Source organism: Dehalobacter sp. DCA (assembly GCF_000305775.1).
In the GTDB taxonomy this organism is placed as follows: domain Bacteria; phylum Bacillota; class Desulfitobacteriia; order Desulfitobacteriales; family Syntrophobotulaceae; genus Dehalobacter; species Dehalobacter alkaniphilus.
The window spans coordinates 286,880-402,222 of record NC_018866.1 but is presented as its reverse complement, the minus strand read 5'-3'; the positions used below and the strand labels follow the sequence as shown (position 1 = coordinate 402,222).

Annotated in this window: 109 protein-coding genes, 3 rRNA genes and 1 riboswitch (2 of these 113 running past the window's edge); of the genes, 27 read left to right on the top strand and 85 right to left on the bottom strand. The window is 44.5% G+C overall.

Annotated elements, in window-relative coordinates; all coding sequences use genetic code 11:
• Positions 1-384: the 3' portion of a replication-associated recombination protein A gene (locus tag DHBDCA_RS01955; protein ID WP_015042465.1), read on the top strand. The gene continues 927 nt to the left of window position 1, outside the view; the window shows 384 of its 1,311 coding nt (coding positions 928-1,311); its start codon lies beyond the left edge, outside the window; its stop codon occupies positions 382-384.
• A gap of 134 nt (positions 385-518) precedes the next feature.
• Here the strand turns inward: DHBDCA_RS01955 and DHBDCA_RS01950 are convergent, their stop codons facing one another.
• The 5 genes from DHBDCA_RS01950 to DHBDCA_RS01930 form a co-directional block, all read right to left on the bottom strand.
• Positions 519-1,526: a GGDEF domain-containing protein gene (locus tag DHBDCA_RS01950; RefSeq protein WP_242824944.1), complete on the bottom strand. Its 1,008-nt coding sequence runs from the start codon at positions 1,524-1,526 to the stop codon at positions 519-521.
• Between the two features lie 233 nt (positions 1,527-1,759).
• Positions 1,760-2,365, bottom strand: coding sequence for an FMN-dependent NADH-azoreductase (locus DHBDCA_RS01945; protein WP_015042463.1), 606 nt, complete (start codon positions 2,363-2,365; stop codon positions 1,760-1,762).
• Positions 2,366-2,453: 88 nt separating this feature from the next.
• The gene (locus tag DHBDCA_RS01940) at positions 2,454-3,110 is read right to left on the bottom strand and encodes a DUF2103 domain-containing protein (RefSeq protein WP_015042462.1); all 657 of its coding nucleotides are present in this window, start codon (positions 3,108-3,110) and stop codon (positions 2,454-2,456) included.
• Between the two features lie 46 nt (positions 3,111-3,156).
• On the bottom strand, positions 3,157-3,642 hold the full coding sequence (locus tag DHBDCA_RS01935) for a metallophosphoesterase family protein (RefSeq protein ID WP_015042461.1): 486 nt from the start codon (positions 3,640-3,642) through the stop codon (positions 3,157-3,159).
• Positions 3,643-3,842: 200 nt separating this feature from the next.
• Positions 3,843-4,199 carry a hypothetical protein gene (locus tag DHBDCA_RS01930; RefSeq protein WP_015042459.1) on the bottom strand — a complete coding sequence of 119 codons (357 nt, stop codon included), beginning with the start codon at positions 4,197-4,199 and terminating at the stop codon, positions 3,843-3,845.
• 145 nt (positions 4,200-4,344) lie between these two features.
• Between DHBDCA_RS01930 and DHBDCA_RS01925 the strand changes: the two genes are divergently transcribed.
• Positions 4,345-4,788: a DMT family transporter gene (locus DHBDCA_RS01925; RefSeq protein WP_015042458.1), complete on the top strand. Its 444-nt coding sequence runs from the start codon at positions 4,345-4,347 to the stop codon at positions 4,786-4,788.
• 3 nt (positions 4,789-4,791) lie between these two features.
• Here the strand turns inward: DHBDCA_RS01925 and DHBDCA_RS01920 are convergent, their stop codons facing one another.
• Positions 4,792-5,304: a hypothetical protein gene (locus DHBDCA_RS01920; protein ID WP_015042457.1), complete on the bottom strand. Its 513-nt coding sequence runs from the start codon at positions 5,302-5,304 to the stop codon at positions 4,792-4,794.
• 98 nt (positions 5,305-5,402) lie between these two features.
• Between DHBDCA_RS01920 and uvrC the strand changes: the two genes are divergently transcribed.
• The 3 genes from uvrC (at position 5,403) to DHBDCA_RS01905 (ending at position 8,664) form a co-directional block, all read left to right on the top strand.
• Positions 5,403-7,160 carry an excinuclease ABC subunit UvrC gene (gene uvrC / locus DHBDCA_RS01915; protein ID WP_015042456.1) on the top strand — a complete coding sequence of 586 codons (1,758 nt, stop codon included), beginning with the start codon at positions 5,403-5,405 and terminating at the stop codon, positions 7,158-7,160.
• A 177-nt stretch (positions 7,161-7,337) separates the two neighbouring features.
• Positions 7,338-8,231: a M23 family metallopeptidase gene (locus DHBDCA_RS01910; RefSeq protein WP_015042455.1), complete on the top strand. Its 894-nt coding sequence runs from the start codon at positions 7,338-7,340 to the stop codon at positions 8,229-8,231.
• Between the two features lie 16 nt (positions 8,232-8,247).
• Positions 8,248-8,664, top strand: a complete 417-nt coding sequence (locus DHBDCA_RS01905; protein WP_015042454.1) for a bactofilin family protein — start codon at positions 8,248-8,250, stop codon at positions 8,662-8,664.
• A gap of 1,004 nt (positions 8,665-9,668) precedes the next feature.
• On the opposite strand, the gene DHBDCA_RS01900 is transcribed toward DHBDCA_RS01905, so the two are convergent.
• The 8 genes from DHBDCA_RS01900 to thrC form a co-directional block, all read right to left on the bottom strand.
• On the bottom strand, positions 9,669-10,295 hold the full coding sequence (locus DHBDCA_RS01900) for a GNAT family N-acetyltransferase (RefSeq protein WP_015042452.1): 627 nt from the start codon (positions 10,293-10,295) through the stop codon (positions 9,669-9,671).
• Entirely contained in the window at positions 10,288-11,541 is a 1,254-nt protein-coding gene (locus DHBDCA_RS01895; RefSeq protein ID WP_015042451.1) for an adenosylhomocysteinase, read from the bottom strand. The genes DHBDCA_RS01900 and DHBDCA_RS01895 overlap by 8 nt, the downstream gene beginning before the upstream one ends.
• A 111-nt stretch (positions 11,542-11,652) precedes the next feature.
• Positions 11,653-12,504, bottom strand: coding sequence for an Mrp/NBP35 family ATP-binding protein (locus tag DHBDCA_RS01890; RefSeq protein WP_015042450.1), 852 nt, complete (start codon positions 12,502-12,504; stop codon positions 11,653-11,655).
• 14 nt (positions 12,505-12,518) lie between these two features.
• The gene (gene pepF / locus DHBDCA_RS01885; protein ID WP_015042449.1) at positions 12,519-14,318 is read right to left on the bottom strand and encodes an oligoendopeptidase F; all 1,800 of its coding nucleotides are present in this window, start codon (positions 14,316-14,318) and stop codon (positions 12,519-12,521) included.
• 237 nt (positions 14,319-14,555) lie between these two features.
• Positions 14,556-15,044 carry a CYTH domain-containing protein gene (locus DHBDCA_RS01880; RefSeq protein ID WP_242824943.1) on the bottom strand — a complete coding sequence of 163 codons (489 nt, stop codon included), beginning with the start codon at positions 15,042-15,044 and terminating at the stop codon, positions 14,556-14,558.
• A gap of 181 nt (positions 15,045-15,225) precedes the next feature.
• Entirely contained in the window at positions 15,226-15,705 is a 480-nt protein-coding gene (locus tag DHBDCA_RS01875; protein ID WP_015042447.1) for a hypothetical protein, read from the bottom strand.
• 276 nt (positions 15,706-15,981) lie between these two features.
• On the bottom strand, positions 15,982-17,913 hold the full coding sequence (gene acs / locus DHBDCA_RS01870; protein WP_015042446.1) for an acetate--CoA ligase: 1,932 nt from the start codon (positions 17,911-17,913) through the stop codon (positions 15,982-15,984).
• Between the two features lie 542 nt (positions 17,914-18,455).
• On the bottom strand, positions 18,456-19,937 hold the full coding sequence (gene thrC / locus DHBDCA_RS01865; RefSeq protein ID WP_015042443.1) for a threonine synthase: 1,482 nt from the start codon (positions 19,935-19,937) through the stop codon (positions 18,456-18,458).
• A gap of 267 nt (positions 19,938-20,204) precedes the next feature.
• On the opposite strand from thrC, the gene DHBDCA_RS01860 reads away from it, so the two are divergent.
• A complete protein-coding gene (locus tag DHBDCA_RS01860) occupies positions 20,205-21,584 on the top strand; it encodes a uridine kinase family protein (RefSeq protein WP_193352133.1) in 1,380 nt (459 codons plus the stop codon).
• A 28-nt stretch (positions 21,585-21,612) separates the two neighbouring features.
• A complete protein-coding gene (gene nth / locus DHBDCA_RS01855) occupies positions 21,613-22,266 on the top strand; it encodes an endonuclease III (RefSeq protein WP_015042441.1) in 654 nt (217 codons plus the stop codon).
• Between the two features lie 38 nt (positions 22,267-22,304).
• Here the strand turns inward: nth and DHBDCA_RS01850 are convergent, their stop codons facing one another.
• The 3 genes from DHBDCA_RS01850 to DHBDCA_RS01840 form a co-directional block, all read right to left on the bottom strand.
• Positions 22,305-22,682 carry a hypothetical protein gene (locus DHBDCA_RS01850; protein ID WP_015045110.1) on the bottom strand — a complete coding sequence of 126 codons (378 nt, stop codon included), beginning with the start codon at positions 22,680-22,682 and terminating at the stop codon, positions 22,305-22,307.
• A gap of 12 nt (positions 22,683-22,694) precedes the next feature.
• The gene (locus tag DHBDCA_RS01845; RefSeq protein WP_015042439.1) at positions 22,695-23,534 is read right to left on the bottom strand and encodes a PRC-barrel domain-containing protein; all 840 of its coding nucleotides are present in this window, start codon (positions 23,532-23,534) and stop codon (positions 22,695-22,697) included.
• 116 nt (positions 23,535-23,650) lie between these two features.
• Complete coding sequence (locus DHBDCA_RS01840; protein WP_015042438.1) at positions 23,651-25,069, bottom strand: hypothetical protein; 1,419 nt, start codon at positions 25,067-25,069, stop codon at positions 23,651-23,653.
• Between the two features lie 75 nt (positions 25,070-25,144).
• On the opposite strand from DHBDCA_RS01840, the gene DHBDCA_RS01835 reads away from it, so the two are divergent.
• Positions 25,145-26,533, top strand: a complete 1,389-nt coding sequence (locus tag DHBDCA_RS01835) for an NAD(P)/FAD-dependent oxidoreductase (RefSeq protein ID WP_015042437.1) — start codon at positions 25,145-25,147, stop codon at positions 26,531-26,533.
• A 95-nt stretch (positions 26,534-26,628) separates the two neighbouring features.
• Here DHBDCA_RS01835 and DHBDCA_RS01830 read toward each other — a convergent pair whose 3' ends face one another.
• From DHBDCA_RS01830 to DHBDCA_RS01785, 11 genes are all read right to left on the bottom strand, one after another.
• Positions 26,629-27,303, bottom strand: a complete 675-nt coding sequence (locus DHBDCA_RS01830; RefSeq protein WP_256364959.1) for an HAD family hydrolase — start codon at positions 27,301-27,303, stop codon at positions 26,629-26,631.
• A 153-nt stretch (positions 27,304-27,456) separates the two neighbouring features.
• Complete coding sequence (locus tag DHBDCA_RS01825; RefSeq protein ID WP_015042435.1) at positions 27,457-28,461, bottom strand: acyltransferase family protein; 1,005 nt, start codon at positions 28,459-28,461, stop codon at positions 27,457-27,459.
• 281 nt (positions 28,462-28,742) lie between these two features.
• Positions 28,743-29,225 carry a pilus assembly protein TadG-related protein gene (locus DHBDCA_RS01820; RefSeq protein ID WP_015042434.1) on the bottom strand — a complete coding sequence of 161 codons (483 nt, stop codon included), beginning with the start codon at positions 29,223-29,225 and terminating at the stop codon, positions 28,743-28,745.
• A gap of 41 nt (positions 29,226-29,266) precedes the next feature.
• Entirely contained in the window at positions 29,267-29,809 is a 543-nt protein-coding gene (locus DHBDCA_RS01815; RefSeq protein WP_015042433.1) for a TadE/TadG family type IV pilus assembly protein, read from the bottom strand.
• A 4-nt stretch (positions 29,810-29,813) separates the two neighbouring features.
• Positions 29,814-30,314 carry a TadE/TadG family type IV pilus assembly protein gene (locus DHBDCA_RS01810; RefSeq protein ID WP_015042432.1) on the bottom strand — a complete coding sequence of 167 codons (501 nt, stop codon included), beginning with the start codon at positions 30,312-30,314 and terminating at the stop codon, positions 29,814-29,816.
• Positions 30,315-30,708: 394 nt separating this feature from the next.
• The gene (locus tag DHBDCA_RS01805) at positions 30,709-31,335 is read right to left on the bottom strand and encodes a YigZ family protein (protein ID WP_015042431.1); all 627 of its coding nucleotides are present in this window, start codon (positions 31,333-31,335) and stop codon (positions 30,709-30,711) included.
• 219 nt (positions 31,336-31,554) lie between these two features.
• Complete coding sequence (locus DHBDCA_RS15355) at positions 31,555-31,698, bottom strand: hypothetical protein (RefSeq protein ID WP_015042430.1); 144 nt, start codon at positions 31,696-31,698, stop codon at positions 31,555-31,557.
• A 17-nt stretch (positions 31,699-31,715) separates the two neighbouring features.
• The gene (locus tag DHBDCA_RS01800) at positions 31,716-32,885 is read right to left on the bottom strand and encodes a uroporphyrinogen decarboxylase family protein (protein WP_015045109.1); all 1,170 of its coding nucleotides are present in this window, start codon (positions 32,883-32,885) and stop codon (positions 31,716-31,718) included.
• A gap of 3 nt (positions 32,886-32,888) precedes the next feature.
• On the bottom strand, positions 32,889-33,527 hold the full coding sequence (locus DHBDCA_RS01795) for a cobalamin B12-binding domain-containing protein (protein ID WP_034378538.1): 639 nt from the start codon (positions 33,525-33,527) through the stop codon (positions 32,889-32,891).
• Between the two features lie 367 nt (positions 33,528-33,894).
• A complete protein-coding gene (locus DHBDCA_RS01790) occupies positions 33,895-34,317 on the bottom strand; it encodes a CBS domain-containing protein (protein ID WP_015042427.1) in 423 nt (140 codons plus the stop codon).
• Between the two features lie 245 nt (positions 34,318-34,562).
• Positions 34,563-35,282, bottom strand: a complete 720-nt coding sequence (locus DHBDCA_RS01785; protein ID WP_015042426.1) for a demethylmenaquinone methyltransferase — start codon at positions 35,280-35,282, stop codon at positions 34,563-34,565.
• A 186-nt stretch (positions 35,283-35,468) separates the two neighbouring features.
• A riboswitch (TPP riboswitch) is annotated at positions 35,469-35,575 on the top strand.
• A 115-nt stretch (positions 35,576-35,690) separates the two neighbouring features.
• Between DHBDCA_RS01785 and DHBDCA_RS01780 the strand changes: the two genes are divergently transcribed.
• The 6 genes from DHBDCA_RS01780 (at position 35,691) to DHBDCA_RS01755 (ending at position 41,500) form a co-directional block, all read left to right on the top strand.
• Positions 35,691-35,978 carry a thiamine-binding protein gene (locus DHBDCA_RS01780; RefSeq protein ID WP_015042425.1) on the top strand — a complete coding sequence of 96 codons (288 nt, stop codon included), beginning with the start codon at positions 35,691-35,693 and terminating at the stop codon, positions 35,976-35,978.
• A 16-nt stretch (positions 35,979-35,994) separates the two neighbouring features.
• Positions 35,995-36,792 carry an ABC transporter permease gene (locus tag DHBDCA_RS01775; RefSeq protein ID WP_015042424.1) on the top strand — a complete coding sequence of 266 codons (798 nt, stop codon included), beginning with the start codon at positions 35,995-35,997 and terminating at the stop codon, positions 36,790-36,792.
• Between the two features lie 85 nt (positions 36,793-36,877).
• Positions 36,878-37,891, top strand: coding sequence for an ABC transporter substrate-binding protein (locus DHBDCA_RS01770; protein ID WP_015042423.1), 1,014 nt, complete (start codon positions 36,878-36,880; stop codon positions 37,889-37,891).
• Between the two features lie 15 nt (positions 37,892-37,906).
• On the top strand, positions 37,907-38,656 hold the full coding sequence (locus DHBDCA_RS01765) for an ABC transporter ATP-binding protein (protein WP_015042422.1): 750 nt from the start codon (positions 37,907-37,909) through the stop codon (positions 38,654-38,656).
• A 128-nt stretch (positions 38,657-38,784) separates the two neighbouring features.
• Positions 38,785-39,072, top strand: coding sequence for a late competence development ComFB family protein (locus DHBDCA_RS01760; RefSeq protein WP_015042421.1), 288 nt, complete (start codon positions 38,785-38,787; stop codon positions 39,070-39,072).
• 172 nt (positions 39,073-39,244) lie between these two features.
• Entirely contained in the window at positions 39,245-41,500 is a 2,256-nt protein-coding gene (locus DHBDCA_RS01755; RefSeq protein ID WP_015042420.1) for a DEAD/DEAH box helicase, read from the top strand.
• A gap of 519 nt (positions 41,501-42,019) precedes the next feature.
• Here the strand turns inward: DHBDCA_RS01755 and DHBDCA_RS15865 are convergent.
• Together DHBDCA_RS15865 and DHBDCA_RS15860 are read right to left on the bottom strand one after the other, a co-directional pair.
• Positions 42,020-42,628: a UbiD family decarboxylase domain-containing protein gene (locus tag DHBDCA_RS15865; RefSeq protein ID WP_015045108.1), complete on the bottom strand. Its 609-nt coding sequence runs from the start codon at positions 42,626-42,628 to the stop codon at positions 42,020-42,022.
• Positions 42,629-42,635: 7 nt separating this feature from the next.
• A complete protein-coding gene (locus DHBDCA_RS15860) occupies positions 42,636-43,361 on the bottom strand; it encodes a UbiD family decarboxylase (protein WP_015042416.1) in 726 nt (241 codons plus the stop codon).
• A gap of 102 nt (positions 43,362-43,463) precedes the next feature.
• Between DHBDCA_RS15860 and DHBDCA_RS01735 the strand changes: the two genes are divergently transcribed.
• On the top strand, positions 43,464-43,679 hold the full coding sequence (locus tag DHBDCA_RS01735; protein WP_015042415.1) for a hypothetical protein: 216 nt from the start codon (positions 43,464-43,466) through the stop codon (positions 43,677-43,679).
• Between the two features lie 62 nt (positions 43,680-43,741).
• Here DHBDCA_RS01735 and DHBDCA_RS01730 read toward each other — a convergent pair whose 3' ends face one another.
• The 18 genes from DHBDCA_RS01730 to phoU all read right to left on the bottom strand — a co-directional run bounded on the left by DHBDCA_RS01730 (position 43,742) and on the right by phoU (position 63,158).
• On the bottom strand, positions 43,742-44,746 hold the full coding sequence (locus DHBDCA_RS01730; RefSeq protein ID WP_034378544.1) for an SPL family radical SAM protein: 1,005 nt from the start codon (positions 44,744-44,746) through the stop codon (positions 43,742-43,744).
• A 243-nt stretch (positions 44,747-44,989) separates the two neighbouring features.
• Positions 44,990-46,900, bottom strand: coding sequence for an APC family permease (locus DHBDCA_RS01725; protein ID WP_015042413.1), 1,911 nt, complete (start codon positions 46,898-46,900; stop codon positions 44,990-44,992).
• A 33-nt stretch (positions 46,901-46,933) separates the two neighbouring features.
• Complete coding sequence (locus DHBDCA_RS01720; protein WP_015042412.1) at positions 46,934-47,617, bottom strand: response regulator; 684 nt, start codon at positions 47,615-47,617, stop codon at positions 46,934-46,936.
• Between the two features lies 1 nt (position 47,618).
• Positions 47,619-49,166 carry a DUF4118 domain-containing protein gene (locus DHBDCA_RS01715; RefSeq protein ID WP_015042411.1) on the bottom strand — a complete coding sequence of 516 codons (1,548 nt, stop codon included), beginning with the start codon at positions 49,164-49,166 and terminating at the stop codon, positions 47,619-47,621.
• An 808-nt stretch (positions 49,167-49,974) separates the two neighbouring features.
• A complete protein-coding gene (locus DHBDCA_RS01710; protein ID WP_015042409.1) occupies positions 49,975-52,011 on the bottom strand; it encodes an HD domain-containing phosphohydrolase in 2,037 nt (678 codons plus the stop codon).
• A gap of 226 nt (positions 52,012-52,237) precedes the next feature.
• Positions 52,238-52,513 carry a hypothetical protein gene (locus DHBDCA_RS15660; RefSeq protein ID WP_015042408.1) on the bottom strand — a complete coding sequence of 92 codons (276 nt, stop codon included), beginning with the start codon at positions 52,511-52,513 and terminating at the stop codon, positions 52,238-52,240.
• A gap of 37 nt (positions 52,514-52,550) precedes the next feature.
• On the bottom strand, positions 52,551-53,636 hold the full coding sequence (ltrA, locus tag DHBDCA_RS01700) for a group II intron reverse transcriptase/maturase (RefSeq protein ID WP_015042407.1): 1,086 nt from the start codon (positions 53,634-53,636) through the stop codon (positions 52,551-52,553).
• A 184-nt stretch (positions 53,637-53,820) separates the two neighbouring features.
• Positions 53,821-53,976: a hypothetical protein gene (locus tag DHBDCA_RS15350; protein WP_021315529.1), complete on the bottom strand. Its 156-nt coding sequence runs from the start codon at positions 53,974-53,976 to the stop codon at positions 53,821-53,823.
• 188 nt (positions 53,977-54,164) lie between these two features.
• A complete protein-coding gene (locus tag DHBDCA_RS01695; protein WP_015042406.1) occupies positions 54,165-55,421 on the bottom strand; it encodes an NAD(P)-dependent malic enzyme in 1,257 nt (418 codons plus the stop codon).
• Between the two features lie 350 nt (positions 55,422-55,771).
• Entirely contained in the window at positions 55,772-56,653 is an 882-nt protein-coding gene (locus DHBDCA_RS01690; protein WP_034378485.1) for an HpcH/HpaI aldolase/citrate lyase family protein, read from the bottom strand.
• Positions 56,654-56,750: 97 nt separating this feature from the next.
• Positions 56,751-57,647 (bottom strand): succinate--CoA ligase subunit alpha, encoded by an 897-nt coding sequence (locus DHBDCA_RS01685; protein ID WP_015042404.1) that lies wholly within the window; start codon positions 57,645-57,647, stop codon positions 56,751-56,753.
• 104 nt (positions 57,648-57,751) lie between these two features.
• Positions 57,752-58,042: a hypothetical protein gene (locus DHBDCA_RS01680; RefSeq protein WP_015042403.1), complete on the bottom strand. Its 291-nt coding sequence runs from the start codon at positions 58,040-58,042 to the stop codon at positions 57,752-57,754.
• Between the two features lie 9 nt (positions 58,043-58,051).
• Positions 58,052-59,326, bottom strand: coding sequence for an ATP-grasp domain-containing protein (locus tag DHBDCA_RS01675; protein WP_015042402.1), 1,275 nt, complete (start codon positions 59,324-59,326; stop codon positions 58,052-58,054).
• 239 nt (positions 59,327-59,565) lie between these two features.
• A complete protein-coding gene (gene rnhA, locus DHBDCA_RS01670; protein ID WP_015042401.1) occupies positions 59,566-60,012 on the bottom strand; it encodes a ribonuclease HI in 447 nt (148 codons plus the stop codon).
• An 8-nt stretch (positions 60,013-60,020) separates the two neighbouring features.
• Entirely contained in the window at positions 60,021-60,479 is a 459-nt protein-coding gene (locus DHBDCA_RS01665) for an N-acetyltransferase (RefSeq protein ID WP_015042400.1), read from the bottom strand.
• Between the two features lie 46 nt (positions 60,480-60,525).
• Positions 60,526-61,065 carry an RNA 2',3'-cyclic phosphodiesterase gene (thpR, locus tag DHBDCA_RS01660; protein WP_015042399.1) on the bottom strand — a complete coding sequence of 180 codons (540 nt, stop codon included), beginning with the start codon at positions 61,063-61,065 and terminating at the stop codon, positions 60,526-60,528.
• 48 nt (positions 61,066-61,113) lie between these two features.
• Entirely contained in the window at positions 61,114-62,337 is a 1,224-nt protein-coding gene (locus DHBDCA_RS01655) for a hypothetical protein (RefSeq protein ID WP_015042398.1), read from the bottom strand.
• Positions 62,338-62,504: 167 nt separating this feature from the next.
• Positions 62,505-63,158 carry a phosphate signaling complex protein PhoU gene (gene phoU / locus DHBDCA_RS01650; protein ID WP_015042397.1) on the bottom strand — a complete coding sequence of 218 codons (654 nt, stop codon included), beginning with the start codon at positions 63,156-63,158 and terminating at the stop codon, positions 62,505-62,507.
• 223 nt (positions 63,159-63,381) lie between these two features.
• Here phoU and DHBDCA_RS01645 point away from each other — a divergent pair, with 223 nt between their 5' ends.
• Positions 63,382-63,897: an HDOD domain-containing protein gene (locus DHBDCA_RS01645; RefSeq protein WP_242824942.1), complete on the top strand. Its 516-nt coding sequence runs from the start codon at positions 63,382-63,384 to the stop codon at positions 63,895-63,897.
• Positions 63,898-64,077: 180 nt separating this feature from the next.
• On the opposite strand, the gene DHBDCA_RS01640 is transcribed toward DHBDCA_RS01645, so the two are convergent.
• The 17 genes from DHBDCA_RS01640 to DHBDCA_RS01560 all read right to left on the bottom strand — a co-directional run bounded on the left by DHBDCA_RS01640 (position 64,078) and on the right by DHBDCA_RS01560 (position 83,327).
• Positions 64,078-64,332, bottom strand: a complete 255-nt coding sequence (locus DHBDCA_RS01640) for a hypothetical protein (RefSeq protein ID WP_015042395.1) — start codon at positions 64,330-64,332, stop codon at positions 64,078-64,080.
• A 63-nt stretch (positions 64,333-64,395) separates the two neighbouring features.
• Positions 64,396-65,565, bottom strand: coding sequence for an aminotransferase class I/II-fold pyridoxal phosphate-dependent enzyme (locus DHBDCA_RS01635; protein WP_015042394.1), 1,170 nt, complete (start codon positions 65,563-65,565; stop codon positions 64,396-64,398).
• Positions 65,562-66,404, bottom strand: a complete 843-nt coding sequence (locus DHBDCA_RS01630) for a PHP domain-containing protein (protein WP_015042393.1) — start codon at positions 66,402-66,404, stop codon at positions 65,562-65,564. The genes DHBDCA_RS01635 and DHBDCA_RS01630 overlap by 4 nt, the downstream gene beginning before the upstream one ends.
• Positions 66,405-66,427: 23 nt before the next feature.
• Positions 66,428-67,381 carry a dipeptidase gene (locus DHBDCA_RS01625; RefSeq protein WP_015045106.1) on the bottom strand — a complete coding sequence of 318 codons (954 nt, stop codon included), beginning with the start codon at positions 67,379-67,381 and terminating at the stop codon, positions 66,428-66,430.
• Positions 67,382-67,571: 190 nt separating this feature from the next.
• Positions 67,572-67,832 (bottom strand): stage V sporulation protein S, encoded by a 261-nt coding sequence (locus DHBDCA_RS01620; RefSeq protein ID WP_015042391.1) that lies wholly within the window; start codon positions 67,830-67,832, stop codon positions 67,572-67,574.
• 153 nt (positions 67,833-67,985) lie between these two features.
• Positions 67,986-68,756 (bottom strand): TIGR00282 family metallophosphoesterase, encoded by a 771-nt coding sequence (locus tag DHBDCA_RS01615; RefSeq protein ID WP_015042390.1) that lies wholly within the window; start codon positions 68,754-68,756, stop codon positions 67,986-67,988.
• 33 nt (positions 68,757-68,789) lie between these two features.
• A complete protein-coding gene (locus DHBDCA_RS01610) occupies positions 68,790-69,302 on the bottom strand; it encodes a hypothetical protein (protein ID WP_015042389.1) in 513 nt (170 codons plus the stop codon).
• A gap of 290 nt (positions 69,303-69,592) precedes the next feature.
• Positions 69,593-71,161, bottom strand: coding sequence for a ribonuclease Y (gene rny / locus DHBDCA_RS01605; RefSeq protein WP_193352143.1), 1,569 nt, complete (start codon positions 71,159-71,161; stop codon positions 69,593-69,595).
• A 249-nt stretch (positions 71,162-71,410) separates the two neighbouring features.
• Positions 71,411-71,941, bottom strand: coding sequence for a regulatory protein RecX (locus DHBDCA_RS01600; RefSeq protein ID WP_015042387.1), 531 nt, complete (start codon positions 71,939-71,941; stop codon positions 71,411-71,413).
• The gene (gene recA, locus DHBDCA_RS01595) at positions 71,931-72,971 is read right to left on the bottom strand and encodes a recombinase RecA (protein WP_015042386.1); all 1,041 of its coding nucleotides are present in this window, start codon (positions 72,969-72,971) and stop codon (positions 71,931-71,933) included. The genes DHBDCA_RS01600 and recA overlap by 11 nt, the downstream gene beginning before the upstream one ends.
• A 133-nt stretch (positions 72,972-73,104) precedes the next feature.
• Positions 73,105-74,349, bottom strand: coding sequence for a competence/damage-inducible protein A (locus DHBDCA_RS01590; RefSeq protein WP_015042385.1), 1,245 nt, complete (start codon positions 74,347-74,349; stop codon positions 73,105-73,107).
• 194 nt (positions 74,350-74,543) lie between these two features.
• Positions 74,544-75,107: a CDP-diacylglycerol--glycerol-3-phosphate 3-phosphatidyltransferase gene (pgsA, locus tag DHBDCA_RS01585; protein WP_015042384.1), complete on the bottom strand. Its 564-nt coding sequence runs from the start codon at positions 75,105-75,107 to the stop codon at positions 74,544-74,546.
• On the bottom strand, positions 75,104-76,429 hold the full coding sequence (gene rimO / locus DHBDCA_RS01580) for a 30S ribosomal protein S12 methylthiotransferase RimO (RefSeq protein WP_015042383.1): 1,326 nt from the start codon (positions 76,427-76,429) through the stop codon (positions 75,104-75,106). Before rimO ends, pgsA begins: the two co-directional genes overlap by 4 nt.
• A gap of 60 nt (positions 76,430-76,489) precedes the next feature.
• A complete protein-coding gene (locus DHBDCA_RS01575; protein ID WP_015042382.1) occupies positions 76,490-78,661 on the bottom strand; it encodes a YgiQ family radical SAM protein in 2,172 nt (723 codons plus the stop codon).
• Between the two features lie 209 nt (positions 78,662-78,870).
• Positions 78,871-79,671, bottom strand: a complete 801-nt coding sequence (locus DHBDCA_RS01570) for a helix-turn-helix domain-containing protein (protein ID WP_015042381.1) — start codon at positions 79,669-79,671, stop codon at positions 78,871-78,873.
• A gap of 53 nt (positions 79,672-79,724) precedes the next feature.
• Positions 79,725-80,759 (bottom strand): tRNA 2-selenouridine(34) synthase MnmH, encoded by a 1,035-nt coding sequence (gene mnmH / locus DHBDCA_RS01565; protein WP_015042380.1) that lies wholly within the window; start codon positions 80,757-80,759, stop codon positions 79,725-79,727.
• 87 nt (positions 80,760-80,846) lie between these two features.
• Positions 80,847-83,327 carry a DNA translocase FtsK gene (locus DHBDCA_RS01560; protein WP_015042379.1) on the bottom strand — a complete coding sequence of 827 codons (2,481 nt, stop codon included), beginning with the start codon at positions 83,325-83,327 and terminating at the stop codon, positions 80,847-80,849.
• Between the two features lie 347 nt (positions 83,328-83,674).
• Between DHBDCA_RS01560 and DHBDCA_RS01555 the strand changes: the two genes are divergently transcribed.
• The 10 genes from DHBDCA_RS01555 to DHBDCA_RS01510 all read left to right on the top strand — a co-directional run bounded on the left by DHBDCA_RS01555 (position 83,675) and on the right by DHBDCA_RS01510 (position 92,164).
• The gene (locus DHBDCA_RS01555) at positions 83,675-83,860 is read left to right on the top strand and encodes a Flp family type IVb pilin (protein ID WP_343205467.1); all 186 of its coding nucleotides are present in this window, start codon (positions 83,675-83,677) and stop codon (positions 83,858-83,860) included.
• Between the two features lie 189 nt (positions 83,861-84,049).
• A complete protein-coding gene (locus tag DHBDCA_RS01550; protein WP_015042377.1) occupies positions 84,050-84,445 on the top strand; it encodes a TadE/TadG family type IV pilus assembly protein in 396 nt (131 codons plus the stop codon).
• Between the two features lie 13 nt (positions 84,446-84,458).
• On the top strand, positions 84,459-85,403 hold the full coding sequence (locus DHBDCA_RS01545) for a pilus assembly protein TadG-related protein (RefSeq protein ID WP_015042376.1): 945 nt from the start codon (positions 84,459-84,461) through the stop codon (positions 85,401-85,403).
• Positions 85,404-85,413: 10 nt separating this feature from the next.
• Positions 85,414-86,160, top strand: coding sequence for a Flp pilus assembly protein CpaB (gene cpaB, locus DHBDCA_RS01540; protein WP_015042375.1), 747 nt, complete (start codon positions 85,414-85,416; stop codon positions 86,158-86,160).
• A gap of 16 nt (positions 86,161-86,176) precedes the next feature.
• Complete coding sequence (locus DHBDCA_RS01535) at positions 86,177-87,397, top strand: response regulator (protein WP_015042374.1); 1,221 nt, start codon at positions 86,177-86,179, stop codon at positions 87,395-87,397.
• A gap of 4 nt (positions 87,398-87,401) precedes the next feature.
• Positions 87,402-88,772: a CpaF family protein gene (locus DHBDCA_RS01530; protein ID WP_015042373.1), complete on the top strand. Its 1,371-nt coding sequence runs from the start codon at positions 87,402-87,404 to the stop codon at positions 88,770-88,772.
• Positions 88,773-88,803: 31 nt separating this feature from the next.
• A complete protein-coding gene (locus DHBDCA_RS01525) occupies positions 88,804-89,751 on the top strand; it encodes a type II secretion system F family protein (protein WP_015042372.1) in 948 nt (315 codons plus the stop codon).
• Between the two features lie 11 nt (positions 89,752-89,762).
• A complete protein-coding gene (locus tag DHBDCA_RS01520; protein WP_015042371.1) occupies positions 89,763-90,704 on the top strand; it encodes a type II secretion system F family protein in 942 nt (313 codons plus the stop codon).
• Between the two features lie 76 nt (positions 90,705-90,780).
• Positions 90,781-91,131, top strand: coding sequence for a DUF192 domain-containing protein (locus tag DHBDCA_RS01515; protein WP_015042370.1), 351 nt, complete (start codon positions 90,781-90,783; stop codon positions 91,129-91,131).
• Between the two features lie 271 nt (positions 91,132-91,402).
• Positions 91,403-92,164, top strand: coding sequence for a hypothetical protein (locus tag DHBDCA_RS01510; protein ID WP_015042369.1), 762 nt, complete (start codon positions 91,403-91,405; stop codon positions 92,162-92,164).
• Between the two features lie 118 nt (positions 92,165-92,282).
• Here the strand turns inward: DHBDCA_RS01510 and DHBDCA_RS01505 are convergent, their stop codons facing one another.
• The 6 genes from DHBDCA_RS01505 to greA all read right to left on the bottom strand — a co-directional run bounded on the left by DHBDCA_RS01505 (position 92,283) and on the right by greA (position 101,950).
• Positions 92,283-93,572, bottom strand: a complete 1,290-nt coding sequence (locus tag DHBDCA_RS01505) for a methyl-accepting chemotaxis protein (RefSeq protein ID WP_015042368.1) — start codon at positions 93,570-93,572, stop codon at positions 92,283-92,285.
• A gap of 330 nt (positions 93,573-93,902) precedes the next feature.
• Positions 93,903-94,007, bottom strand: a 5S ribosomal RNA gene (gene rrf, locus DHBDCA_RS01500).
• Positions 94,008-94,163: 156 nt separating this feature from the next.
• Positions 94,164-97,230 (bottom strand): 23S ribosomal RNA (locus tag DHBDCA_RS01495).
• Positions 97,231-97,753: 523 nt separating this feature from the next.
• Positions 97,754-99,414 (bottom strand): 16S ribosomal RNA (locus DHBDCA_RS01490).
• The 16S, 23S and 5S rRNA genes sit together here, the layout of an rRNA operon.
• Before the next feature lie 276 nt (positions 99,415-99,690).
• Positions 99,691-101,160 carry a lysine--tRNA ligase gene (lysS, locus tag DHBDCA_RS01485; protein ID WP_015042367.1) on the bottom strand — a complete coding sequence of 490 codons (1,470 nt, stop codon included), beginning with the start codon at positions 101,158-101,160 and terminating at the stop codon, positions 99,691-99,693.
• A 319-nt stretch (positions 101,161-101,479) separates the two neighbouring features.
• A complete protein-coding gene (gene greA / locus DHBDCA_RS01480) occupies positions 101,480-101,950 on the bottom strand; it encodes a transcription elongation factor GreA (RefSeq protein ID WP_015042366.1) in 471 nt (156 codons plus the stop codon).
• 253 nt (positions 101,951-102,203) lie between these two features.
• On the opposite strand from greA, the gene DHBDCA_RS01475 reads away from it, so the two are divergent.
• On the top strand, positions 102,204-103,580 hold the full coding sequence (locus DHBDCA_RS01475; protein WP_242824890.1) for an ISNCY family transposase: 1,377 nt from the start codon (positions 102,204-102,206) through the stop codon (positions 103,578-103,580).
• Between the two features lie 32 nt (positions 103,581-103,612).
• Here the strand turns inward: DHBDCA_RS01475 and dusB are convergent, their stop codons facing one another.
• The 14 genes from dusB to ndk all read right to left on the bottom strand — a co-directional run.
• A complete protein-coding gene (gene dusB, locus DHBDCA_RS01470; RefSeq protein ID WP_015042365.1) occupies positions 103,613-104,590 on the bottom strand; it encodes a tRNA dihydrouridine synthase DusB in 978 nt (325 codons plus the stop codon).
• A gap of 20 nt (positions 104,591-104,610) precedes the next feature.
• A complete protein-coding gene (locus tag DHBDCA_RS01465) occupies positions 104,611-105,378 on the bottom strand; it encodes a type III pantothenate kinase (protein WP_015042364.1) in 768 nt (255 codons plus the stop codon).
• Positions 105,379-105,415: 37 nt separating this feature from the next.
• Positions 105,416-106,294, bottom strand: coding sequence for a carboxylating nicotinate-nucleotide diphosphorylase (gene nadC / locus DHBDCA_RS01460; RefSeq protein ID WP_015042363.1), 879 nt, complete (start codon positions 106,292-106,294; stop codon positions 105,416-105,418).
• Positions 106,272-107,885, bottom strand: coding sequence for an L-aspartate oxidase (gene nadB, locus DHBDCA_RS01455; RefSeq protein ID WP_015042362.1), 1,614 nt, complete (start codon positions 107,883-107,885; stop codon positions 106,272-106,274). Before nadB ends, nadC begins: the two co-directional genes overlap by 23 nt.
• 32 nt (positions 107,886-107,917) lie before the next feature.
• Positions 107,918-108,838 carry a quinolinate synthase NadA gene (nadA, locus tag DHBDCA_RS01450; protein ID WP_015042361.1) on the bottom strand — a complete coding sequence of 307 codons (921 nt, stop codon included), beginning with the start codon at positions 108,836-108,838 and terminating at the stop codon, positions 107,918-107,920.
• A gap of 62 nt (positions 108,839-108,900) precedes the next feature.
• Complete coding sequence (panD, locus tag DHBDCA_RS01445) at positions 108,901-109,284, bottom strand: aspartate 1-decarboxylase (RefSeq protein WP_015042360.1); 384 nt, start codon at positions 109,282-109,284, stop codon at positions 108,901-108,903.
• A gap of 7 nt (positions 109,285-109,291) precedes the next feature.
• Positions 109,292-110,155: a pantoate--beta-alanine ligase gene (panC, locus tag DHBDCA_RS01440; RefSeq protein WP_015042359.1), complete on the bottom strand. Its 864-nt coding sequence runs from the start codon at positions 110,153-110,155 to the stop codon at positions 109,292-109,294.
• Positions 110,152-111,057 carry a Rossmann-like and DUF2520 domain-containing protein gene (locus DHBDCA_RS01435; protein WP_015042358.1) on the bottom strand — a complete coding sequence of 302 codons (906 nt, stop codon included), beginning with the start codon at positions 111,055-111,057 and terminating at the stop codon, positions 110,152-110,154. Before DHBDCA_RS01435 ends, panC begins: the two co-directional genes overlap by 4 nt.
• Before the next feature lie 282 nt (positions 111,058-111,339).
• Complete coding sequence (folK, locus tag DHBDCA_RS01430) at positions 111,340-111,813, bottom strand: 2-amino-4-hydroxy-6-hydroxymethyldihydropteridine diphosphokinase (protein WP_015042357.1); 474 nt, start codon at positions 111,811-111,813, stop codon at positions 111,340-111,342.
• Complete coding sequence (gene folB / locus DHBDCA_RS01425) at positions 111,782-112,177, bottom strand: dihydroneopterin aldolase (RefSeq protein ID WP_015042356.1); 396 nt, start codon at positions 112,175-112,177, stop codon at positions 111,782-111,784. The genes folK and folB overlap by 32 nt, the downstream gene beginning before the upstream one ends.
• The gene (folP, locus tag DHBDCA_RS01420; RefSeq protein WP_015042355.1) at positions 112,164-113,387 is read right to left on the bottom strand and encodes a dihydropteroate synthase; all 1,224 of its coding nucleotides are present in this window, start codon (positions 113,385-113,387) and stop codon (positions 112,164-112,166) included. Before folP ends, folB begins: the two co-directional genes overlap by 14 nt.
• 62 nt (positions 113,388-113,449) lie before the next feature.
• A complete protein-coding gene (locus tag DHBDCA_RS01415; RefSeq protein ID WP_015042354.1) occupies positions 113,450-114,154 on the bottom strand; it encodes a DUF881 domain-containing protein in 705 nt (234 codons plus the stop codon).
• Positions 114,155-114,156: 2 nt separating this feature from the next.
• Positions 114,157-114,870 (bottom strand): DUF881 domain-containing protein, encoded by a 714-nt coding sequence (locus DHBDCA_RS01410; protein ID WP_015042353.1) that lies wholly within the window; start codon positions 114,868-114,870, stop codon positions 114,157-114,159.
• Positions 114,871-114,979: 109 nt separating this feature from the next.
• Positions 114,980-115,343, bottom strand: the 3' portion of a protein-coding gene (ndk, locus tag DHBDCA_RS01405) for a nucleoside-diphosphate kinase (protein ID WP_015042352.1). 86 nt of this gene lie beyond the right edge of the window; only the last 364 of its 450 coding nucleotides appear in the window; the start codon falls outside the window, past its right edge; the stop codon is at positions 114,980-114,982.

Sequence of the window (115,343 nt, the reverse complement as noted above, 5' to 3'; positions counted from 1 at the left end):
GTCATGCTCCAGGCCCATGCCGCAGCCAATGCCTTAGAGTGGGTTGGCCTGCCTGAAGCCAGAATACCGATGGCACAAGCTGTCCTGGCTATTGCGACTGCTCCGAAGAGCAATTCTGTTGTTGCGGCGATCAATCAGGCTCAGGAATACGTCAAAGCGAACAAAGCCGGCCAAGTGCCGCTGCATCTGAAAGATGCCTCTTATCCCGGCGCCAAGAAGTTTGGCCACGGTTTAGACTATCTTTACCCGCATGCTTATCCGGGCAACTGGGTCGAACAGGACTACCTGCCCGAAGAAGCCAAGGGAGCAAAATTCTTTGATCCGACCGGCCGCGGGGTAGACAAGAACAGAGGAAAACCGTCAATAGACTTACCTAATCAGTGAGAAAAATAATTTTTCTTTACAATGTCAATGACAAATAGTTGGCAATAATTAAAAATCCGAGGCAAAAAAAAAGCACACCTCGCTGTTTTTTAGCACAAGTGTACATCGATAATCTCTAAGAAAAGAAAATCAGGCTAACTGTTCTTCTTTTCTCTTTTCTTTTCATACATGACCTCATCCGCTTTTGCCAGTACATCATTCGGGGTCTGGCATCCCAGCAACGGGGCAATCCCGAAACTAAGGTCGACCATCGGTTCAATATTTTTCACATAGTCTTTAAATTCTGTTTTGACTTGTTCCAAAACCGTCTCCACGTGTCCACTTTCACCAAAATAAACAACAATAAACTCATCACCGCCCCAACGGCTGATCATATTTTTCCCATTATCAAAATGCCGCCTTAAAATAGCCCCCAAATGTTTCAGTCCATCGTCTCCGGCTAGATGTCCTTCTTTATCATTAATCATCTTAAAATTATCCACATCAAGCATGATCAAATGACCGTTGTGATTTCCGGATTCAAACTGTTTCTGCAGGATATCATTAAAATTTCTTCGGTTCAACAGCCCTGTCAGCTCATCAAAATGAGCGAGTTGCATGAGCCTTCGATTCGTCTGGTAGTAAGCGTCAGCAAAATAGCGTACAACTAAGAAACTCAAAAACAGGACAATTGGAACCTGAATCAGCTGGTCCACGAAAAGACTGCCGGGATCCAGTACGGGTATTCTTTCAGGGAAATAATGGGCGTAAGTGTGGACACCGATAAAAGCTAGAATAATCGCAGCGATAATTGTATTGCGGTACCAGCCGTCCAGAATGTAACTGGCGACAATCAAGAGAAAAAATACATACGCAATCGTAAAGCTGTTACTTCCTCCGGCATCGATAAAACCAAAAGGCAGAACAATCCCTGTCAGAACCAAAAAAAACAAAAATTTGCTGCGGTCGGAAAAACCTCTATGTCTTTCATACAATACACTGCATACTGCTAAAACGAGTAAAAAAATCCATTTAATATTGAGGCTTAATGGGTAGCCTACTGCAAGATTTCCAATAATAGAAAACGCTGATAGCAGTATCATGGCCTTTAACAGGACTAGATAAAACCCCTGCTTAAGATTCGTTTCCTTCACTAACCCCATCTCTATTCTTTTTTAAATTAATACCAGTCATATTGAAAATCATAACATGATATTTTTTGGATAACAATCATAATTTTGGATAACAATCATAATTTTGGAAGTATTTTTAAAAATGATTCATATGGATGTATATTTTTACCTGTAATCTTTAAGCGGAGCATCAAGACAGAATAATACCCCGGAAGAGCCGGGTCATTCGTATATTTATTTTTTAATTAATACCAGTATCTAGCTTAAAATGTTCTGGCTTTTTCTTCGGCTTCCTGCATTTTCTCGGAGAGTTCTCCCTGCGCATCAAATCCGATAACATCAAGTTGTTCCGCAGCGATTGTTGTAAAGTCGGTGATGCCCAGAAAACCGAAAATTGTTCTTAAATACCTGTCACCCATTTCATAAGCACCGCCTGCTCCTTCCGAATAAGCGCCGCCCCGGGTTACGATATGAACAGCTTTTTTCCCCTGGCATAAGCCCACGGGGCCTTGTTCGGTGTAATGAAAGGTAATCCCGGTGACTGTAATATAATCCAGATAACATTTGAGAATGGATGGAAAACTAAGATTCCACATTGGAGCAGCGATAATGATTTTATCACTGGCCTGGAACTCATAAGCATACTTTAAAACGGGATGATTGACGGAATCCGCGTTCTTTGGACCAAAAACAGATTGTAGATCCTCAGCAGACAGCGGCTTGACACCTTCCTGGTAGAGATCGTGGGTAATGATCTCATCACCAGGATTGTTTTGCCTGTAGGCGGTGATAAAACTCCCTGAAAGGCGAAACGTCCTCGACTGCTCGTCCGGCTTGGGATTTGCTTTAATATACAGTACTTTAGCCATAATTTTTATCCTCCATAATCATTGACAATCTTCAAATAGTTTTAGTCATTTTTGATAAAGCTATGACTGCCATTTCAAACCAAAACAATCATCTTCGCTTTGGCTGCTTTTGCCGAATTTTTCTCTTTCCCTGGAGCTTTTCCTGCAGTTTCTCCAACGCCTGGCGTATCTCCGGCTGCAAAGCGTCTTCCAATTTAGGATCTTCCAGATCTCCCATGCTGGCAAGGCTTTCCACATAGGAATCCCGAAGACCCCGATTGATTTTCACGAGCTGATAATCTTCTTTAATCCCGGCAAGCAGAGCGTCCCTGCTGCTGAGAAAGGTTTCTGAAGTTTCCCGGACTGATCCATTTGCCGACTTTGTCCGGACCGGAGCTTTTTGTTTGGCAGCCCGAGTTTCCATTTCCTGGTGATCTTTCTGTGGGAGGGAATCCCGGGTCTCTTCGAGAGCAGCCTGAAAATAATTGATTTCTTCCATGAGCTTTGCCGCCCATTCCTTGACTACTTCAGGGCTCCGGGTAACGATAAAGGCCTCCTGAACAGATCCACCATTTTTCAGTAGGATCTTACATCCGGTCGGTGTCTCGTATTGATAGGTCGCACCGCGTTCCCTGGTATTGGTTACATCAATCACCCCGGGAATAATGTCTGTGATTTCGCGGCGCTTACTCAAATCCTCCAGCCAGTCCAGGCCGCCGGTAATGATGCTGTGTTCCCTTTTAATTTTATTGCGGCGAAATTTCATATGATAACCTCAAACTGCGCGATGGACAAAATAATAAAAAAACAAATTAAAAAAACAGATGCTGGATATCAAAATTTCCTTTTTCACTTAAGTTTAATAAGCCCATTGAAAACTGTGGCTGTCCTCTTCTTTCTGTTGGAGATCCAGGATTGAACAGTAATACCCCTTCATAGACATTTTTATAAGGTATATGGCTGTGTCCAAAGATAATCATATCTACATCTTCTCCCGAAAAGAAATTGTAAGCCCTTTCCGGGGTATTCTTTCCGGATCCAAGATAACCATGCGTAACACCAATCCTTAGAGAACCTAGTTTGGCTATGATTTTCTCCGGCAGCTCTTCCATTAACCAGTCACAGTTTCCTCTGACTGCAATGACCGGTGCAATCAAATCCAGTTCCTCAATCAGACTCTTCGTCACAACATCTCCTGCATGAATAATTGTATCAACCTCACTTAAAACATTCCAGACAAATGATGGGAGTTTCCGTCCATAGCGAATATGTGTATCAGAAAGAATGGCAATTTTCATTTCTTTCCTCCCGTTCTGTCAGACTGCTTTGGATACATGTTCCGCATTTAATACTTTTCGGATTATTTGGTTAATTTCGTATTTATATAATAGTAATGAATAATTGCTGATTTGCCAATAGCTGTCTACATAATTTAATAGACAATATGTAAAAATAAACAGAGACATTCATCTCTGTTCTTTTGATTGTTATAGAACGGTTATAGATACTGGCATTGACATTTTAAGGTTTTGCGAATTTCGTTGGCAACCCTCCAGGTTTCCTGCAGATGAGGAGTAAGTAGCTCTATCTTGCCGCTGAATCGGTCTACAAGCAGATCGGGGCTCGGATCACCGTCAAGGTCTTTATTGGAATGGCGGATATCTATCGCGATTTTATTGTCGTCAAACACAGGCGGAACAAAATAATTGAGTACTTCTTCTGTCGCATCTATCAGATCAGCCACTTGATCATCCGAATAACCTTCCCGTAAAAGAATCTCTTTAACCTGAGGCAAAGAATGATCTAAAGTAAGCAACATCTGCGCCCTTCTGACCATTTCAGGATCTATATTCATTCTGCCACCTCTTTTCATTAGCTGCTTATCAACATTTTTCCCTGTAAGACGGAACAAATACTACTATATTTTTTACTGACTTGGTGTTCTTGCCCAACATCAAATCTTATTTTAATATATGTGCCAATTTAGGGGAGGTTAGAGTATGTTAAATTTTTTTTCGCTGCCTGCTGTTCTGGCAGCAATCTCCGGAGCTGCAATGGCCGTGCAGGGAACGCTGAATTCACAGCTGACGCAAAAAACTTCTTTGCTTTCTTCGACGCTGATCGTACACATCATTGGCAGTATAATTGCCCTTCTGGCCGTATTGGCTTGGAAAGTACCTATGTTTGGGCATAAATGGCTGCAAATCCCTTGGTATCTCTATTTGGGAGGAGTGTTAAGTGTCGGAATCGTTGCCTTAGTCTCCATAACGATATCCAAAATCGGTGTATGCAATGCCACGACGGCCATTATCCTTGGACAAGTCGGCCTTGCGGTCATTATTGATCACTTTGGGCTTTTCGGGGTCCAAAGAATAAGTTGGAATCCGTGGCAGTTGCTGGGTCTTGCACTTTTTGTCGGTGGGGCAAAGCTGCTGTTTAAATAAATACTAGATTGTTCCGGAACGGTTATTGATCATATTTAAATTCAAGAGGATATTATAAACTTCTTCCGTGACCAGGTATTTGTGAATATTGCCATTAGCGGAAAGCAGTAATATTTTTGTTGCTTCCCCTTTCCGATCTCCATCGATAAGCCTTATAATATACGCATAGCTCTCTGACGACAAAGAAAGTTGCTGAAACTCGTTGTCGCCGACAAACAACGCCCAGTATCCGTCTGAGATTTCACTGTCCCCAGTATAGATGGAATTATAGACACTCGTTGTATCCGTCCCATCCCCTGTTGTGGTATCCTTAACCTCACTTGAGGTTGGCAGCGTAATTTCGCCTATTTCTTCAGTATTTGCAGTTGCGGAGGTTAGCTGATCGTAAACATTATGAAAAAAATCCGGGAATAGCAAATATCCGACAATGCCGACGATGAATATCCATAATGCAAGCACTTTAATATCGCCCCAGATATCATTTTGAGGAGGACGTCCCCAGGCGTTGCTGCGCATAATACCACCCCAAGAAAATATACGTCCATTTATTGGAGAATATGACGTTGCATCTTTTAAATATTCCCCCTACAATTTAACTGAGGTGAAAAATTTTGATGGATTTGCTGCAAAAGAAACTGAAATTGCTGCCGGATAATCCTGGCGTTTATTTGATGAAAAATGCTGCCGGTAAGATTATTTACGTTGGCAAAGCCAAGGTGCTGAAAAACCGGGTAAGGTCTTATTTTACAGGGTCCCATGATCAGAAGACCCAAAAACTTGTCAGTGAAATTACCGACTTTGAATATATCCTGACATCTTCTGAGGTTGAGGCTCTCCTGCTCGAATGCAACCTCATCAAAAAACACGACCCGTACTATAACATTATGTTGAAGGATGATAAATCTTATCCGTATATATTAATTACATCCGAAAAACACCCCCGGATTATTGTCACCCGTAAAGTTTCTAAAAAAGCCGGCAAATATTTTGGTCCCTATCCCAATGCAACAGCGGCCAGGGAAACTGCCCGCCTGCTGAACCGGCTGCTTCCTTTACGCAAATGCAGTCAGATCCCTACCAAATCCTGTCTTTATTATCATATTGGACAATGTCTCGGTCCGTGTATCCATCCTATTGAGCCTGAACAATATCAGGAGGTCCTCGATAAAGCCACCATGTTCCTCCGCGGCAATCAAAAAAGCATCATCAACTGGCTGGAAGGAAAAATGACCAAAGCCGCCGAAGCGCTGCAGTTTGAGGCAGCCAGAGAATACCGGGATCTGATTCAAGACCTGAAAACCATCAGTGAAAAACAAAATATTACGCTAAGTGATTTGCGAAACCGCGATATCGTGGCCTACGCGTTTAATGAAGAGCTAATGAATATTCAGGTCTTCTGTTTTCGTCAGGGTAAACTGGTTACCCGGGACAGTTTCTTCTTTGCCTACTATGATGAACCGGAAGAATCATTTCTTTCGTTTCTGGTTCAGTACTATACGGACGAGATGGTCATTCCGGATGAGATTTGTATTCCTGAAATCCAATCGACCGCAGTCATGGACATCCTTCCTCTGACCATACCCAAAAAAGGTAAAACCAAACAACTTCTGGCAATGGCCGCCTCTAATGCTGAGACTGTTCTGAAAGAAAAGATGGACCTGGAAAAAGACAAAAATGAAGAGATTCAGAAAACAATGGCAGGATTATGTGAACTTCTCGGAATCGCTCAGGCCGATACGATCGAAGCCTTCGATATTTCAGGACTGTTCGGCAGCAATATTGTCGGGGGTATGGTTCAGTTTAAAGCCGGAAAACCCTTTCGGGCAAACTACCGCAAATTTAATATTGCTCCGCTCGCGAACAACAATGATGATACTGCCTACCTCAAGCATATTATCGGGCGCCGTTATTCCCGTCTGCAGAGAGAAGAATCCGCAATGCCGGATTTGATTCTGGTTGATGGCGGAAAAGGACAAGTCAAAGCCGCACTTGATGCTCTGAAGGAGCTCCGCTTGACCATTCCTGTTGCCGGTATGGTTAAAAACGACCGGCACGAAACGCGCAGTCTGATCAATCAAACAGGCCGTGAGCTTTCTATTGACACCAGAGTCGAGGTGTTTTATCTGATCCAGCGAATCCAGGACGAAGTGCACCGTTTTGCGATCACTTTCCACAGGCAGCAGCGAATTAAAAACATGACCGCATCGGAGCTGGATGGTATCCCCGGAATCGGGCCAAAACGAAAAAGAATGCTCCTCAGAACTTTTGATTCTTTGGATGAGATCAAAAATGCTGCACCTGAAGAATTTATTAAGTCCGGTTTGTCGGCAGTGGCCGCCCAAGAAGTCTATAACCACTTTCACCACACGTAAAAACAGGTATGATATTATTTTTTATCTTGTAAAAATTTCTTTGATGTTTGTTTGATTTTTCTTCCTGCCTTGACAAGACAGGCAAACACGTATATCCTAGAAAATGGATTAATGACTCACAAAAACGCGAAAATATAATATATTTTCGTTTTTTGTGTCTTATTCAGGAGTGATATTTTGAAGCACAAATACTCAATTATTATTATCCACCCTGACCACGGCAAAGCACCCCGGCAGATTCAGTTTTCAGTCAAAGCGAAAAAAATGATTGTTACCAGCTCAGCTGCACTGGGTATCTTTTTTACGGGACTTTTTGCTTATGACATTTACCAGGCTCATTACATCAATGTTTATCAGCAAAAAATTGCCTATGTTGATAAGCTTGAAGATCAGTTGCAGGCCAAGGATCTGGAAATCGCGAGATTAAATGAAAAGACATCCGAAATCAATCAGAACTTGTTAACCATCTCCTCACTGGAATCTAAAATTGCTGGCATTCTTAAAATCCAGCAGAAAAGTACGACGGAAGTCAGCCGCGGCAGTTACTCCGTACAGTCATATTCCGAGCCGGAAAGCCTTGATCAGGCTTCAAATCTGCTCAATTCTCATGTGGAAACCCTGCAGGAGTATTATGATGCTTCCGTAGAATACAAAGACAAGCTGAACCGGACACCGAATATTCTTCCGGTCAATGGCCCAATCTCCTCACCTTTTGGCTATCGCCGCAATCCTTTTGGCGGCTGGAGCAGTGAATTTCATTCCGGTATTGATATTGCCTGCGATTATGGCACACCTGTCCAGGCGGTTGCTGCCGGGACTGTCACTTATGCAGGCTATGACGGTTATTGGGGACGAAGGGTGCAGATTGACCACGGCTATGGCGTTGTAACGTTTTATGCCCATAATTCCAAACTGACAGTCAAAGTCGGAGACACGGTTCAGAAAGGCGAGATTGTCGCGTACAGCGGAAATTCCGGCCGGAGCACCGGCAGCCACCTTCACTACCAGGCCTATGTTGACGGCGAACTCGTTGATCCGACAGTCTTTACTACCTATACCGAAGCGCAATAAAAAGGAGCGGCTAAGAATGTTTAGTAAAAAAGAAAACGACACAAAACCGGTTATCCGAAATATCAGCACGAACACAAATATTACATACATTGCCGAAGACTGTGAACTCAAGGGGTCTTTGGTATCGAGCGGCAATATTCGGATAGACGGCAAGCTCGAAGGCACTGTTGAAGTCGGGGGCGACTTAATCATCGGTCAGTCTGCCTCAGTAAAAGCCAATATCTCTGCTGCTACAGCAACCATTACGGGTGTTGTCTGCGGGAACATTAAGGTCGGAGACCTGTTGGAATTAAGCCCTACCTCCCGCCTCTACGGGGACATCACCGCCAGACAGCTTAAAATCGACCAGGGCGCCATCTTTGTCGGCACAAGTTCCATCGTCTCTGACAGTACAGATCATCCCGATGACTCTTCCCCTGAAGAAAAGCCCTAAAAAAGGCGGACCTGGGGTTTTGCAGGAATGCTGTAACAGCAGCCCGACAAAACCCCTTTTTTATTATTTTAACGCCCTAAGAGAGACCCTCCTAATGTACACAAAATAATACATCTCTCTTTGAGATGTATATTTTTTTACGAACCACTTATTGGCTGTAAGTCCCTTGGATTGTAGGATATCGAGAAGTAAATGTTGCGGCTTAGGTCAAGTAGGTTTTCCCACCAGGATCCCTTTGGTTTCCTGCAAGGGCGGTTTCCCCTTCCTCCTGGTCTGAAATGTTGCCATTTCTCAGAACTTGATCGCCACTTAGTCCGCACTTCAATCCTTCTCGATAAAACGCTCTAGAAGTTTTCCTTAACACTCCCGGTCACCCTAGCCTCTTTTGCAGAAAAGAATTTCCGGCAGGTATAACGGATGTTTGCCAACACCAGTTAACCAATCATCGCCTTTCCAACTTTTCCACCTCAAGGCAGGCTACACTGCACTAAGTTCCTTCCTAATGCAGGTTCATCCCCAAGCCGTAGCTATGTTTCAAACCACGTACCTGGGCCTCCACGGATAAAGGGTAGCGCCCACATGCCATTGCGGATCCCCCTCTGTCCTTAACTCCCAGCAGCAGCCCACGACTGGGCGTCCCAAGCCACCACCAGGAACTTCATCGGTATGCCCTTAGCGGATTCTTAGGCCCGCCCTCGAATGACCGTTTCATGCACTAGAATAACGCTCCATGATCCAAAGGAACCTTACACATCTGAAACTAAGATATAATTAGTTTTCACTAGTTCATTTTTATTAGCTTCCACATCATTTTATACATATAGCTTCCATATCATTTTATACATAATCCGTATTTTTTGCAAAAGCCAGATGTACTATAAAGCGAATTCATACCGCAGATAACTGAACGTTCGTTGATTAAAGAATCGTCTATTTCCGTCAGTTGATTATTTTCGGCTAAATTCGGCCAAAACAGTCGATATTGACGACCAAGAACCACACCATTATTTGCCGTTTAAAAATAAAAGTCGATCAAAATTGTATATCATTTTTTTTGTTATATTTTTCCCATAGCGAACCATCAGCATATTGGCTGGATGAGATGTGATTTCCTCATCGTCCGTATCTTTAATAAGCAGATCCGTGTACGTCATCAGATGGCGCATCATTTCCCTGTATTCCCAAATCGGCAGGTTTGTTCCATCCAAATCCCAGTGCCAGTAATATTCTGTTGCAATCACAATATAGTCTTCCATTTTTTCGTCACCGAAAGCAGCTTCCAGCATCCTGCGGGCTACCCCATAATTGCGGTAGCGCGGAGACACTTCAATCGCTCCGAGCTCCAGAACTTTGTCTTGTCCGGATGACCACCGTTCAAATTCATCCGGCGGATGAAACGTAATATAGCCGACCAGCTCCCCATTGATTTGGGCTGAGACGACTTTTCCCTGTGGAAGACAGCTGATCTCAACAATGGCTTTTTTTTGTTTGGCAGCCGGACGGAAAGCTTTTAATTGCTGGTCAATTTCAAGCTTTTCCAAGATATCCGGAGATGTCACCCCGGATATCAGCAGTTCCCCTTTCGAAGTCTGGATAGTACAGGTAATGTTGATCCATTCCTCTTTATTCATTTACCCACCCTGCTAGGTATTCCGCCTGATCCGATGTCAGGCTGTCAATTTGCAGTCCAAGTGAATGAAGCTTCATCAGCGCAACCTTATTGTCCAGTTGTTCCGGAACATTAAAAACTTTGTTCTCAAGCCCCTGGTTTTTTACCAGATATTCGAGGGCCAAAGCCTGCAACGCAAAAGACGTATCCATTACTTCCACCGGGTGGCCGTCTCCTGCAGCTAAATTCACCAGTCTGCCTTCAGCAAGCAAGAAGATTTTTCTCCCGTCTTCAAGGGTAAATTCTTCAGTGTTGGGGCGGACCTTTCTTTTGGAAACAGCCAGAAGACTCAGGTCCTGCTTAGAGATTTCCACATCAAAATGACCGGCGTTCGCCAGGATTGCACCATTCTTCATCCGTGCAAAATGATCTTTTGTAATGACATTTTTATTGCCAGTCACGGTAATAAAGTAATCTGCCATAGAAGCGGCTTCCTTCATCGGCATGACCTCGTATCCGTCCATCCAGGCCTCATTGGCTTTAACCGGGTCAACTTCACAGATAATGATTTTCGCCCCAAGCCCTCTGGCTCTTAATGCCACACCTTTGCCGCACCATCCATAACCAACGATACAAACCGTTTTTCCTGCAACGACCAGATTGGTTGTCCGCAGAATCGCATCCCAGACGGATTGACCCGTTCCATATCGGTTGTCAAATAAATACTTGCTTCTGGCATCATTGACGGCCATCATCGGAAATTCAAGCTTTCCTTCCCTGGACATGGCTTTTAATCTGAGAATACCTGTTGTGGTCTCCTCCGCTCCACCTCTAACCTGGCCAATCAATTCCCGCCGGCAGGTATGAATTGTTGAAACGAGATCCCCACCGTCATCAATGATATAATCAGGCCCAAAATCGAGGGCCTTGTTGATATGCACTTTATACTCCTCATCTGTCGCACCGTGCCAGGCATGAGCCCTGATGCCGTTTTCGACCAGAGCCGCTACCACATCATCCTGCGTAGAAAGCGGATTGCTGGCGACCACAGCAACTTCCCCGCCTCCCGCCTGAATTGTCAAGGCCAGGTATGCGGTTTTTGCTTCCAAATGAAGGCAGATGACAATTTTTTTCCCTGCAAACGGGCGCTCTTGAATATATTGATCCCGAAGTGAATTCAACACCGGCATGTACTGTTTTACCCAGTCTATTTTTCGTTGTCCGTCAGCAGCCAGCCTAATATCTCGAATGGTAGAAACTTCGTTCATCTTAGCACCTCCTCCGCTTTATTATACACGTATTTGTTCTAAAAGTCAGACTGCTTCAGAAGAAAATCAGGCTCCTTTTCAGGACCTGATTGTACAGTCTTGCTTGCGTACTTATGCTGTTTCTTTCGGACTTTTTTCCTTGCTGCAGGCAGCAACTTTTTGAGCAATTACATCAAACAGCGCCGACTGATATTCTTCAACTTGCCCTTCATCGGAAAGCGCTGTCAGTCTTGGATCAATCGGCAATTGGCCGAGATAAGGAATTTCATTCGCCGCAGCTTCCTTCTCTCCAGCCGGTTTGCCGAATATCTCAATGCGCTTGTTGCAGTCCGGGCATTCAATATAAGCCATATTTTCAACAAGTCCATAAAAAGTAGCTTTATACATGGTGGCCATTTTTATGGCTTTACGGACAACCATGTTAGCGAGCTGCTGAGGACTTGTGACAATAACCAAACCATCCACCGGAATAGACTGCAATACGGAGATCGGCACATCACCGGTTCCCGGAGGCAAGTCAATCAGCAGGTAATCAAGTTCTCCCCAGATCACATCCGTCCAGAACTGTTTCACCAGTTGGGAAATGACCGGACCTCTCCAAATCACAGGATCATCCTCATTTTCGAGCATAAGATTCAGAGAAACAATCTTGATGCCACTCATGGATTCGACCGGCATAATCCCCTTTTCAGCGGCACTTGCTTTGTCTTTGAGACCAAAAATCTTCGGAATGCTGGGTCCTGTGATATCCGCATCGAGAATGCCGACTTTATAGCCCTGACGCATCAGGCTTACAGCAAGCATGCTCGTTACAGAGGATTTCCCGACTCCACCCTTGCCGCTCATGACTGCGACAACATTTTTAATATTGCTTAATTTTTGAGCTTCAGTAAGTTCCGGAACTGAGGAACAGCTGCCGGAGCAGGTTGAAGCTGTTGAACAACTGCTGCATGGACTACTCACTTTTTTTACCTCCATTATTCGCCGACAAGTTTCTCCAGCTGGTCGAGCAGCTCCACGAAAACATCCAGCGCCTGCTTGACCGGTTCAGGTTTTTCCATATCGACTCCGGCTTGGCGCAGAAGTTCGATCGGATAATCTGAGCCTCCGCTGGACAAAAACGCCAGATACCGCTGTACAGCAGGTTCCCCTTCCTGCACGATTTGCTGTGCGAGAGCCGTCGCTGCTGAAAATCCTGTCGCATACTTATAAACATAGAAAGCATTATAAAAATGCGGAATCCGTGTCCATTCCATATTGATCTGTTCATCCAAGACAATGTCGGACCCAAAATATTTCAGGTTCAGGTCCCGGTAAATTTTGGACAGGTGGTCTGCCGTGAGGGATTCATTCCGTTCGGCTGCAGCATGGATTTCCTTTTCAAACTCTGCAAACATGGTCTGCCTGAACACGGTCCCCCTAAATTGCTCCAGATAATGATTAATCAGATAGGCCTTCATTTTACTGTCATTCGAGGCATTGATCATATGACGCATAACCAGGGATTCGTTCAGTGTGGAAGCAACCTCGGCCACAAATATTTTATATCCTGCATAAATATGAGTCTGGTTTTTATTCGATAAATACGTGTGCAGGGAATGCCCCATTTCATGGGCCAGGGTAAACAGGGAATCCAGCGTGTTCTGATGGTTCAGCAAAACATAAGGATGGGAGCTGTACGTGCCCCAGGAGTAGCCTCCGCTTGTTTTGCCGATGTTTTCATAGATATCAATCCAGCCGGAACGGAATCCTTCGTCCAGAATCTCCAGATACTCTTCTCCCAAAGGTTTAAGCCCTTCGCGTACAATGGACTTCGCTTCCTCAAACGGAATATGCGCATCCATTTCAGGGACGAAAGGAACATAAATATCATACATATGCAGCTCTGCAACGCCGAGGACTTTTTTGCGCAGCTGAATATACCGTTGAAACTGCGGCAAATAATCATGAACTGTCTGTATCAGCGCGTCATAAACGGGAAGTGGCACTTTGTCGTCGTCAAGAGCGCTTTGAATCGCAGAATCATAGTGTCTGACCCTTGAATAAAAAACATCGGCCTTGACACTCGCTCCGAGCATCGCCGCCCAGGAGTTTATTTGTTTGCCGTAAGCCGCATAAAGCGTTGTAAATGCATCCTGTCTGACTCTACGGTCTTTGCTTTCCATATACCGGATAAAATTTCCCTTGGTCAGTTCAATTTCCCGGCCTTCTTCATCCTTGATCGGGCCGATTTTCAGATCCGCATCGTTGGCCATGCTGAAAATCGTGCTTGGTGCTGAAGCCAGTTCGCCGGTTTCAGCCAGGATTTTTTCCTCAGCCAGGCTTAAGACATGCTGTTTTTGTCTCAGGATATTTTCCAGGTAATGATGATAAACCTGCAATCTCTCATCCTGACGGATCTCACTAAAGCGTTCATCCGGAATAGCCAGGATTTCCGGAACAATAAATGACAAGGCGCTTCCGGCCTGTACTGAAAGCATTGTCGCCCGGTCTGTCATCCCCTGGTAACGGGAAATCCGGTTATCTTCATCCCTTCTCATCCGGGCGTACGTAAACAGGTCTTCCAGGTTCAGGCTGAAACGGTCCGCCCATTCCATACATTCAACAAAAATGTCCGCACCGCCGGCAAGCTGTCCCTGATATTTTGCGGAAAGCCCAATCATCTTTTCTGTTTCGCTAAACATTTTCTCCCAGTCCTGATCACTGGCAAAAATATCTTCGAGTCTCCATTTATATTCCTGTGAGATTTCTTCCCTTGAACGTAAGGTTTCTGACAAACTGATCCCTCCATAAAATTGATCTTCCAAATATTATACACAGTAAAAGAAAAAATTACTAATTTGTTGAAGCAAATTATAACGAAATTGTTTGTGCCCATCAAAAGGTATTGGATAAAGGTATTGGATAAAATATATCGTTAATGCAAAACCTGAATGATATCGTAAAACGTTTTATCATCTAAGCCGAATAAGAAAAATACCAGTCTGTCTAAAACAAAACAGGCTGGTATCTTATTATTCGGCTAAATCTGCCCATGTTGTATAAGGCTTCCTGCCAAGATTAAGATTTGTGTAGCGCTTCTCACCGGTTATTTCACGGTCACCGGCAACCCATTCCGGAAATTCCAGCGGATAATCTTCCTGCGGAATTTCTGCATCCACCGTAATCAAGCCGGTATTTTCCTCTTCATAAACATCAATCTCCCAGATTATTCCCTGACCGCTCTTCACTGTATATCTCGTCTTAATGATTGGCGGGCTTATTGCCAGGGACATAAGCTTCCGAACCTCTTCCTCCGTTACTTCCTTGGCCGGAGTCTCCAACTCAAACCGCCTGTTTTTCGTATAATAATCCTTGATTGTCAACATCATTTGATTCCCTTTGATTCTGAACCTGACCGATGGTTTTTCCGAAAGATAACCTTGAATCATCCGTTCCCCTTCCTTCAATTCCGGCAGAAGATGCTGATGAACAAGATACTTGCGTTCGATCTCCAATCCCACTATCTCCCAACTCCCATACAAGTACCATGTTAACCCCTAAAATTATAATATAAGATTTAGGGCTGACATGGTACTACTGTGATTCATCTCATTAACTTCATTATACTTTAAATTTCCCATGGTTTATATACGTCTATTTATTTGATATATATTTTTAATATCCATAAGGTTCAATTTAGAATTAAGTAACTTTTACTTTAGCACTTCGTTTCTTGTCCCGATCAACAAGTTTTAAATAGCCCCAAGTAGCCAATGGAAACCAGATGCAAAAAAGAGCGATGGGATAGATCAGCAGTTCGCCCGGTCTTAAAATGCCCAGTTTACTGATTACTTGAGAAAACATCACACTATAAAATATCCCGGATAAAACATAAATATAGCGGTAAATATTTTTCTCAGGCAAAAAGTAGAAGTATAAAACATAATATATTGCCCAGGAAATCGGAGCAAAAAAATGCAAGGCCATTACCCCAAACTCCTGGTAGTCAATATACCCGAACTTCCCGGTCAAATAACCGATGCTCGCTGCAATAACATCAAATATAGCTCCAAATATGATTGCGTAGATCGATAATCTCCGAATTTCTGCTCTCGGAACAACCGCAAACATAATTAATGCAAAAATAAATGTATAGACCATCGGAATGAATTTTACAGCCATTAAACGTGCTCCTTTACTAAGAGAATACTGATATTAATCATTCCTGCTTTTCGGAATTATTATGCAAATGACAGTCCTAAAATAATGTTGTATATCAGGAAACAGAGATCTATGACATGACAAGCAGCAGTCCAATTAAGAAAGCAATTGATGTTCATAAGGCATACAAAGCAAAGAGCACCTCCTGACTGTTTATGACAGCAGCGGGTGCTCCTTGCTTATTTTAGCCGGAACATTTGTACCTGCTCGTAATGCTTAATCTTAATACCTGCTCTCTTACTGCTTCCCAATCTGCTGCAGCGCTTCAACTGCTGAGGCATCGGCAAGGGTCGTTGTATCACCGATTGCCCGCCCTTCAGCGATGTCCCTCAAAATTCTGCGGATAATTTTTCCACTGCGGGTTTTTGGCAATTCTTCCGTAAGATGAATTTCATCAGGTCTGGCTATTGCCCCGATTTTGGCCGCAACATGATTCTTAAGTTCGTTCACCAGGTCTTCCCTAGCTGCAACCCCTTCACGGAGAGTGACGAAAGCTGCGATTGCCTGCCCTTTAACTTCATGGCTTTTACCGATGCAGGCAGCCTCTGCCACAGCCGGATGCTCAACAAGGGCGCTTTCAACTTCTGCCGTACCGATTCGATGCCCAGAAACATTGATGACATCATCGACTCTGCCGATAATCCAGAAATAACCGTCTTCATCGACTTTGGCCCCGTCCCCGGCAAAGTATCTGTCTGGCCATGTACCCCAGTAGGTATCCTTATAGCGCTTGTCATCACCATAAACCGTTCTGAGCATTGCCGGCCAGGGTTCCGTGATCGCAACGAATCCAACCTCTCCGTTTTGAACCGGCTGTCCGGATCTGTTCAATATTTCGACTTTGACACCCGGGAAAGGCACAGAACAGGAGCCAGGCTTCATGTCGGTTACTCCTGGCAGAGCTGAAATCATAATCATTCCTGTTTCAGTCTGCCACCAAGTATCGACGATCGGGCATCTTTCTCCGCCGATATGCTTGTGATACCATAACCAGGCTTCAGGATTGATCGGTTCTCCAACCGTCCCGAGGAGCCTTAGGCTAGTCAAGTTTCTTTTCTGGGGATAGCTTTCTCCCCATTTCATAAAGGTCCTGATTGCCGTAGGCGCGGTATACAGAATGGTTACCCCGTACTTTTCAATCAGTTCCCAGTATCTGTCCTTCGCAGGGTAGTCAGGCGTTCCTTCAAAGAGGAATATCGTCGCACCGTTGGCCAGCGGTCCATATACCAGATAGCTGTGGCCTGTGATCCAGCCGATATCCGCCGTACACCAGTAAATATCGTTTTCCTTCAGATCAAAAACATACTGATGGGTCGTCGAAACCCCTGTCAGATAACCTCCGGTCGTATGCACAACGCCTTTAGGCTTTCCGGTGGTGCCGCTCGTATATAGGATGAACAAAATATCTTCCGCATCCATTTCTTCAGCCGGACAATCGGCTGCAGCATCCTTCATCAGCTCATGATACCAGACATCTCTTTCTCCTTGTACGGCATTATCTAGGCCTACCCGTCTGACCACGATGACTTTATCGATTTCCGCGACACCTTTCAGAGCCTCATCGACATTTTCTTTGAGCGGAAGAACCTTTCCGCGGCGATAGCCGGCATCAGCCGTAATCACAATCTTCGATTTAGCATCATTGATTCTGTCCCGAATGGCCTCAGCGCTGAATCCGCCGAAGACCACACTGTGCGGCGCTCCGATTCTGGAGCAGGCCATCATGGCAACGACTGCTTCCGTAATCATCGGCAAATAGATAGTGACAACATCCCCCTTTTTCACACCGAGAGAGCGAAGTACCCCCGCAAATTTGCTGACTTCATGATGCAGCTCCCTATAGGTGAGCATTTGGGTATCACCATTTTCGCCTTCAAAAACAATGGCATTTTTATCCGCCCGGGGCCCGGCTAAATGCCGATCCAAACAATTGTAAGACGCATTGAGTTTACCGCCGTTAAACCATTTGGCAAATGGCGGATTCCACTCCAGAACAGTATCCCATTTTTTGAACCAACTAAGCGTTGAAGCCCTCTCTTCCCAAAAAGCCAGTCTGTCTTCTGCCTTTTGATAAATGCCCGGGTCGGAAATGAGGGCATCTTTCCTGAATTCCGCTGAACTCTGAAAGACGTGTTTATTTTCTGAACTTTGGGTAATCTCTTTGGACATCTCGTTTTTCCTCCTTACCGACCCAACGATAATTTTTTATTTTTTTCATCATATCATAACCGGCTGCCCGAATCGTCTGCTTTGGAGCCAATTGCCCGTATTTAAGGGTTAAACGCAAAATACCGGCCTTCGCCGGTATCCCCAGATTTCTTTGTTATCTTGATGTGTCTTTAAATATCTTGCTTCTCATCTGATCATTCATTCCTCATTCATTCCTGCTTATAGATTAATAAGTGAAACAGGCAGCGTACGTTCCACTGCCTGTTTCAGCCACCTCGTCCACCTTTTCTCCCAGGAAGGTTCCCCATCCTTCCAATTAATTATTTTACTTGATGATATTTTTAAATGCAAGTGCAACTCCAAATATGTCCAACATAGGTGCTAGTACCATGTAACACCTAAATCTTATCTATCCTGACGGCATATTTCTTGTAATCCTGCGTTGTCGTCAATCACCATACGCTCGGTATGCCTCAATCCTCCGCCTTGTCTTACAAGAAATCTGCACGCCATTATATGATAATTTTAGGTGTTACAAGGTACTAGTCCTTGAGAAATTTCCTTTCCAGATAAGCGGTAATTTCCTCCGGCTGGCACCGGTATACCTCCTGGGCAGACTTCTCTCTTAAACCCTGTAGCCCGGAAGGGATATCCCAGCCCGTCAAAGCGCTGAGCCTGGTCAACGCTTCCCAGGGGTCACATTCTCTGTACCTGTCACCGGCAATTGCTGTCAGCACGCTTTGAGCAAACTTGAAAGGACTCGCCGTTGAAGTCAGGACAGTAAAGGTTTTGTCCCCGCTGTTTTCTCGATAATCGTTGTAAACCTTCATCGCGACAGCCGTATGCGGGTCCAGCAGATAGTTGTCTTCTTCATACACTTTTTTGATGGTTTCGAAAACACCCTCTTCATCCGTCCAGCCAGCGATCATATTCTCCCTACAGGCAGTCAAAGTATCCGGATCCGCACTGAACTTCCCTTCGCTGGAGAGACGTTTGAACCAGCTACTGATCTTGCCGGCATCTCTTCCGGATACTTCAAACAAAAAGCGCTCAAAATTGCTGGAAATAAGGATGTCCATTGAAGGTGACGAAGTCAGATAAAACGGACGATTGCTTTCATAAGTTCCGGCAGTGAAGAAGTCCGTAAGCACATTGTTTTTATTCGATGCACAAATCAGCCTGCCCAGTGGCAGTCCCATTCTCTTAGCATAATAAGCTGCCAGAATATTGCCAAAATTACCCGTGGGAACCACGATGTTGATTTTCTCTTCCGCAGCAGTTTTTCCGAGTCTTACTGCCTCGAGATAGGCCCAGAAATAATAAACAATCTGCGGCAGCAGTCTTCCCCAGTTGATGGAATTCGCTGAGGAGAAAACCATATGGCTGGCATTCAGTTTTTGGCGCAGTTCTTCAGATGAAAAAATCTTTTTAACTGCAGTCTGGCACTCGTCAAAATTTCCGTTGATCGCCACAACGAAAGTATTTCCTCCACCTGTTGTAACCATCTGGCGTTCCTGCACAGCGCTAACGCCGCCGTCGGGATAAAAAACCACAATCCGAGTACCCGGAACATCCTTAAATCCGTCCAAGGCGGCCTTGCCGGTATCTCCAGAAGTCGCCGTAAGAATCAGAACTTCCACATCAAGTCCAAGTTCTTTAATACTTGCAGTAAGCAGATAAGGCAACACCTGCAGGGCCATATCTTTAAAAGCAGCGGTCGGGCCGTGCCAGAGTTCCAGCATCCCGCAGCCGTCGACTTCAACAAGCGGTGCGGGGTTTGACGTATCAAAACGTCCGTCTCCGTATACTTTAACTGCCTCTTCCAGCGTTCCTGCCGGTAGATCTCCGCAATACAGCTTCATAATTTGCAGCGCAAGCTCGGCGTAACTGCAGTTGGCATATTGTTTCCAATCCACGCAGGGGATCTCCTGAGGAACAAATAGTCCTCCCTGAGGTACCATTCCTAGAGCAATCGCCTGGGCAGAGGTCTGAGCATCAATGTTGCCGCGGGTACTAAGATACATTTTTTCTCCTCCAATAATCACTGTGCAATATTTCAATCATCAATAATTGATATTTTACTTGATTTTATATGAAAAGACACGTAAAAACAATATAACTATAATAGAATCCTGCTTAACTATCAAGGATTATCCTGTATTATTTTGAACACAAGACAAGGTATTTTACGCCTGAGCAAGAATATATTGGATAAGCGACTGATGCACTGGATAAAATGACTCATGTGGCTTGACATTCCTCAAATCAACCAGAAAGCAAGGCGAAATACGATGAAAGATAATTTCACCCGCAAATACAGACAGACTTTGCTGCTTGGCTTAATCAAGGTGATCCAGGAACTTTTCCCCGAAGAAATACTGAAGATTCCATATTCCATTCTTGACGGCGTTTATTGTGAATTTTCCGGCTCCCTGGTCTCTCCCAGAGAAGTCAGATTGATTGAAACAACACTAAAGAACTGGGCTACTCATAAAAATTTCATTAAATTTTTAGGGAAAGATGAGAGTTTTCATATCTATAAATTGGATGAAACCATTATTAAATCAATTTATGCCGCCTTCGAGGATACTTCTGCTATCAAGGATTTCCGGCTTATTCCTTTTCAGCCGGGATTTATCCTGGATTTTTCCGATGAATCCGGTTATTTGGCAGACTTTGTTCTTCCCAAAAAACTTTCAGCAACCTATACGGAAACGCAACGCTGGCTTGAAATCCTGGATCTGGCTGAGGTCAAGGACGTGAATTCCTATATCAGAAACGGCCGCTCCATCGATCTCATTAACATTGCTGAAGCTCTCCAGGAGAAAAAGATTGCGGACATTGCGGATATCATAACCAATGAAAATAAAAATGTCAGAATCGTGCTGATTTCAGGACCATCCTCGTCAGGGAAGACGACCTTTACCCATCGTCTCTCGACTCAGCTGATCGTCAACGGCCTAAAACCGATTTCCTTATCTCTGGACAACTATTACCTGAATCGGGAAAACATTCCGCGTGATGCTTCCGGACAGCTGGATTTTGATACCCTATATTCCCTGGACCTTGCGCTGCTCAATGAACATCTGGATAAGCTGATTATGGGAGAAACGGTCCAGACGCCGGTATTTAACTTTTTCACCGGAAAGAGAAATCCGGACGGAAATGATATCCGTCTCGACTCGGACAATATCCTGCTGGTCGAAGGCCTTCATGCCCTGAACCCAGGTTTGCTCACCATTAACAGGAATTCGTTCTTTAAAATCTATATCAGTGCGCTTTTCCTGCTGAATATCGACCGTCACAACCGCGTCCCGACAACTGAGGCGAGACTGATCAGACGAATTGTACGCGACGATAAATTCAGGGGCTTTGGTCCGGAGCGGACTCTGAATCAGTGGCCAAGTGTCAGACGCGGGGAAAATACCAGCGTTTTTCGCTACCAGGAAGAAGCTGATATCATGTTTAATTCCAGCCTGCTCTTTGAAATGAACGCTCTACGTTCCTTTGCCGAACCCCTTCTTAAGAAAATTCAGGAAACAAATAGGTTTTACGATACTTCCGTTCGTTTGCTGAATCTTCTGTCGTTTTTTGAACCCATGGACACATCCAACATCCCCTTAAATTCAATCCTCCGGGAATTTATCGGTGGCAGTATCTATTGTGAATAGTCATAACAAATCATTCAAGGAGAAAATGATGGAACCCAACAGACTTATGATGCGTGATTGTAAAATAAACCGCATTCTTCATATTTTAGAACAAACCTATCCTGAAGCACACTGTGAGCTAAATTTCCGCAACCCCTTTGAACTCCTTGTCGCCACGATTCTCAGCGCCCAGACCACAGACCAAAAGGTCAACAAAGTAACAGCCGTACTTTTCGAACGCTGCCCCACTCCCAAAAAGATGTTGGAGATCACTCCCCGCGAGTTTGAAGAAATCATTCACCCGATCGGACTCTTCCGCACCAAAGCCAAAAATATTCTGCAGACCTGCGAGCTGCTCATTGAAGAACATCACGGAGATGTCCCCTCGAATCTGGATGACCTCGTAAAAATGCCGGGCGTTGGCCGTAAAACAGCCGGAGTAGTCTTAGCAAACGCCTATGGCATTCCCGCTTTGCCTGTGGATACCCACGTGCTGAGGGTTGCCAATCGGCTCGGCCTGTCCCGGGAAAAAGACCCTTCTAAAGTAGAAAAAGAGCTTACCGCTCTTATCCCTATGGAACTATGGATTGATACCCATCACCGTTTGATTTTTCACGGTCGCAAACTTTGCCATGCCCGGAAGCCGGAATGCCCGGTCTGTCCTTTGAAAGACTGCTGTCCGGCATTTACCAGCGCTTCCTAGTATCAATTCTTCCTGAATAAAATGATAGTTCTTAAACATTAGTGCTTCTTTAGCTTTTTCCAGAACGAATACCCTTTGAACATAAATCTGCCCGTTCTTTTTTGCTGTCCCGATTCATTTTCATCAACAAGCTGAACTCTGGCCGTTTCACTGACCGATTGGATATTGGCTGCAGAAGCGGCTAAATTTTCCACCATTTCAGGCAATTTCGCATTAATGACGTTTAAGGTTTCCTGTGCCTCTCCGATAAATTCTTCAGCTTTGACAGCAGTCTCTCGGACTGTGTTGAATGCACTGTCCATTACTTGCATAGTCCGGCGTGCTGAACGCAGCAGTACAAGCAGATATATCCCGACAGAGCAGAATATGACCGTTAAGAGGACGGTGCAAACCAGTGCAAAATTCGTAGCATTCATTTTATTTCCACCCTATTTTACAACATGAGCTGTCAACTGCATTAATGTGCTGCGGTTTTTCACCCCGGAGAGATTCTCACCCGTAATTTGCTCTCCTGCTTTTAATACTGTACCGTCCTCAAGCTGAATGTCATTATTCAGCGTTTTTCCGAGCAGGAACTGAAGCTGGCGCTGCTCAAAGACATTGAAATCCTCCGGATATATGATTGTCCCGCTATTTTCAGCTGTCTTCAGCAAACTTTCACTCTTACCGAACTGTTCGATTTTCTTCTTCAGAAGCTCTTTTTCACTCAAGGCCGGGCTCTCCTTACCGCTCGATGGCTCGGATGCCTCTGACGCCTTGTTTCGTTCCGGCTTGATCAGTTCCTTGGCTTGTTTTCCTGCAGAAGGATTGTCATCAATCAGAATGATCTCCTTACCGTACGTAATCACGTGATCACACTTAAATTCGCTGCATTTCCCCTGCGGATCAACAACCTCACAGGCTGCAATCGTTCCGGTTGTTTCATTGAACAGTATTTCCTTCACCTGACCTATCAGGCACCCCCGGGTCGTCAGAACCTGAGAACTAACGACCTTGACATCTTTTTTTAGAAGTTCCACAGCAAGGTCGTTATGCGCAACATCTTGAACAACGGTGCTGTCATTGATGATTAATGCATAATCCCCTAATCCCAGGATATCGGCGTAAGCGATTAATCTTGCACCAAAATAATCTGACGGCTGGTCGATAACAAAGAAAGCCAAACTCCCATCCTCAGAATTGATGATGATGTCTTTGACAGTGCTGATTTGCTTTCCTTCATTTATGCTGATAATTTTCAAGCCCCGAATTTCTGCCGAAGACTTCATTTTCCGATATCCTCCCGCCTATTAAAAATGACTGTCATTACACTCTGGATGTAGTTCTACAATCATACAAAATTCTCCTTCTTTATCGAATAAAATACATATACAACCTTATTGCTTCAATAACTGAATAAGGTCCATATGAGGCTGAAACAAAGTGCAGCCAGCCAGGGCAGCACATTCAGCCGGACAATCTGTGCGGCTTCCGTTTGGGTGACTGCACTAACAATAGCCGGAAATCCCCATGGAATCACTGCAGCGTCTGTCCAGATCGCCGTAACCTGTCCCAGAACGGCCAAAGGAACGGCTGAAATTCCGGCCGCCTGGCCGAGAGCCGCCGCAATCCCGCCGGTTAACGGCAGAGCAGCGAAACCGGATCCGCTCATTGCCCCCAATACCGCTGTCAGCATCACCAGCAAAGCACAGGAATACTTATTAAGCACCACGATACCAGATAACTTATAGGCCAGCTGTTCCAGATAGCCCGCCCCTTGGTGCAGCAGGACATTTTCATAACCGGAATGCGTCCCGAGGAGGAAGAAACCTGATATTACAACGATCGGGGCAAATACCTCCATCGAAAACTTCATCCCAGTCTGGATATGACGCCCAAAAGTATTAAAAGATGTCTTATAATCAGTCAAAATCGTGCCAAAAATTAGGACAAGCAGCGTTACGCCGCCGATAACCGCTACAGCACTGTCTCCCCGCAGTCTACCATAGATCAGCCAGATCACTGCCAACAAGTAAAATGCAGCTGCTGCCAGGGCCAGGACCGTTCTTTTTCTTTTCTGAATCTGATGATTTTGCTTTGTCGGAGGAAGTACATCAAGTTCTTTTTGCTGCTCCTCCCCCTTCTGCCCGTCCAGTAGTTCCCTGTTGTCTGCCACCACGTACGCAGGAATGTTTTTCTTCTGCTGGACCAGCATCATCCGAAAGCCAATCAAAGAAGCGATGATCCCGCTTCCGCATACAAGCGGCAGAGACTGCCGTAAGACCTGCTCCAGAGCGACGCCGGCTGACCTGGCGCTAAGACTGGGCGCACCCTGAATCACGTAATCACCTGCCAGCGCAATTCCTTCGCCAAAAATGCATAGACCAACCGCCAAACCAAGCGGAGGGATCCGGCTGCGGTGAATCAGTGGAAGGATCAAAGCCCCCAGCAGGGAAACTGCAGGCGTTGGCCACAGAAATAAACTAAAGGTAAGCAGCATGACCCCTGCGAGCCAGTACAAATAAGCGGCATTTTTAATCTTCAGAATTGGCTTGATCAGGATGGTTTCCGTTTTCGTTTCTTTCAGCATGCCGGTCATAGCGACCACCAATCCGATCAGCAGGATGATCGGAAGCAGATCCGCAGCTGTCAGGAGAAACCCCCGAAAGGCAGCCTGAATTCCCCCAAAGAAGCTGCCGGTATCCAGCACGCCTACGGCCAGAAGTCCAATGGCAGCAATGATTACCGGTTTTTTCTTAAAAGAAATGGCGATTATGATCAAAAGAATAAAAGCAAAGTAAACGAGCATGCCGGGACTTGGCAAACGACTTTCACTTCCTTTTCCAAAAGACAAATGCTATACTTTTTTATGGGTTGAATCATTTGAAATGAGAGGACTATGATCATGAAACATTATGATATCGGTATTGTCGGCGGTGGAATCTCCGGTATAATGTGTGCCTATGAACTGATCAAACACAACCCTAAGCTTAATATCTGCATTTTTGAAAAAGGAAACAGTATACGCGACCGAAAATGCCCCCTAACCGAAAACAAATCAGTAAAATGTGCCAATTGCCCGACCTGTGCGATCATGGAGGGGTTCGGAGGGTGCGGTTCCTTTTCTGACGGAAAATATAATTTTACCACCGAATTTGGTGGCTGGCTGAATGAGTATGTCTCCAATGACAATGTCATGGATCTGATAGAGTATATGGATTCCATTCTTGTTGACTTTGGTGCAACGACCAAACGTTTCAGTACCCAGACTCCCAAAGCGCGCGAAATCGGAAAAATTGCACTCCAAAATGATCTTCATCTTCTCCAGGCCGAAGTCAAACACCTTGGCACTGAGAATAATCTTAAAATCATGACCAATATCTTCAACTTTTTAAAAGACAAAGTTGAAATCAGACATAAGACAGAAATCATCGATATCTCCCAGGATCAAGACAGGTATATTTTGTCCGCAGCCAGTGGGGAATATTCCTGTGACCGTCTGGTCTGCGCGGTTGGCCGGGTTGGAAGCGAGTGGTTTACTTCATTATGCAGGAAAATGAATATTCCGATGACGAACAATCAAATTGATCTCGGCGTCAGAGTCGAACTTCCTTACGAAGTGTTCAGTCAGATCACCGATGAAGTCTACGAGGCTAAGTTGCATTACTACACCCGGAAATACAATGATCTGGTCAAAACCTTCTGCATGAATCCCCAGGGACATGTCGTCACAGAAAATACCGTCGGCGTACTTACTGTAAACGGTCACAGCTATTCCGACGATAAACTGAATAGCAACAATACCAATTTTGCGCTGCTGGTCTGCAATAAATTTACTTCTCCGTTCAACGAACCATTAAAGTATGGCAAATATATCGCCACGCTTTCCAACATGCTTGGCGATGGTGTCATCGTTCAGCGCTTCGGCGACCTGATTAAAGGCCGGCGGACAAATGAAAAAAGAATGATGAAATCATTCACCAAACCCACTTTGCAATCCGCGAACGCCGGTGATCTTGGACTTGTCCTTCCGAAACGCCATCTCGATAATATCATTGAAATGATCTATAAACTGGATAAAATCGCACCCGGGACGGCGAACTATGATACATTGCTTTACGGCGTTGAAGTGAAATTCTATTCGGCCAGGCCACAGTTAAATAAACAACTTGAAACGAAGTATCCGAATTTTTATGCGATCGGCGACGGCGCGGGGATTACACGCTCCCTGTCCCAATCCGCAGCCAGCGGCATCTACGTCGCCCGCAATATACTAAAGAAGGCTTGAAGCTTAGCTGGCTTATAGGTTTTGGCTTATCTGCGGGCTATAATACCGCTTTTCGGCTATTGGCCCGTAAATCTGCATGCTAGAAACTATGTAAACTATAGATTGCTTTCTAGGTAGTCGAGAGCTTCTTCTATACAGGGGTAGCTGCTGATACCTTCCGCAGCGGCTGCATCCCCGATCATAAGGAAATCGTTTGTTTCGTCTTTCATTGGCAAATCCACAATCGTATTTCCAAATACAATGACTTCCTCACTGCGAATACCAAGGATCTCTTTGACCACAGCAAGGGCCCGACCCTTGCTGTTTTCTTTGGGCATGACCTCTACACAATCATCGTATCGATTGATTTTATACTTATTTCTCTTCACCGGTTCTAGAGCTTGTACTGCCTGATACAATAAATTAACCGTGGAAAAATCCTTAGGTGTGGCAGTCAGCATCGTCTGATTGGGCTGGAACCAGAGATCCGGAAATTTTTTCAGAAGGTCTTGCTTCATTACCTCACCTACCTGGTGCGGGATAGCTTCAAGCTTTTTCTCCCATTTACGCAGCGGCTCAAAAATAACGCCGCCGTTTTCTCCCGCAACCAAAGGTTGACAGATTCCAATTCCCCTGGCCAATCCTGCCAGATAGGAAGTCGTCCGACCGGAAATAAAAACAATTCTGATCCCCTGACGTTCCAGCGATCTTAATTTACAGGCTACCTGGGCAGTAATCGGATCGTCCGTCGGTGCCAGGGTGCCGTCAATATCAAATACAGCAAGCTTGATTTCTATGCTAATCCCCTCCTTGATAGTCGAACACTTTCTAATACACCAAAGAACTGACCGTATAGTTGTATCCCGAAGGAGATTTTCTAATTCAATATTTATTTTTATTAACCAATTATTTGACTTCTCTTCATATTCGCCAATATGTAGCCTTCAAATATTTTGTTTGCTGTTCTCCTTAAAAAGAAAAGACACCTTGGGTTCAACCATCCATTTAAACAAAGTTCTGATTCCGTTCAAGGCCAGGATGATTGCCAGCGCTGCCCCAAGTATTATTACCAACGCTCGCTGCGGTCCTGTCTGCAAAATCTGATAAAACCCGTATGCAACAAGGGCCTTTACGATCAATCCATGAAGCAGATACGTATACATCGTATTGCGCCCCAACGTTGAAACCAGAGGAATCTTCCTGCCAGGCACCAGCAGCAGCAGGCTCAGACCTAAAACTGCAGCCAGCAGGTAAATACCTGCGCGGTATATACCTGCAAACCATTCCGTATCGCCTAGCGCCTGATAAGATGCGCTTCCATAAAACCATGAAATGGTATAATTCTGACCAAAATAACAGAAGGTCAGAAAAGCCAGCAGCATAACACCGACAGCAGCGAAGCGCCAATTTCTCGTCAACAGCTTTTCCAGATGCTTTTTCTCAAAATAAAAGCCTGCCAGGAAAAACGGAAAGAAAACAACAATCCGCGACAGACTCGCGTAGTAACCCAGCTCACCCGTATATCCGGCAATAAGGCCGAAAAGAAATGTAACAGGCAGCGCATATCTGATCCTGACCACATAAGGCAGTGCCGCTTTCCAAATAATCATGCTGAATAAAAACCACATCATCCAGTACGGTGTAAAAAAAGTAAAATGCAGGCTTTCCTTATGGAAAATCCAAAAGTCAAAAACGGAATAGATCATTTCGAAAATAACATAGGGTATTACCAGCTTGCTGATAATTTTTATCTCATATTTCGGATCATCAATATTCTTGGCAAAATAGCCGGAAATAAAAACAAACAACGGCATATGAAACGAATAAATGAACGCATAAATGGATTTGAAGATTGGAATATAAATGAGCGGTTCAATCATATGACCGACAACCACCAAAACAATCAGCACGAATTTCAGGTTGTCGAAGTACGGATCTCTTTGATTCATCCTCTGTGCCTGTTCCTTTCTTAGCCTAATGTTTAACCCAATTTCATATGTTCTGATTATATCATTCATTTTTCTAATAATCTCAGAATTTTTGATAAATGAATCGTTTTATGTATGACTTAATAAAACCTAACAAGGTAGGGCTACGCAATATATAAGCCGCTTCCGGCATGTTGCGCCCTCCTTGGCGCAAACAGCCGCGCTGCGCAATCCATGCTCCGCTTACGCTGGTTATATATTGCATAGCCTAATCTCTGGCTTTTATTAGCAGATTTTTTTAGTTACTTTCTGCCGGGAGCCCATATTCTGGGTGATTTTGCAGCTGTACTGGTTCCATGTATGGTCACATTAATTGTTTGGGTATCAATGCCGAAGATTTTTATAAATACGCAATCATAGGTATCTGTAAGATTAATATCCAATTCGTAATTTCGTTCTGTTTCCGTCAGTTTTGTCTGATAATAATCTACGTTTACCTGGCCTTCATCCAGTCCATTTAATACTGCATAGGTGTCAGCAATATCATTTAGCGTTGCTTCAGGATTTTCTGAATGATCGATCGCCAATGTTTCATTAAAACGCGCATCTCTGATTATTTGTCCAACCTCAAACAGGTGTAAACGATTTAAGTACATCCCGCCAATATCCACAACAAGTCCTGTAAATCCAAACAATACAATTAACAGGACAGCAAATAGAATTGTGATATTTCCATCTTCATTTTTTAACAGTTTACGCATCGGCAAGCAAACGCTTTTAGGCATATTGCCACCCACCTACTTTCTGACCTAACACGCTTAATTTGCTAACCTTCTTTTGTCATAATCAGTCGATTTTTTTCAAGGTTTTTCGTAAATGTCAGCTGTTCTCCGAATATCACTTTTCCTACCGGAGTCAACGGTTCAACTGTATAAACTAAACTGGCTGTGATCTGCGCAAATCTCCATTTTTTTGTATTTTGATCTGTACCGCCGCCACTTTTGGGCGTGTAGTAGTCTTTCTTTTCAGTCCAACATTTTAACTTGGCATCACTCACAGACAATGCTTCCTCATCAACCAGCGCCGATGTCTTTTTCATTGCCTCTTTTATTGCTTTTTTGGCAGATTCTCCACTGATTGTTTGGGAATAATCACTATCATAGCTTATACTCATTGTCCAAGACGCATTGCGATAAGCATAATCAAAAGTAAGATACTTATTCATCATCCACCCTAAATCTATCACAGCAAACGTTAACATTAGAAATAAAGGAAGTACCAGGGCAAATTCAACAAGTGCCTGTCCATTTTTATTTTTTAGCACCCGCATCAAATTGAACACCCTTCCCTTCAAACGTATCTGTTCCATATCTCTAACCATCCTCAGGATACCCCTCTAAAAACACCTGTGAAGTAAATGTTGACAATACCCTAAATTCATCACCAAAAAACAATTTTGACTGCGGCATGAGCACCGGTACGTCATATTCCAAGGTTACTGTCGCGTTAAAATAGGTATAATAGCTTGGTAATTCTTGAAATCGAGATCCTTTGTTCGCATGATACGTATAATTTTTTCGTTTTGTTTCTCCAGCTTTGGCCTCAATGGTTAACTGATCAAAATCCAATCTGTCTGTATAATCACTAATGGAATTTTTAATTTGTTGATTGATATTTGTCTTACTGGTAACTTGCCGGATTCCCTCATTTGCTGCACTCTGTACCAATACTTGCGCATCGACAATTCGTCCGGCATCCAGAATAAAACCAAGAAACAGCAGTAAAATAGGTAAAACCAGTGCAAATTCCACCATAGCCTGACCTTTTTTGCATCCCCGTATTTTTCTTAAACTTATAAATTCTCTGATCTTCATATTTTACCGCCCAGCATCAATATAATCAGCTTCTGCCATATGCTGCCATTTGTTAAGCCTTGCTCTATTTTTACAATATATTTACGTTTAGTTTACAATCATTTTACATTTGGTTTTATATGGATTCTATCTGTAAAAACTCAGACCCTCAAGAGGAAATTTGTCGAAATGATGTCTTCTGCAAGAAATTGATACTTTCGGACTATTTTTGTTTCCCAATAGTACTAGTAGATTGATCCACGCGTTCTCAGCACCTGCATATTTTGCGTAAAAAAAAGGCCCCTGAGGGTCTCTCGTACCTTATCAACACTAATTCATATAAACCTCCGAGAAAAATTTTTGTATCATAAAGGCGAAGAAATGAGCAATACCGGCAAATTTACCTGATAATTTTCTATACGGTAACCGGCTTTAATACAGCCCCAGCATCCTTCCAGGAAACCTGCCCGTTGGTGAATTCATCCAGCCAGCTGATAAAAGTATCCTGATCTCCATCCCGGATATATACTTCAAGATCAATTTCTTCACTAAACTTTTCATTGCCGCTTTCTATGCCCTTTTGCTTCAGGCCGTACCGGATCTGTTCAAACCAGGAGTACGGAATCCGGAGTACATAGATCCGGTGCGGAACGAGCTGGGCAATCGCTGTGTTCTCCAATGCGAGGCGGGCTGTCCCGCCATAGGCTCTTGTAAGTCCACCGGTACCAAGCAGGATCCCGCCAAAATAACGCACAACAATGATCTGGATGTTCCAGAGCTGCCGGTGCTGGAGCAGCTCCATGACAGGCCTTCCCCCTGTACCCTGCGGTTCGCCGTCATCTGAGGCTTTCTCAATCCTGCCTTCGTGAATACGGTAAGCGTAGACATAATGGCGGGCATTCGGAAGGGCTTCCCGGATTTCCTTGATATTTTTTTCAGCTTCGGCCGTGCTTTCAATATATTTGACCAAAGCGATAAACCTTGATTTCTCAATGACTTTTTCGGCCTCTGTCTCTCTCTCAATTATTTTAAATGTTTCCACTTCTCGTCCCCACCATTAACTTAATTATAGTTTCAGTCAGCGCCTATGTTCTAATATTAACATAGATTTCAACTTATATCCTTTAATATCCTTTAACTCCTTTTTTACACTAGGACCGAACATAAAAAAGCCAGGATCTTCTCCTGGCTTACAGTTGATTCTATATTTCCCCCTGCCGATAGGTACTGGCAAACTTCCGGGTAGCACGGATCATTTATTTTAAAAGACTGACAGCAAAATGACATAAGCAAAAATCATTTCCTGTCCGATATCCCAATTCATTCCCATTGCGGGGTCCTTGTCTGCGAGTTCCGGATGCTCTTTAAGGATATCACTCCAAGAGATCAACAATTGTTCTTCCATCGTGAGGCACCTCCTATTTAATAAATACCATACTCCATGACGAATTTATTTACGGCGATAATGTTCTCCGCCTTACCATCCTGCGGCGCAAGAAGCTCCTTATCAGTAGCAAAAATGTAGCCGCCGCCTTCCATTCCGTCCATTATTTCTTTTGCTTTGGCGATACATTCCTGCTTGGTCCCATATTGCAGCAGGGTCGCAGGAAAAAGTCCAATGACACATAAAGTGTCTGTTAGTTTTTGTTTAAGTTCCTTGGGATCGCCGTGTTCAAACCAGCCCCCTGATTTCTTAGCTGGAAGCTCTTGAAGATGATTGTAATAACGCGACCAATCACCTTCGTAAAACGGTATCACATAGACATTATGGGCAGCGAAAAATTCCATGATCATTTTAAATGATGGCCAGTAAAACTTATCAAAATCCGCTGTTTTAAGCATTGGAGGCAAATGCAGCGGCATAAGAAGAACTTTGGGGTTTGGTTTCGGCGGTCCCATGTGCACCTGACCCATGCCAAACCTGATCATCAACGGCGTAAGCGCCTGAATAGCCTCAGCGAATTCGGCCGGACGGCGGCGGATATCCATGAACGCGCCTTTAATTCCCCGGAAGAAATCGGCAATCCAATCCAATGGGTGTAAAAGAAGGCCGTCAACCAGCAAGGGCATTCCGTATTGCGCGGCAAGCGTGCCCTCAACGGCTCCCTTCTGGGCCCCAAACATTCCAAAGTTCATGGCACCTTTGGCAAATGCTAAATCCTTCATCGGGGAATTTTTAGCCAGTTCGGTATATTTTCGCGGCAGAACCTTTTCTACAAAAAACTTGAACGGATCTTTGGTAAGTTCGGGATATTCATCATCTTTCATTATTTGGGCAGACTTGTCGGAATACTGAAGGATATTGCTGTCACTTAAGTAGTGGTATGCACTGCTCCCCAACGCCTGATACATGCCAGCCGGCCTGTTGTAAATCATATGGATCATATCTAATGAAAGCTCATCTGCTACTTTCATTAGGGCTTTACCGCATTTGTCCATGTCCCAATTGGTTTCAGAATCGGTATACCCCGCAAAGTACGAACTCCAAGACCCATAAGTCCCTAACACAGGAACGCGGTCTGCTTGTTCGAGCCTTAAGGTTTTAAAAACACGGTCCAGACGTTCTTGGTATAGATTCGCAGCTTCACTCATTGATCAACCCACCCATCTTTGGCATATTTTTACGCCTTCAGCGGCGTTTGTCGAAAAAGCGTCGGCCCCTATGCTTTTACATACATTCTCATTAACGGGTACTCCGCCGATAATCACCTTGACTGAATTTCTAAGGCCTGCTTCATTAAGCGTATCAACCGTTTCTTTCATACTGTCCAGCGCCAAAGTGAGTACGCCGCTTAATCCGATAATATCAGGGTTAACTTCTTTAACCTTGTCCACGATCTGGTTAACCGGAACATTGATCCCCAGGTCAAGTACCTCAAAACCTGCGGCTTCCACCATGGATCTGAAAATATTTTTGCCGATGTCATGAAGATCTCCGAAAACAGTAGCCAGGACAATTTTCCCGCCTTTTGCGGAGGATCCTGCACTTAAAGCCGGTTGGAGCTTGTCCATAACACTTTGCAGCACTTCCCCGGCGAAGACTAAGTCCCCGATAAAGTACTCGCCCGAATCATAGCGTTCACCTACGAGTGTCATACCTTGCTGACAGGCTTTAACAACTTCTTGAGCTTCGGCGGCGTTGTCGTCTTTGCTTAGTACTTCATCAATCGCCATGTTTAACACGTCTTCGTCCAAATCGGACATCGCTTGAGTCAGGACTTTCAAATCCACCACTTTCAATCATCCTCCCATTAATCTGTGTATACAAGTAACTGTATCAAAAAATACACTTATTAAATTTAATATGAATTAACTATATCAGAATTTTTTTAATGTTCAAAAATATTTAGATCATTAATAACATCACTGTTTTATCAGCGTTACTCAATCAAGTAGCCAAAAGTTGGGCTAATTATTCTCAATTTCTCGCTAAATATCCAGGAGGCGGACGTCCTAGCTTTCGCCAAACACCATCTATTTTTGTGTACAATACAGTAAGCTTAACATCCCCTAAAAAATCCACTGGGTATCCGTTAAGAATGGGATATGCTATTGTAAAGCATATCCCACATATGATTGAAGTATCTTCCCTACGTTGGCATTAATGGCTAATACCTCGCGATATACCGTTTAAAGCCTCTCCAGCCTCATTGATATGAATGTCTTCAATCGCAAGGTCACCTAACGCAATGACCCCAATAATTTGCCCCTTGTTCAGTACAGGAAGACGTTTTACCTGGTATTCAGCCATGGTTTCAGCAACGGTATCGATATCCTGCGTGCCATCGATACAGATTGGATCTGCCGTCATACACTGCTCGGCCGTCACCTGGTTGACATCCTTGTTCGAAGCGATGACTCTCAGAACGATATCCCGATCTGTAATAATTCCCAATACTTTGCCGACCTGAACGACCGGAACAGCACCAATATTTTTATCTCTCATCATTTTAGCGATATCCGTAACTTTAGCTGCTGGGTCCACCCAGCTTACATCCGTTGACATAATATCCATGACCCGCATATAAAAAACACCTCCGTTTTAATATCTCAGCACTAGTTTTTCACTGAAACGAATGAATTATGTCAGTAAATAATCCCTTCGTAAAACGTTGATTTTAATTAAAGAGAAATGATTATCTGTATTATCTTTTGCTGAAAAAATAGAATTATCCTCGGTGTTGACCCGGGGATAATTCTATTACGTTATTTACTGCTATAATTGTTGTTTGTTAATTTAATTCTTTATTTTAATTCTATTTGTTTGATTCATTTTGATTTTCGGCCATACACGATCGCCACAACACCGCCGACAAGATTTTTATATCCCGTATCCTGAAGTCCGCATTCAGCAAAGATCTGGGCGAGCTGTCGCTGAGATTCAAATTCACAGGCCGAATCAAAAAGATACGTGTATTCTTTTTGTTTTCCGCCGTGAATTTTTCCCAGCCACGGAACGATCTTCTCAAAATACAGCCAGTAAAGCTGTTTGAAAACCGGCATAGTCGGTTTTCCCATATCCAGAGATACGACCATCGAACCAGGTTTGACAACACGGATCATTTCCCGGATTCCGCGGCGCAGATCAGGAAGATTCCTGAGTCCCCAGCCAACGGTCGCTCCGTCAAAACTGTTGTCGGTAAAAGGCAAGCTCATCGCATTGCCCTGCAAAAGCTCAATACTCGCTTTGTAACGGTCATTTTCAATATTTTTCCCGCCGACAGCCAGCATTTCCTCTGAAAAATCGACTCCGATGACTCTGCCAGAATCCCCGACGGCGACGGCAATTTCTCTGGTAAGCTTGCCGGTTCCGCAGCACAGGTCAATCATCTTCATTCCGGGTTTAGCCTCGACAATCCTGACTGCTTTGGCCCGCCAGGCGTTATCCATCCCCATACTCATCAGGGAATTCATTAGATCATATTTCCCGGCAATTGCGTTAAACGTTTCCTTGACGTATTCTGATTTATCTTTGCCTGCAAAATCCATTTTCTCTCTCCTTGTACCATCTTGCCCAGTATATGGTCAGTACTATCATATGATAATTAACCCAAATTGTCCAATTTAAGAACTATCTAGAATATCTCACCTGAGAAGCAAATGATCTGATGAAAAGCAAACAGTAATCTAAAACACTATTGCTAATGATTTTCAACTATGGTAGGATAAAACTAATTTAATAGTATGGGGAGCTGGGGATGCTGGCTGAGAGGGATATCACGTATCCGACCCTTAAAACTGATCTGGGTAATGCCAGCGTAGTAATAATAAAAAACTTTAATAACTGCGCTGCCTTTGCAGCGTTTTTTGTTTGTCGGTCATCGTCGATAAGCAGTGTCTTATTATTTACAAAGTCACGGACAGTAATTTATAAAATACGTGAAGGAGAAATGTATTTTGGCGAAGATAACAATGGCCTTTCAGGTCATTCCAAAAGTGGAGGAATCCAGAATCTATCCGGTTGTTGATGAAGCAATCAAAGTTGTCGCCCAAAGCGGCCTTCCCTACGAAGTCGGTCCGATGGAAACAGCACTTGAAGGAGAGCCCGATGAAATCTGGCAGGTCATCAAAGATGCTATGGAGGCTTGTATCAAAGCCGGGGCTTCCAGAGTAATGACCAATGTAAAAATTGACTATGTACCCCAGGGTTCCACGATCAATGAAAAAATTGCCAAGTACCGCTGAAAAGAAGGGATTCCCATTGCTGAAAAACAATAGCCGGAGATTCCGACCACCGGCTGTATTGCTGAGGTATGCCCCTGCCCTTTTCTTTTTGGTTGTGCTGCTGGCAGTCTGGCAGCTTACGGTAAATTACTTCAGCATCCCCCGCTGGCTTCTTCCCTCTCCTTCTCAGATCGGGAAAGCTCTCTGGAATACGAAGGACATGATCTGGGGCCATACCAAAGCAACGATCATTGAGACGACGTTGGGCTTAGGGCTCGCTGTTGCTCTGGGCATGACGGTCAGCACACTGATGACGCTGTTTCCGCTGTCCCGGCGGGTGTTTTATCCATTTCTGATCATTTCCCAGACGATCCCCTTGATAGCGGTCGCACCGCTGCTGTTGCTCTGGCTGGGGTATGGGGTACTGCCTAAAATCTTGATTGTCGTTCTGGTCTGTTTTTTTCCGATCGCGATCAGTTTGCTTGAAGGCCTTGAATTAAGCGATTTGGATCTTCTGCATCTGCTGCAAAGCATGGGCGCATCCAAATGGCAGGTATTCTCCCTAATCCGTTGGCCTCACGCTATGCCTGCACTGTTTTCAGGCTTGAAGATTGCTGCTGCCTACAGTGTCATGACGGCTGTCATCAGTGAATGGCTTGGAGCAAGCCAGGGGCTCGGTGTCTATCTGCTGCGTTCTTCGAATAATTTCCTTACCGACAGAGTATTTGCAGCAATCATTGCAATCACTGCTCTCAGCTTCTTTTATTATGCAATCATTATTATTCTGACCAGGCTAGTGCTTCCCTGGTATTCCCGATACAGGCGGACAAGCTGACCCAGGGACGTATCTTTCGTCCCCTTAAACAAGGAGAAAAAGATACGTTCCTTCGCCCCCCAAAAAATACAAGTGAGGTATAGAAATGAAAACGAAAAAGATATTGGTTACGTTTATTGTGCTCCTTCTGATTCTCACTGTGACTCTTTCGGGTTGCAGCAAACAGGCTGAACAGAACTCCGGCCAGAATAACCAGTCGGTTAAACTAACGCTTATGCTGGACTGGACACCGAATACGAATCATACCGGACTATTTGTTGCTCAGGATAAAGGCTATTTCAAAGACCAGGGACTCGAAGTCAGCATTGTCAACCCATCGAGCCAAGGAACACTCGAGCAGCTTGTTGCAACCGGAAAGGTAGATTTTGGTATCAGTGCACAGGAACAGGTTACATCTGCCCGCCTCAGTGACTTGCCACTTGTCTCTCTGGCAACCATCATTCAGCACAACACCTCTGGTTTTGTCTCGCTGAGAAGCAAGAATATCCTGACAGCCAAGGATTTTGAAGGGAAAACATACGGCGGCTGGGGGTTGCCTTCGGAGACCGCGATCCTTACAGCGCTGATGCAAAAAGAAAATGCCGACTTCAGCAAAATCAACATGGTCAATATCGGGGAAACCGATCAGTTGGCCTCTTTGAATAGCAATATTGATCTGACCTGGATTTTCTATGGTTGGACAGGTATCCAGGCTGAAATCAGAGGACAGGAACTTAATATGATCTGGCTGAAAGATATCGACCCTGCCCTCGATTATTACACACCGGTCATTGTCTCGAACGAGAAAATGATTCAGAGTAACCCCGATACTGTCCGCAAAATGATGCAGGCAATCAGTGCCGGCTACGAATTTGCAATTGAAAATCCGGAAGAATCAGCTAAAATCTTGATCAAATATGCTCCTGAATCCGATCCGGAAATGATCAAACGCAGCCAGGCCTGGCTGAGCCCGCAGTACGAAGCCGATGCGAAACAATGGGGTGTCCAGAAAGCAACTGTCTGGGAAAACTACAGCAAGTGGCTCTATGACAATAAGCTCGTCACCAAAATGATGGATTCATCCAAAGCTTTTACCAATGACTTTCTTCCGACCAGATAACGGAGGTCAGACGCCTTGACACTTGCCTTAAAAAACCTTTCGAAAACCTATATCGAAAACGGTCAGTCCATGGAGATTTTCCGGGATTTGAATCTGACCATTGAGAGCGGTTCTTTCGTCTCCCTGATCGGGCCTTCCGGTTCCGGCAAGAGTACGCTGTGCAATCTTATCGCCGGTATTGAAAAGCCCGACCAGGGGCAAATCCTTCTCGATGACCAAGAAATCACCGGAATGCCAGGACATGTCGGCTACATGTTTCAAAAAGACCTGCTTCTTCCGTGGCGGACTCTTCGGGAAAATGTAACGCTGGGCTGCGATCTCATACGCCAGGATAAAAAAATCTCTTCAGTCGAGGCCATCAAGGGTTTGGAACATTTTGGACTGCTCGATTTTGCCGATTACTATCCTCATCAGCTTTCCGGCGGCATGAAACAGCGCGGCGCCCTGCTCCGAACCATCCTATTCGGACAGTCCACGCTACTTTTGGATGAGCCTTTCGGGGCGCTTGATGCCCTGACCCGCAGAGAAATGCAGCTTTGGCTGCTGTCAATCTGGATTGAAACCAAGCATACCGTGCTCTTTATTACCCATGATATTGAAGAAGCAATCCTGCTTTCGGATAAAATTTTTGTACTCAGCAAATACCCGGCAAAAATTGTCGAGGTCATCGACGTTCCGTTTCCCCGGCCGCGTGATCCGGAGCTGATTTTTTCTTCCGGGATATTGCCTTTGAAGACAAAACTGTTTCACTTGCTGGGAACTTGATATTCAAAGAACGTTTGAAGATGTTTCAATACCTGAAAAACTTTTTCGAAATCTCGCTGGGTTCTTTTACCCTTTGGCGCGATATGTTAAAATAGGGTAAGCATTTTTTCCCAGGGAGGATAAGACTAATGTATGAACTAAAAAATTTTAGTGAAGTCATTGTGAAGAAAACACTGGAAGATTATCTGCCCGTCGCCAATATCCCTTGCAAATGCGAACGGTGTCAGGCCGACATAATGGCTTTTGTACTGAACCGCTTCCCTCCGAGATATTATGTTTCCTTAAAAGGCGAAGTCATGACGCACTTTGAATCACAAATGTTTCCGGACAAAGCCCGAGTTTTGGCAGAAGTCGTTGGCGCTGCCCAGATAGTTGCTTCTTTCCCGTCCCATCCGCTTGACCAGAAAGAAGAATAAACCCGCATGGGAATAATGACAGTTACGAAGGCGCTTCAAATGATATGAGGCGTCTTTACTTTTGTATGGATGGTTGTAGCTATCCGCTGAATGATTTCCAATCTTGGATTTGATTATCGCTATTTACTCTGTTACAATGATTGCGACTTCAAAATAAAAGCAGGTGATCAGCGTGATTTCCGAGTATCAGGGACTAAAACTCGACCAATTTCAAATGGATGCGATTGAAGCAATCAATCACGGGCATTCCGTCATTGTCTCAGCCCCTACCGGGACAGGAAAAACAATGGTAGCAGATTATCTGGTCGAGAAATCGATCCGCGAAGGCCAACGGATCATCTATACCGCGCCTATCAAAGCCTTAAGCAATCAGAAGTTTAAAGACTTTTCCCGGCAATTTGGCAGCAAGACCATTGGAATCATGACCGGGGATGTTGTGATCAATCCTGGCGCCCCGCTACTGATCATGACGACAGAGATCTTCCGCAACCAGGTTATCACCAATGATCCGGAACTGGAGCACGTTTCCTATATCATCTTTGACGAAATTCACTGGCTCAATGATGAGGACAGAGGTACAGTCTGGGAAGAATCCATCATTCTCGCTCCGCCAAATATTAAGATTCTGGGCTTAAGTGCGACAATTGCCAATGCTGCGGAACTGAAGGGCTGGATCGAGGCCATCCGCAAAGACACCGTTGTGTTGATCGAGGAACAGCAAAGGATCGTTCCTCTGGAATATTATTATTTTTGTCAGGACACCGGCATCATCGGCTATGATGACCTGATCAGGTTCTATTATCAGAAGCTTAAATCCACGGACAGAACCGATAATTCCCCGCTGTTTAAACCGACGTCACATCTTGACCTGATCAAAACTGTTGATAAACAATATCTTCCTACCCTCTATTTTGTATTCAGTAGAAAGCAATGCGCCGATAAAGCGCATGAACTGGCCAATATCAAAAACTACCTGTCGTCGGAACAAAGCAAAGAAGTGAAAAACATTTTTTTGGAGCATTTTGGTGCTGAAGATACTTGGTCCTCTTCCACGCGCAAGTTATTCAGGGTCTGCCGGAAAGGTATTGCCTATCACCATGCCGGGCTGCTGCCTTTGCAGAAATCCGTCGTAGAGGATCTTTTCCTGGCCAAGACGATCTCAGTTCTGTACTGTACCGAGACCTTCAGTGTCGGGATCAACTATCCTGTCAAGGCCGTCTGCTTTGATTCCCTAAACAAATACGACGGACGCAGTTTCAGGGCTCTGGCAAACCACGAATTTTTTCAGATGTCCGGCAGAGCCGGCCGACGCGGTATTGACGAGATCGGTTATTCCTTTGCGATTGTTGATTTGAATTACTTTGAAAAAGAACCGCCGGTAAAATTTGATATTGCCAAGTTAGAACCTCTGACCAGTCAGTTTCGGCTTTCCTATAATACAGTTTTGAATCTCCTGGCAACATTATCGCCGGAGCAAATCGAAACCTATTTCAAAAAAAGTTTTGCTGCTCATTCCTATATCTTGACCGCACAAAAAACAGAAGAAGAGATTCGTCTTCTGTCCGAGCAATCAGCCCAAGCCAAAGAGAACCTTTGTGAGCATGTCGGGACCTATCGGTGTCCGCTGAATTACTACCCGAAAAAGAAAGAATTGGACAGGCTTCACAAAGCCTATGCCAAATTGGACCCGCGACGCCGCAATAAGATTTTCGGGCGTCAGATGCACCGAAAAATCATGAAATGGGAGAAGATCCTTAAGACTGTTCCCCAGAAATGTACCAGAAAACAAAACGACAGCTGTAAATCCTTCGCCGGAAACTGGATGAACCTCGAAAAAGAAATCACGGACCTCAAGAATCAATTGTTCTCAATGCCGGATTACAACACATTTAATTCCGAATTTGAAAGAAAAAAAGCCCTGCTGCAGCAAATAGGCTATATCGGAAATGACAAGCTTTTGCCGCGTGGGGAGCTCGCCAGATATATTTATGTGCAGGAAATCCTGGTAACCGAATTGATTTACTCAGGAATCATCGAACAGCTGGATGATGACCAGCTGACTGCGCTGATTTCCTGTATTGATTATGAAAGCAAACGTAATGAGTATTTCCAGAAGTTTGACCAAATTGATTTTAAGCCTGTCAGGGAAATCCTGAATTATATTCAGAGCATCTGCGGGCCTGACGCTGTGCGCTTTGAATCCAAGGCGGCCGTCCTTGCGTATTATTGGAGCAAAGGCGCCGCATTAATCGAGCTTCAGCTGCTCTGCACCCTCGATGAAGGAGATATTATCGCGGTCTTAAGGCGGACCATCGATTTACTGCGCCAGATGCGGGAAGCCGTAACAGACCAGTCGTTAAGAGAACGCTTCAGCGTCTGCATCAAGAAACTGGACAGAGATGAGGCTTCGATCCAAGAGTTAAATTAAGCTGCCTTGCCGCTCCGTGCCCTTCGTGGTCGTCAAAAAGAGGAGCCGTTTTAGGGCTCCTTTTGTTGAGTCTGCCATTTCCGACCGGATTAACCTCAGGCAGACTTTTTTAGTTTTGAATCTTTCCTAACCAAACCAATTCTGAAGATTGACTGCCCGACACTCAGGCTCTTACGACCAGCAGTATTCAGCCAAATACCACTCCTGCAAGAAATTGCTCGTTTGCTGCTATTGATGACTCCCGGCCGCTTAAGCACTTCCTGACCGCCTGACATACCTCCTTTCAATCTTCCTGTCCTGACTTGGGCCCTTTTTCTGTTCCAGGCGATCTGGTCGCCAGCCATGACAACGCATTGTCATACGTCATTCAGAAAAAGGCTTTACTCTAACGGTAAAGATATTCTCTGTATTGCTTTGAATTCCTTGGTCAAATAGTTTCATATTGTTTCTAAGTTTGTCGAAACGGAAAGGGCATCTTACTGCCTTGACCTCCTGCAAAATGAGATGGGAAGATTTTAGTCACCTTAGATAATCATCAAGATAAATTTTTTCTTCGCCGGGAATGCGCATTTTAGCAAAACGTCCGTATTGTCCAAGTGGCATGGTCGCATCAATACCCATTTTATCACTTATGGAGTTTGTAGCTGAAGGATCCAGAAGGTTGCCAGGCAGATCGTGAGCGATAATGACATCGCGGCCGGCCTGGGTCCGGGTAGCGATAGCCCATTCGACGTCCCTAGAATCAAAGATATTAATATCCTGATCGACAATAACAATATGCTTGATATCCTGGCTGCTGTTAATGGCAGCGACGATGGCATTTTTCGGTTCGTCCTCAGATTTTTTATCAATCGAAACGACTGCATGGAAACGACAGGAACTTTCGCTCGTAAAACGGACATGTTTGACGTTGGAGACAGTTTTACGCATTGTTTCCAACAAACCACCCTCACGAGGAATCCCGCCAATCAGAAAGTGTTCATTGCTGGCAGGAACAATTGTATGGTAGATTGGGTCCTGCCGGGTCGTTATTGCCGTAAGTTCAATCATTGGTTTGGGATAAGGTGGCGTATATGTTTTGGGAAACTCACCAAAAGGGCCTTCCATATGACGAACATGCGGGAGCATATGGCCTTCAAGGATTTATTTCAGCCTGAGCCGGCACTGCAAGATTTACCGTTTCACATTTTACCAGCGGAAGAGGTTCCCCATACAAGGCGGCTGCAACAGATATTTCGTCATAACCCAAGGGAACTTGTGCTTGAGAGGCTAGCAATGGTATCGGGTCGACTCCGATTACAACGGCGATATCCAACGGGACATTCATCGCTTCAGCTTTTCTGTATATTTGCTGGAGATGTCGGGGGAGCATGAGAATGCCAAGGTGACGGGGAGAAAACATTTGCAGCAGCCGATGAATTGAAACATTTTGTATTCCTGTTTCAGGGTCTTTGGCTATGACTAATCCGGCGGTTATAAAAGCTCCTCCGTCCTTTTCATGATGAATAATAATCGGTAACCCGGTCAGATCAGGACGTAAAATCTTGCTTTTTACCGGGGCCTTCCCAGTAGAAACCATAATACATTTTCCTGGATGTCCTTGTGCCCAGGCAAAATGTTCAGCGAGCTTTTCTTTGCGGACGCCAAGCGCCAAAGCCAAAAGCTCACGGCTATGGGCAATATTGGTTACTACAGGGATATTAGATCCTTTGACATGATTGAACTGAAGCGTATATCGCCCATCTGAAACTTTGGATACGGCTGCCAACTCGTAGCGGCGGTCAACTTCCCTGTTGACATACCGCAAAATTCCTTTCTGTTCTAATAAATGCAGCCAACTGCGCAACGATTTAACGGCCATAATCCACCACCTAACCTATTCTTAGAGATTGATGATCCATCACCATTAGGTATAAACTTTTTAAAAAGATTTGCTCCACTTGATGATGACCTATGGAAATATATGAAGTTTTTTTATGGATATGCAGACTATTCCGGCATCCTGATAGAGAAATGCATCGTGAACAATAAGAAAACAAACAGAAGAAAACAAACAGCTTGTCCCAAATTCATCAACGTTGATGAATTTGGGACAAGCTGTACAGTCTTAGCCGTCCCCTTTATCCTGTTTTTTGACTCTATTTTCTTAACGCCAAGCTCTTCCGGCATACTCAGATAAGCAAGGGCAACCGTTGTTATCCCTATGCTTGTGGTACTCAAAGCCCAGTGGGTAATCTAATTTTAGACTACATAGATAATTGGAACGCGATTTAGTTTTTTAGAAAGCTGTTTTCTCAGAAATTGTTCACCCATTGCCCTGACATCTTCCCGGTAGCAGTATTTCCCCCGTCCCCGCCCTGTCATAAGAGATTTGTCAAACAGCTCAACGGCATTTGGGAACGCATCCTTATTGATTGCGCGATGTACAAAGCTGTAAGTCATAAAAATAATTTCAATAAATAATTGTTCTTTTACTTTTGGCGTAAGCTCCGCAGCTAACTGTTCTATCAAATCCTCGTAAAGCTTCATCCAGTTCTCGGTTAGGACAACGGGAGCGATCAGCATCCCTACCTGGTATCCCGCGTCGCACATCCGGTTGATTGCCCCGATCCTAGCTTTTAGAGAAGCTGTGCCAAACTCAATTTTCCGGATAATCTCCTCCGGGTTCACACTCATACGCATAATGATTCTCCCCCTGTGGTCAAGAGGAAGGATCGGTTCCACCATATCAAACTTTGTAGGAAATGTAAGATAGCTTTTTTCGCTTTTACTGAAGCGTTCGATCGTCCATTCCAGATTCCCCGTAATTGTATTTTCCAAAACAAGATCACTATTGCTGCCGATCTCAAAAACAATGTCTTTTTCCGAACGGCTTGCGGTTTTCAGCAGTTTAGCCATCATTTGCTCGCGATTGACAAATAATCTGAGATATGAGCATTTGTTGTAATTGCATACCAAATAGCAATAAAGGCACATCGCGCTACAGCCGGAAGAAGTGTATGGTACCAGGAAATCCGAGACCTTACGGTTAGGCGTGTAGTTTAAGGATTTCCGTACGCCGATAATAAGATGCCGTTTCATTTTAGCAAATGCTTGGTTAGGATTATTGCGCAGCTGCTCAATATTGTTGTGGTTTTCAATTGGCAGCCATGGAACACTGCCAAATTTTTCTTTAAGCTGTCTCCCGAGCTCAAAGTCCAAGACAGCAGGTTCGTAGAAAATTTTATCGGGGTGCAAAGTAAACATCTCCTTAAACCGTTTCTCCTTATAACGAATTCCCTGTTTTTTGAAAGAGACGTTTTTATTCCTAAATATTTCTCTCAAACTTGAGTAATCCCGTTTGAGCGTTTCGACAGATAAAGTAAAATAGTTAAGAATTTTTTTCTTCATCACACTCTTAAAACTAATATGCCCGTAAAAATTCCCTAAAATACTTCGGCATAAGAAAAGAACCGTAAGATTTATCACTCCAGGTTAAACGGCATCTTATCATTTTTCCTCTGGATGATAAGGTACGCTGGTAACTAAAATACTCTTACGTAATAAAAGTAACAGTTTCATTAATTGACCGGTTTGGTTGTGTAGGAAGTTCTGCCATAGCCTTGGTGGAACAAATTCGGGAATAACCAGAGTGATCGTAGTATAACGCGGGTCATTTTCTAGTTTATCAAGGTATTGCAGCAAGTCATGGACAGTAGCCCTATAAGGTGAATCGACGATCTCTAACTCAACTTGTATATTGTTTTCCTTCCAGTGTCTCTGCAGTTTTTCTGTCCTCTCCCTATCTGATGCTACGTGCAGTGCTGTAATGAGAGGCGTTTGCTCATAACCATAGAGGAGTGATTTAAGAACAATTTTGTTCAGATCAAACACTGGAACAACAATCTTACTTTTATACTCCGAAAGGTTCACATTGGAACGACGCTCAGATATTCTGGCAATTTGATGATTAAATTCATCCATATCATTTTTTGTCGCTTTAATGAGCATGATTTCCCGCTTGTATACTTTTGAGACGATATGGAAGAATACCATAAGCAATGGAATAATAATAGCAACTAACCATGCCCCTTCAGTAAACTTTGTAACTAAGAATACCAAAAACATCAAAAAAGATATCGCTCCACCGAATGCAAAAATGATAAAATCGCTGCGGAAATTCTTGGGTTTATCCTTGATACAATGTCTTGCCAGACCAAAACCCGTAAGAGAGAAACTGATAAACACGCCGATAGCATACAAAGGGAGCATACTGTGCGTATTCCCGTGAAAAATGATAATCAAAAGCAGTCCGATAATACTCAAGGTCCAAATCCCTGAACTGTATACCAATCGATCTCCAAGGTTTTTGAAATAGCGTGGGGCATACCCATCGCGGGCCATGAGACTTAAGAGAATGGGCAGTCCTACAAAAGGCGTATTCGCGGCAATCATTAAAATCAAGGCTATTCCTGCCATTAATAGATAGTACATCAACGATTTGCCAAAAACCAGTAATCCAAGCTGGTTGATGATGGTATTATCATCGCTTGGAACAAGTTGATACTGACTTGCCAGAAATACCAGCCCGACAAGACCTATCGCAACAATCAAGCCAAGGACAAATAGTGTATTAATGGCTCTCTTTTGGGCAGGGGCTTTAAAGGCTGATACTCCGTTACTCACAGCTTCAGTTCCAGTAAGCGCGGTAGTACCGGCTGCCATTGCCCGCAAAAATACAAATAGGGTCACACTTTGGGTATTCGCTGCAATCAAGGCCTGAGAATCCGGCAGGACAGAAACTCCATACATCAAATATTTAAAGACGCCAAGCCCGACAAGCGCTAAAATACTGAGAATATAGGTGTACACCGGCAAGGCGAAAAGACGGGCAGATTCTTTCATCCCACGCAAATTTACAAAAGTCATAAATACAATGATCAGACAATCAGCCAATACTTTATGTGGCGTTGGTTCCAGCCAGCTAAATATACCGGTGAGATTCTCAACTGCCGAGCTGACACTAACAGCTACTGTTAAAATATAGTCAATGCTCAGACTGGCGCCTGCCAGCAGGCCCATTTTTTCTCCTAAATACGCATGTGCAACAGTATAAGATCCGCCACCTCTGGCATATTTTTGGATTGTACGGCGATAGAGCATTAAAATACTAAACAACAATAGTACAATTGCTGCTGTTACCTTCATGGATGCTGCATACCCTGCAGTTCCCGCTAAAATTAAAATGTATAAAATTGCATCCGGAGCATAACCTTGAGAAGATATAACATCCGAACCAAATACCGGAATGCCGCCAAAGACCCCAACCTTTTGGTTTTCTGCGCTTTTCGTGGCAAGGGGATGCCCAAATATCATTGTTCTTAATCTTAACCACACCAATTTATTGTTGACCCCAGACATCGTTATACACTCTTTTCTTCATTTTTATATTTTCTACAATAACCTGAACCCAACCCCCGGTTCAGTAATGATATGGCGGGGACGTGATGGATCAGTCTCAATTTTCCGTCTGATTTGTCCCATAAAGACGCGTAAATATTGAATACTCGTTTCGTATTCCGGTCCCCAAACCGTTCGTAATAAATACTTGTGAGTCAGAACTTTGCCGGCATTCAGTGCTAAACTTTTCATCAGTTCATATTCTGTAGGCGTAAGTTTGATTTCTCTTTGATTAACTTTAATTTGGCGATGTGAGAAGTCGATAACCAAATCATCGAACCTCAATATTGGTTCCTCTTCAACGCCGGTGGCATGACGTAATGTCGCCCTCATCCGGGCAAGTAATTCACCCATGCCAAAAGGTTTTGTAACATAGTCATCGGCTCCATTGTCAAGTGCCGTAACCTTATCCGTTTCTTGTTCCTGAACTGAAAGAATAATGATTGGAACTTTGGACCATTCCCGTATCCTGCTTAGCACCTCAATGCCACTCATATCAGGCAGCCCTAAATCTAAAATCACCAGTTCCGGATGGAATGTAAAAACCTTATCGAAACCTGCTTTACCCATTCCTGTATCTTGCACGTCATAGCCATGGCTGGTTAGACTGACGCGCAGAAATCTGCGGATTTGAATTTCATCATCAATAATTAATATACGCTGCCCCCTCTTCTCCATTTTAGCCTCCTTCATAAAGTGGCACTTTTTCGGAGCATTCGTTGCTCAAGGGCAAGCTGAACGTAATCGTTACGCCACTTAGTTTATTATTTTCTGCCCATATATTTCCATGATGTGCTTCAATAATTCCTTTACAGATCGATAAGCCCAAGCCACTTCCACTGACTTGAAGCGGTGAACTAAGCCGGTAGAACTTATGAAACACCTTACTAAGATCAGCTTCCGGTATTGGATTTCCTCTATTGGCTATGGCAATTTCCAAATTGTTTGACTGCAGCCTGACATGGATGGTTATCGCACTGTCTTGTTCGGAGTACTTTACCGCATTATCCAGTACATTAACAATGACTTGCTCAATTAATACACAGTCTGCTTGAACCAGGGGCAGATCTTCGGGAATATTAATCTCCAGTTTACGACCTGTCAGCATCGTCCCTAAACTGCTTACCGCCACGCCCATAATATCTTGCATATCACACCAGTCCTTATTTAATTTGATCATTCCGCTCTCTAGACGCGCCATATCCAACAGGTTATTTACAAATCGCTTCATTCTTTCGGCGCCTTGAAGAATTGTTTGCAATAAGTCATGTCGCGCATCAGAGGAGTACAAACCATCATGATCCTCGATTAATCCTGTAGCGGCTCCAATAATAGACGAAAGGGGTGTACGCAAATCGTGGGATAGCGAATTAAATAATGCTGTTCGCAAACGCTCTGATTCTGCTAGGGTATGAGCCTTTTTTGCTTCATCAGCCAGCTTGATTCTATTGACAGCGATAGCCGTCAAACCTGCAAACGCTTCTAAAAAACGTATTAGCTCAGCATTTATATGTTCTCCTCTATTTATGTGATTCAAGCTAATTCCTAAAACGCCTTGGTTCCCTTGTTCCATTAATAACGGCAGATATAGAGAGCTTGGAGATTCGAATACTTCTGTTCCCAACCCGGCTTTTAGTCCTTTTGCATACACCCAGGCAGCGGCTGCCAATTCATTTTCATTCAAAAAATGTTCGGGATTTGAGCTCTGCCGCAGTATGAGTTCTCCTCTTTCATCCGGCAGTAGTATAACAACCTGCGCGTCCAAAGTATCTGCGATTTTTCGGGCAATGTTATCTAAAACTACCTCCAGATTATCAACTGCTGTAAGTTCCCGACTAAGGGAATATAGGGTGGAAACTTGCTGCTCACGTTGCCGGGAATTTATAATCTGATCCTTGAGCCGGGCAGAAAGCGTACCTGTTGAAAAACCAACCAGCATTAATATGGTAAAGCTGATTAAATAACGAAAATCATCAACTGTAAACGTAAAATAGGGTGGAACAAAAAAGTAGTCAAAAGTAATAACACCTATCCCTGCTGTAAAAACAGCTGGCCATCTGCCCCAACAGGCAGCACTTAAAAGAACTGGCAGAAGATAGAGCATGGATATATTGACCTGCCCTAGAATTTCTTTCATTGGAGAAAGGAGAAGTGTTAAGGCCGATGTCAATATAGTTGACATCAGATAGGGTGTAGCTAAATTACCCCGTTCATTCATCTTTTTCAAGGAAATCCATCCCCGGATCCAAAAATAACTTCATTTCTTAATATTGCCTATTATATCCTTAAATCTCATAAATTAAGTCTTAAAAATTACTCTAAAAGTATAAATAATATATAAAGATCATAATAAGATCTTGATCAAAATCAAGATTAGTTTAATCAAATCCCCATTAATACCTATTACTTTAGATACCTATAAATGGATGAACGTAAACAACTTATGACATAATCCGGCTGTCACCATCGGACAAACATTGGTATAAAATAAACCGACAAGCTGGACAAGCCGGAATTAAGCGCCGTCCGACTTCAACCGCGCTGACAAGCAATATCTTTTCTTGTTTGTGCTTTGATGGCAGCGATTTCCCCGGCGACGACAGCCGGCGTTCTTTCAGTTGGCGTGCTCTCCATTTTTATGTTCCTTTCGGTTGACTATATTCTGTATCATATGGTATCAAAACTTTTCCGGTGAAATTTCGTAATACTTAATTTTCATAAGTCCGAAACAATTGAATATGTATTCAATTGTTTCGGACTTATGAAATAATCGCCAATTAACTTGGAATTCTGTCGTAGCTAGCCGTCAGTTTGATCTCCTGGTCCAAGATCACTTTAGGCAAATGGTATTCCGGTATTTCATAACGCATCATACCGCTGGCCTGGGAATGGCGTTTTCAAAGACAGTTATATCATGACCATAAAACGCCGCTAAAAAAGCAGGAAAAATTCCTACTTAAAAGAGCAAGCCCGCATGAACAGCGGGCTTTTAAACAATTTATGATATGTTCATTCAATCATGATGTGTCTGTTTGTTAACATACATCATTTGCTTCATTACGCATTTTTGTAACAAAAATATCAACAATATCAGGGTCAAAATGAATACAGGCGCATCTCTCTATTTCTTCTAAAGCTTCTTGTCTCGTGAATACTTTTCCATAGGTTCTTTCACCTGTCATTGCATCATAGGCGTCAGCAATGGATATAATTCTGGCCTCAAATGAGATTTCCTTCCCTACTAAACCTTTTGGATATCCAGACCCATCCCACTTTTCTTGATGCTCGAGAACAAACCTTGCTATATCAGAAAATTCATTTGCCGAAGATAATATTCGGTAACCGATTTCAGAATGCTTCTTCATCTCATTCCATTCATCATCATTCAATTTGTCCGGACTGTTAAGGATTTTCTCATCTATTCCGATTTTCCCAATATCATGCACCAATCCGGCTAAAGCAACCTGTTCGACAGCCTCTTTACCAAGCTTCAATAAAAGTGCAATTTCTTTACAAAGTTTGCTGACTCTTTTGGAATGAAGCATTTCCCTATTGTTTTTCTCGTACAGTGCATTCATGATGAAGTCTATGGTCTTACTCCTCATACTTGTGCTTTCAAAAAGCTTATTCCGATACATATTGTCTTCAGCCTTTTTAATAATATCATTGATGTTTTCTGTGTTTTTTTCCTTCGTCTCATGGCCAAATGAGATAGAAATGTCCAGACCATTGATTTTTTCGTTTAATGAAAGCACCTGGATACGCTCAATGATTCCATCTGCTTCAGGCGCGCTCGTATGAGGCAATAAAATACCAAATTCATCTCCACCAAATCTGGCAATAATGTCATCTGCTCTGCAGCTTTTTTTTATCATTTCAGCTACTTTCTTAAGGAGTTCATCACCAACATGGTGACCAAACGAATCATTAATCAGTTTCAAACCATTGACATCGCCCATGACAACTGTGAAAGGCAGATTTCTTTTTACATCCATCCGCTGCAGTTCTTCTTCATAAAATCTTCGGTTATACAGACCGGTAAGATGATCATAGTATGCAAGACGAAAGATTTCTTCTTCCTTTTGTTTTCGTTCTGTGATATCCCGCATAATGCCGGTCACACCACAAATTTGTTCTTGTTCGTCACGCATAAAGGATACATGCATTGAAATCCAGAGCAGAGAACCGGAAGCATGGTAATGCTTCACCTCAATGATTCTTGACCTGTATTTATCACAGGTTTCTTCTGTTTCTTTCTCAAGTTCTTCCCTCAAAATAGATCTTAACTTATTTAAATCATCAATAGGATACTTGTCTTCCAGGCTTATATTGATATAATCAGCGCTGTTTCTGCCAAATAAACGCTCAACTGATGGGCTTAAATATGTAAGATTGAGATCTAAGTCTGCCGTCCATATGACATCAGAGGTATTTTCAGCAATTTTCCGATATTTCTCTTCACTATCCATCAGTTTCTTTAATAAACGATTTCTCTCAAATTGACTTAAAAAAATGATACATAGAAGATACGTCCCAATTGGATAAAGGATAATAACCGGCAAGAATATATCGTGTAACGTAATTTGAAAAAGGCCTTCGGGCAAAAAGAGCATGCATAAAAGCATATCGATATGTACAATCAGACCAAAAATAAGAAACTCTATAATATAAGGATATTTACGATGGAGAATCTTCTGAAAACGGAACTTATGCCAAAGGACACCCATTACCGATGTCGTAAGAATCACCGCAACCCCCATGTACATGCCTGGTCCACCGATGATGACTCGATAAGCAATCATGATAATACCGGCAATCAATGTCGGCAGTGCGCCAAAGAACATACCCGAAACACTTAGAAGAATGGATCTTGCATCAAAGATAACGCCACTGTCCAACCTAAATGCCGCCGACATAATCAACAATCCGGATGCGCCTATAAAAAATCCAAGTATCATTTTATATAAAGTATTGTTTATTCGCTTTATATTTTGGAATGCAGAAGAAATAAAAGCCAAAGTCAATAGAATTGTTATGTTATAAATCAAATTAATTACAATGCTTCTATCCATTTTTTACCTCAATTAATTTGGATTTTGTGATATTGGATATCTGAGGTAAATTATAATTGATTTGGGCATTAATCTCTATCATTAATCTTTTATATTTTTTAAGCTATCCGTTTACCTTGTCTGACCCTTTAGTAATGAAAAGCTGAAGTCCCGGCAATCGAGTAGGAGGGGGCGTCTCGCCCCCGGCCTCTCACACCACCGTATGTGCGGTTCCGCGTACGGCGGTTCAATAGTTTAAGTGCAGTACCTCGTATTTCTTGGCTATGTCATCATAGCCGAGGGATTCGAGGTATTTGTCAGTCAACGTATGATTAAGTATCCCGCTCCCGGCTACTCTCCAGTAGCCTTTGCCAGTGTACCCATTCTTGTGTGCCCAGTAAACCGACATGCCGAGTGCTATCAAGTTCCCGATTCGGGTTTTTGGTTTCTTCCACTGCTTCCAGATATACATCCGTATCCGTCGTTTCAGCCACCTGTTCAGTTCCTGAATTCTGCTCTTCATACCGGCAATAGCGTAATAATTAAGCCACCCCGTTGTACTATAGCTTCAGTTCCTTCAGAATCTGTTGAATGGCCCTTCCGCGATTCCGTTTTGTGATGCCTTTGAGCTTTTCCTTGAATTTCTTCATTGACTTTTCATGCACCCGTATTCCCGTACCTTTGCCCGTCCTGTACAAGGCAAAGCCAAGGAACTTAAGCTTCAGCGGTGATCCCGCTTTACTCTTTTCCGAGTTCACTTTCAGCTTTAGTTTCTTCTCAAGGTACTGCTTACAGCTTTCTAATACACGTTCTGCTGCTCTGCGGCTCTTGGTGTAGACAGCAATGTCATCCGCGTATCGCAAATGCTTGTGCCCCCGTCTTTCCATTTCCTTGTCGAATTCATTGAGGTAGATATTCGAAAGTAACGGAGATAACGGGCCTCCCTGTGGGCTGCCTTCCTCCGTCTTGCTTTTCACTCCATTCTCCATGACTCCGCTTTTCAGAAACTTCTTGATGAGGTCTATAATCCGCTTATCTTTTACTTCTTTGCGTATTATATTCATCAGCAGTTCATGATTCATCGTATCGAAGTATTTTGACAGATCGATATCCGCTGCGCGGGTATATCCCTGTTCGTAGTACTCTTTCGCTTCCTTCATGGCTTGCTGTGCGCTGCGCCCCGGTCGATAGCCGTAGCTTGCCTCCGAAAACAGCGGTTCAAAGATTGGTTGCAATATCTGCACCAATGCCTGTTGCACCATCCGATCAATGACCGTTGGCACACCAAGTTTTCGTACTCCTCCATCCGGTTTGGGTATCTCTACTCTCCTAACCAGTTGAGGCCTGTACATCCCGTTTCCTAAACTCTGTAGCAACTCCTCTCTGTGTTTCCTGAGCCAGGGCAGCATTTCATCCACGGTCATTCCGTCGACTCCTGCTGCTCCACCGTTTGACTTAACCCTTTTGAAAGCCCTGTTCAGGTTTTCTCTGTCCAGAAGTCTTTTCATTAGGTCGACTGCACCGTCTTTTTCCTTGGTTTCTCGTTCAACGATGCTCCGCGCTCCGCCGTTGTCTTCGGGTTCCACCCTATCTTCCGGGCGGCAGCCAAGGTTTCCCTCGTATTCTGCCTTCTTCACATCGTCCACCTTCTTCCTTCTTCAAAAGACTACTACTGTTCAGCCCTTCCCGCGTTTCCGCGGTACTATAGCTTCTGCTGACTTCTCATGCCTCAGCTACACATCACTGCGCGGTTTGCTCCTGTGGGTCGTCGAATGCGTCCCTCTTGTCGGGAGCGTGGTATGAGATCTCCCCGGGTAAGAACAACAACCTTCATCCCATGTAACCGCCGCATTTACTGTACAGGGTTCGGGTAGTATTGGACTTTGTTTTATTAAGCAAACTCGTCCACCCTGATTCAGCCTTATATGCGGTTTCTGTTCGTCGGTTCAGGACTTTGCTTACGGCTTCCTTTAGATTCCACCTCACGATGGACACCCTTGCCGTTCGGCTAGCACTTCCTACTACCAAGCGTGCAGCGGACTCTCACCGCCGAGTTGTTGCCCATGCCGGGCGCACTTAAAATAAGCCGCCCGCCAAGAATTGGCCAGCAGCTTATCAAGCACTCATTGAAGTTTCTTATTCCGTTTTACAGTCCTTTGCTTGAATTCCAATTCCTACTTATACTGATTTGCCAGTCTTTTCTTCAGATTCTCCGCAACCAGCGCAGGATCAATCGGATTTCTGGCAATACCGGATTCAATTGCCGCTCTAGCTGTTGCTGCAGCGACAGCAGCGGCAACTTCAGGATTAAAGGCACTTGGGATGATGTAGTCGGCACACAATTCTTCCGGTTTAACGCAGTTGGCAATCGCTTGAGCGGCAGCAATTTTCATTGCATCGTTGATATCGGTTGCGCGGACATCAATCGCACCGCGAAACATGCCCGGGAAAGCCAGAACGTTGTTGATCTGATTGATAACGTCGGAGCGCCCAGTCGAGATGACAGCAGCGCCGGCATCGAGGGCTCTTTCAATCGGCCAGATTTCCGGAATCGGATTGGCCTGAGCAAAGACGATCGGATCTTTGGCCATGGATTTAATCATCTCTTCGTCAATGGAATCTGGAGCCGATACGCCGATAAAGACGTCCGCACCCTTGATCGCATCTCTGAGGCTACCTCTACACATTTCATAATTTGTCTTTTCAGCGATTTCGTCCTTATATTTATTCATACCTTCAGGGCGTCCTTTATAGATCGCACCTTTGGTATCGCACATGATAACGTTCTTCAGTCCCATACTCATCATCAGCTTGATGATTGCAATCCCGGCGGCTCCGGCGCCGTTCGTTACGACTTTGATTTCATCTATACTCTTGCCGACGACTTTCAGCGCATTAAAAAGACCCGCCAAAGTAACGACAGCTGTTCCATGCTGATCATCATGGAAGATCGGGCCTTTGAAAATATTGCGGGCTTTTAACTTTCCTTCAATTTCAAAACATTCTGGAGCTTTGATATCCTCAAGATTAACACCGCCAAAGGTCGGCGCTATTAACTCGACAAGCTCAACAATTTTATCAATATCATTCGTATTTACACAAATCGGGAATGCGTCAACGTCGGCAAAGGCTTTAAACAGAAGAGCTTTTCCTTCCATGACAGGCATAGCCGCTGCTGGACCAAGGTTGCCAAGCCCGAGAATGGCTGTTCCATCAGAAACGATACAGACATAGTTGGCATGATTGGTGTAAACATCGAGATTCGCTAAATCTTTCGCAATCTCTTTCACAGGCTCGGCCACTCCGGGGGAATAGGCGAGCGTCAAATCGTCCCTGTCATTGGCCGAAACCGTTACTTTTACTTCAAGTTTACCAGGCCTTACGGCGTGGAACGCCAAAGCCTCTTCACGCAGGTTTTTAATTCGGGACATTCACATCTTCCTCTCACTTTGTGGTTTATTTGGTTTTTGGCTTAAGTCTTTTTATTCAGTAAATTTTTTTTAGTAATACATTGTCGTTATTTGACACATTGCTTATGTAAACAAATTATAAAAGCGTTTCTTTAAATTATCTCATGAATGAAAACAAAAAATCAACCATTTTGTTTTTGAAAGTAAGTATCAGAATTGTTAAAAATTGCCCTCTGATATTGGGATCAATACGTTGTATTGATTTGAACGGGTTAAATAGCGGATATCACAATGTCTGACTGCCCCTACAGGGGCAGTCAGACATTGTGTGACTCGAGTCATATAAAACTTTAAAGCAAACTTGGCTGGCGTCAAGCTTCTTTCGCTTCAATCTCAGCCTGAGCAGCCAGAATATCTTTGGCATTCAGGTATACGGGAGTATCCACCATTTTACCGTTGTAGGATACGGCTGCTTTTCCTTTGGCAATACCCTCTTCTTCAAACACTTTGACAACGCCGTTAGCCCATTCTACATCGGCCGGATCCGGAGCATACAGACGGTTGGACGGCTCAACCTGGCCCGGATGAATAATCATACGGCCTTCATAGCCCATCTGTTTGCCATCGGCAACGTTCTTTTCGAAAGCGGGAATATCCTGATAAGCAACAAACGGTGCGTCAATTGCGACAATACCGGCTGCACGGCAGGCAACACCGACTTTGGCGCGTCCCCACAGCTGCTCATTCGCTTCGGAGGTTAGTTTGATCCGCATGTCGCGGCAATAATCTACAGCGCCAAAAATAGCATTCACGTTACGTTTGCTAGCCATACAGCACTCATACGCATTCATGATTCCTTTTGCTGTTTCCAGCAGCATAGAAATTTTGATGGAACCAACTTCCAGACCACGGCGGCGCTCCAGCTCTTCGAGCTTCCAGTCCAGACGTTTGACATCATCAGGATGTCCAGTCTTGGCAAGCGTTACGCCATGAAGACCTTCCCAAACGACAGCCTCAAGGTCATCGTTGGTTAATTCTGTTTCCCAGTTGTTGATTCTGACATAAATCTGGGAACCATTGGAACCGGCATATTTCAGATTCTCGGCAATAATTTTGCGTGCATTTTCCTTTTCAGCCGGTGGTACGGAATCCTCCAGATCCAGTGTGATGATATCAGCAGGAAAGCTTGGCGCTTTCTCAACCATCTTCGGGTTATTTCCCGGTACGTAGAGAATAGATCTCATAACAGCCATTTTAAGTATGCCTCCTTTTATTTTACCTTTAAGAATTTTGGCAACTATGCCAAGATTATTTTCATCAAGCAAAGATATTAATTCCAAGAATCAATCATTATTCCTTAATTTTCTCCTTCAAAATAATCGGGATATCTATTGGCGTTTCGGCGACAAAACCACCCGCTTTAAGGACCGCTTCAATTTTGCTCTTCGCTGAGCCACGTCCGCGTTCCACAATATTTGAAGCATGGGAAAAACGTTGGCCTTCGGGAGCCCAGGCTCCGGCCACGTAGATCACAAAAGGTTTTGTGAATTTGCCTTCCGCAATAGTATCGGCACATTCCTCTTCCTGAGAGCTGCCGATCTCGGCATAGACGGCTACACCTTTTGTTTCAGGATCTGCTTCAAATAAGGGCAGCAAATCAGCCATAGATGTTCCAAGTACAGGTTCGGTTCCGGTATGTACGACTGTACTTACGCCGAAGCCACCTTCTCTTAATACCCAAGGGATGGTCCCTGATTGTCCGCCACTGCGCGAAAAGACACCAATATTGCCTTTCTTGAAGAACTTGTTAGCCCACTCGACATTGCCGCCAAGCCAGCCGACGACTGCTTCTCCCGGTGTCAAAATGCCAATGGATCCGGGGCCGATTAAGCGGGTTCCTCTCAGCTTGCAATAAGCGACCATTTCCATAATATCATGGATGGGTGTTCCTTCAACACACGGAATAATATTTTTGACACCCGCGTCGGCAGCTTCAAAAACAGCGGTTTTCAGAACACTGCCCGGCACAAAGATAACGCTAAAGTCAATCTCACCCTGTTCTCTGGCAATTTCCTTAACCGTATTATAGACGGGGATGCCATGAACCTCGTCCCCTTTTTTTCCTGGGCTGGTTCCGCCGATGACTTTGGTGCCATATTCTTTCATGTATTTGGTTCTTACAGATCCTTCACGGCCGGTAATTCCCTGGATAATGACTTTAGACTGGTTACTGATTAAAATACCCATTCTTATCCCTCATTTAAATTTTGTAAAGAAACTTGGCTGGTGACAGCCTTTACTGCACTTAGATATATCAGAAAGTAATTTATACTTTCTGATATGTAAATAAACTATTGTAAACCGCGTTTGGCTAGATAGACATCAATACCCGTAATCGGAACATCGATGGTCAAAGCCTTATTCCCTTCGAACTTACAGGCGATCTCACAAGCCAGACATTCTGTTCCAAGCCGGAGAACTTCCCCTGCGCTCAGATACTCGACGGATGGTTTCCCGTCAACAATTTGAAGCAATCCTCTGGCATATTTTTTACAAGCTGCTGCGCATGCTTTGGTTTCACATGTGTCACACTTGCTGGTATCGATGCTTATGGTAATACTTTTTTCTTTAATTTCCAGCATGGCATTTCCCTACTTTCCTTGAGCATCTTTTTCTGCCCTGTATTCTTTGGCTAGAGCCAGAAGTCTTTGACCAATAAATTTAGTATCCGTGACATGCTCTTTTCCGTATATTTCAATTCTTTTGCCAATTCCGTCCGGAGTCATCAGCTCTGCCAGACCCTTGCGTAGAATCTCCATGGATTCATCCTCGCGATTGCCGCAGAGTAACAGAACGCAAGGCAGGCCGGGCCTCTTCGGAAGCTCTTCCCACAGTACTTTGACAATCGCATTGGCATGGTGCCATTGCTCCTGATTCGCCATCATAAAGCCGCCAAGAAGATAACCGTCAATATTGGGCTGCGATAGTACGCACTTGGCAACGCGATAGATTTTTGATCCAACAGGATTGCCGCTCGTATCGGCATAGTTGGCAGGCTTGAGTCCTACCTGATTCAGCGCATCAAGTCCCATCATCGCCGAACCGCCGCCGATCGGGTGATAGCCAATATAGCCGGGGCTTACTTCGTCATAACCCATATTCATCAGGAAGCCGGTTCCACGGGCATCTGTTTCTTCAATGCTCCAGCCGATCATATCGAGTTCGGTGACTTCACCAGGCAAATCGCGGGCAATTTTAATGCCAAATTCCGGATGACGGCCCACAGAGCTGTTATCAATCTCCATTTTGCAGTCCGCACAGATCAGGCTTCCATCCTCCGTCATGACAAACGGATTGATCTCCAGGGTCTGGCAGTCATACTTTTTGTAGACTTGGGACAGCTTCGTCAGGAAAGAAGCAAACTTACTCAATTCTTTATTTGGAATGCCAGCTCGGACACAAAAATCGATCGCATCGTAAATCTGCAGACCAAAAATAGGGTCGATATTCATCTTAAAAATTAGTTCTTCAGGAACACTTTCAATATCCATACCGCCTTCTGAGCTGAACATCAGCATCGGGCAGCGGGCGTCTCTTGCATTGTTAATGACAAATGAACAATAGTATTCTTTTTTGATCGCCAGTTTCTCCTCAATTAAAACTTGCCTGACAGGGAGTCCTTTGACTGTCTTTGCCAGTATTTCAGCTGCTGCTGCCGAAGCTTCGGACGGAGTCACGACCAGTTTTACAATACCGGCTTTTCCTCGTCCTCCTGCCTGGACCTGACCTTTGACAGCTACGGACTTGCCAATCCATTCTGCCGCTTGCTGCGCTTCTTCCGGAGAAGATGCCGACCTGCCCTTCGGTACGGGTATTCCCGCTTTGGCAAGCCATTCCTTACCTTGATACTCTAGAAATTTTGCCATCCATAATCCCTTCCATATCGTCATATTGATTCTAGTACCTTGTATATACTGAATGAAAACTCAAAAAATTAAAGGAATATATGGTTATTCCTTTAATTGATTGTTCATTATTAAAGTAATCTTATGTATCGCTATTAACTTGCCTTATGAATTATTATAACGAAATTATTTGCAAAAACAAGACTAAATAAGCCGAATTGCATGATTTATTAGGGAAAAACCAATCTTAAAGAATTTGATCAGGCCAAAGCTTCGGCGATCGCTTTACGGGCAAGTTCGTCACATCGTTCGTTCTCGGGATGTCCTGAATGACCTTTGACTTTAACCCAGACAACGTCATGCTTTGCCGTGAGTTCCAGAAGCGATACCCAGAGATCACGGTTTTCAACCGGTTTCTTTTGCGAACTCTGCCAGCCATTCTTTAGCCAGCGGGAAAGCCAGTCTTGTTCAAATGCATTAATTAAATAGGCACTGTCACTGTGAACCTGGACACTGCAGCTTTCTTTCAGGGCGGCCAGTCCTTGGACTGCCGCTGTCAGCTCCATGCGCTGATTGGTTGTATTGCCTTCAAAGCCGCTGATCTCTCTTTCATGTTCACCATACTTCAGGACTGCCGCCCAACCCCCCGGCCCGGGATTGCCTGAACATGCTCCGTCCGTATAAATCTTTACACTTTTTACAGCCATTGAACCCCCTATTTTAAGTAAAGAATCAGAGCATTTTCATCACAATTAGGAAACTTAACACAATTGATGCATTCTTTCCAGACCTTATGGGGCATTGAATCCTTTTCAGTAATTTCGAATCCCATATGCTTGAAGAAATCTACCTGATACGTCAGGGTAAATACCTTGGGGCAATGAAGCTCTCTGGCCTCCTCCAAAAGAAGCTCAACAATCTTGCGGCCTAACCCTTTCCCCCTGTAGCTTTCCTCAACCGCCAGTGCCCTGATCTCAGCGAGATCGTCCCAGGTTATATGTAAAGCGCCGGTTCCGACGATCCGGTCATCCTCTACCGCTACAATGACCTCCCTGATTCCTTCATACAGCGCACTTCGGGTTCTGGGGAGCATGAGTCCCTGTTCTGCATAATAATTGATCAGGCTAATAATGTCTTCCACATCACTTAGCTTTGCATGTCTATAGGTTACCATCTTTTCTCCTTTATCTGTCCATGTTTCCCGACAAATGATGGAATGATCAGATCCGGTACCGGGCAACTGTCAGGTATTGCCGAATGCCATTCTCCACTTTGCTTTGCATTAAAGCATAATGGACGGCAATCTCTTTAAGATCAAGCGTATTGCCCCAATTTAGGATATTTTGGTCGATACCCTTGATGCCGCCGCTCGCTAAGGTAAGATGAGGTTTAAAAGGTCTGGTATCAGGCGGTGCTCCAAATTGGCTCGTCGCCTGCTGGATCTGCTTTTGCAGCTGAATCAGCTTCGGTTCTTTTCTTATCCCGGCCCATAGTATCCGGGGCTGTATGATATTCGGGAATACACCAAGGGAATCAAAAGCAATCGCAAATTCACCGATATGTCCCGAAACACCCGCCAGGGTCTGTTTCAAAGCATCAAGATCCTTTTCTTCCACTTCTTCTAAAAAACGCAGCGTCAGGTGCAAGTTATCACGTCTGCGCCAATAGCCGCGAAGACCTTTAACCTTAAGTTCATCCTGCCATTTTTCGAATTGTTCAAGACTCTGTTCACTAAAATTCAGGCTGATAAATAATCGCATGCAGCATAACTCCATCGTATGTGGCATTTTCTCCTTACAACAATCTTACTATGCATCCATGCCGAATGCAATGAAGTTATCTTTTACTCCTTTAAAGCCCTCCGTCCGCCATTCTTTGGGCATGATGATCAATGGATATTTATCGGGCTGCTTCAGCCAGGATTGGCACAGACGCAATTCTTCCATGTAATCGGCTTCGCAAAAAAGGAATATTTTGTAGTTCCACTCCAGTTGCGGATATCCCGGGAAACCTTGATGATGCTTCGCATAGTTTTCAAAAGCTGAAAATACCAGCAGCGTTTGTACAACTTTTAGCGATGGTTTCTCCAGAACAGGCTTAATAATCCTAATAGATTGATCCCGTTGGAAAAAATACAGTTGCCGGCTTTCAATCAAATCACTGAAGTCTCTTGGATACCAGGGAACTTCCAGGTACTTTCCAAAATATTGGGGGATGAATTCCCTGTCATAGATTATCTTAAGATCTAATAATTCCCTGGAATCAAGGCTACCATTTATCTCCATATTCTCCAGCAGTTCCAGTATCCCGTTAATGGCTCTGCAAAATTCATCATTAAGATTTCCGGAGAAATCGACCCACCCCAACTTTAGAAATTTGGAAGCAATATTTTTATTCCTGGTCCATTTTACTTTGGTAGACAGTTCAAACTTGTTCCCTTTCTTTTTAAACTCGGCAATTTGAATATTTCCCCAGCAATAGGTGATTTTGTTCTTTTCGGATACTGCCCGGACTCTTCTCTTGGCCAGGCTTTCAAAATAGTGGTTGATCACCGTCAGATGATTCCAGGCCACTGGATTTAATTCTCTTTGCCAGTGTTCCCAACCGGGGCGCAGTTCTCCTGTATCCAACCGAAAAAAACCTTTATCGTAATCTTTTTCTGCCAGAACATACAAATTTGGGGTCAATTTTTCCCGCCAAAAAACCGTCCTGGCAAACAGCATGCCTCCTATTTGAGAAACCGCACCTAAAAATACAGGAGAAAATTCTTTTGCCACATAATAAATCAAAGTCCTGCTGCCATTTCCTAGATGTCCTCCCCACAGAATCCCGCCCAAAAGAAAGTCTTCCTCCCTGTAGACTCCCTGCGCAGCGATGATTCCAACTCTGAAACTGATATCCCCGGCACTGAAATAATCAAACTGGGAAGGCAGATGCCAACCTTTCCTGACTTCTTCTGGACATTCTTCCCATCCGGATACACTGAAAATGTCCGGATTAGCATCCCATAATTCCTTCCATTTTATGTTCAAGTCAAATCCTCCCTTTACAAGCTGTTTTTTTATTATTACGCTTGATAAAGGCAGGAAATGACAAGGTATCTTTTCAATCATAAAATTATAAAAAAAATTAACCCGGCAACCCCCGGGTTCTTTAGCTGATGATCAAGATAGAATATAGAACTCATGTATATTTCTATCTATTTGTTTAAATTTTCTCTAACACCTAATTGCATATAAATGACTTCTTCCCCGATATTCGTACAGTAATCGCCGATTCTTTCGATATAGCGGGTCGCTAGAAGCAGGTAGACCGCCTGGCCCGATATTGCCGAGTCTTTCGCCATCATCTCATTCAATTCGTTAAAAATCAATTTATAGTAATGATCCACTTTGTGGTCAGTCTCAGCCAGAGACCGTGCAAGTTCAACATCTTCACAGATAAAAGCCTGGACGGCCGTACGCATCATTTGGACTGCTATCTCAGCCATTTTCGGCATGTCAATCAACGGCTTGATCAGTGGATCTGGTCCGATCCGCAAGGATACTTTGGCAATATCGACAGATAAATCGCCCATTCTTTCCAGAGAGGAAATGATTTTATAGCTTGCAACAATATTACGGAGATCTGAGGCAAACGGCTGCTGGGTTGCAACAAGGTGGGTACAGAGCAGTTCGATATCCTGCTCAGAATCATTGATCTGGCCGTCATCGCTGATGACCTTTTCCGCCAGAGCCATATCCCTATTCTTCAAGCTTTCCATGGCCTGTTCTAGCGCTTTCTCAACTAACACGCTCATCTCTACTATTTTTTTCTTCAGCTCCTGAAGCTGGGCTTCAAATTTATGGCGCATCGTATCCCCCCGGGTGTGACTTCATCTGCAAAATGTGTAATGTAATACAAAATAGCATAACCTAATGTCCAAATGATGACAATAGAATTTACTTAAAAAGAAAGCTATCTAGGATGATCCATGATTATGCCTAAGCTTATTAAGGCACTAGAAATTATAAATCGTAAGGGTATAATAGAATAAGAATAAGAATGAGATTAAAGTCAAAATAAAAAGGAACTGAATGATGTTCTATCGGATCAAACAATTACGCAGTGCGCTGCACCCGGTTGTAAATGAGAATGAATACTCCTGGCTAAATACCGTACTGTCGGAGCGGGAAAGACAGCTGTTTCTGAAGCAGACCCTTACAGAGCAGAGGCATGCACTCGATGTCGCTCGGGATATTCAGGAACAAAGCAGTCTTATAGAAAATGGTTATGGAAAAGAAATTTACCGTAACCTATTAAGTGGTGCGCTTCTCCATGACTGCGGAAAATCAGTGATCCATCTGCTTCTGTGGCAGAGGATATTTATTGTTGTCTTTGATTATTTACCGGAACGGATCAAAAACATCATCCGCCAAAGCAAATCAGTTTTCGTCAAGACGCTGGTGATTTACACACAGCATCCTGCCTGGGGGAAACGGCTGGCTGCCCGGGCAGGACTCTCTCCGGAAATCCAGCGCTTAATCCAAAACCACCATACCCCACAAAATTCTATGGAAGAAATCCTTCACCAAGCCGACAACCGGCACTAGTTTTAAAGTTACCTGTACAGCAATTCCAAAGTAACTTGAACTATTAAAACAAGCTTTCACAAACTACAGACTACGTTTCCGCAATGGATGGCAAGGAGCGACAAGCCACGGAGGATGATGCAACTTGCCGAAAGCAGCCATCCATTACGGAGACTAACCCGAGCAAAGACTTTATACTGCTTATTCTTTCAAATAATCCTTAAATTCATATAATTCAAAATCCTGCGAATAAACCGATTTATGCTGGTTTATTTTTTTATATTTCTGAAGATGTCTGCTTTTTTGATCTAGCTTTTGCGTAAGGATCTTATTTTCCTTTTCAATCTGCTCAAGCAGGTCCATGAGGACTCTCCTGCTTAAACGCAGATTATCAAGCTGTTTTTCCAGTTCCATAATTCTATGAGTCAACAGGACGGTTTCCTCATTCGTACTCAAACTTTCATCTCCCGGAACAGAATTATATTCTTATACAACTATTCTATACGCTTCAGATTGTTTTTAATCCTTCCCGGCTAAAAAAGTTCCAACCCTCTGAACCGCTTCCTGAAGCTTCGTCTCATCCTGAACCAGGCCAACCCTGACATATCCCTCGCCATACCGGCCAAAGGCAATGCCCGGCACGACAAGAACGCCAGCCTCGCTGGCCAGTTCAAACGCAAAGGATAATGAATCCTGCTTCGTGGGCACCGGGGCCCAGACGAACATGGATCCTTTGGGCCTGTTCATCTTCCAGCCGGCTCTGGCACATCCGTCGACCCAGATATCCCTTCTGTTTTTATAAGTCTGCTGATTGGCGAGGATGGTCTGATCACCGCCGCTTAAGACCGCAGCTCCGGCCTTCAATACAGGCTGAAAACTCCCATAGTCAATATTGGATTTGATGGTTTCCAGTGCTCTGATGACTTCTTTATTGCCTACCACAAAGCCAAGTCTCACTCCGGCCATATTATACGACTTGGAAAGGGAATGAAACTCTACCCCTACGTCCTTTGCTCCTTTGGCCTGCAGGAAGCTTGATGGCCTGTAGCCGTCAAAAGCCAGTTCCGTATAGGCCGCATCATGACAAACCACAATTTCATGTTTGGAGGCAAACCTGACGACTTCATTAAAGAAAGTCTCCGGTGCAACTGCAGCGGTTGGATTATTAGGATAGTTAAGGACCATCAGTTTAGCCCGGTCAGCGGTCTGGGGGGCGATCCGATTAAGGTCCGGCAGAAAATCGTTCGTTTCCAATAACGGCAGTACAACCTTTTCACCTTCGACCAGCGCCAATCCGTCTGAATAAATCGGATAACCAGGATCAGGGATGAAAGCAGCGTCGCCTTTATCAATAAACGCCCAGAAAATATGCGTTAGACCGTCCTGGGAGCCCATGACCGGAAGCACTTCCGTCGCAGGATCAATATCGACGTTAAATCTTCTTTTATACCATAATGAGCAAGCTTCCCGGAACTCCGGAATTCCTCTGGTCAGTGTATAACCATACGCCTTTTCATCGAGGCTCTGCTCACTAATTATTTTTCTGATCTCAAGGGACGGAGGCAAATCAGGGCTCCCTACACTTAGATCAATTAGCGTTTTGCCTTCACGTTTGACCTCTTCTTTCAATGACGCCAATTGTGAAAAAATGGATGTTTGCAGACTTCCCATTCTTACTGCGAGCTTCATGTCTTCTTCCTCCTCAGCTGCTCAATTTGTTGAATGACCCCCATACCAACTCCCCAAGAGCCTAATTCTATGCCAGGCTTAATCGCATGACCATGAAAATCAGATCCGCCTGTAATCAGAAGGCTCTTTCTTTCTGCCAGTGCTTTAAAGTAATTTCGTTCCTCCGCACCGTGGTCGGGATGATAGACTTCAATCCCCTGCAGCCCGGAGTCGACCCAGGCGGCAATCTCGGGTTCTGTACATTGGCTGCCCGGATGCGCAAGCACGGCTACGCCTCCGGCTTCTCTTATAATTGTAATAGCTTCGACAGGATCAAGCTTATATCGGGGAACGTAAGCTGGCCTTCCTATCTTTAAAAATCTCTCAAAAGCGTCTTTCAGATTGGCGGCATACCCGTGCCTGATCATGGCCTGAGCCACATGGGGGCGGCCGACAGAATCCCCATTGACAAACTGACTTACTTCCTCAAATGTCAGGGTGATTCCGAGCTGTTCCAGCTTCTGAAGTATCTTTCTTATTCTTTGCACTCTTTTTTCCCGCAGTTCCTGCAACCTGGTATGAAGAACCTCATTGCCCTCCTGTAACTCATACCCGAGGATATGGACTTCCTTGCCCGCCCAGTCGGTGTTGATCTCTATGCCTTTAACCAGACAGAGCCCCGTCTCAGCTACAGCCTGTTCTGCCTCCGCCCAGCCATTAATGGTATCATGGTCCGTGATGGCCAAAGCTTTCAATCCGACTTCTGCCGCAGACTTAACGACTTCTTCCGGTGTAAGGATCCCGTCTGAAGCAGTCGTATGACAATGCAGGTCGGCCTCAAATCTTGTCTGGTATTTCATGATATGTTTACCTCTAAGAATTTTCACATTAAGACATCGCTCAAAAACCTGACATAATTCCCGTAACATATTTTGGCTATTTCGTTCTGATTAAAACCGCACTGAGACAATTTTTCCACTAGATACGGGAATGTCCCGACATTCTCCAGACCTTTCGGCGTCGTCTCAATTCCGTCAAAATCCGATCCGAAACCAACCGTATCGACTCCCGCTACTTCTGCGATGTGGCAAATGTGCCGGACAACGTCATCCATAGTTGCTTTTCCGGTCTCACTCAGGAAATCTTCACAGAAATTGATCCCGACCAGACCTTTCTTGTCTCCTAGCGCACACAGCTGATGGTCAGTCAGGTTCCGGCGATGGCCGCATAACGCTTTGGCACAGGAATGGGAAGCGATGACCGGACGTTCAGAATGCCGCAGCACATCCCAAAAACCGGCCTCATTCAGGTGGGAAACGTCGATCACCATCCCAAGCTGGTTCATTCTTTCGATTACCTGAAAGCCAAAACTAGATAAACCGCCGCTTCCTTCGCTTTCACCGACGCCGTTGCCGATCGCATTCCTTTCATTCCAGGTAAGGCCAATGCTTCTGACTCCGAGCCTGAAAATAAGATCAAGCATAAAAACGTTTTCTCCAAGAATTTCTCCGCCCTCGATATTGATAAGCAGGCCCAGCTTATTGGTCCGGCCTAATTGGGCTGCGTCTTCTTGGGTTCTTACTAAAAATACATCACTGGAATTATTATCAATAAACCTAAGTGCGGCTTCGAGTAATTCCAGCCCTCTCCAGGCCGCCTGAAACGGTTTGTATTCACTTTCAATATAGGCAGCCAGAAACTGCAGACCGAGATTGGCCTGTTTTGCCCTGGCCAAATCCCAGTGCCCAAATTTTGCTGTTTCTTTCAAATTTCTTTTTCCGGCAGCAAAATCTCCAATGCTGTCACAATGACCGTCGGCAATCCATATGTTTTTCATGGTCAAATTTTGCTCCTTTATTTATATTCTAAAGGATAATCGGGCAGAAGGCTAATCATTTGGAAAGCTTGACTGATGCCAATCCTTTGGCAACTTCCTTAGTTGCACTTAGATAAATCAGAAAGTACGAATATTTTCTGATATATTAAAAAAACCCGCCCCCAAGCAGGCAGGTTTAGAATCATTGGGTTTATCTGGGTTCGACAATCAGTTTGATCGCAGTCCTCTCTTCTCCTTCAATTAGGATATCGGTGAAAGCTGGAATACAAACCAGGTCAAGACCACTCGGAGCAACGAAACCTCTGGCAATAGCAACTGCTTTTACTGCCTGGTTTAATGCGCCTGCGCCAATTGCCTGCAATTCAGCTCCGCCTTTTTCCCTGAGTACGCCTGCTAATGCTCCAGCTACTGAATTAGGACTTGATTTTGCTGAGACTTTTAACACATCCATTATCTAATACCTCCCAATCGATCCTTTTTACATGTATTTCCACTTTGATGCTATATACTATTCGCGTAATAGTAAAAAAATCCTCTTTTTAGAAATGTCTGATTTGGTATTTTCTGTGTAAAAAAATCCTGCACCTTATTTGGCGCAGGATGTCTATTTTTGGATAGGAATAATACGCTGTGTTTTGCCGGTTTTTTCATCTATTTGAAGCACCACAGCATTCAGCTGGTTCACCCCGTTGGCCACTTCAAATCTCGCCGGCATCTGCGTCAGAAAATTATTGATAATGATCTCTTTTTTGACTCCCAAGACCGAATCTCGCGGGCCAGTCATTCCAACGTCTGTAATATATGCCGTGCCCTGGTCCAGTACCCTGGCATCCGCAGTCTGGATATGGGTATGCGTACCAAGAACTGCACTTACTTTGCCGTTAAGAAACCAGCCAAGCGCAACTTTTTCTGAGGTCGCCTCGGCATGAAAATCGACAATGATCACCGGGGTCTCCACAGCCATCATATTGATGATCTGATTGACCATCGTGAAAGGATTTTCCAGCGGCGGCAGAAAGATTCTTCCTGATAGATTGATAATTCCCGTCTTTATTCCGTTACGAATAACAAAACCATAGCCTTTTCCCGGTGCCCCTTTCGGGTAATTGGCAGGCCGGATCAGCTTGGTTTCATCATCGATAAACTTTATAATTTCCTTTTGGTCCCAGACATGGTTGCCCATCGTCAAAAAGTGGATTCCGTAATTATATAGCTCATAGGCGACTTCTTTGGTAAGTCCCCGCCCGCCTGAGGCATTTTCAGCATTGGCAATCACCAGATCAAGTTTATGCTCTTTCTGGAGTTCGGGAAGAAAAGCAGCCACCGCTTCTCTTCCCGGTCTGCCGACGATATCACCGATAAAAAGAATCTGCATAAGGTACTCCTTTACTTGCACTAACCCCTTGGTTCAACCATTGAAAACAAGTACTCTGCCGTCTTCCCGTACAGCTGTAATGTTTTTTTCTGTTCCGTTAGAACGTATAGCTGCCATCATATGAATAATGATTTCTTCCTGCAGTATGACCTCTTCTTCAGGCAGGCTGCATTCATCAGCAATCATCTTAGCGCCAAGCTCGCTTTTCATGATTTCTACTATGAGGTTGATTTCGGGGTGGGTAATACTGCTTAAATCTCTGCTGATCACAATCAGGTCCAGTTCCTGTTCAAATTTTTCAATACTTAAAAGCTGAATTTTCCGACCTTCAATCTGATGAAACAATTCCAAGGCCTGCCGAAGTTTATTCTGAAGCGCTTCAAAGCCGCACTCCTTGACGACCAGGAATTTAAGTATCATGGTCTGCTGCTCCTGATTGCAGCTGATCGTTACAACTTCCGGATAGCACAGCAAAATAGAAACAAGTAATCCCGTACTGTAATTCAGATAATTTGATTCAGCAGTTATGACTTCTGAAGCGGCCATCTTGATAATCCTTTCCCGAATGTGAAATAATAGAGCTTTCTCCAAAACATATAGTAATTCTTCAAGGAGACGCAAAGTCCTTCCCTGGGTGCCCTAGCAATTATAACCTATTTTGTCCCAACATACCAATATAAAGAAAACTTGGCTGGTTCAGAAAGTACTTAACTTTCTGATACATAAACAAAGCAGGCCTAACACCTGCTTTGTTCGCTATCCGTAACGTATCAAAATTTGAACATCATCATCATCTTATACGCATGGTATCTCTGTGGAACCGACGTTGCGACAGATTACTTCGCGTAATCTACTGCGCGGGTCTCCCGCATTACGACAACCTTGATCTGTCCGGGGTATTCCAGTTCTTCTTCAATTCTCTTTGCAATATCATGCGCGAACCTTGGTGCAAGTGCATCATCAATCTTCTCCGGATTCACAATAATGCGAATCTCTCTGCCGGCCTGAATCGCGTAGGATTTTTCAACGCCTTCAAATGTCTCGGCAATTTCCTCAAGCTTCTGAAGCCTTTTAATGTAGGATTCCAAAGTTTCGCGTCTGGCACCAGGTCTGGCAGCCGATACCGCATCTGCAGCGGCAACAAGTACTGCGACAATTGTCTTGGGTTCAGTGTCGCCGTGATGGGCCTCAATCGCGTGAATGATATCCCATGATTCCTTGTACTTTTTGCAGAGATCAACGCCAATCTCGACATGCGTGCCTTCGGTATCATGGTCAACGGCTTTGCCGATGTCATGCAAAAGTCCGGCGCGTTTTGCGGTCTGGACATCAACACCAAGTTCGGAAGCCATTAACCCGGCCAGATGGGATACCTCGATAGAGTGTCTCAAAACATTTTGTCCGTAACTGGTTCTGAAACGCAGCCGGCCAAGCAGTCTAATCAGTTCTGGATGTATACCGTGAACCCCGGTTTCGAAGGTGGCCTGTTCCCCTTCTTCCCTGATTTTCTGGTCAACTTCCTTCTGCGCCTTCTCAACCATTTCTTCAATTCTGGCCGGATGAATACGTCCGTCCAAAATCAGTTTTTCCAGAGCGACTCTGGCAACTTCTCTTCTGATCGGATCAAATCCTGACAGAATAACGGCCTCAGGCGTATCGTCAATAATCAAATCAATACCCGTTAAAGTCTCAAGAGCTCTGATATTCCGGCCCTCTCGGCCAATGATACGGCCTTTCATTTCATCGTTCGGCAGGGCAACCACTGAAACTGTGCTTTCAACGACATGGTCTGCCGCACAACGATGTATAGCCAAAGAAATAATATCTTTAGCGCGTTTTTCAGCTTCTTCTTTTGTCCGGGTCTCATATTCCTTAATCATGATTGCCGATTCGTAACGTACTTCTTCCTCGACACTTTTTAGCAGCAATTGTTTGGCTTCTTCAGGAGTCAGACCGGAAAGCCTCTCCAGCTCAGCTACCTGTTTAGCCAGGAGTTCATTTAAATCAAGTTTTTGTTTTTCAACGTCTGATTCTCTGCGATGTAAATTTTCTTCCTTACGTTCCAGAGCTTCGGTTTTTCTTTCAAGGGTTTCTTCCTTCTGAAGATTGCGTCTTTCCATACGTTGGATTTCGCTACGTCTTTCTCTGGTCTCTTTTTCAATATCATTGCGAAGCTGCATAACCTCTTCTTTAGCTGCAACGATTTTTTCCCTTTTTTTGGCTTCAGCCTCTGCCTCAGCATTCTTTAAAAGCCTTTTTGCTTCTATTTCAGCAGATCCAATCATTTTTTCCGCAGATGATTTGCGGATAAACCAGCCGATCAGACTGCCAATCGCCAATCCGGCGAGTACAATAACAACTGCAATTAAGCCTGATATTTCCAAAGCTTCACCTCCTTCAATTATAGTATTAAATATTTCGTGAAAATAACAAAAAACTGGTCAGACCAGTTCCGTAAAATCTATAACCCTCGTTCGATTATTTTTCCCTTAAATATAGCTACACCGATACCCGGTGCAGCTGAGATGTTCAGTTTAATATAAGAGAAAACCTTGAAAGGTTAAAAATTTACTAGAAACAGATCCATTTAATATTAGTTTAATGAAATGTGCAAATAATGTCAAGTTGGTGGGATAACAAAGTATACTAAATACTTATAGATTATCGAAAATAATAATCTCTCCAAGTACTTTTTTGACTATATCCAATTGATAGCCCTTCGCTAAAAGCTTGTCCCCGACCTTTTTCCTTAAGTATAACTCTTTTGGAGGGATACTTCTGTTTGGATCGTTTAGGGATTTTTTTTGATATTTCCTATACTCCTGCTCAAACATTTTACGGCCAAGCAGCAGGCAGTTTTCAACCTCCTGCTGCTCGGGAAAGTATTCATCCATGACGCGAGAGATCATCCGATCGTCCAGACCGGCTTTTTGCAGTTCAATACATATTCTGGTCCGGGAAAACCTTGTTTCCTTACTTTTAATATAAGACAAGGCATATTGCCGGTCATCAATATATTTCCATTCTTCTAGCTTTCGGAGAGCTTCAGCATTTTCCTCTGCGGAATAGCCTTTAGCCTCCAGTCTGCCGGCAAGCTGGCTGGCAGACAGCCGCCTGCGGCTTAAGAAATCCAGCGCAGCACCTAGCACACTTTTTTTCGGTGAGGCCTGCTTTCTACTCATCATTCATGCTGTCGTCCTGAGCGCCCTTGGTCTTGTCTTTCGAGACCAGAACCAGATTGCGCACTTTGCTCTCAATCTCTGCAGCAATATCTGGATGCTGACGCAGAAAGTCCTTGACATTCTCTCTTCCCTGTCCAAGCCTTTCGCCATTGTAGGAATACCAGGCGCCCGATTTCATTAGGATACCTGTTTCCGATCCCATATCGACAATACTGCCTTCCCTGGATATCCCTTCGCCATAAACCAGGTCGAAATCAGCAAAGTTAAACGGCGGTGCAACCTTATTTTTGACGACCTTTACGCGAGTCCGGTTGCCGATGATTTCCTGCCCCTGCTTGATGACATCCTGCTTTTTGACTTCCAGCCGGACTGAAGCATAAAATTTCAGCGCCCGTCCCCCGGTCGTCGTCTCCGGGTTGCCGAACATCACGCCGACTTTCTCCCTGATCTGATTAATAAAGATGACACAGGTATGGCTTTTACTGATGCACCCGGTAAGTTTGCGCAACGCCTGGGACATCAGACGGGCATGCAGCCCCATATGGGAATCGCCCATCTCCCCTTCGATTTCAGCCCGTGGCACGAGTGCCGCCACCGAGTCAATAACAACGACATCAACCGCGCCGCTACGGACAAGGGCTTCACAGATTTCCAGCGCCTGCTCGCCGGTGTCGGGCTGAGAAACCAGCAGATCGTCGACATTCACACCCAGCGCACGGGCATATACTGGGTCAAGGGCATGCTCTGCATCAATAAAAGCTGCAACGCCGCCTGTTTTTTGTGCCTCAGCAATAATATGCAGCGTTACGGTGGTTTTCCCCGAAGACTCCGGTCCATATACCTCTATTACCCGGCCTCTGGGAACTCCGCCAACGCCTAAAGCCAAATCCAGTGCCAATGAACCTGTTGAAATCGTCTCAACAGCCATTCTGTCCGAAGCTTCGCCGAGTTTCATAATCGCTCCCTTGCCAAACTGCTTTTCAATTTGGCTCAGCGCAATATCCAATGCTTTCAGTTTATCTGGAGTAGCCATCTTTTCGTGCCTCCTCTTGATTATACAAAACATATGTTCGGTTTCTATTATACTTTTTCTGACTGTCTATTGTCAATCCGTTTAAAAGTAAAATTTTTACATAGCGGCTGGTCTTGTCTCATTTGGCAAGAACTTACTGCTTGCATTTCCTAAGTAAATACAGCCGCAGCATATTCAAGGCAGTTTCTACGATCATATTTCTGACGGATTCCCTGCTCCCGACAAACTGGTTTTTAGTGATCTCGATACCTTCCGGATGAGCCAGGGCGATATAGACCAGACCGACGGGTTTATCCGCGGTTCCGCCTCCGGGTCCCGCGACTCCGGTCGTCGCAATCCCAATATCTGCGCCGAGGGCCTTCCTCGTCCCTTCAGCCATTTCCCCGGCTACAAGTTCACTGACCGCACCTTCCTGCAGCAGACTGCTGCTTTTCACTCCGAGCAAAGTTTCTTTGGCTGAATTCGCATAACTCACAACGCCGCCAAGATAATACGCCGAGCTTCCGGCTTCGGCGGTGATTCTTCCGCCCAGAAGACCGCCGGTACAGGATTCAGCTGTTGCCAGCGTCAGGTTGTTTTTCAGAAGCAGTTTTCCAACAATACCGGCTGGGGTATCCGTACCGGTTCCGAATACCCCGTCCCCAAGCCTGCTGCGGATCTCTGCTTCCGTCTGATCCAGGAGCCGGACAGCCTGACTGACATCCCCGCTTCGGACCGTAAGCCTGACATCCATGTAGGTATGCCTGTCCAGCAAAGTGAGAGACGGGGATTTACGCTGCATCAGAATGGTTAGTTCCCGTTCCAGTTCCGGTTCCCCGAGTCCAAATATTTTTAGAATACGCACCTGCATCCGTCCGGAATCCTGAAGCATGATCTGCTCTAATTTGGGCAGCAAATACTTTTGGAACATAACCTCCATTTCGGAAGGAGGTCCGGGAAGGATCGCGCAAAACTGGTCATTTTTGCAGATAAGGGCCCCCAGTGCAGTTCCTTTATCGTTCGGCAGCAGAATCGAACCTTCCGGAAAATAAGCCTGTTTTTCCGTACTTGGTGGCATCCGGTCATTGATATAAAACTGCGTCAGGGACTGCATGCTTTCAGGATCATAGCTCATTTTCAGGCCAAAGACTTCAGCAGCAATTTCTTTGGATAGGTCATCTACCGTCGGTCCAAGCCCTCCGCTGACAAGCACAAGCCCGGAACGCTGCAACGCATTCTTTAGTGTTTCGGTCAGCCGTTCTTTGTTGTCCCCTACCGTCGTATGGTAGAGAACTTCTATCCCGAGATCCGAAAGCTGTCCTGTAAGATAATGGGCACTCGTATTCAGCGTTTTTCCGAGCAGTAATTCTGTTCCCGTGGAAATAATTTCGGCCTTCATTTTTTTCACACTCCCTCAGTCATTATCTCACCGCGGGCAGATTTATATCCCAGTACCGGTATCTTGTCACGCTAAAATTGATAAAGAAAACATGGCTGGCGCCAAGCCTTTGGCGGTCACTCCAATTACTTATACTTTCTGATATACAGATAAAAAGATTCCCCCCTGGGTAAAAGGAAAATCTTGAAGTCGTTTTATTTAGAATGCACAAACAGCTGTTTTGATTTCATGATATAGTCCACGCCGGAGATGATGGTTATGATCAGCGCAAGATAGATCATAGGCTGGGCAATATGTATGTTAAGAGTTGATAATGGCCAATCTCTCAAAATCAACAGTGCTATGGCAATGATCTGAGTGACCGTCTTCAGTTTGCCAAGCTTGCTGGCACTGATCACTACGCCTTCGGCGGCAGCAATCGCTCTTAACCCTGTGACCGCAAACTCTCGGGCCAGGATAATCCAGACAATCCAGGCTGAAACGAGATTTAACTCGACTAGGGCAATCAGCGCGGCTGAAACCAGAAGCTTGTCGGCAAGCGGATCCAGAAATTTACCGAGATTGGTCACTTGTTTCAGCTTGCGTGCGAAATAACCGTCCAAACCGTCTGTCGCAGACGCCAGGATAAATATCCCCGCGGCTACAAAGTCCTGATAAGGAAAATAAGCAGTGCCGTCAGGCATTTTTACCAATAAAAAGGCCATAAACAAAGGTATCATGGCAATTCGAATCAGAGTCAGCGTGTTAGGTAGATTCACTCGAGCTCCTCCCCTCCCATATCATAGCTATCCGCTTCTGTAATTCTGGTCTGTATGATTTCACCAGCCAAATGCTTCTTCTGAACCTTGAGGTAAATCTGACCGTCAATCTCCGGGGCATCCCCTTCGCTCCGTCCGACCCATTCATCAGGGGCAGTCTGTTCTTCGAGAATGACCCGGATGATTTGTCCGACCCTTTGCTGCTGGATCTGATCCGCGATTTCCGTTTGGGCTGCCATGACAGCATTTTTGCGAGCTTCCCGAACCTCAGGCGGTACCTGGTTCGCCATGTTCGCAGCAGGAGTATTTTCCTCCTGGGAATAAGCAAAAACCCCAATACGGTCTAATTTCATTTTATTGACAAATGACAATAAATGCTGAAACTGTTCTTCGGTTTCCCCAGGGAATCCGGTAATGAACGTTGAACGAATAAAGATACCCGGTACAGCCTCGCGGAGCTTTCCGATCAGCGTTTCTGCTTCTTCGGCTGTATTTCTGCGGTTCATTTTCGAAAGTATGGCATTATCGGCATGTTGAAGAGGCAAATCGATATAGTTACATATCTTGGGTTCCGTCGCAATCAGGTCAATCAGTTCATCAGATACTGCCTCAGGGTAACAATACATCAGCCGAATCCATTGTATACCGTCTATTTCCACTAGTTCCCGTAGAAGATCGGGCAGCCGGTAAGCCTGATACAGATCAATACCGTAACGGGTTGTATCCTGGGCTACCAGTGCAATTTCCTTCACACCCTCGCCGGCGAGCTTCCTTACTTCTTGTACGATTGACTCCATTGTCCTGCTACGGTAGCTGCCTTTGATCTGCGGAATGACACAATAGCTGCAGCGGTTATCACAGCCTTCGGCTATTTTGACATATGCAAAAAAAGAAGGGCTGAAACGGACCCTCGGCGTCTCATTGTCATAAAGATAGTCCTGCTTTTCCTTTTTCCTGTATACTCTCTCGCTGCCGGAGCTTTCCAGGACCCCGGGGATTTTATCCAGATCCCCGTCCCCGAGCACACCATCAAGCTCAGGAAATTCTTTAAACAGCTCTTCACCATAACGCTGAGCCAGACATCCCACAGCATAGACCTTCTTCTGAGCACCGCTATTTTTCAAATTGATCATTTCACAAAGGGTGTCAATCGATTCTGCTTTGGCATCTTCAATAAAACCGCAGGTATTTACAACAATCATATCGGCTTCAGACGGTTCGGCTGTTATCTCGAAGCCTTTCGCCAGCATGCCGGTTATTACTTCACTGTCAACCTGGTTCTTCGGGCACCCAAGGTTAATCACTGCAACTTTTTTCTTCACTTTTCAACCCTCTGAAATCGTTTTTTATCACTTTAGTATATATCAGGTTCCGACCTGCTGTCAAAACGAATGCTTTCCCTTTACCTTCCCTGATGGCTTCCCCGGAGACATCCTTTTGACGTTCCCTGTCGCCTTGCCTGACGCCTCTGTGCGACTTCCCTGGTGCTTTTCTTTTTGATTTTCTTTGAGATTTTTTTTCTTATTCCCCAGACTTCTTTGTTGTCTTTCTTTTTCCATCTTTTCGTTTTTTACGGTTCCCCGAGATTTTCCGCTGTCCTCTGTAATCTTTTTTTTATGTTCCTTATTTATTCGTGCCTTAGATAAAAGGTCTTTATTTACTTGCTCTTTATTGAGCTTGCCTTTAACAAAATTTTTCTGTTTATTTTGGTTATAACCGGAATCTTGTTCCTTGTTCTGATCGGAATAGGCGGTTCTTCCTTTGGGCCTGATCAGACATTTGGGGCCGAACCCTATCAAATCCGTCCTATCGGCTTCAACAAGGGCAGCGTGGACCAGGGCATATTTTTTTGGTTCTCTGAATTGCAGCAACGCTCTCTGCATTGCTTTTTCCGTTTTGCTTTTTGGAACATAAACCTTCTGCATAGTCAGCGGATCGAGCCCTGTATAAAACATTGCCGTAGACAGCGTTCCCGGAGTCGGATAAAAATCCTGGACCTGTTCCGGCTGATAATGAATGTCCCGCAAGTATTCGGCCAGTTCAACGGCTGCTTCCAGCGTACTCCCTGGGTGGCTGGACATAAAGTAAGGAACAATAAACTGCTTCTTGCCAAGACGCTCGTTCATTTTAAAGAATTTTTCCCTAAACTGTTCAAAGGTTTTCCCGGCCGGTTTACGCATATCGTGCAGGACCTTAGGTGAGATATGCTCCGGAGCTACCTTTAGTTGACCGCTGACATGGTGTTCGAGCAATTCTTTAAGAAAATGCTCGCTTTTATCCGCCATGATATAGTCATAGCGAATCCCCGAGCGCACAAATACTTTCTTGACTTTGGGCAGTTTTCTGAGTTTCCGTAAAATCCCGAGGTATTCCTGATGGTCGATATGCAGGCTTTTGCATGGCGAGGGATGCAGGCATTGTTTTTCCTTACATGCGCCAGTTTTCAATTGCTTAAGACAGGCTGGCTGACGAAAGTTAGCTGTCGGTCCGCCAACGTCATGAATATATCCTTTAAAGTCTTCCAAATTGGTGATTCCCACAGCTTCGTGCAAGATCGATTCCTCGCTCCTGCTCTGAACGATTCTGCCCTGATGAAAGGTCAGCGAGCAGAAAGCACAGCTTCCAAAACATCCCCGGGAGCTGACAATACTGAATTTAACTTCCTCCAGCGCGGGTATTCCCCCGTCTCTATCATACATTGGATGCGCGTTTTTCAGATAGGAAAGACCATAGACTTTATCCAGCTCCGCCTGAGACAAAGGCATTTCCGGTTTATTCTGCACCAAATATTTTATGCCGTGCTGCTGGACAATGGTTTTTCCTCTGACCGGGTCCTGCTCCTGATATTGAATCTTGAAAGCCTCCGCATACTTGGCTTTGTCTTCTACCGTCTTTTTGAAGGAAGGTATCTCGATATAGCCGTTGCTTACCTCGTCCAGAGAATCCGCCATATAGCAGGTTCCGGGGATATGGCGGATATATTTCACTTCCAAACCGTCATTCAGATACGCGGCAATCTCCACAATCTGCTTTTCCGCCATGCCATAGACCAACAAGTCCGCACTGCTGTCAATCAGAATTGATTTTCTGACGGTATCGCTCCAATAGTCATAATGGGCAAATCTCCGCAAACTGGCTTCTACACCGCCAATGATGATTGGAACGTTCTTATAGGCTTCCCGGATTTTATTGCAATAGACAATCGTCGCCCGGTCCGGCCGTAAACCCATTTTGCAGCCGGGTGAATAGGAGTCTTTTTCGCGTATTTTTTTATTGACTGAATAATGGTTGACCATAGAATCCATATTGCCTGCTGACACCAAAAATCCGAGCCGGGGACGCCCAAGTCTCTGAAAGTCTTCAGTCTTTTTCCAATCCGGCTGAGGAATAATTCCAACCTTGTATCCTGCGTCTTCAAGAACCCTGGAAATGATAGCCGGACCAAAACTGGGATGATCGACATAGGCATCCCCGCTGACCAGGACGAAGTCCACCTGGTCCCATCCCCGGCACTCCATGTCTTCTCTGTTCACTGGCAGATAATTTACAGACACTTGATTTTTCTCCTAACTTTATTAGATAACTGCCATAGTTAAACTGATTATTCAAATATACTTCTAACTTCATTTAGTCTTTTGGGTTCTATATTTTGAATTCGTATTTATTCTAAATCGATTTGACATGATTCGCAAACATAGGAAGAGGGTATCCTGGTCTTCCGGTATACCCTCTTAACAATCTTATCTTATCAGCTTGGTGTAAACTAACTTCCCGCAAGCTCTTTCACTTTATTCTCATCAATGATGTAGTTTTGAAGGACATCACCGGTCTTCCCGAGCGGCGGGACGTTATGTCCGTTTACTTTGAGTGACAGTCCGCCGGCGTTGCCGATCGATACAAATTCAATTTGCTTGTCAGCCTGCAAGGTTTGAGTTGTTCCTGCAGGGATCGTTCCGCTTAAAGCCTGCTTGCCGTCCACATTGACCACGACCCAGCAATCAGCAGTAAACGTAAGCTCAGCAACAATACCCTTGTATTGTTCGGCTTGCTGCTGAGACGGCTGCCCGGCATTTTGTTCCTGCCCGGCAGTATTCGTATTCTGCACCGTACCGGAATCGGCAGTATTTTGATCGCTCGCCTTCGGTGCAGCCGGCAAAGGGGTGGGTGTATAATGAAAAGTACCGGATTTGTTGCCCAAGTTTGACACAAAGATAATCCCGACGACAATGATCACAGCCAGGATAGCCATTCCTGCAAGGACGACAGGTCTGAACCATACCTGATTGCTTGGAATCGGACTTAAGCGTGGCTGAATGTCAGGCTCAGCTTCTTTGACCAAAGAAGCATTATAGCTATCTATAATTTCCTGCGGATTAATGCCAAGATGTTTAGCATACGTCCGTAAAAAGCCTCTGGTATAGGTGGTTCCGGGTAGCACGCCGTAGTTCTCATTCTCCAGAGCTTCCAGATACCTCACTCTAATCTTAATACTATCTTCAACTTCCTGATAACTTAAACCTTTTTCTTCTCTGGCCTTCCTAAGAACGGCCCCTTCACCAGCCATCTCTACACCACCCTATTAATATTTAATTTAATTTTATTTTAAATTAATTACTGTCAAGCAAACCGTTCATTCAAAAATTGTTTCAGTGTTTTCAGCGATAATAACATAGATTCCTGAGAAATACATAAGTCGTAGTCCTCAGATTCCTGATTGGGATAGCCATACAGCTGGTCATAGTATTCCATAATAAGATACCGGGCAAAGTCCTCGTAAGCTTGTTTCTGCAGAAAATCATAAAGCTGATCAATTTTCTTTCGTCCCAGTCTTTTCGTCAGTCTATCAAGAGCTGTTTTAAGTTCTACAGTTATTCCCGGGTTATTCGTATACTCAAGCATCAATCGTTTGGCTCTGTTGTCCACTGAATCATAAACAAGAATAGAAATTCCCTGCTGCATGGCCTTAAAAACTCTATCGGGGAGCGTAATTCTGCCGATCCGCCGGCTTTCGCATTCCATCAACAAATACAGATTTTGATTATAGCGATGAATTTCCTCGTAAAGCAAGGACTCAAACGTTTTTTGGGTAGGCTGAGCCCCAAGACCGATGCAACCAAAAACTGAACCGCGATTATTAGATAGCCCCTCAAGATCAATGACCGGATAACCCTCTTCCTTGAGTTTTTTCAGCAACTCTGTTTTTCCAGTTCCGGTATTCCCTTTCAGGACGATAACCTGATGATGAAATCCAGTCTCAAAAAAGGAAACAATCGAATGCCTGTAGGCCTTATATCCGCCAATCAGCCGAAATACCGGCAGCCCCATCAGGTCAAGTACTGCCGCCAGAGACTTGCTTCTCATACCTCCGCGCCAGCAAAATAGCAGAATCGGTCTTTTCCCGGCAGCCTCTACGACTTGCTTATATAGATCCGGCAGTTTTCGGCTAACAATCTCTAGCCCGATATCTCTGGCTTTTTGGGGAGACTCTTTGGTATATATCGTTCCAATGACGGCTCTCTCTTCATTATTGAAGATGGGTATGTTTATCGCTCCGGGAATCGTTCCTTCCTCAAATTCGTTTTCTGACCTCACATCTATATATAATGCATCTGATAGCTCAGAACATTCATCGATGGAAATTTCACGCAGCATAATCTTCCCCAATCTTTTTTATTCTACAGTATTTTAACTAATCCTTCCTGAAATTAACCAAAAAGCGCAAATATTTGGTAATTATGACTAAGAATTAAAGTTTTTCCCGAATTTTTGTTCAAATTGGCCCTTGGTCAACAAAACTTCCCTGGGTTTCGAGCCTTCATGCTGGCCGACAACCCCTTTTTCTTCAAGCATATCAACGATTCTGGCCGCCCTGGAATAGCCAATCTTTAGTCTGCGCTGAAGCAGGGACACGGATGCTGTATTGCTCTCCATAAAGATGTTCGCAGCCTTATAGAAAAGCTCATCTTCCGGCTCCTCAGAATTCCTGGAACTCAAGCTTACCTCCGGAATTTCAAAATACTCCGGTTTGGCCTGTTCCAGCAGATAATCGACAATATTCTTGACTTCCTTGTCTGACAGGAAACAGCCTTGGACCCGGATCGGCTTGCTGATCCCAATTGGATGATAGAGCATGTCCCCGCGGCCGAGCAGTTTTTCTGCACCGCCCATATCCAGAATGGTTCTGGAATCGATCTGGGAAGAAACCGCAAAAGCGATCCTGGAAGAAATATTGGCTTTAATCAGACCGGTGATGACATCAACCGAGGGTCTCTGTGTCGCAACAATCAGATGAATACCTGCTGCCCTGGCCATCTGGGCCAGCCGGCAGATAGACTCTTCAACCTCTCCAGGAGCAACCATCATCAGATCGGCTAACTCGTCGATAATGACGACAACATACGGCAGCGGCTTCGATTCAGTATCCTTCTTTTCACTAACCAGGAAATTATATCTGACGATATCGCGAACTCCGGAAGCTGCAAAAAGTTCATATCTTGTCTCCATTTCGGTAACAATCCACTTCAAAGCTCCGGCAGCCCTCTGGGGCTCTGTTACCACAGGAGAGATCAGATGTGGAATTCCATTGTAATTGGCCAGTTCAACAACTTTGGGATCAATCAGCAGCAGTTTTACTTCATCCGGTCTTGCTTTATAAACGATACTTCCAATAATCGTATTGATGCAAACCGATTTTCCTGCTCCGGTCGCTCCGGCAATCAGCAGATGCGGCATTCTCGTAAGATCACCGATAATCGGCGTGCCGGTAATATCTTTGCCGAGCGCCAAACTAAGCTTGCTTGGTGAGTCCTGAAAATCTTCCGTTTCCAGCACTTCCCGGAAATGAACAATGGCAATCTCCTTATTCGGTACCTCTATCCCAACTGCAGACTTTCCCGGAATCGGCGCTTCCATCCGCACATCGGAGGCTGCCAGACTCAGTGCAATATCATCTGAGAGGCTGGTAATTTTACTGACTTTGACACCGGGTGCAGGCTGAACCTCATAGCGGGTAATCGTCGGCCCCTGTGTGACTCTTGTGACTTTGACCCTGACCCCAAAACTGGCCAGCGTATCTTCCAGCAGACGGACATTATCAGCAATGTCCTTGCCGCTTTTTTGGCCTTTTTTCATTGATTTATGAACAAGATTTAAAGGCGGCAGCCTGTAATGTTCGTTCTTCTCGGTCTGTCTGGAAATAGGCGTCCCGGTAAGCTTGCCCGGCGGTGCCGCCGCAGTCTCCCTGCCTCCTGCATAATCTCCTATATTTCCAGCCTTTCTTTCGGCTAAATCATCGATCCTTGTGTTAATCAGGTAATGATCCGTTTCCGACTGCGGAACCTGCTTGTTTTTTTTATTCCGTTCTTCTCCACGATTCCGTTCTTCCCCGAAAATTTCGATCACCGGGGTACCCGGCCTTGAATCAAAGTAATTATCTGGGGTTGGGGACTTTACAGGCTCACCTTTCTTTCCTGCAGGAAACACGCTGTTCCGGGCATCCTCTTTACGCTCCTGTCTTTCTTGGCGTCCGTCCGCCAGTACCTGCAGAAAATCCCTGATGTGACGATCGACCATCTGTGCGAAACTGGCTGTGAGGGACAACAGGTCTTTGACCGTCCCGACCAGAGAGCGGTTCATTGCCAGGATGGCGCCGATCAAGGCCAGCACTGCCAGAATCACATAGCTGCCTGTCACGCCGACCAGCATGACCAGCATGATACTGATCGCCGCGCCGAGGAGGCCACCTCCTAATCCGGCTTTGCCAAGCTCAAGCAGCCCTGCAGTATCATACGCAGCAGATGACCCGAGATGAAGGAATCCTTCTGCTACGAGCCATAATAAAACCGCACCGGTTATCCTGGATTTTATACTTCTCCGGTTGTTACTCATCAGGCTGATCCCTATAACGCCGAGGATGATAAAAATCCCGACACTGCCATCGCCTGCCGCAATCCTGAGTGCTTTAATAATCAGCGTGACAATAGCACCCTTGCTGTTGGAATATAGCATGACAAATCCCAGACAGGCCAAACCCATCACCAGGATTCCAATAATCTCATTTCGAATCGTATCATGAACGGACTGTCTTTTTTTACGTGACCCCCGTCGGTTCTTTTTTGTCGCCTTCGTCGCCAACGTTCCAAACCCCCAGCTTTTCATTCTGTCTTTTCTGTCTTTTCTGTCTTTACAATTTCCATGGTCTTTATAGCCTTCGTAACACATTACAACAGTAATATTTCCACAATTCTAAGCTAATTCCTTTAATTATTCAACATTTAAGGCCTTTGAATGATTCCTTGTTGAGTCCTCGATAATAATTCTTACCTTTATATGACGGTTATATGATGGTATATATAATGTAAAACATTTATCACCTAAAAACAAGAAATTCTCAGGACAATCAACCCTTATTTGATAAGATTCTTAAAAAGCACAGGATATTAATAAGTCTTTAGTCCTATCACATCGTGACTTACGGTGAATTGTTTCAATTGTCAAACTGTTGTAAATTTGTAATACAAACCAGAACACTAAAAAACAAAAATATATTATTAAAGGGAGAGATTATCATGATGTTATACCTCGTTCAGTTCCTTCAAAGATTCCAAAAAGATGAAAAGGGTCAAGCACTTACAGAGTACGGTCTTATAATCGCTTTAATTGCAATCGTAGTCATTGCTGCAGTCGGAGTTATCGGCACAAACTTGAATGGTATTATGGAGTCAATTGGCGCTGCTCTCAAGCCACCAGCATGATCTTTGTGGGTTCTCAGAGAAAGCTCTACTGTCAGAGAACAGTAGGGCTTTCTTAAACTAAGAAAAGTTACCTCTCTTATCAGGTATTCAAAACAGTCTTTGAATTGTTAATTATCCCATATCTGCTCAGTGATATTTGAGTTGATGGGGCGAACGTTTATTATAATCTGCATTGGGAGGGTATAGAAAATGCTAAAAAAATTAATAAAATCCTCCAATGGCCAGTCTCTTGTCGAATTTGCTCTGGTCCTGCCCATCTTTCTGCTTCTAGTCTTTGGCGTAGTTGAGTTCGGGCGGCTCGGCTATTCCTATGTGACCCTCAATAACGCCGTCCGAAGCGGTGCGCGGACAGCCAGCCTGAGCGGACTGGACAGTACAATTAAGGCTTCAGTAGCTGATTCCGCCCCCTTATTAGACCGCAACCTGCTGACCATTCAGATCACTCCAATTGAGTCTAGCAGACACTCCGGCTCAAATGTTACGGTATCAGCCTCTTATCCTGTGTCTCTTACGACTCCGGTATTAAATCATATTGTTCCGAATCCGGTTGTGATCCATGCGAGCCTGTCCATGCGCATTGAATAGGAGTGACTTTGCTATGAAGAATCATCCACTCAAAAATGAAAAAGGCAGTATTGCCATTCTTACGGCAGTACTTTTAGTCGTTCTTCTGGGCTTTGGTGCCCTATGTACAGATATGGCCGTTCTCTACGTGGAAAAAGCAAAGTTACAGAATGCGGTAGATGCAGCAGCGTTAGCAGGTGCTCAAGAATTACCGGACAGTCCGCAGGACGCTTATCTAACCGCTGCAGAATATGCGGCCAATAATAATGTCTCCCTCCCCTCAATTTCGATATCCAATCATAACCGGGAAATTGAGGTATCTGCTTCTGAAGAACATTCTATGTTTTTGGCCAAAGTACTTGGCATTACCAAAGGAAAAGTCGGTGCACGTTCCAAGGCAGGTGTTTACCCTGTCCGCAGTATCGCCGGAGCCGCTCCTTTAAGTGTTACGATACAGGACTTTGTCTATGGCCAGGAATATACGTTGAAGAATGCGCCACCGGAAGGTCAAACCGGCTGGTACGGACCTGTTAGACTAGATGGATCCGGTGCAAGTACGTATGAGGATGCACTCTCCTACGGAAATAATACCCCGCTATCTGTGGGTCAGACCCTGCAGATAGAAACCGGTAATATGAGCGGTCCGACACGAAAAGGTCTTGATACCCGGCTTGCTTCCGATACTCGTGTCCCTGGGAATACTTTTACTGATCATGACAGTAATGCTCCCGAGATTGTCTTTATTCCAATCGTACAAGTCCTCACTCGATCAGGTGAATCCATCCAGGAAGTTAAAATTTTAGGATTTGCCGCTTTTTTCATTGAAAATGTAACTCACAATGGCAATGACTGTTTTATCACCGGGCGTTTTTTAAAGACCTGTTCCACGCTCGGCAAAGAAACAAGTTCAATTATTGATGACGGAAATAACCCCGTACAGGATTACGGCTTATATTCTATAAAACTGCTAATGAATTGAGGGATAACTGGTGAAAAGAAAATTCTATGTTTTTATGGCGATTATCTCAGGACTGATTTTTAGCTTGGCTGTCTTTTTCTACCTGAACTATGGTTCGGGAGCATCAAGTCAAGAATTGAAACCACTGGTTGTTGCAGCAGCGGATATTTCCTCCCGAAGTATCCTAAAGGCTGATCAACTCCAAATCAAACAAATTCCGCTTTCAAGCTATCCTCAGGGAGGCGCCTCTACCGTGAAAGAATTAACTGGCCGGGTGCTCCTGGTTGATGTCAGTCAGGGTGATGTACTGCTGAGTCCGATGCTTGGAGATCCGTACCAAACCGGCAGCAGTTCAGGTGCCTCAGCCGACAGCTTTTCACTGACTGTTCCTTCAGGTAAAAGAGCCGTTGCTATTCCTGTCGATCTGGTTGGCAGTGTCAGCTATAAGGTAAAGCCCGGTGATCATGTGGATGTCCTGATTACCATGGATATTAAGGACAGCCAGGGAAATCAAAGAACAATTACTTCTTTAGCTGCCCAGGATGTTTTGGTCTTAAACACGGGTGACACCATTCTCAAAGAAGGAGAAACTGCCGAAAATCCCGGCTCTTATGTCCTTGCTATGAGCGTCTCCCAGTCTATGGCCGTAACACTGGGCAGTGAAAAAGGTTCCATCCGCTTACTGCTGAGAAACCCCGCCAATAAAGAAACTTACACCGAAGCACCCATCGATCCCAATGTCTATACAAACGCCGATTACTTCGGTCATTATAAATAAAAAGGAGGTATAGCGCATGCAAGGTATACGGATTCTAATTGTTGATGATATCAGAAATACCCGAGAAAACATTCGCCGAATCCTTGCTCTTGATTCCGGCTTTGAAGTCATTGGCGAAGCGGGCTGTGGTTCAGAAGCAATCCGTCTGGCAGAATTGTTGAAACCGGAAATTATTTTAATGGATATCAGCATGCCCGACATTGACGGGATAAAAACAACAGAACTACTTTCTTTCCGCGTTCCAAATACCTCCATTATTATGATGTCCGTTGAAAACGACCCCGACCATATGACCAAAGCCATGATGGCCGGAGCCAAATCTTATATCGTCAAACCGTTTACCGGCAAAGAACTTACCAGTACGATCCTGAATGTATATCACAAGGAAAGCCGCAAAAGAGAAATGATCAATTCCCCTCTGTCCCCCGATTCCGCTGTGAAAACATCCGACACTGCAGCAAAAGTAATCAGTATTTTCAGCGCCAAGGGAGGGGTAGGCAAAACGACGACCGCTGTGAACCTCGGTGTTGAATTGGCGAAGTCATCCAAAGTCCTTTTATTGGACTTGAGCCTGCAATTTGGAGACATCGCCTCCTTCTTAAATCTTGTTCCGAAAAGGACAATTACCGATCTGGTTCAGGCCGGTTCGATCAAAGAAGAAGATATCCGGCTTCATACCCTGAGCCATTCTTCCGGACTGGAGATCCTGGCGGCTACGAATCGCCCCGAATATGCAGAAAAAGTAACCATGGAACATATTGGGCAAATCCTGGAGGAGGTAAAAATCCATTATGATTTTGTTATTCTTGACAATACCAGCCGTTTTGATGATATCAGCCTTGCCGGCTTAGAGGCCGCAAACGAGATCTGGGTTGTGGCCGGCATGGATATTCCATCAATCAAAAATACCAAGCTGGCGCTGGAAATCATGCACACGCTTGATTATTCCCCAAAAATCAAGTTGATTCTAAATAAATTTGAAAAGAAAATCGGCATCAGCATGAAGGATATTGAAAGCAGCCTCGGCCTGAATGTAACCTATCTTATTCCTTATGAAGAACAGCTCACATCGGTGCTTAATAAAGGTGTACCGTTTGTTGAGGCTTTAGCCCGTTCGGCTCCCGCTCTGGAAATTAAAAAAATGGTAAGTACGCTAGGTGTTAATTCGGAAATAACTAAAAAAGGACAGGACAGCAAAGAAACTAGCCGTCTTTCCTTTTTAAGATTTGGAGGTTGAACGCATGTCGCTGCTTAGCCGTTTAGAACAGGAAAGAGGAAAAGAACGCGAAAGAACCGGATCAGAGAAACAGAGCCTGATTGAAATCAGACAAGCCTTTACCCCTTCTCCTTCCACTCAGCCCGTTGATCCCTGGAGGGAACTCAAAAGTATTATCCATAAGGAAACCATCAAAAATATCCAACTCAATGATGTTGATCCTCAAGAAGTCGAGCCGATCGTTCAAAAGGTCATAGACCAGTATGTTGAAACCAACGGTGCCCTTCTGCCCCGTAATGAGAGACAAAGAATCGTCCAGGAAGTGGTTGATGAAATCCTCGGTTTTGGTCCCATTTCCCCACTGCTAAACGATGACAGTATTTCGGAAATTATGGTCAACGGACCTAGCCAGGTCTATGTCGAGCGTCACGGTATTGTTGAATTATCCAATGTAACCTTTAATGATGACCAACACGTCCAGCATATCATTGAAAAAATTGTCGCGCCGATCGGTCGCAGAATTGACGAAAGTCAGCCAATGGTAGACGCCCGTCTGCCAGACGGTTCCAGGGTAAATGCAATTATCCCGCCTTTGGCTCTTAAAGGTCCTACCATTACGATTCGGAAATTTTCACGTGACCCCTACCGTGTCGAAGACCTGATTAATTTTGGCACGCTAACCCGTGATATGGCGCTTGTCCTCGAAGCCTGTGTTAAAGCCAGACTGAATATTGTCGTCTCTGGTGGTACCGGCTCCGGTAAAACCACGACATTAAACGTTCTATCTTCCTTTATTCCAGATCATGAAAGGATTATTACCATCGAAGATGCTGCTGAACTGCAGCTTGATCAAAGCCACTTGGTAACGCTTGAAACCCGGCCGCCAAACATAGAAGGAAAAGGTGCTATCACCATTCGTGACTTGGTTAGAAACACGCTGCGTATGAGGCCTGACCGGATCATCGTCGGTGAAGTCCGCGGCGGAGAAGCCTTGGATATGTTGCAGGCGATGAATACTGGACACGATGGTTCCCTGACCACAGGTCATGCTAACACCCCGAGGGACATGCTCTCCCGTCTTGAAACAATGGTCCTGATGGCCGGCATGGATCTTCCAATCCGGGCTATTCGTGAGCAGATCTCGAGTGCAATCAATTTAATTGTTCAGCAAAGCCGTCTCAGGGACGGTACCCGCAAGATTACCCATATAACGGAGGTTCTTGGTATGGAAGGAGACACCATCGTCACCCAGGATATCTACAAATTTGAACAAAAGGGTGTTGATTCCAATGTCCATGTCCTCGGTGGCTTTAAGGCTACTGGTGTCCGCCCCCGCTTTATGGATACGCTGGCTGCCACAGGCCAAATCCTGCCGGACAATATTTTTGTTAGTTGATTAGTCATCCGTGGCCGTTGGAGGTATTTTTATGACAAAGATCATCATTGTGGCCTCGATTATGGGATTTATCCTGATATACTCCCTAATCATGGCCCTGAAACCAAAAAATGAAAGCGTCGAAGATAAAGTTAAGCGACTAGTTGCAGAAAAAGAAGATACCCCGGTTAAAGCCAAGAAGGCTGCTTCCTGGAAAGAGTATCTGACTTCCCTGTCCAAATATACACCTCGAAAATGGGGCAAACAACTTGATAAAGATCTTTACAGCGGTGACATTGGGTTAACTGGCAGAGAATTCATCGTGATGCAAATCTTCTTGTTCATTCTTGCTTTCCTTATCGCCTTAATTCTTCTGCCTTTGAGTGCTGTTTTTATTATTCTGCCACTGTTAAGTTTGATCTTTCCCAGGCTGTATATCAGCAGTGCTAAAAATAAAAAAATCAAGAAATTCAATAACCAGCTGCCGGATATACTTCTGACCCTTGCCAATTCCTTAAAAGCCGGTTTTAGTTTATTTCAGGCCATGGAAATGGCTGCCCAGGAAATGCCAGATCCACTCTCCTCCGAAATCAAAATTACCCTGAAAGAGATGGCCTATGGGGAGTCTACCGAAAATGCTTTGCTAAATCTCTCGCAGCGGGTTGAAAGCAAAGACCTGGAATTAATGGTAACTGCCATCCTGATTCAACGGCAAATTGGTGGTAATCTAGCCGAAATTTTAATTAATATTCACGATACAATTCAGGAACGTTTACAGATTCAAGGCGAGATCAAAACACTTACTGCTCAAGGTAGATTATCCGGATATATTATTGGTGCTTTGCCTATCTTAATTGGCCTGGTTATCACGATGATGCAGCCTTCATTTATGATGCCGCTGTTCCAGGATCCACTCGGAATTGTGTTATTATGTTGTGGAGCTGTTCTGGAAATCATCGGTTTTATCGCCATCAGAAAGATTGTTAATATTAAATTCTAGGGGAGATTGTCATGGAGTCAATCTTGGTTTTCAGCGGTTTTTGCCTTATTTTCTTCTTAGTTCTGGCGATTCTGTCCATGAAACAGCCTTCTCTTTCCCAGAGCAGGATTATGCGTTCCCTTGGAAGATCTTCAGTGCCAACAAAAAATGAAGAAAATCAAAAAGAAAAATCCAAAAAAGACAAAAGCAAGCAAGATAAAAACAAGCAAGAAAAATCTGAGAACAGTTTTTTTCGCAGATTGATCATCGCCTTCTCAAAAAACAGCAAAGAAACAGACCCGAAAGACACGGAATTAATTGCTGCCGGATTAAAGGGCTGGTCATCAGCTGAATGGAAAGCGCTTAGGTTCATCCTTGGCCTATGCTTTGCAATAGCAGCTGCTGCTTTAAGCTTTATTTTAAGCTTTCCAATCCTAACAAAAATTGAATTTCCATTATTTTGTTTCGTTATTGGAAATATTTCTCCCAGTTTCTGGCTTAAATCAAAAATCAAACAACGTAAGGGTGAGATTCTTCGTACGCTTCCTGACATCCTCGATCTCGTTATGGTCAGTGTTGAAGCCGGACTTGGCTTTGATGCAGCCATGATGAAAGTCGTAGAAAAACAAAAAGGCATTCTTGCTGAAGAGTTTAACTTGGTTCTCCAGGAAATCAAAATTGGCAAACCGCGCCGGGAGGCTTTGAGAGACATGGCCAAAAAAAATGACGTAGAAGATTTAAGCAATGTCATTGCCTCTTTGGTTCAAGCTGACCAGCTCGGTATCTCTATGGGAAATGTCCTCAGGAATCAGTCCGCGCAAATCCGTCTGAGAAGAAAACAGCGCGTGCAGGAAGCCGCGCAAAAAGCCCCCGTTAAGATGATGATCCCGCTTGTTTTCTTTGTTTTTCCAAGCCTTTTCATTGTCATACTTGGTCCGGCAATCATCAATATCATGGATATTTTAGGTAAATAATTTTTTGTCTGTGGTATGAAGACTATTCAAAGAATAATCTGAGATTCTCTCTAAGAAGAACGAGGAAATCAGTCTCATGAAAGAGTTAACTGTTTTCAACCAAAGAATACAAAAGAATCTTGGGACGGTTCTACTGGCAGACACCTTTTTCACCAGACTGAGAGGTCTGCTGGGAACCAGGCAATTGGATGATTTTCATGGTATGTTGATTAATCCCTGCAACCAGGTCCACATGATCGGGATGCGCTATCCCCTCTCTGTCTGGTTTGTCAGCAAGGATCTGAAAATTGTCAAAATCATTGATAATCTCTCTCCGAAAAAGGTCTCCCCATGCATCAAGGATGCCGCTTTTGTGTTAGAGTTCCCACATAACTGGGCAGATTTCACTGGAAGCATGGAAGGCGACAAGCTTGAAATACAGTTTTAATTCTTTCATATTTCTCTCTTGTCTTATTATCTTTAGGAATATCTCTTTATCAAACGAAATAAGTTTCTGCAAAAGTGTAATTAATTATAGCTCTGTTTTCAGAGCTATTTTCAGTTTCACTTGCCTTGCCGCAAAAGAACAGAGCAGCGTAATGCTCTGTCCTAACTATATGCAATTGCAATTTATTCACTTGTTATTTCGCTTCAAAATTAATTTTATTATATAATGGAATTAATCAAACAAATTCATTCTTTGTACTAAAGGAGCTCCAATGAAAAATACGATAATCTTAACCTGCCTTTTCCTACTATTGTTATCTGGTTGTTCTAAAAATACGCCGACAACAACTCAACAGACTGATTCTTCAACAAAGGCCAGCAGTTCCAGCTTATCTTCAAAGACTCAGCCAGCAACGCCCAACAATCAAAACAGCCAGCAGCTGATATTATCAGCTAATCTCAAAGATATCTCAGCATCTGCAGACTTTCAGTACTTAAATTCTAAAAATCAAAGAAAAGTGAACATATCAGTTTCCAACTCTTCAGAGTATATATTCTCCGGAAAAGTGTATGTTACGTACCGGGACAGCGACAACAAAAATCAAGGTACAGATACCCTTTTAATAAAAAACTTATTACCGAGATCCAGTACCAGCTTGACATCCTTGGCCATAGCCAATGCAAATCGTGCAGATTTTACGATTAACGGGGACTTTACAGTAAACTCTTCTGCAAAGCTTACTTACACTATCCTGTATACGCAGTCTGAAGTGAAATCTCAGGTCTTATATATCCAGCCACCTTCTATTGATGAGAATGTTCTAACCGGTATTATTAGAGAACAGCGGGATCAACTTTCAAACAGCAATCTTCGCAAGTTTAAAATTCTTTTCTACGATCCTTCGTATAAAGGACAGCAAGGTGCTCAGCCTGCGGAAACCGACAGTGTCAAAGCCAAAGCGGATATCAATTATATCGATGGTATTTCTGAGCTTTACTTTATTGATTCTGGTAAAGTCGTACTTATACAATAGGCTTACTTTTCTTTAAGCAACAAGCTCACGATAACGTTATAAAATCATAGGCGTACATGTACGCCTATGATTAGTTGGTAACAGAGCATTTCTCTATAAATTTAGTAAAGCCTACCAATTATTTGCGAAAGCGGGTAATTGCAGTTGTCAGAATTTCTGACTGTATTCTTAAATTATCTACAAGGGCTTCAACCTGATCGACGATTTCCGCTTGTTGCTTTGTAGCAATAGCAAGTTCCATTGCACTTTCTGAAGTTTTTTCTGCAATATGGGCTACTTCGCGAGACTGATGTGCGCTTTTGTCAATGCCCTCCATTTGATGATCGACAAGTTTTGATATTTGTTCAACGCTACGTGCCACTTCAAGAATTGTTTTTGTCATTTTTTCTATTACTTCATTCGTCCTGGATCCTTTATGCGCTTCCATATCTGCATTCTGAACTTGTATCGTAATTTGATTCACAACATTTATCACTTCAGACTGGATATTCTCAATAAGACTTGAAATTCCTTGAACGGCATTTGCGCTTTCATCGGCTAATTTTCGTACCTCTTCGGCAACGACCGCAAATCCTCTGCCATGTTGTCCTGCTCGAGCAGCTTCAATGGAAGCATTCAATGCAAGTAAATTTGTTTGTTCCCCAATGTCTCCTACTAACTGGATGATCTGACCAACTTTCTTAGCATTATCTTCGAGACTTTTAACAATTTCAAGCGATTGCTGGTTTCCTTTGGCTAGATTATTGATTCCCTCAACTAAAGAACGAATTACTTCTTTACTTTCTGTTAGTTCCATTAACATTTCTGCCGAGACTTTTTCAGAAGACTTGGCATAATTTTGTACTTCTTTGGCAATATGGGCGACCTTTTCAACTGATTCTGCTGTTGATTGAATCGCAATCGAGGAAGTTTCTGCACCTGCAGATATTTCTGTGATGGTATGTACAATAGAGTCGGCTTGGTGAGAAGCAGCCGATGACGCTTTTAAAATTTCAAACATATTCTCATTGGTCTTCGCACAATTTGTTTCAATACTCTGGACAATTTCCCTAAGATTATAAAGCATATTGTTAAAAGCTATTCCTAATGAACGAATCTCATCATCAGTGTTTGATAATTCAACATCACAACCGATATCCCCTTCAGATATCTGATTTGCAGCTTTTTCTAACTTCTGCAAAGGTTTAATGATAAAACTTGCCATAAAGAAGGAAAGTAAACCCGACCAGAAAACCCCTAGTACTAAAGTAGCAATCGTAAATATAACCTCATTAATATTCGGAACAAAATTGGGTTGAACAAAATAGATAAAAAATGCGCTTGTAGAATAAGTAACAATTGCCAGAATAATAACAAATAAGGAAATCTTCTTTCTAATGCTAAATCGATGGTTCTTTGATTTTCTCATTAATCTGCGCTCCTCTAAGCAAAAATCTTTGTCTCCAAAACTAGAAAATCTTGCTGCGTTTATTGTTATTTCGCAACAATCTCAATGAGCAGGCGATAGTTGTATTTTTTACTATCAATTACATTATAATGTAAATATTACTTTTTTTGAAGTAATGTTTTGAATTAATTATGAAGAGACTACATCATTGGATGTAATATATCTCGTTTACCTGGCAACGTCTTATCTTCCCTTGCAGTATTTTCAGCCCAGGAGGACACTCAAACTTCCTAATTGAACACCCTTTGTACATAAGAAACAGAGCACCAATTAGATGCTCTGTTCTTAATTACCTGGCAACGTGCTATTTTCCCTTGCAGTATCGTCGCCCCAGGAGGTCTTAACTTCCGTGTTCGGGATGGGAACGGGTGGTACCCCTCCGGTATAGTCACCAGATTATGTAGTTGTTGAGTGACAACGCTTCGCGATAGGAAGTTCAAATTCTATCGCCATCCTGGCGAATTTGAACTTAGCACCATCCTTGGTGCGTCGTTCTCTCAAAACCGCACAACAAATCAGCTTCATGCATTCAATCATCAATCTAGGAATCTAAAGGTCAAGACCTCGACCTATTAGTACCGGTCCGCTCCACATGTCACCATGCTTCCACTCCCGGCCTATCAACCTGATCATCTTTCAGGGGTCTTACCAGATTAACTCTGTGGGAAATCTCATCTTAAGGCTGGTTTCGCACTTAGATGCTTTCAGCGCTTATCCGTTCCGGATGTAGCTACCCAGCTATGCCTCTGGCGAGACAACTGGTACACCAGTGATCCGTCCATCCCGGTCCTCTCGTACTAGGGACAGATCCTCTCAAATTTCCTGCGCCTGCGACGGATAGGGACCGAACTGTCTCACGACGTTCTGAACCCAGCTCACGTACCGCTTTAATGGGCGAACAGCCCAACCCTTGGGACCTACTACAGCCCCAGGATGCGATGAGCCGACATCGAGGTGCCAAACCTCCCCGTCGATGTGAACTCTTGGGGGAGATAAGCCTGTTATCCCCAGGGTAGCTTTTATCCGTTGAGCGATGGCCCTTCCACTCGGAACCACCGGATCACTAAGCCCTACTTTCGTACCAGGTCGACTTGTTTGTCTCTCTGTTAAGCTCCCTTTTGCCTTTACACTCTTCGCGCGATTTCCATCCGCGCTGAGGGAACCTTTGGGCGCCTCCGTTACTCTTTAGGAGGCGACCGCCCCAGTCAAACCGCCCGCCTGACACTGTCCCCAACCCCGATTCAGGGGCCTAGGTTAGAACTTCAGTACAAAAAGAGTGGTATCCCACCGGCGGCTCCACCAATACTGGCGTACTGGCTTCCAAGCCTCCCACCTATCCTGTACATTTTATACCAAAATCCAATGTCAAGCTGCAGTAAAGCTCCATGGGGTCTTTCTGTCCTGTCGCAGGTAACCCGCATCTTCACGGGTATTACAATTTCGCCGAGTCCCTCGTTGAGACAGTGTCCAGATCGTTACGCCTTTCGTGCGGGTCGGAACTTACCCGACAAGGAATTTCGCTACCTTAGGACCGTTATAGTTACGGCCGCCGTTTACTGGGGCTTCAATTCAAGGCTTCGCTTGCGCTAACTTCTCCTCTTAACCTTCCAGCACCGGGCAGGCGTCAGCCCCTATACTTCTCCTTACGGATTTGCAGGGACCTGTGTTTTTGTTAAACAGTCGCCTGGACTATTTCTCTGCGGCTCTGTTGCCAGAGCACCCCTTCTCCCGAAGTTACGGGGTCATTTTGCCGAGTTCCTTAACGAGGGTTTTCTCGCGCGCCTTAGGATTCTCTCCTCATCTACCTGTGTCGGTTTGCGGTACGGGCACCACATTTCTCACTAGAGGCTTTTCTTGACAGTATGAACTATCCCACTTCGCTACTTATTTTCGCTCCCCATCACATCTCACGGTTTAGCGCTGCGGATTTGCCTACAGCACCCACTTGATGTTTGGACGTGCATATCCAACAGCACGCTCAGGTCATCCTCCTGTGTCACCCCATCGCTCAAACGATTTATGGTGGTATTGGAATTTCAACCAATTGTCCATCGCCTACGCCTTTCGGCCTCAGCTTAGGTCCCGACTTACCCTGGGCGGACGAGCCTTCCCCAGGAAACCTTAGATTTTCGGCGGGAAGGATTCTCACCTTCCTTTTCGCATACTCATACCGGCATTCTCTCTTGTCACCTCTCCAGTAAACCTTACAGTTATCCTTCTACGATGTGACAATGCTCCCCTACCCAACGATCTGATTCATTAATCCTTCAGCTTTCTGCTGCTTTGCTTGATCCCCAAGTGCATTTGGGAATTTTGCTCTTATTTAAGTCTTTTGCATTCCTCTTAAGTTTCCTCATCGGTTGCAAAATTCCTAAATGTTATTCCGAGCATGTCTGAAGTCTTAATGAATCAGATCGATGCCGCGGCTTCGGTGCTACGCTTGAGCCCCGTTACATTTTCGGCGCAGAACCACTCGACCAGTGAGCTATTACGCACTCTTTAAATGGTGGCTGCTTCTAAGCCAACATCCTGGTTGTCCCTGCGGTTCCACATCCTTTTCCACTTAGCGTAGTCTCTGGGACCTTAGCCGTCGGTCTGGGCTGTTTCCCTCTCGACTATGAAGCTTATCCCCCACAGTCTGACTCCCAACTTCTAAAAATACGGTATTCGTAGTTTGATAGGGTTCAGTAACTTTTAAGCCCCTAGCCCATTCAGTGCTCTACCCCCGTATTTCATCCATTGAGGCTAGCCCTAAAGCTATTTCGGGGAGTACCAGCTATCTCCGTGTTCGATTGGCATTTCACCCCTACCCACAGTTCATCCCCTGCCTTTTCAACGACAGTGAGTTCGAGCCTCCAATGAGTTTTACCTCACCTTCACTCTGACCATGGGTAGATCACACGGTTTCGGGTCTGCAACATGCAACTAGTCGCCCTATTTAGACTCGCTTTCGCTTCGGCTCCGTATCTTAAATACTTAACCTCGCTGCATATCACAACTCGCCGGTTCATTCTACAAAAGGCACGCCATCACGCCTAAACGCTTTGACTGCTTGTAAGCATACGGTTTCAGGTTCTATTTCACTCCCCTCCCGGGGTGCTTTTCACCTTTCCCTCACGGTACTTGTTCACTATCGGTCGCCAAGTAGTATTTAGCCTTGGGGAGTGGTCTCCCCTGCTTCCCACGGGGTTTCTCGTGTCCCGCGGTACTCAGGATACTCTCTAAGCCAGTCTTCTTTTCGCTTACAGGGGTTTTACCTCCTATGCCGGAACTTTCCAGTTCGCTTCAGCTAAAAACACTGACCCGTTTTGAGAGTCCTACAACCCCGACCTCCGAAGAGATCGGTTTGGGCTAGTCCCGTTTCGCTCGCCGCTACTCTGGGAATCGATTATTCTTTCTTTTCCTCCGGGTACTTAGATGTTTCAGTTCCCCGACTTGCCTTCGCTGTACCTATTTATTCAGTACACGATATCCAAATATGACTCTGGATGGGTTGCCCCATTCGGACATCCACGGATCTATGCCTGCTTACGACTCCCCGTGGCATTTCGCTGTTAACCGCGTCCTTCTTCGGCTCTTGGCGCCTAGGCATCCACCGTATGCCCTTTATATCTTGACCTTCTGGTTCTTCCTCGACTTGTTATAGATGATTTGAATGTCTCCTATGCGCTTAGTAATTTTACCTGACGGAGCATGGATGCTCCTAAGTTCAAATTCGCCACGGATGGCTTTAGAATTTGAACGTCTTTTCGTTGTCTTTACTTTCGCATTTCGCATTCTGCTTCTTTCGTTGTGCAGTTTTCAAAGAACAAGGATGTTCGAGTGTCGCGATACCATGGATGGCAAGATGCGACAAAGAACGTCTGCAGACTTTCTCTGCAGCAGGATCGTCAGTTTAACATTTCTGTTTCTACTTTGCAATCCTTATTTTTTTCCATACTTACCAGAATCTCTGATATGTATGGACATTATTTGAGTTGTTTCTTTTACACTATTACTGTGCTCAGGTCACTACAAAACTAAACAACAAGAAATAAATTGCTAAACTCACCTTACTTGAGAGTCAGTCCAGTTTGCACTGCTTTACTCTAAGTACCGACCTTGGAGTAGATTGAAGTCTAGCTTCAATCGGTTCTCCCTAGAAAGGAGGTGATCCAGCCGCACCTTCCGATACGGCTACCTTGTTACGACTTCACCCCAATCATCTACCCCACCTTCGACGGCTGGCTCCTTACGGTTACCCCACCGGCTTCGGGTGTTGCAAACTTTCGTGGTGTGACGGGCGGTGTGTACAAGGCCCGGGAACGTATTCACCGCAGTGTGCTGACCTGCGATTACTAGCGATTCCGACTTCATGCAGGCGAGTTGCAGCCTGCAATCCGAACTGAGAACGGCTTTCTCGGATTTGCTTCACCTCGCGGCTTCGCTTCCGTCTGTACCGTCCATTGTAGCACGTGTGTAGCCCAAGACATAAGGGGCATGATGATTTGACGTCATCCCCACCTTCCTCCGGTTTGTCACCGGCAGTCTATCTAGAGTTCTCAGCTTTACCTGTTAGCAACTAAATATAGGGGTTGCGCTCGTTGCGGGACTTAACCCAACATCTCACGACACGAGCTGACGACAACCATGCACCACCTGTCTCAACTTTCCCCGAAGGGCACTCCCATATCTCTACGGGATTAGTTGGATGTCAAGCCTTGGTAAGGTTCTTCGCGTTGCGTCGAATTAAACCACATGCTCCACCGCTTGTGCGGGCCCCCGTCAATTCCTTTGAGTTTCAACCTTGCGGCCGTACTCCCCAGGCGGAATGCTTATTGTGTTAACTGCGGCACAGAAGGGGTCGATACCCTCTACACCTAGCATTCATCGTTTACGGCGTGGACTACCAGGGTATCTAATCCTGTTCGCTCCCCACGCTTTCGCGCCTCAGCGTCAGTTACAGTCCAGAAAGTCGCCTTCGCCACTGGTGTTCCTCCACATCTCTACGCATTTCACCGCTACACGTGGAATTCCACTTTCCTCTCCTGTCCTCAAGACTTACAGTTTCCAATGCTTTACGGAGTTAAGCTCCGCACTTTCACATCAGACTTATAAGCCCGCCTACGCGCCCTTTACGCCCAATGATTCCGGACAACGCTTGCCCCCTACGTATTACCGCGGCTGCTGGCACGTAGTTAGCCGGGGCTTCCTCGTTAGGTACCGTCAATCACCTGCATTATTTACACAGATGCCGTTCTTCCCTAACAACAGTATTTTACAACCCGAAGGCCTTCTTCATACACGCGGCGTTGCTCCGTCAGACTTTCGTCCATTGCGGAAGATTCCCCACTGCTGCCTCCCGTAGGAGTCTGGGCCGTGTCTCAGTCCCAGTGTGGCCGTTTACCCTCTCAGGCCGGCTACTGATCGTCGCCTTGGTAGGCCTTTACCCCACCAACTAGCTAATCAGACGCGGGTCCATCCCTAAGCGCTAGCATTTTCAGAGGCCAGCTTTCTTCTCTAAGAGATGCCTCTCAGATAATACATCCGGTATTAGCAGCCGTTTCCAGCTGTTGTCCCGGTCTTAAGGGCAGGTTACCCACGCGTTACTCACCCGTTCGCCACTATCCTTCGCCTAACACCCAATGCTCACTCATGTGTTGGCAAGCTTTTTTTGCGTGGTGCGCTCTCTTCGCTCGCGCACTCGCTTATGTTGCTTGCTATTGCACTTAAGCATTCGGTGTTAGGCGTCGGACCGTTCGACTTGCATGTGTTAGGCACGCCGCCAGCGTTCGTCCTGAGCCAGGATCAAACTCTCCATAAAAACTTATTTACGGAGCTTGATTCAGCTCTTTGTTTACCAAAATTCATTGACGAGTCTAGCTTTTAATTCATTCTTGTTGTTCAGTTTTCAATGACCTTGATTTCCTTTTGGCTCGCTGTGTCCCGAGCGCTTAGTTATAATAACAAAGTTACCGGCACCTTTCAAGCATCTTTATCCCAGTTTAAACATCACTAGGTCAAGAATGCTTCGTTTTTTCTACAAAATTCTACGAATATCTAAAGGATAATCATTTTCTTAATTAAATATTCATTTTTATTAATCTTCTCTGGATTTCATGGTAGGAAATAAGATAACGTCCCTGATAGAGGCTGAATCTGTCAGAAGCATGACGAGCCTGTCAATCCCAATGCCAAGTCCGCCTGTAGGCGGAAGTCCATATTCAAGCGCTTGAAGAAAGTCTTCATCCATCATGTGCGCCTCATCGTCACCCTTTTCTCTTTCCAGAACCTGTTTTTCAAATCTCCCTCTCTGATCAATGGGGTCATTTAACTCCGAGAACGCATTTCCTGCCTCTCTACCATAAATAAATACCTCAAACCTGTCCGTATACTCAGGATTTTCTGCATTCCTTTTAGCGAGAGGAGAAATTTCTACAGGATGACCGATGATAAAAGTTGGTTGAATAAGTTTTGGTTCAACAAATTCTTCAAAAACCTCATTGATAATTTTGCCCTTGGTTTCCTGGGCATTAATTTGCAGCCCTTTCTCCATGGCAACTTTTCTGGCTTCTTCCTCGGTTTCAATTTGGGCAAAATCTATTCCAGCATACTCTTTAATTGCGTCAAGCATCGGCAAGCGGCGCCAGGGCTTCGCGAAATTAATCTTCTCACCCTGATAAGTAACTTCCTGGGTATGAAGAACTTTCTCCACAATATAAACGATCATATCCTCTGTAAGGTTCATAATATCTTCATAATTTGCATAAGCCTGATATAGTTCCATCATGGTAAATTCAGGGTTATGCTTAATCGAAATTCCTTCATTCCGGAAATTACGGCCAATTTCGAATACCTTTTCAAAACCGCCCACAATCAGCCTCTTAAGCGGAAGTTCCAGAGCTATCCTCATGTATAACTGCATATCAAGCGCGTTATGATGCGTAATAAAAGGCTTTGCAGTCGCGCCGCCTGCTATCGGAAGCAGCGTAGGCGTCTCAACCTCCAGAAATCCTTTCTCTTCCAGGTATTCACGCATCGTTCTGATAATTTTATTTCTGGTGATAAATGTTTCCTTCACTTCTGCATTCATGATCAAATCAAGATAACGCTGACGGTAACGGATATCGACGTTGGTAAGCCCATGAAACTTTTCCGGCAGCGGTCTCAGCGATTTTGATAGCAATGTAATATCCTCAGCCTTTATTGAAATCTCGCCTCTTTTGGTACGGAAAACGCTGCCGCGGACGCCGATAATATCACCAATATCAAACGTCTTTATCGTGTCAAACATTTCTTCGCCGAACGCATCAACCCGAATATAGATCTGGATTTTCCCCTGAAGGTCTTGAATGTGCACGAAAAGAACTTTCCCTTGATCTCTTTTGGACATGATTCTTCCGGCTGCGCTGACATCCTGCCCTTCCAGTTCATCAAAATTCTCGATAATGCCCTGTGATAAATGGGTTCTCAAGTAATGGTCTGCATAGGGTTCAATACCTTTCGCCCTGAGATTGTCCAGCTTATCCAAGCGAATACGCATCAGTTCATTGATATCCAGATTTTCCATCGTTTTTTCCCCCAACATCTGTTTCAGTTCAATACTATATTATACCAAACGAGGCTATCCAACTAGTCCTTGTCAGCTCTAAAACACATGTAAACCGTTGAGGAAAGTTTTCGGATGGCAAGGAACTGAAGGACAACGCAGTCATACAAAAATTTAACCAGCGGAAACATGTAGATTTAGTGTTCACATAATACCAATACCCTGTAAACACTATCCAGCCCGTAACACCATCACGCGGTATTACGGGCTAAAATTCAGCTTCATTTTGTTGAAATGGACCATTGAACGAACAAATTTTTAATAGAAAGCAGCAAATAAACTAGCGGATATCTACAATTTCATAACGAAGCATTCCTGCTGGAACATTAACCTCAACAACGCTGCCTTTAATTTGTCCAAGAACAGCTTTGCCAACCGGTGATTCATTGGAAATTTTATTGACTGCCGGATCTGCCTCTGCCGAGCCGACGATGGCATACTCTTCTTCGTCCCCATATTCAACATCTTTTAACAGCACTGTACTTCCTATGGCAACATGGTCTTTTTCATCATTGTCGTCAATGACTCTGGCATTTCTCAGCATTTTCTCGAGAGTAATGATCCTGCCTTCGATAAAAGCCTGTTCATTTTTAGCATCTTCATATTCTGAGTTTTCGGATATATCTCCAAACTCAATGGCTTGTTTAATCCTTTCAGCAACTTCTCTCCTTCTTTGGGTCTTTAGAATCTCCAGTTCTTCTTCCAGTTTCTTCAAACCATCAAGTGTTAAAATGACTTCTTTTTCGGGCATAAAAAATACCCCTCCCTCTTTCTCTTATGAGGTAATTTTTTTTTGAATCCTTTTATGTGAGACATTATATACACAAGTAAAATAAAATATACGCTGTAAATCTCTTCCTAGCTTTTTAATACTCGTAATTATAAGGAACCTCCATTTTATTGTCAAGTAAATTTACTTAATATTGTTGTTGATCTGCGATAATGTCATAGTATAATTCTTCAAGGAAAATGTCATCCCCTCACAAAACAGATATAATGGGAGGATGAAATTAGAAATGAGCAAGCAAGAAGCAAGAAAAGTAACCATTATCGAAGAATTATTGGCAGGCCATTTATTAAACAAACAAGCAGCAGGGCTTCTAAATCTCAGCGTCAGACAAGTACAGCGGTTGAAAGTGGAGGCCACCGCCAATGGGGTCATGAGCATTCTGCATAAAAACAGAGGACGTAAGCCTGCTAATGCCTTAGATCCAAAGTTAGCCTTGAACATCATTGAGATTTACGAAAAGGAATTGATCAACTATAACTTTTGCCATGCTACCGATGTTCTCGCTGAAGACAAGGGGATATTTGTCTCTGTCAGCACTGTTTCAAGACATCTAAAAGCCAGTGGTATTCGATCCCCAAAGGCCAAACGAAGACCGAAGAAACATCGGTCAAGAAATGCCCGTAAACGTGAAGGAGAACTCGTTCAGATGGATGCTTCCAGTTATGATTGGCTGGGCAATGACTCCTACCTGCACCTTCATGGTGCTGTAGATGATGCCACAGGTCGTATTCTAGCTCTTCATTTCGAAAAGGAAGAAACCTTTGAAGGGTATTGTGAGTTGATGTTTCAGATGAATCAAGACGGCCATTTGCCAAGGGAAATTTACACCGATGGTAGAACAGTCTTTGCTTATGACAGTAAAACAAAAAAGAAACTGACACTAGATGAAGAACTAACTGGTAAAGTCGAGCGTCAACCCCACTTCGCAAGAGCTCTCAGAGAAACCAAAATTCTACTTATCATTGCCAAGTCTGCACAAGCTAAAGGGGGGATTGAAAGGCTCTGGGAAACTTTGCAGGATCGTTTGCCTAAAGATATGAAGCGTAAAGGCATTAATTCAATTGAACAGGCTAATGAATTCCTGAGGCAATATATTCCCTATTACAACCGCAAATTCTCCGTCCAGGCTGCCAGCATGGAAAAGGCCTATTTGCCCAAACAGGATTTGGCTGCATTTCAGTTAACCTTTGCTATACATGAAACAAGAAAGCTTGATTCAGGCCTTTCCTTTTCTTATAGAGGTCAGAAATACCGGTTGCCAATTTCTAAGGATAATAAAGAAATCCCTGCATCCCCTCATGACACGATTACTGTAGCAACCAGTAAACATATCGGAATGCAGGTTCTTTTCAAGGGCCTTGTGATTAAACCAGAACCGCTTAATACTCAGCCTAAGGAAAGTATAATACATATCTCTCAGCCAGACAACTCTACTAATTGCCTACCTTCTGAGACTTTAATTAAACCTAAAAACAAAACTAATTCCCCTTGGTTTGGCTATACCGAAATTTTCTATTCCAAGAAACTTAGGGATGACATTTCTGCTGCACAGTTATCACCCTATCAGGGTGACATTATCGCAGACTATTGACAGTAAATTTACTTAATATTTTGATAGCCGGATTAATGGTCCGGGCATTCCATCGAGTAAATGCCTGAAAACAACGTCTTCATTTCCTGGTAACTTTTGATTTTCATGATCTGGTTCCGGTACTCTGCTGCTTTCCTCATACCCTTGATATACCAGGAAGCGTGTTTGCGGATCTCCTGTACGCCGGTTCTTTCGCCTTTATATTCAATAATCTTTTCAAAATGCTGAATAAGTATTCTAAGTTTTTCTCTATTGCCAGGTTCCTGTGGAAGTGTTTCCGTATCGAGATAATATTGGGATCTGCCAATCAGCCACGGGTTTCCTAAAGCTCCCCTCGCTATCATGACTCCATCGCATCCGGTAAGCTGAATCATTTTCAGCGCATCTTCCGGAGATAGAATATCCCCATTCCCAATCACAGGTATGCCAATTCTTGCTTTAATTTTACTGATCCATTCCCAGTCAGCCTTGCCGGAATAATATTGTTCTCTGGTCCGGGCATGAACTGTCAGCATGCTGACTCCTGCCTGCTCTAACATTGGCGCCAGTTCAAGCGCAACGATAGTGGAGCTATCCCATCCCAGGCGGATTTTAACGGTAACAGGAACCCTAACAGCCTTTACCACTTCGGAGACAATTTCTATCGCTAACGGAATGTTTCGAAGAAGGGATGCTCCTTCACCATTTTTCACAATCTTTGGTGTCGGACATCCCATATTAATGTCTATGATATCAGCTCCATATGTTTCAGCTATTTCAGCTGCTCTGGCCATTGGGACAGGTTCAGATCCAAAAAGCTGAACAATTCGGGGTTCTTCTTCTCCTTTTAGATCAAGCATTTTAAATGTCTTGGCGTTATGATGCAGCAGTGCTTTATCGCTGATCATTTCCGTTATGACGTATTTGCCGCCTGTAAGCCGGATGATTTCCCGAAAGGCCTTATCCGTTATCCCTGCCATCGGGGCCATAAAAACGGGCTTCTCTGACAAATGATACTTCCCTAATTTCATTTTTACCTCAACGTGTACAATTACCGCAAATTTCTTTCATAAATATACAAAAGTCCTTCCAACGTTAAAAAAGGATCAATAATATCGATCATTTTGGAATCCCCGACAATCAGTTCAGCCAGACCCCCGGTTGCAATGACTTTAATTTTTCCGCCAAGTTCTTTTTTCATCAGCTCGACAATACGGTCAATCTGTCCGCAAAATCCATGATATATTCCCGCTTGCATACCGCTGACTGTATTTTTGCCGATAACGTTTTTGGTCTTAACAATCTCTACTTTAGGCAATTTCGAGGCTTTCTGATAGAGTGCCTCAGTAGAAATCCCGATTCCAGGCGCAATCGCTCCCCCTAAGTACTCTCCCTTTTCACTGACAGCGCAAAAAGTTGTTGCCGTGCCAAAATCAACAATAATTAATAACCCGCCGTATTTGGTATAGGCAGCTACGGCGTTTACAATCCTATCAGCCCCAAGTTCCCTTGGATTATCAATATTAATGGAAATACCGGTCTTAACGCCTGGACCAACAATAATCGGGGTTACGCTGAAATACTTTTTGATCATCCGTTCCAGCGCAGGCGTCACAGGTGGTACAACCGAAGAGATAATAGCCCCGGATATATTGCTGAAAGACAAATCGTGAAAACTGAATAAATTCTTAATTGTCGACGCATATTCATCCGATGTATTGTTTTTTTCCGTGGAAATTCTCCAGTAATGAATAAGCTCACGGTCTTGGTAAACACCAAGTACAATATTCGTATTCCCGATATCGATGACCAAAATCATTGTACCCGCCTCCCTTTAGAACCGGATAAGTGCCAGATTATATTTTTTCAGCAGAATGAAGGTGCTTCTGAATAGATGGTTTGAAATCATCAACGACCATTGAAAAATCAATCGCTTCGACCGAATGCGTAAGCCTGCCTACAGAAATAATGTCCACTCCTGTCTCAGCAATTTGACGCACTGTGTCTTCCCTAACTCCTCCGGACGCCTCTACGACAACCCGGTGGTTAATATACTGAACCGCTATTTTCATATCCTGCAGGGACATATTATCGAGCATAATCACGTCAACGCCGCTCAGAACGGCTTCCCGTACCTGTTCCAGCGTTTCACATTCAACCTCTATTTTAACCATATGGCCAACTTTTGTTTTGATTTTTTGAACAGCCTCAGCCAGATTTCCGATTGCGTCCAGATGATTATCCTTAAGCATAACGGCATCATACAAACCAAAACGGTGGTTCGTTCCTCCGCCGACCCTGACAGCGTATTTCTGCAAGTTTCTCATACCCGGCATCGTTTTGCGCGTATCTGTGACCTTAACGCCTAAATCAGATACAAGTTCGACAAATCTTCTTGTAATACTAGATATTCCTGAAAGATGCTGAATGAAATTAAGTACAGTTCTTTCAGCTTGAAGGATTCCTGCCAGTGAACCATTAATTTTCATGATCAGGGTCCCTGGTCCGATACTGTCTCCGTCTTCAACCTGCATCTGAACGTCTATGTACGGATCTATCTTCTTAAAGGTCATCTCAGCAATAAAAAGGCCGCAGATAATCCCATGTGCTTTGGCATAGATTCTGGCTTCACTCTGGTAATCTTCAGGAATGATCAGCGTACTGAGATCTCCGGTACCAATATCTTCTTTTAAAGCACGTTCAATCAATTCTTCATATTGAAACGTAGCGAACATGATAATCCCCCCTCTTATAGACAGAATGCTTTTGCCAGTGTTCCTCCGCATTTGGGAAATCCCGTCGGAAATGGCCCCCTCTGCTTTCTTCACGTGCCAAAGCAGCCTTGATAATCACCATTCCAATCGCAAGCATATTGCCAAGCTCGAGTTCTGGTACTTCAGAATGGGGGTTAAACCGTTCCATCAATTGATTTAATTCCGCCTGGGCCTGCCGCAAATGTTCTTCATCCCGAATGATTCCGACTTTATCCCATAAAATATTCTGCAGTTCTTCTTTCAGAGTAGCCGGGTCTGCAGCGGAATCCCGGACATCACAATCATCGGGGCAGCCTTCATACGGCAAAACATCTTCCGGGTTGGGCATTTCGCCAATCTTCTGATTGATTGTATCAGAAATGGTTGAAGCAAATACTAATCCGTCCAACAAGGAGTTGCTGGCGAGCCTGTTGGCACCATGAACGCCATTACAGGCACATTCACCACAAGCAAAAAGATTTGGCAAATTCGTTTCACCAAATTCATTGATGCGGACTCCGCCCATTAAGTAATGCGCAGCAGGGCCAACCGGTACCGGATCTGTAGAAATATCAACGCCATAATTCAGACAGGTTTTATAGATTCCTGGAAACCTTTGTTCAACTTTGGAGTGTCCCATCGGGCTGAAATCGAGATAGACCTGTCCTGTCTGCATCTGCTTCCATATCTCCCTTGATACAACATCCCTCGGAGCAAGCTCTTTACCGGGAACACCCTCCATAAAACGTTCTCCACGTGAGTTTACCAGTATAGCTCCCTCTCCTCTGGCTGCCTCCGAAATTAAAAAATTGGGTGCTCCCGGCAGCAGCAGGGCCGTAGGATGGAATTGAATAAATTCCATATCCATAAGTTCGGCTCCTGCCCGATAAGCAGCAGCTATCCCGTCTCCTGTCGCAACCGCAGGATTGGTCGTATGCTTATACATCTGACCTGCACCGCCCGTGGCCAGGATAACGGCTTTAGCCAGCCATATTTCCATTGCTAAGGTAATATTGTTAAGCACCAGAGCTCCGCAGACCTCTGCTTTACTGTTCTTAACAAAATCAATTAAATAATAGTTTTCTTTAACGGTAATCGGGCTGGAATGCACAACTTCTACCAGGGCACGTTCTATTTCTCCGCCGGTGGCATCACCGTGAGCATGCAGTACCCTGCTTTTGCTGTGGGCACCTTCCCGCGTAAAATCCAGTTTATTATTGCTTTCATCAAATTTGGTGCCAAAATCAATCAGCTTACCGACACACTCCGGTCCTTTCTCAGCCAGGATCTTGACTGCTTTCAGGTTGCATAGCCCTGCTCCGGCTTTAATGGTATCGCCATAGTGAAATTCAGGAGAGTCATCCTCATTAAGAGCAACGGCAATACCTCCCTGGGCATGCTCAGTGTTGCTTGCCATCACATCTTTCTTGGTCAGAACGGTTACTTCATATTTGGGACAAAGTTTGATTGCTGCAAACAATCCCGCAATTCCGCTTCCGAGAATAAGCACTTCGGTCTGAAAGATCTCAAGCTTATCCTTGTCCCAGGGAATCAGATATTCATTCTCATTCATATCTCTTACTCATCCTCAATGTTATATGTTCATTATTGGACGGCCAGCATTCTTTCCAGTGCGCAGACCGCCTTCTCTCTGATTTCTTTTGACACAGTAACGACCGGTGCCATGTTTGAAAGGGCATCCTTGACCTTCTGCAAGCTGATCTTTTTCATATTCGGGCAGATCATATGTGCTGAAGCCATATAAAATTGTTTTCCAGGACAGCGTTTAGTAAGTTCATGCAAAATGCCACATTCCGTTCCAATAATAAATTCGGTGTCCGTCGAATTTTCTGCATACTTAATAATTCCGGCAGTAGAGCCAACATAATCAGCTTCCCGCCAGACTTCCTCGCGGCATTCAGGATGAACCAGAACTTTTGCTCCCTGATGTTCCTCCCGCGCCTTTAAGATATCTTCCCTGGCGAGCCTGTGATGGGTCGGACAAAATCCCGGCCACAGGTTAATCTTTCTGTTCGTTTTGGCTGCAATATATCCGCCGAGGTTGCCGTCAGGCACAAACAGGATCTCCTCTTCTCCAAGAGATTGAACAATTTTCTCTGCATTGGATGATGTACAGCAAATATCGCTTTCGGCTTTCACCTCTGCGGATGAATTAACATAACAGACCACCTTTACACCGGGCAATTTGGTCTTCGCCTCTCTGAGCCGGTTTGCTTCGACCATGTCAGCCATTGGGCAGCCGGCCGAAGGTTCGGGAAGCAGGACAGTCTTTTCCGGGGATAGGATTGCAGCACTTTCTGCCATAAAATGGACCCCGCAGAATACGATGACATCCGCATCTGTCCGGGCAGCCTGCTGGGCGAGCTGAAGTGAATCTCCGACAAAATCCGCAATATCCTGAATGTCCCCCGGCTGGTAATAATGGGCAAGAATTACCGCTTTTCTTTGCTTGCGCAGAGCATTTATATCATTGATCAGCTGATCTTTGCGTTCGTCATTATCCATTTATCAGCCTCTCCTTTCGCTCGTAGACCTTTTTCTAATTCTATTCTTCGACATAAAATGTGTCAAGCCTGTACGCCGTGCACTTCAACATCATCGATTCTGACCGGCTGGTTCTTTTCGTCGACAAAAACAATTTTCGGTGTATATCCTTTGCTTTCTTCATCGGAAAACAGCCCATAGGAAATAATAATCACCTGATCCCCGACCTGAACCAGCCTGGCTGCTGCTCCATTTAGACAGATCATTCCGGAATTCTCCTCTCCTGGAATAACATACGTTTCCAGCCTTGCTCCATTATTCAGGTTAACGACCTGAACTTTCTCATTTTCCAGAATATCGGCCTGCTCCATCAGGCTGCGGTCTATCGTTATGCTTCCCACATAATTCAGGTTGGCTTCAGTAACCCTGGCTTTATGGATCTTTGATTTCATCATATTTCTGAACATTTTTTTCTCACACCTCCACGACAATATTATCAATCAAGCGCGTTGTGCCAAAACGTACGGCAAGAGCAATCACAACAGGGCAGTCAATACTGCCGACAGCTGCAAGATTGTCCGCTTTTCTTATCTCTACATAATCAATTTTCCCGTTTGATTCACTGCTTATTCTCTGTCTGATCTCTTCTCTGACAACTTCAGCGCAGGTCTCACCTTCAATAATTCGTGCCTCCGCTTCCTGCAATGAACGGAACAACACCGGGGCTTGCCGCCGGTCTTCACTACTCAAATAAGCGTTTCTGGAACTCTTGGCGAGTCCATCGCTTTCTCGGACCGTCGGGAAGGCCACGATTTTAACAGAGCTATTTAAATCTTTTGTCATTTGTTTGATGACAGCAACCTGCTGGTAATCTTTTAAGCCAAAATAGGCTTCATCAGGTTGAATAATATTGAAAAGTTTTGTCACAACAGTTGCTACTCCCTGAAAGTGTCCCTGACGGCTGGCTCCGCAGAGGACCTCGGTGATCTGGGATACCTGAACTGCCGTAAGGCTTTTTCCGTCCGGATACATTTCCGCGACAGAAGGAGCAAATAACAAGTCTACTCCTGCCTGTTCGGCGAGTCCCGAATCCCTGGCAAGATCACGCGGATATTTCTCATAATCCTCATTCGGACCAAACTGTAAGGGATTCACAAATATACTCATCACAATATAGGTTTTTTTGTGATTCGGATCCTGATTTCTGGCTATTTTGACCATGGACAGATGGCCTTCATGCAAGAAGCCCATCGTGGGTACAAGGACAACAGCTTTTCCCTGCTGTTTGGCTGATGCTATTTTTTCTCTTGTTTCAGCTATTTTTTCGGCAATGATCATTGCTTTGTTTCCTTTCCTAAGTCATTCAAAAGTTCTTCCAGGTCGTTTAAATCTTCTGGGCGATAGGATGCCCTATCCCACAGTTTTTTCTCTAATCCTAATTCCAAGGCCAGCTTTCCAAGCTCTCTATAGACTGTCCTTATCTCTTCAGGCATGCTTTGTAGATGTCTTGCGACGACTTCGGCATCTCCCCTGGCGATTGGCCCTGTAAGCGCCCCAGGAAGCCCCAGTTTGCCAATATTCCGACAGGATCCGGCTAACAGCGGAAGTAAGGCAGCCAGAGCGTCTTTACGCTCTATTCCGGCCTGCTCAAATAGTTTGACTGCCAGCAGGACCAGCGAAACAAGATAGTTTGAGACGACAACCGCTCCGGCATGATAAAGGCTTTTTTTCGCCGGATTAATTTTAAGCGGAATTCCGCCTAATAACATAACCAGTTTCTCCCCTTGGCGCTCAACCTCCGGACTGCTGCCTTCTATGCCAAAATAGGTTCCCTTCATGACGGAAACCGCGGTATCAATATTTGCAAAGGCCTGCAGTGGATGCAGAGACAGGTAGCCGACAGGCAGTACAGGATCCTGACACATGACCCCCGAAGGCAAAGACCCTGAGCAGTGGATCCAGATTTGACCTGGTTTAATATCCCTCTCCTGAGAAAGTCTGGCTGCTGCTGCTTCAATGTTGCAATCCTGAGTCGTAATAAAAATCAGATCTGACTCCATCACAAGCTGCTTCAATCCAAGCTGCTCTTTTGGCAAGTATCTCCGAAAATGATCATATGACCTTTTGCCGCGGGTATGGACTCCGATACACTCCAGCCCTGCTTTCTCCAACAGAATCGCCAGAGATGTCCCGACCACGCCAGTCCCGATGATTCCAAATTTTATCGTATTTTCTGACAACAAAAATACACCTCACATGGTGAAGGTGTATTGTTATAAATGAATTCAACATATACCCTGCCTTCACCGTCCCAGTAGTAATAATCCAAGCGGTTGATGCACGATCCGATCAGTCATAAAAAATAGCAGAACTGCTACGGTACAACTCTATACAGATATCGTCTGCAGCTTACTCTTTAGTATATGATAAAGAAGAGAAATAATAAAGAAAAATCTTAAAGAACCATCAATATTTTATGATATTTTATAATTTTACTTAACACGTATTGATCTTATTTATACCTATATTTTAGTAATTTTTTTAATAGGTCCTTCGCCTTGAACAGTTCCGATTACTCTTCCTGACTGCAGAATATAATCCGGTGCTATTTCTCTTAGCGGAGCCAGTACGAACTCTCTTTGTTCCATAAAGGGATGCGGAATTGTCAGTTTTTCAGTCTGAATCACGTAATCCTGATAGGAAAGAATATCGATATCAATGGTGCGCGGCCCCCAATGAGTCAGTCGTTTTCTTCCTAGAGACGTTTCAATTTGCTGGCAGACCTCAAGCAGTTCGTAAGGATCCAGCTCCGTTTCAATGTCAATGGCCATATTCAGGAAAGGTGACTGGTCAACATTTCCCCAGGGTTCAGTCTCATAGAGGCTGGAAATACGCTGAATCATGATCCCTGAAGTATCCATCAGCATATTGAGTGCCCGATCCAAATATTCCTTGCGGTCTCCTTCATTGCTCCCCAAACTTAAAAATGCTCTCATCTTTTTTCTCCCGTATGATTTCTACGGATATATCCTTAAGAATTCCGGAAACCGGGGCATTCGGCTTATGTACCTCTACCCGGACGCCTGAACAGCAAAATCCGGTTGTAATTTCCAAGGCTATTTTTTCGGCAAGTGTTTCAATCAGCTGATAACGCTGATCAAGGACACAATTTTTGACTACTTGATAGACTTCAGCATAATTGACAGTTTCCACCAGATTGTCCTGCATACTGACCGGTTTTTTCAGGAAGATGTCCACGTCAATCAGAAATCTTTGGCCAAGAACCCGCTCCTCCTCCATCACCCCATGGTAAGCATAAAACTCCATACCACGCAGGTGAATGACATCACTTTCCTTCATAATCTTCTCCTCTTTTTCGACGTATCACCAGGTCAGTGATAAGCGCAGCCTTTTTGTTTTCGGGAACATCATGCACACGCAGAATATCTGCTCCGGCAACAATTCCGAGCGTCCCCAGGGCAATCGTCGGTTCGAGCCTTTGATCAACCGGAAGGTTCAAGGTCCGTCCAATCACGGATTTGCGGGATACTCCCAGAAGAAGAGGACACCCTAGCGATTTAAATTCTTCCATCCGGCTTAAGACTTCCATATTCTGTTCCGGTGTTTTTCCAAACCCGATTCCGGGATCGACAATAATTTGATTCTGCGTCAATCCGCAATCTAGAGCCATTTCAATGCTACGCTCCAGGAATGACAATATTTCACCCATCATATTCTTATATTCTGTATGATCCTGATTATGCATTATCACGATCGGAGCTTGATATTCTGCAATAACGCGGGCCATTTCAGGATCTTTCTGCAAACCCCAGATATCATTAATGATATGGGCCCCCAACCGCAAAGACTTGGCTGCAACAGCTGCTTTTTGGGTATCAATCGATATTGGAACCGAACAGACCGGGATAAGTGCTTTAAGTACCGGTTCAAGTCTGGACCACTCTTCTTCGGCACTGACGCCCCCATATCCCGGGCGGGTGGACTCTCCGCCAATATCAAGCATATCAGCACCGTCGGCAACCATTTTTTCGGCCTGTTTTAAAGCATTCTCGATGTTATCAAATTTTCCGCCGTCGGAAAAAGAATCCGGTGTAACATTCAGGATTCCCATGATCAGGGTCTTTTTTCCCCACTCAAGAATTTTTCCCCTGCAATCGATCACGCCGGCCGGAGGTATATCTAAATAGACCAACATTTCATGGAGGGACTCGGCAAGATACTGGCACTCTGGCGACATTGAGCTAAGTTTATCCGCTAGTCTGGTTAACTGCTTATAGTTACCAAGAAGTAATACATCGCTTTCCGGTGCTCCACTGTCGAGCAAATCTTTATGGACAGCTGCATCCCCACCGAAGGAGAGCATTTCCTGTTTCAGAATCAATGCCACCGGAGCTGGCACATTCTCCAGCTTGATCGGTTTGGTCAAAGCCTTGCCATTCATATGTTGAAGGACGCCAAGGTCAACGCCAACCTGGCTGAGAGCTTTTTCGGCCTGCAGTAGGCTATCTATTTTGAGCCATCGCATATTGTACGCCTTCAAATCCTTCACTCCTTTTCCGCCTTAATTAATGAATTCATTTTCTCCAATTCAGGCGCTCACCTGTTATCAGGTTATCCTTTCTTTACCTCCAAAGCGTACTCGAAGGTATAGCTTCCTTTAAAGGATGGAATTGTCACCGTTTCGCGGGTTATTTCAACTTTTCTGCCAAATTGTTTCAAGTCAATCGCGATCATATTCGTCAAATAGTCGAGTAGATCATCCTGTTTGCCAATAGCCAGGATTTCATACGTGGTTCCGCCAATCCTGCTGATCGGGACTGAATTCACCAGGATTGTCGCTGTCCCGCTGATAACTATCGAAGTCGAAGCAACAATCCGCTGACCATTGATGCTGATCGCTTCTGCTCCTGCCAATCGCAGGACATTCACGATCTCGCGCAGCTCATCCGTACTCAGCGGGATAACTGCATCAGTATCCGGACCGGTGTCTTTGACAATCATCTTAACCCCAGGTCCGGTAACAGCGATGGTTCCGTCAGCGATTTTAAGCTGATCCAGTCTTGCCTTAAGATAGGGATTCTCACTGTTTTGGTTCCTGTATCTTTCCAATTCTGTAGATATTCGATTATATTCTTCCTGCAAAGAATTGTTTTCATCCTGCAAGGTTTTCATCACCGTATCGGTCTGCTCAACTCTTTGCTGCTGGATTTTTTCTGCACTGTCCACTTCTTTTTGCGCCTGAAATTGAAGGGAAATCAAAAAGCCAATCGCTACGGCGGCAATCGTCGCAACCGTTATGACATGTTTGTTTATCAAGTCTAACCCTCCTTGACTGGCTGTGCATACTTATAACTGTACTGATTGGCGGCAGGTACTGTGACAGATTCCTTAGGTATTTCCAGTTTACGGGTTATGCCGTATTGTTGCTGATATTCCCCGAGCATGTCCCATACGTAAAACTGAAGAGCCGATTTTAAGTTATCCTGATTGCCAATCGCCACGATGTTATACGGTGGCATCTGTCTTGTGTTGTTGATCTTAATATAAGAACCGCTGCAGAATATTTCTGTATTAGAAGTAATCCGCTGGTCATTAATCGAAATAGCCTCAGCTCCGCCATTCCACAGTGCATTGACGATTGCCCGCAAGTATTCCTCATGGATATAATAATTCCCAATGTTTCCATTACTTGTGCTTCGCTTCTGATCAGAATCATCCAGAGCGATCACAATGCCCGGGCCACTGAGGGACACAAGCCCTGCACTGATCTTCGCCTGCTCCAACTGCTCGGAAGCCAGGGCCGCAGCGCTTTCCCCCGCCTGATACTTCGTCAATTCTTCCAGCAGTTTGTCATTTTCTCCGGCCAATTGTTCATTCTCCATCTCCAGCTGAAGAAGGCTCGGGAGATTTTTCTCCTGCGAAGAAGCATTTTGATCAGCCATATAGGATTTAATAACAATTACAAGAAAAACACCGATCAGCAGCATACCCACACTGATCATCATCCATACCATTTTCTTTTTATCCTGCATCTGATTCACCCCGGCTTATTCTGACATATAAAACAAAACTTGGTTCAGAAAGTACTTTGAGTTTTTTTGACAGACTGTAAAAAGGACACCCGAATGGGTGTCCTTGTATTTACTCGCTAAGCCACTCTTCACCGGCTTTAGTATAACTAAGAATTTCTGCCAGTTTGAAGTACAAGGAAATTTCCCTCTCGGCACTTTCCACAGAATCTGAGCCATGGATGACGTTTCTGCTGATGTCCATCGCATAGGCGCCCCTGATAGAACCAGGGTTGGCATTGGCAGGATTGGTCGCCCCCATCATTTCTCTAGCTATAGCGACTACATTCTTGCCTTCCCAGACCATCGCCACAACCGGCGAGGACATAATATACTGAACGGTAGGTTCAAAAAAACCTTTACCCTTATGTTCCTTATAGTGTTCTTCCGCCAAGGCTCTGTCTACCTGGATCAACTTTAAGCCAATAAGCTTAAAT

Bases quoted from the DNA above. Each gene is read 5' to 3' on its own strand.
- DHBDCA_RS01950 (WP_242824944.1), bottom strand. From the start codon at position 1,526: ATGGGGTTAGTGAAGGAAACGAATCTTAAGCAGGGGTTTTATCTAGTC.
- DHBDCA_RS01945 (WP_015042463.1), bottom strand. From the start codon at position 2,365: ATGGCTAAAGTACTGTATATTAAAGCAAATCCCAAGCCGGACGAGCAG.
- DHBDCA_RS01940 (WP_015042462.1), bottom strand. From the start codon at position 3,110: ATGAAATTTCGCCGCAATAAAATTAAAAGGGAACACAGCATCATTACC.
- DHBDCA_RS01935 (WP_015042461.1), bottom strand. From the start codon at position 3,642: ATGAAAATTGCCATTCTTTCTGATACACATATTCGCTATGGACGGAAA.
- DHBDCA_RS01930 (WP_015042459.1), bottom strand. From the start codon at position 4,199: ATGAATATAGATCCTGAAATGGTCAGAAGGGCGCAGATGTTGCTTACT.
- DHBDCA_RS01925 (WP_015042458.1), top strand. From the start codon at position 4,345: ATGTTAAATTTTTTTTCGCTGCCTGCTGTTCTGGCAGCAATCTCCGGA.
- DHBDCA_RS01920 (WP_015042457.1), bottom strand. From the start codon at position 5,304: ATGCGCAGCAACGCCTGGGGACGTCCTCCTCAAAATGATATCTGGGGC.
- uvrC (WP_015042456.1), top strand. From the start codon at position 5,403: ATGGATTTGCTGCAAAAGAAACTGAAATTGCTGCCGGATAATCCTGGC.
- DHBDCA_RS01905 (WP_015042454.1), top strand. From the start codon at position 8,248: ATGTTTAGTAAAAAAGAAAACGACACAAAACCGGTTATCCGAAATATC.
- DHBDCA_RS01900 (WP_015042452.1), bottom strand. From the start codon at position 10,295: ATGAATAAAGAGGAATGGATCAACATTACCTGTACTATCCAGACTTCG.
- DHBDCA_RS01895 (WP_015042451.1), bottom strand. From the start codon at position 11,541: ATGAACGAAGTTTCTACCATTCGAGATATTAGGCTGGCTGCTGACGGA.
- DHBDCA_RS01875 (WP_015042447.1), bottom strand. From the start codon at position 15,705: ATGGCTGTAAAATTCATTCCGATGGTCTATACATTTATTTTTGCATTA.
- acs (WP_015042446.1), bottom strand. From the start codon at position 17,913: ATGTCCAAAGAGATTACCCAAAGTTCAGAAAATAAACACGTCTTTCAG.
- thrC (WP_015042443.1), bottom strand. From the start codon at position 19,937: ATGTATCTTAGTACCCGCGGCAACATTGATGCTCAGACCTCTGCCCAG.
- DHBDCA_RS01860 (WP_193352133.1), top strand. From the start codon at position 20,205: ATGAAAGATAATTTCACCCGCAAATACAGACAGACTTTGCTGCTTGGC.
- nth (WP_015042441.1), top strand. From the start codon at position 21,613: ATGGAACCCAACAGACTTATGATGCGTGATTGTAAAATAAACCGCATT.
- DHBDCA_RS01850 (WP_015045110.1), bottom strand. From the start codon at position 22,682: ATGAATGCTACGAATTTTGCACTGGTTTGCACCGTCCTCTTAACGGTC.
- DHBDCA_RS01845 (WP_015042439.1), bottom strand. From the start codon at position 23,534: ATGAAGTCTTCGGCAGAAATTCGGGGCTTGAAAATTATCAGCATAAAT.
- DHBDCA_RS01835 (WP_015042437.1), top strand. From the start codon at position 25,145: ATGATCATGAAACATTATGATATCGGTATTGTCGGCGGTGGAATCTCC.
- DHBDCA_RS01825 (WP_015042435.1), bottom strand. From the start codon at position 28,461: ATGAATCAAAGAGATCCGTACTTCGACAACCTGAAATTCGTGCTGATT.
- DHBDCA_RS01820 (WP_015042434.1), bottom strand. From the start codon at position 29,225: ATGCCTAAAAGCGTTTGCTTGCCGATGCGTAAACTGTTAAAAAATGAA.
- DHBDCA_RS01815 (WP_015042433.1), bottom strand. From the start codon at position 29,809: ATGGAACAGATACGTTTGAAGGGAAGGGTGTTCAATTTGATGCGGGTG.
- DHBDCA_RS01810 (WP_015042432.1), bottom strand. From the start codon at position 30,314: ATGAAGATCAGAGAATTTATAAGTTTAAGAAAAATACGGGGATGCAAA.
- DHBDCA_RS15355 (WP_015042430.1), bottom strand. From the start codon at position 31,698: ATGGAAGAACAATTGTTGATCTCTTGGAGTGATATCCTTAAAGAGCAT.
- DHBDCA_RS01800 (WP_015045109.1), bottom strand. From the start codon at position 32,885: ATGAGTGAAGCTGCGAATCTATACCAAGAACGTCTGGACCGTGTTTTT.
- DHBDCA_RS01790 (WP_015042427.1), bottom strand. From the start codon at position 34,317: ATGCGGGTCATGGATATTATGTCAACGGATGTAAGCTGGGTGGACCCA.
- DHBDCA_RS01785 (WP_015042426.1), bottom strand. From the start codon at position 35,282: ATGGATTTTGCAGGCAAAGATAAATCAGAATACGTCAAGGAAACGTTT.
- DHBDCA_RS01770 (WP_015042423.1), top strand. From the start codon at position 36,878: ATGAAAACGAAAAAGATATTGGTTACGTTTATTGTGCTCCTTCTGATT.
- DHBDCA_RS01760 (WP_015042421.1), top strand. From the start codon at position 38,785: ATGTATGAACTAAAAAATTTTAGTGAAGTCATTGTGAAGAAAACACTG.
- DHBDCA_RS15865 (WP_015045108.1), bottom strand. From the start codon at position 42,628: ATGCTCCCGCATGTTCGTCATATGGAAGGCCCTTTTGGTGAGTTTCCC.
- DHBDCA_RS15860 (WP_015042416.1), bottom strand. From the start codon at position 43,361: ATGGCCGTTAAATCGTTGCGCAGTTGGCTGCATTTATTAGAACAGAAA.
- DHBDCA_RS01735 (WP_015042415.1), top strand. From the start codon at position 43,464: ATGAAGTTTTTTTATGGATATGCAGACTATTCCGGCATCCTGATAGAG.
- DHBDCA_RS01730 (WP_034378544.1), bottom strand. From the start codon at position 44,746: ATGTTTACTTTGCACCCCGATAAAATTTTCTACGAACCTGCTGTCTTG.
- DHBDCA_RS01725 (WP_015042413.1), bottom strand. From the start codon at position 46,900: ATGTCTGGGGTCAACAATAAATTGGTGTGGTTAAGATTAAGAACAATG.
- DHBDCA_RS01720 (WP_015042412.1), bottom strand. From the start codon at position 47,617: ATGGAGAAGAGGGGGCAGCGTATATTAATTATTGATGATGAAATTCAA.
- DHBDCA_RS01710 (WP_015042409.1), bottom strand. From the start codon at position 52,011: ATGGATAGAAGCATTGTAATTAATTTGATTTATAACATAACAATTCTA.
- DHBDCA_RS15660 (WP_015042408.1), bottom strand. From the start codon at position 52,513: ATGAAGAGCAGAATTCAGGAACTGAACAGGTGGCTGAAACGACGGATA.
- DHBDCA_RS01695 (WP_015042406.1), bottom strand. From the start codon at position 55,421: ATGTCCCGAATTAAAAACCTGCGTGAAGAGGCTTTGGCGTTCCACGCC.
- DHBDCA_RS01690 (WP_034378485.1), bottom strand. From the start codon at position 56,653: ATGGCTGTTATGAGATCTATTCTCTACGTACCGGGAAATAACCCGAAG.
- DHBDCA_RS01685 (WP_015042404.1), bottom strand. From the start codon at position 57,647: ATGGGTATTTTAATCAGTAACCAGTCTAAAGTCATTATCCAGGGAATT.
- DHBDCA_RS01680 (WP_015042403.1), bottom strand. From the start codon at position 58,042: ATGCTGGAAATTAAAGAAAAAAGTATTACCATAAGCATCGATACCAGC.
- DHBDCA_RS01675 (WP_015042402.1), bottom strand. From the start codon at position 59,326: ATGGCAAAATTTCTAGAGTATCAAGGTAAGGAATGGCTTGCCAAAGCG.
- rnhA (WP_015042401.1), bottom strand. From the start codon at position 60,012: ATGGCTGTAAAAAGTGTAAAGATTTATACGGACGGAGCATGTTCAGGC.
- DHBDCA_RS01665 (WP_015042400.1), bottom strand. From the start codon at position 60,479: ATGGTAACCTATAGACATGCAAAGCTAAGTGATGTGGAAGACATTATT.
- thpR (WP_015042399.1), bottom strand. From the start codon at position 61,065: ATGCGATTATTTATCAGCCTGAATTTTAGTGAACAGAGTCTTGAACAA.
- phoU (WP_015042397.1), bottom strand. From the start codon at position 63,158: ATGCGCCATAAATTTGAAGCCCAGCTTCAGGAGCTGAAGAAAAAAATA.
- DHBDCA_RS01645 (WP_242824942.1), top strand. From the start codon at position 63,382: ATGATGTTCTATCGGATCAAACAATTACGCAGTGCGCTGCACCCGGTT.
- DHBDCA_RS01635 (WP_015042394.1), bottom strand. From the start codon at position 65,565: ATGAAGCTCGCAGTAAGAATGGGAAGTCTGCAAACATCCATTTTTTCA.
- DHBDCA_RS01630 (WP_015042393.1), bottom strand. From the start codon at position 66,404: ATGAAATACCAGACAAGATTTGAGGCCGACCTGCATTGTCATACGACT.
- DHBDCA_RS01625 (WP_015045106.1), bottom strand. From the start codon at position 67,381: ATGAAAAACATATGGATTGCCGACGGTCATTGTGACAGCATTGGAGAT.
- DHBDCA_RS01620 (WP_015042391.1), bottom strand. From the start codon at position 67,832: ATGGATGTGTTAAAAGTCTCAGCAAAATCAAGTCCTAATTCAGTAGCT.
- DHBDCA_RS01615 (WP_015042390.1), bottom strand. From the start codon at position 68,756: ATGCAGATTCTTTTTATCGGTGATATCGTCGGCAGACCGGGAAGAGAA.
- DHBDCA_RS01610 (WP_015042389.1), bottom strand. From the start codon at position 69,302: ATGGCCGCTTCAGAAGTCATAACTGCTGAATCAAATTATCTGAATTAC.
- DHBDCA_RS01600 (WP_015042387.1), bottom strand. From the start codon at position 71,941: ATGATGAGTAGAAAGCAGGCCTCACCGAAAAAAAGTGTGCTAGGTGCT.
- recA (WP_015042386.1), bottom strand. From the start codon at position 72,971: ATGGCTACTCCAGATAAACTGAAAGCATTGGATATTGCGCTGAGCCAA.
- DHBDCA_RS01590 (WP_015042385.1), bottom strand. From the start codon at position 74,349: ATGAAGGCCGAAATTATTTCCACGGGAACAGAATTACTGCTCGGAAAA.
- DHBDCA_RS01570 (WP_015042381.1), bottom strand. From the start codon at position 79,671: ATGGCTGGTGAAGGGGCCGTTCTTAGGAAGGCCAGAGAAGAAAAAGGT.
- mnmH (WP_015042380.1), bottom strand. From the start codon at position 80,759: ATGCTGCGTGAAATTTCCATCGATGAATGTTCTGAGCTATCAGATGCA.
- DHBDCA_RS01560 (WP_015042379.1), bottom strand. From the start codon at position 83,327: ATGTGTTACGAAGGCTATAAAGACCATGGAAATTGTAAAGACAGAAAA.
- DHBDCA_RS01555 (WP_343205467.1), top strand. From the start codon at position 83,675: ATGATGTTATACCTCGTTCAGTTCCTTCAAAGATTCCAAAAAGATGAA.
- DHBDCA_RS01550 (WP_015042377.1), top strand. From the start codon at position 84,050: ATGCTAAAAAAATTAATAAAATCCTCCAATGGCCAGTCTCTTGTCGAA.
- DHBDCA_RS01545 (WP_015042376.1), top strand. From the start codon at position 84,459: ATGAAGAATCATCCACTCAAAAATGAAAAAGGCAGTATTGCCATTCTT.
- DHBDCA_RS01535 (WP_015042374.1), top strand. From the start codon at position 86,177: ATGCAAGGTATACGGATTCTAATTGTTGATGATATCAGAAATACCCGA.
- DHBDCA_RS01530 (WP_015042373.1), top strand. From the start codon at position 87,402: ATGTCGCTGCTTAGCCGTTTAGAACAGGAAAGAGGAAAAGAACGCGAA.
- DHBDCA_RS01525 (WP_015042372.1), top strand. From the start codon at position 88,804: ATGACAAAGATCATCATTGTGGCCTCGATTATGGGATTTATCCTGATA.
- DHBDCA_RS01520 (WP_015042371.1), top strand. From the start codon at position 89,763: ATGGAGTCAATCTTGGTTTTCAGCGGTTTTTGCCTTATTTTCTTCTTA.
- DHBDCA_RS01515 (WP_015042370.1), top strand. From the start codon at position 90,781: ATGAAAGAGTTAACTGTTTTCAACCAAAGAATACAAAAGAATCTTGGG.
- DHBDCA_RS01510 (WP_015042369.1), top strand. From the start codon at position 91,403: ATGAAAAATACGATAATCTTAACCTGCCTTTTCCTACTATTGTTATCT.
- DHBDCA_RS01505 (WP_015042368.1), bottom strand. From the start codon at position 93,572: ATGAGAAAATCAAAGAACCATCGATTTAGCATTAGAAAGAAGATTTCC.
- lysS (WP_015042367.1), bottom strand. From the start codon at position 101,160: ATGGAAAATCTGGATATCAATGAACTGATGCGTATTCGCTTGGATAAG.
- greA (WP_015042366.1), bottom strand. From the start codon at position 101,950: ATGCCCGAAAAAGAAGTCATTTTAACACTTGATGGTTTGAAGAAACTG.
- DHBDCA_RS01475 (WP_242824890.1), top strand. From the start codon at position 102,204: ATGAAATTAGAAATGAGCAAGCAAGAAGCAAGAAAAGTAACCATTATC.
- dusB (WP_015042365.1), bottom strand. From the start codon at position 104,590: ATGAAATTAGGGAAGTATCATTTGTCAGAGAAGCCCGTTTTTATGGCC.
- DHBDCA_RS01465 (WP_015042364.1), bottom strand. From the start codon at position 105,378: ATGATTTTGGTCATCGATATCGGGAATACGAATATTGTACTTGGTGTT.
- nadC (WP_015042363.1), bottom strand. From the start codon at position 106,294: ATGTTCGCTACGTTTCAATATGAAGAATTGATTGAACGTGCTTTAAAA.
- nadB (WP_015042362.1), bottom strand. From the start codon at position 107,885: ATGAATGAGAATGAATATCTGATTCCCTGGGACAAGGATAAGCTTGAG.
- nadA (WP_015042361.1), bottom strand. From the start codon at position 108,838: ATGGATAATGACGAACGCAAAGATCAGCTGATCAATGATATAAATGCT.
- panD (WP_015042360.1), bottom strand. From the start codon at position 109,284: ATGTTCAGAAATATGATGAAATCAAAGATCCATAAAGCCAGGGTTACT.
- panC (WP_015042359.1), bottom strand. From the start codon at position 110,155: ATGATCATTGCCGAAAAAATAGCTGAAACAAGAGAAAAAATAGCATCA.
- folK (WP_015042357.1), bottom strand. From the start codon at position 111,813: ATGAGAGCATTTTTAAGTTTGGGGAGCAATGAAGGAGACCGCAAGGAA.
- folB (WP_015042356.1), bottom strand. From the start codon at position 112,177: ATGAAGGAAAGTGATGTCATTCACCTGCGTGGTATGGAGTTTTATGCT.
- DHBDCA_RS01410 (WP_015042353.1), bottom strand. From the start codon at position 114,870: ATGCAGGATAAAAAGAAAATGGTATGGATGATGATCAGTGTGGGTATG.